The following is a 115,343-nucleotide window of genomic DNA, read 5'->3' as shown; positions in this document are numbered from 1 at the left end:
GGCGGCCGTCTGGCGGATCTCTCGGCCTATTTCGGCAAGATTTCCTATTCGGTCTTCCTGGTCCACTTTCCGGTTTGCCTGGTGGTCAATGCGGCGGTCTCGCACCTGGCGCCGGGGCAGCCCGTGCTCAACGCACTGGGCATGGGGGCCGCCTGGGTCGCCAGCAATCTGGCCGGGGCGGTGTTCCATCGCTATGTGGAATCGGTCGATGTCCTCCATGTGTTGCGCGAGGCGATCTGGCCGGCGCGTGACAAGTCGGTCACTTCCGAGGCCTGATCTGGCCTTAGCGCCTTAGCGCTCTCAGCTGTATGTCGGCACCAGCGCCTTGCGGGCGGCCGGGTCCTCGATGACCCGGCGCCAGTCCGCGGGCGCCCCGTGCGACATCCCTCCCACGGGCACCATGCCCGACACCTTGCCGGACGGCAGCACACATCGCACGCGCGGCCCGGGTGCCCGCTGGGCCTCGCCGGCCTGCGCCGACACCGTCACGCAGGAGGCGGGCAGCAGGCTGGCCGATGTCCCCGCGGCCTGCGCCGCCACAGGCGCCAACACGCTGAGGGATGCGGCGACTGCCGCTAAGGCGGATAGTAGTTTCATGATGTTCTCCATGCTGTGGCTGGCCCCGTCTGGGGCGCGATGCAGCCAGTATGGAAAATGCCTGTCGACCTCGACATAGCCGAAGTCCTAAATTGACCCCATCGCCCTGATGGTGCCCACCGCCTCGCCTTGGCGCGGGCAACGCACTGCCACGGTGCGTTCGGCGCCACACCTACCGTAACAACCCCACTTGGGCGATGGCACGAACGTTGCCTAGTATGGAGATACAAACCTGACCATTTGGTCAGGATTCCAGATACCGGGGCATCCGGGGAAGAGGCTGTCATGTCCGATCACATCGTCCTGACCTCGCACGCGCGCCGCGACAAGCCGGCCGAGCCGATCCACTGGGGCGCCCCCACGGCGGCCGAGCGGGGACCGGTCATCGCCAGCCTCACGGACCTCACGCGCCGCAACGTGATCGGCACCCACGCCGGGGCCTATGCGATCTATCGCGCGCTGGCGGTGGCCTCGGGCAGCCTGCAGCGCGCGCATCGGCCGGACCTGACCGACACGGCGCCGGCCGAGTCCATCGGGCCCCATGCCCAGTGGGGCGATCCGGACAAGATCGTCTCGCTCGACCCCTGGGGCCACCTCGTCTCCACCGTCTTCGCAGACCGCATCGCCGCCGGCGTGGACATCCGCCCGACCATCGCCGTCACGCGCGCCCATATCAATATGCCGGAGCTGACGGCGGCCATCGCCGCTGGCCGGCTGGTGCCCGATGGCGAGATCCTCTATCCCAATGGCGATGTGCGCGTGACCAAGGCCGCCGTGGACCCGGTCTGGTACCTGCCGGGCCTGGCGCGGCGCTTCAATATCAAGGAAAGCATCCTGCGGCGCAGCCTGTTCGAGCAGACCGGCGGCATGTTCCCGGAACTCGTCACGCGGCCCGACCTCAAGGTCTTCCTCCCCCCCATCGGTGGCATGACGCTCTATTTCTTCGGCGATGTGGCCAAGCTGGGCCAGCCGGAGACCCGCGTGGCCTGCCGCGTGCACGACGAATGCAATGGCTCGGATGTGTTCGGCTCCGACATCTGCACGTGCCGGCCCTATCTGGCGCACGGCATCGAGGTCTGTATCGAGATGGCGCAGCAGGGCGGCGTAGGCCTGGTGGTCTATAACCGAAAGGAGGGCCGCGCGTTGGGCGAGGTGACCAAGTTCCTGGTCTACAACGCGCGCAAGCGCCAGGTGGGCGGCGACCGCGCCGAAACCTACTTCGCGCGGACTGAATGCGTGGCGGGCGTGCAGGACATGCGGTTCCAGGAACTGATGCCCGACGTCTTCCACTGGCTGGGCATCCGGCGGATCGACCGCTGGGCGTCCATGAGCAATATGAAACATGGCGCGCTGACCGCGCAGGGCATCGAGGTGGTGGAGCAGGTGGCCATTCCCGAGGCGCTGATCCCGGCCGACGCGCGCGTGGAAATCGATGCAAAGGTGGCGGCGGGGTACTTCACGCGGTACACGCCGCCGGACGCCGACGAACTCGCCCTGGCAAAGGGCAGGGGGTTGAACGAATGAACCAGCATTCCGAAGGAGGGCAGGACGCACGGATCGATGGCGATGGCAGCGGCTGGCACACCCCGGTGCCGCCGGACCATCCCGCCTCGGCGCTGTTGAGCGCGGAGGCTGTGCGCAGCCGGTGCGCCATCGTGACGGAATACGTGGCGGCGGGCGAGTCTGCGCTCTTTACTTGGCATCCAGACCGGGTGCACGCCGTGGCGGACTACGTGGCGGCCACCATCCGGCGCCGCTACCGCGACCTCAAGGTGCCGTATCACAGCCGCTGGCGCCATTTCGAGAGCGGCGGTCCGGGCGAGGAAAAGCTCGACCGCTGGCAGATCCTGTGCGAGCGGGCGGGCATGTCCGGCGCCGATCATTGCGAGGAACGCGCGCGCATCGGCATCGACCTGGTCATCCCGAGCGTACTGCTCGATGCCGGTGCCGGCGCTGACTGGCGCTACCGCGATCCGGCCAGCGACCTGATGCTGACCCGCTCCGAGGGCCTCGGCGTGGCCAGCTTCGATCTCTTCGCGCGCGGCGGCTTCTCCGCCGAGCATGGCGACCCCTTGCGTGCCGATGGCGAGCGGCTGGCGCGCATGGACGCCTCGACCATCGCCACCGCTTTCCAGGTGGCCGCGCACAACCCGCTGGTGGGGCTGGAAGGCCGCGCCGGCCTGCTGCGCCGGCTGGGGGAGGTGGTGCAAGCCACCCCGGCCGTCTTCGGCACGCCGGCCCGGCTCGGCAATCTGTACGACTACTTCGCCAAACATGCCGTCGATGGCCGCATCGAGGCCAGCTTCGTGCTGCGCACGCTGCTGGTGGCGCTCGGGCCGGTCTGGCCGGGCCGCGTGCAGCTCGATGGCATCTCGCTGGGCGACTGCTGGCACCATGAAGCCGCGCCCGACGGGCTGGTGCCGTTTCACAAGCTCACCCAGTGGCTGACCTATTCGCTGCTGGAGCCGCTCGAGGACGCCGGCCTCATCGTCACCGGGCTGGACGCCCTGACCGGCCTGCCCGAGTACCGCAACGGCGGCCTGCTGTTCGATTTCGAGCTGATGGTGCCGCGCAACCCCGATTTCGCGGCGGGCACGCACACGGTGGATGAGCCGGTGATCGTGGAATGGCGCGCGCTGACCGTGACCGGGCTCGACCTCGTGGCCGAAGGGGTGCGGCAGGCGCTGGGCGTCACCCAGGAGGATTTTCCGCTGGCGCGGGTGCTGGAGGGCGGCACCTGGGCCGCGGGCCGGCGCATTGCCGCGCAGCGCAGGCCGGGCGGCACGCCCCCGTTCGCGATCCAGAGCGACGGCACGGTGTTCTGACGAGAGCCTTTTACCACCCACGTTTTTGCAGGCAGCCGGGCGCGGCGGGCCAGTGGCCCGTCGTGCCTGATGAAACCAGCGAGTCGACCCAAGGAGCGCACCATGAATGACCTGTCCGCCGTGCCTACGGCCGCGCAAGCCATTGCCGATACAGAGACGTCGCCGTCAGCCATGGTGATGGTGGTCAATCACCCGCTGGTGCAGCACAAGGTCACGCTCGCGCGCAGCGAGGAAACGACTACCGATAACTTCCGCCGGCTGGTGCGCGAGATCAGCCAGCTGCTGACCTACGAGGCCACGCGCGACCTGGCGATGGAGACCATCGCCATCAAGACGCCGATCGCGCCGATGGTGTCGCCGGTGCTGTCGGGCAAGAAGCTCTGTCTGGTGTCGATCCTGCGCGCTGGCAACGGCTTCCTGGACGGCATGCTCGACCTCCTGCCCGCCGCGCGCGTCGGCCATATCGGGCTCTACCGCGACCCCGAGACGCTGGAGCCCATCGAGTACTACTTCAAGATGCCGGAAGACATCCACGAGCGCATGGTGATCGTGGTGGACCCGATGCTGGCCACGGGCAACTCCGCCATCGCGGCACTGAACCGGCTCAAGGAGGCCGGCGTGACGACCATGAAGTATGTCTGCCTGATTGCCTCCCGCCCGGGGCTCCAGGCGCTGCGCGCGGCGCACCCGGACGTGGCGATCGTCACGGCGGCCATCGACGAGCAGCTCAACGAGCACGGCTACATCGTGCCGGGCCTCGGCGACGCCGGCGACCGGCTCTACGGCACGAAGTAATGGACGCGCTGGTCGCGCCCGCCGCCCGCGAAGCGGCGGGCCGCATTCGACAGGAGAACGAGGCGCTGATCCTGCGCGCGGCGGAATACGTGTTCGCCCGCGCGGGTTTCGCCGGGGCGACGATGGCCGACATCGCCCTGCGCGCCGGCGTGCCGAAGTCGAACCTGCACTACTACTTCCGCACCAAGCAGGCGCTGTACCGCGCGGTGCTGGCCCATACGCTGCAACTGTGGCTGTCCGAGACCGACATCATCAGCGTCGACTATCCGCCGGAGGTGGCGCTGGAGCATTACATCCGCGCCAAGATGCGGCTCTCCGCCAGCCACCCGGACGCCTCGCGCGTGTTTGCCAACGAGCTGCTCCATGGCGCGCCCGAGATCGGCGGGGTGCTGCGTGAGGCACTTCGTGAGTTGGTGGCGCGCAAGTCGGGGGTGATCCGCGCCTGGATCGCCGGCGGGCAGATGGCGGCGGTGGACCCGCAGCATCTGTTCTTCACGATCTGGGCCGCCACGCAGACCTATGCCGACTTCGAAACCCAGATCTGTGCCGTGCTGGGCGTGAAGCGGCTGGACGCCCAGGACTTCCAGCAAGCCACCGAGCATCTGGTGGCCTTGCTGTTGCGCGGCTGCGGGCTCGAGCCAGCGTCCGCCCGCGCGCATGGCATGGCCTGAGGCCGATGCTGGACCAGAAAAAAAGAATTCCAACGCAGTACTCGATCACGCGCAACGACGCGAAAGGGGAGTGAAGTCATGCCTATTGAAAGCTATCGCCGCACCTGGCTGAAAGTGGCGGCGGCGGGGGCCGCGCTGGCGGGTATCGTGGCCCTCGGCGCCACGCCGCTGGCCCATGCCCAGACAAAGGTGAAGGTGGCCGCGGTGTACACGGTGCCGGTGGAGCAGCAGTGGGTCTCGCGTATCCACAAGGCGCTGAACGAAGCCAAGGCGCGCGGCGAGATCGACTATGTGTTCTCGGAAAGCGTGTSGAATGCCGACTACGAGCGCGTGCTGCGCCAGTACGCGGAGCAGGGCTCGGGGCTGATCGTGGGCGAATCGTTCGCCGTGGAGGCCGCCGCGCGCAAGGTCGCCAAGGACTACCCGAAGGTCGGCTTCCTGATGGGCTCCTCGGGCAAGCCGCAGGCGCCGAATTTCTCGGTGTTCGACAACTACATCCAGGAGCCGTCCTATCTGACCGGCATGATCGCGGGCGGCATGACCAAGACCAACCACATCGGCATGGTCGGCGGCTATGCGATTCCCGAGGTGAACCGGCTGATGCACGCCTTCATGGAAGGCGCGCGCGAGGTGAACCCGAAGGTGAAGTTCACGGTGAGCTTCATCGGCTCCTGGTTTGATCCGCCCAAGGCCAAGGAAGCGGCCTTCGCCATGATCGACAAGGGCGCGGACGTGCTCTACGCCGAGCGCTTCGGCGTTTCCGACGCGGCCAAGGAGCGCGGCAAGCTGGCCATCGGCAACGTGATCAACACCCAGCCGCAATACCCGGCCACGGTGGTGGCCTCGGCGCTGTGGAACATGGAGCCGACGATTGGCGCCGCGCTGGCCAAGGTCAAGGCCGGCCAGTTCAAGAACGAGGACTACGGCCAGTATTCCTTGATGAAGGTCAAGGGCGCCGAGCTGGCGCCGCTGGGCACCTTCGAGGGCAAGGTGCCGGCTGACGTGATGACCAAGGTTAAGGCCAAGGAGCGCGCCATCCTCGATGGCAAGTTCACGGTCAAGGTGGTGGAAACGGAGCCGAAGTCCACGCCGTAAGGTTGGTTTTACTCCCCTCTCCCGCGTGCGGGAGAGGGGAGAACACCCACGAACATTGAAATGGCATCGCCTCCMGTCCTCCGTCTTTCCCATATCACCAAGCGTTTCGGCCCGCTGACCGCCAACGACGACATTTCGCTCGATCTCCAGCGTGGCGAGGTGCTCGCCCTGCTCGGCGAGAACGGCGCCGGCAAGAGCACGCTGGTCAATATCCTGTTCGGCCACTACGTTGCCGATGCCGGCAGCGTCGAGGTCGATGGCGCGACGCTGCCGCCCGGCAACCCGCGCGCAGCGTTGGCGGCTGGCGTGGGCATGGTCCACCAGCACTTCACGCTGGCCGACAACCTCACCGTGCTCGACAACATCCTGATCGGCACCGAGCCGCTCTGGCGCTGGCGCCAGCAGCGCGCCGCCGCGCTCGGGCGCGTTCAGGCCATCGCCCAGCGCTTCGGCCTTGCCGTCCAGCCCAACGCGCGGGTCGGCGCGCTGTCCGTGGGCGAGCGCCAGCGCGTGGAAATCGTCAAGGCGCTGTATCGCGGCGCCCGGGTGCTGATTCTCGATGAACCCACAGCCGTGCTGACGCCCCAGGAGGTGGACAGCCTGTTCACCACGCTGGCGCAATTGATCGCCGAAGGGCTGTCGGTCATTTTCATCAGCCATAAACTCGACGAAGTGCTGCGTGTATCACATCGCGTGGCGGTGCTGCGCGGCGGCAAGCTGGTGGCGATGCGCGCGGTCGGCGAGACCAGCAAGCAGGAGCTGGCCGAACTGATGGTGGGACGGCGTGTGGAGATGCCGCGGCGCGTGGCCGTCGAGACGGCTGGGGAACTGGTCGCCACCCTGCGCCGCGCCAATGTGGCGGCGGCCGAGGGCCGCGTGGCACTGCACGATGTCACGCTGGCGCTCCATGCGGGCGAGATCGTCGGCATCGCCGGCGTGTCCGGCAACGGGCAGGTGACGCTGGCCGAGCTGATGAGCGGCATGCTCGCGCCATCGTCCGGCACGGTGACCGTGGAAGGCATCGACCTGCCGGCCGTGCCTCGGCGCTGGATTGCCGCCGKCGTKGCGCGCGTGCCCGAGGATCGCCATGCCGAAGGCGCCGTGGGCGACTTGGCCGTGTGGGAGAACGCGATTGCCGAGCAATTGGGCAACCCGGCGTTCGTGCGCGGCGGGGTGATCCGCAGCGGACCGGCGCGGCGCTTTGCGGCGGCGCTGGCCAAGAAATTCGATGTGCGCGGCGGCGGCATCGACGCCCCCACGCGCACGCTCTCCGGCGGCAATATGCAGAAGCTGATTTTGGGGCGCGCGCTGTCGGTACGCGGCGCGCAGACGCCTCGGCTGGTCATCGCCAGCCAGCCCACCTGGGGGCTGGACATCGGCGCGGTGGCCTACGTCCATCGCCAGTTGCTGGAAGCGGCGGCGGCCGGGGCCGCCGTGCTGCTGATTTCCGAGGATCTCGACGAACTGCTGTCGCTGGCCGACCGCATCGCCGTGATCCATGGCGGACGGCTGACGCCGGCCCGCGCGGCGTCCGGCTGGACGCTCGGCACGCTGGGTCTGGCCATGGCCGGCGCGGACCACGCCGCAACGCACGGGGAGGTGGCCCATGCGGCTTGAAGCACGCACCACGGTCTCGCGCACCGCGCTGGTGGCCGCGCCGTTCGGGGCCATCGTCGCCACACTTGGTATTTGTGCCGTATTGGTCGCCTGGGCCGGCGCGCCGGTCGGCAAGGCGTATTGGCTGTTGCTCGAAGGCGGCTTCGGCTCGCGCTTCGCGTGGTCGGAAACGCTGACCCGCGCCACGCCGCTGATGCTGACCGGGCTGGCTGTGGCGGTGGCGTTCCGCACGCGGCTGTTCAATATCGGCGCGGAAGGGCAGTTGTACCTGGGCGCGCTGGCGGCGGTGGCCGTGGGCGGGCAGGTGGATGGGGCTGCCGTGCCTTGGGCGGCTTCGCTCCCGAACGGGCTGCTGTTCGGCCTGATGGTGGCGGCCGGCATGCTGGCCGGCGGGCTGCTGCTGCTGGTGCCGGCACTGCTGAAGCTGCGGCTGGGGGTGGACGAGGTGGTCACCACGCTGCTGCTGAACTTYATCGTCCTGCTGGGCGTGTCGATGATGCTGGATGGACCGATGAAGGACCCGCTGGCGATGGGCTGGCCGCAGTCCGTCGCGCTGGTGCCGGAACTCGAACTGTCGCGGCTGCTGGAGCGTTCGCGCGTGCATAGCGGGCTGCTGATCGCCGTGGCGCTGGCCGTGATCCTGTGGGCGGTCAACCGCTTCACGGTGTTCGGCCTGCAGATGCGTGCGGTGGGCGCCAACGCGCGCGCGGCGGCTTTCGCGGGCATGCCAGTGACGCGCGTGACCCTGCTGGCGGCGATGCTGTCCGGCGCGCTGGCAGGGCTGGCCGGCGTGGTGGAGGTGGCGGGGCGCACCGGCTACCTGACCCTCGACATCTCGCCCGGCTACGGCTACGCCGGGGTGGTCATCGCCATGCTGGCTGGGCTGCATCCGATCGGCGTGATCGCCGCGTCGGTGTTCGTGGCGGGCGTGCTGGTGGGTGCGGACGGCATGAGCCGCGCCGTGGGCGTGCCGAATGCCATCGCCGACGTGATCGTCGCCGTGGCGCTGCTGACCATGCTGGTAGCCACGATGCTGACGCGCTACCGCGTGCGGCTCGACCGCATCGGGAGGGCCGCCTGATGGAACTGCTCGATATCGTGAGCGCGGCGCCGTTCTGGGTCGCCGTGCTGCGCGTGGCCACGCCGCTGATCTTCGGCACGCTGGGCGTGCTGCTGTGCGAGCGCGCCGGGGTGCTCAACCTCGGCATCGAAGGGATCATGGTGGCCGGCGCCTTCTCCGGCTGGCTGGCGGTCTACCTCGGCGCGCCGCTCTGGGGCGGCGTGGCGGTGGCGGCGGGCGTGGGGCTGGCCTTCGGGCTGCTGCACGGCTGGCTGACCGTGTCGATGGCGCTGTCCCAGCACGTCGCGGGGCTGGGCGTGACGATGCTGGCCACCAGCGTGTCTTACTACGCCTACCGGCTGAACTTCGCGCAGGTGTCGTCGCCGCCGACGATCACCCCGTTCGCGCCGATGACGTGGTGGGCGCAGGTACCCGTCATCGGTCCCGTGATGGCCGCCGAGACAGCCCTGACGCTGCTGGCGCTGTGCATGGCGCCGCTGATCGGCTGGCTGCTCTATCGCACGCCGCTGGGGCTGGCCCTGCGCATGGTCGGCGAGAATCCGGCGGCGGCGGAGGGACAGGGTATCCGCGTGGCGGCCGTGCGGATCGGTGCGATCATGGCCGGCTCGGCGCTGATGGCCGTGGGCGGCGCCTTCCTGACGCTCTCCGCCTTCAACGCGTTCTTCTTCAATATGATCAACGGGCGCGGCTGGATCTGCGTGGCGCTGGTGGTCTTTGCCTCGTGGCGGCCGGGCCGGGCGCTGCTCGGCGCGGTGCTGTTCGCCGCGTTCGACGCCCTGCAACTGCGTCTGCAACAGGGCGGGGCGAGCCTGCCGGGGCTGCCGCCGCTGCCGTACCAGGTGTACCTGATGCTGCCCTATGTGCTGTCGATCCTGGCGCTGGTGCTGGTGGCGCGCCGCGCGGCCTATCCGCAGGCGCTGATGAAGCCGTACCGCAAGGGCGAGCGCTGATCCGGTCCCATCGCCCCCTATATATAAKAGAGAGATTCCACATGTTCGACCTGATCCTGCGCCGCTGCAGCCTGCCCGATGGCCGTACCGACATCGACATCGGCATCGCCAACGGCAAGATCGCCGCCGTGGAGCCGCGCCTGGCCGCCACGGCGGGCGAGGAGATCGACGCCGCCGGCCAGCTCGTCACGCCGCCGTTCGTCGACGCCCACTTCCACATGGATTCGACTTTGTCCTATGGGCTGCCGCGCGTGAACCAGTCCGGCACGCTGCTCGAGGGCATCGCCCTGTGKGGCGAACTGAAGCCGCTGCTGACGCAGGAGGCCATCGTGGAGCGCGCGCTGGCCTATTGCGACTGGGCCGTGGCCAAGGGGCTGCTGGCCATCCGCTCGCACGTGGATGTCTGCGATCCGCGCCTGCTGGCTACGGAGGCGCTGCTGCACGTGCGCGAGCGCGTAAAGCCCTACCTCGACCTGCAACTGGTGGCCTTTCCGCAGGACGGCGTGCTGCGGGCGCCCGGCGCGCTGGACAACCTGCGCCGCGCGCTGGACATGGGCGTGGACGTGGTCGGCGGCATTCCGCACTTCGAGCGGACCATGGCGGACGGGGCGGCGTCCGTAAAGCTGCTGTGCGAGGAAGCCGCCGCGCGCGGCCTGCGGGTGGATATGCATTGCGACGAGAGCGACGACCCGATGTCGCGCCATATCGAGACGCTGGCCAGCGAGTCCGTGCGGCTTGGGCTGCAGGGGCGCGTCACGGGCTCGCACCTGACGTCGATGCATTCGATGGACAACTATTACGTGTCCAAGCTGCTGCCGCTGATGCACGAGGCCGGCGTGGCGGCCATCGCCAATCCGCTGATCAACATCACGCTCCAGGGCCGGCACGACACCTACCCGAAGCGGCGCGGCATGACGCGCGTGCCGGAGCTGCTGGCGGCGGGGGTGCCGGTGGCCTTCGGGCACGACTGCGTGATGGATCCGTGGTACGGGCTCGGCACCGGAGACATGCTGGAAGTCGCCCACATGGGCCTGCACGTGGCCCAGATKACCGGGCAGGACGCCATGCGCGCCTGCTTTGCCGCCGTGACCGAGACGCCAGCCAAAATCCTCGGCCTGGACGGCTACGGCCTGGCCCCGGGCTGCCGGGCGGACCTGGTGCTGTTGCAGGCGCGCAATCCGGTGGAGGCCCTCCGCCTGCGCGCCACGCGGCTGGCCGTGCTGCGCGCCGGCAAGGTGGTGGCCCGTACCCCGGCCGCCACCGCCACGCTGACGCTGGACGGCCGGCCATCACAGGTGGACTTCCAGTTGCGCTAAGATTTTTTCGATAGCCTGTTGACAGAGGCTGACCATCGCAGCATAATCTCTTTCTTCGCATCGCCGCAGACATGCAGCGAGACGAAGCCCAGATGGCGGAATTGGTAGACGCACTAGGTTCAGGTCCTAGCGGTGGCAACACTGTGGAGGTTCGAGTCCTCTTCTGGGCACCAATATTTAAATGGCCCCGCGAAAGCGGGGCCATTTCTATTTGTACGGAAGAAAAGGCCCCTCGGGGCCTTTTTCGTTTTCGGCGCTTGTACGATCTCTGCGGGTTTTGGCTTGCGCGGCAGTTCACACAGGCATTCACCATCGCCGGATGTTTGACCTATGCTCAAGTCTGATCGGGCATGGTCAGAAACGCCCGGCAAGGTGGTTGCCATGAGAAAGCTGGCGTTGCGTGAGAGAGAGGAGCGGTCCGGGTGCCATCCCGGATGGAAACCTTGTGCCGCGACAGACTGGGCACATCATCCGTCGCTCCGATGGTGGTTGCTCATGGCGTTGATGGCCGGCGCAGTTGTGGTCCATGCGGAGGAGGCGGACAGTTGGAACGCGCCCGCCGCCGCGTCCGCCCCTGCGCCCKGGCCCACCGGCGAAGGCGCCGCGCCGCCCGAACTCGCCAGCGGGCATCCCAAGTCCCCCGCCCAGCCCGATGCCCTCGCGCCGCCACGCATGGTGGACGGCGATGACGGTCCGGGGCTGCCCCGTCCGCACTACGCTTCGCTGTCCGCGCAATCGCGGCCCGTCGACGACGCGCCGGGCCCCGGCGCCATCGATCGCCAGGTTGAGACCTATCGCGGCGCGCCCCGACCCGCCCGGTTGCACCTCGACGACGTGACCTCCGCCACCGGCTTTGTCGACAGCAGCGTGCGCAGCATGGCGTTGGCAATGAACACGCCACTGTCGCGCAACGCGGAAGGACTGACGCTGCAGTCGCGCGTGGAGATGGCCTATCGCCCCGGCATGTCGCCCGTCGGCAATAACTGGGACACCCCGCCCGGCGAGTCCAGCGCCACCGGCCTGGCCGTCCGCCTCTACGGCTCCCGCCCGACGCGCATCTCCGGCGTCTATCCCTATGTGGAAGCCGACTGGTGGCAGGACAACCGCGCCAAGACCATCAACATCAACGGCACCCGCATCGACACCGACCTGCTGCGCGGACTGCTGTCGTTCAACGTCGGCGCCCAGCGCAATTCCATCACCGGCCTGAAGGTCTGGATGAAGGGGCGCGCCGGTCGTAACCCAGGCGCAACGCTCGGCGCACGGTACCGCTGGTAACCATGCCGATTTTTTTCATCAAACGCTTGCACGAAAGGCGAATTGCGATACAATTGCGGCCTCGCGTGCGGCTGTAGCTCAGTTGGATAGAGTACTTGGCTACGAACCAAGGGGTCGTGGGTTCGAATCCTGCCAGCCGCGCCACTATTTGCAAGGAACACGGGATTGGCGTTTGCCAATCCCGTTTTTCTTTTGTCCTCGGACATCCTCCTGCAGGTCCTCCCGCTATTCGGCTTCCGCCTCGCGAAGCCGCCATCCCCCGTCCGTTCACACAATCCMGAAATCCTTCACTTCTCGCTGATCTGTMGCGTCGCTACACTGGTCGCTTAGGAAATTTCTCAGGCAGTCTCAGACATCAAGGAGAGAAGCATGAAGGCGCAGACGTGGGCATTCCCGATGGCGGCGATGACGGTGGCGGCGGGGCTGCTGATGGGGCAGGTGGGGGTGGCGTGCGCCGAGGGCGGGACGATCCGGTTCGAGGGGGCCGTCACCGCGCCGACCTGCGACATCCAGCCGCAATCCGGGGAGCGGCCGACGCTCCAGTCGCGCTGCCCGGTGCCAGGTGGTGCCGTCGTGCGGACCCTGGCGTTGCCGGCAGCCGGGGAGGGCGAGTCCGTGGGCCGTTATCACCTCAATGTCCGGCCGGCGGATGGCCCCGGTATCCCTGTCGGCACCCCCGCCGGCTATGTCGTGATCGCCACCTACCTGTAGCGCTGGGTTCCCGACCTGGCAGCCCTTGCCGGTATTCGCCCGAAGCGTGTTCGTTTCCCCCCTTAATTGGGTTGCCGGGACATTGACACGGGCGGATCGGCGGGCACATCATTCGTCCGGAAGAGATGCGCCTCCGGGGCGACAAGCGACGCTTTACCCGTCCGTTTGCCCGTCTATCCGGAAGGCCGCCAGTCCAAAGGGAAACGGGGTCATGAATCCTTCCATTCGCAATCTGGCCAGCGTGGTCGCGCTGGCCGTCCTGCTCACCGCATGTTCGTCCACCAACGAACGTGCGACCACCGCCACGGCCGTGGAGCAGCCGCCCTCCGATCAGGCCATGAAGGCCCTGTCCGCGGAGGTGTTCACGTACGGCTATCCACTCGTGCTGATGGACGTGACACGCGAGGTGATGACGGCCCGCACGCCGGCGAACACCTTCGTCCACAAGCGCAACTTCCCGGATGCCATGTTCACCGACGTGGTCAGCCCCAACGCCGATACGCTGTATTCGACGGCCTGGCTGGACCTGTCGAAGGAGCCCGTGATTCTGTCCGTGCCCGATACCGCGGGCCGCTACTACCTGATGCCGCTGATGGATGCGTGGACCAATGTCTTCGCGTCGCCGGGCAAGCGCACCTCGGGCACCAAGCGCGGCGCGTTCGCCATCGTCGGGCCGGACTGGCAGGGCACGCTGCCCAAGGGCGTGAAGGAGATTCGCTCGCCCACCGCCATGGTCTGGCTGATTGGCCGCACGCAGACCAACGGGAAGCAGGACTTCCCGAACGTGCACCGACTCCAGGACCAGTACCGCCTGATTCCGCTTTCCGCCTGGCAGAAGGGCGCTCGCGTGGCGCCGCCGGCCGCGCCGCCGCGTGCCACGTTGATCGACACCCAGACGCCGCCCGTCGAGCAGGTAGCGGCCATGGACGCGCAGGCGTTCTTCACACGCATGGCCGACTTGCTGGAGGCCAACCCGCCGGCGCCCGAGGATGCGGCGATGGTCGGGAAAATGCGTCGGATGGGGATCGAGGCCGGCGAGCCGTTCAAGACCACCGTGCTGGAGCCGTCCACGGCGCGCGCCGTGCAGGAAGGCGCCACCGCGGCGCTGGCCGGGATTGCCGCCGAAGCGCGCAAGGGCGCGGCCGGCAGCACCGGCTGGCGCGTGACGCGTGACCTCGGCAGCTACGGCACCGACTACACCAAGCGCGCGGCCATCGCCATGGTGGGCCTGGGCGCGAACCTGCCCGAGGACGCGGTCTATCCCGCCACGCGCGCCGATGCCACGGGCCGGCCGTTCGATGGCGGCAGCCGCTACGTGCTGCATTTCGAGAAAGGGCAGTTGCCGCCGGTGAAGGCGTTCTGGTCGCTCACGCTCTATAACAACAAGCAGACGTTCGTGAACAACGCGATCCAGCGCTACGCGCTCGGCAGCCGCGACCGCCTGCGCTACAACCGCGACGGCTCGCTCGACATCTATATCCAGTACGAGCGCCCCGACGGCGCGCGCGCGACCAACTGGCTGCCGGCGCCGCCCGATGGCTTCAACCTCGTGCTGCGCGCCTACTGGCCGGACCAGGCCATGCTGGAAGGCAAGTGGGCGCCGCCGGCCGTGCAGCGCGTGAACTGACGCGCGAACCGGCGGCCCACCCCCATCAGAACTTGAACTTCACGCCCGCGTAGAACGCGCGCCCCACGCCCGGGTAGAACACCGCGGTGTTGGCGGTGCGTGCGTCGGCCACGGTGCCGAAGTCGCTGATATAGCGCTTGTCGGCCAGGTTGCGGGCATCGAGGAACAGCGTGACGCCGCGCTGGAATTCGTAGCTGGCCTGGATGCCGAACAGCACGTAGGCCGGCACCTTCATCGTGTTGGCGTAATCCACATAGGCGCCGGTCGGCACCCAGTCGATCGTTCCCGCCACCCGCAATCCCGCCACCTGGCTATACGCGAGCGTCGTGCGCAGCACGTGCTTCGGGATGCCGGCGATGCGGTTGTTGCCGTACACCGGGTCGTTGTCGAATCGGAAATCGCTGAAATTCCACAGTTGCGACACGGTGATCTTGTCGCCGGGGCCGGCCACGTTGCGCAGCACGTCGGCGCTGGCGCCCAGCTCCACGCCTTGCAGGATGGTGCGATTGGCGTTGAAGGTGGAAGCCGGTACATCGGGGCTGACCGTGTATTGCAGCAACTGGTCGCGCACGAGGGAGCGGTACACCGTCAGATCCCAGCCGAAGCGGTCCACCTGGCCGCGCGTGCCGGCCTCCAGCGTCCAGCCGCGCTGCGCGGCCAGCGGCACGAACTGGTTGGTCGCGCCGATGGTCTGGTTCAGATCGGAAAAATCCGGGACATCGGCGCTGCGCGTGATGTCGACGAAGGCCTGCACGTCCTTGCGCGGTTCCMAGAGCACGCCGAACTTCGGGTTCACCCCGCTGTAGGTGGCGCCGTCCGACTTGGCCGTGGGGCTGGCGGGCAGGCCGCCGTAGTCCTGGTACTCGCGCCGGTTGCGGTACGCCTTGGCGCCGGCCATCAGCGCCACGGTGGGCACCACGTAGAGCCGGTCTTCCAGATACGCCTCGTAGTTATACGCATCCTGCGCCGCGTTCAGCGTCTGCGCCMCCCGGCTGCCGTTCACGTTCACGTACTGGCGCGCATCGTTGTTGCCGCCGAAGAAGCGCGCGCCCGCGATCAGTTGGTTGCGCATGCCACCCAGCGTGAAATTGCCCGTGTAGCGCGGCGCAAAGCCGTACGTCCAGTAATCCTGGTCGATGACCTGGAAGATCGGGTGGTACAGACTCTTGTGGATGACCCAGGTGCTGAAGTCGAGCTGGCCGTTGTCGAGCTTCACGGTCGTCACGTTGGCCAGCCGCTCGGTGCGCGTGTTGCGGGCCTGGTCGCCCGCCAGCGCACTGGCCGAGGCCATGCGCGGGTTGTTCAGCGCGTCGTTCAGGCTCAGGGTGCCGGGCAGCAATTGATCGACGATGTACGCGCCGAAGTAGAAGCGCGTTTCCACGGACGGGCTGAAGCGGTAGCCGAGGTTGGCGTTGAGCTGCTCGTACTGGCCGCGCTCGTGGTTCCGGTAGCCCTCCGAATGGTTCACGGTCAGGTTGGCCAGGAAGTCCCACGCGCCGATCTGGCGCGACACCTGCCCGCTCGCGCGGATCGTGCCGAAGCTGCCGCCGTCCACGCGCGCCATGTTCGGCGCCTCGGCGTTCAGGGCGGTCGGCGTGGTGAAGTTGATCGCGCCGCCCAGCGTGGTGCTGCCGTAGGCGAGGCCGTTGCCGCCCTTGTAGATCTCCGCCGCCGACAGGCCGATCGGATCGATCTGGTAGAAGTCACCGCTGCCATCGGCGAAGTTGGTCGGCACGCCGTCCTGGAGGATGTCGATGCCGCGCGTGTGGAAGCCGCGCGCCACGCCCGAGCCGCGTATCGACAGCCGCAGTTCCTGGCCGTAGCGTTCCTGGACGTAGACGCCGGGTGCATCCTTGAGCACATCCCGCAGATCGCTGGCGTAGGTGTTGGTGTACGACGCCGCGTCGACAAACCCCACCGAGCCCGCCGATTCGAACAGCGACCGGCGCTGCTGGCTGATGCTGGGCGCGGTCAGCGATCCCGCCGCCGGGGCCGTCGCGGTGACGGTGGGCAGCACGTGTTCGGGTGCGGGGTCGGGCGCGCTGGCCGCCTGGCCCAGCGCAGCCGTGGACAAGGCGGCCACGGGCAAGACTGCCGCGCGGCGCCACGGATTGGCTCGATTCATGACTTCCTCTTGGAATTTTTCCCGAGAGGATACGGCCTGGCCTGCGCGCGCACCATGTGACACAAAGACACAGCTACGCGCGCATGAGGCCGGTTTTTCGACCGATTTCTAACCTAGTTCTGATTCATGCCGCCGCCTGACCCAGGTCAGGCGGGCAGCGCCGCCGGCTCGGGCAGCGTGACGGAGATCAGGCCGTCGAGCCCATCGACGTCATCGCCAAATTCCGCGTCCACGATCCGCACATCGACGCCATGGCCGATGCGGCGCACGAACACGTGCAGCAGTTCCGGCACCGGCGCGCTGGCGGAGAACCGCACGCCCTGCGCAGCATTGGCGTCGAAGCGCAGCGCCTGCAGCGTCAGGCCCGTGCGGCGGGCATTGGCGAGCACCCATTCCAGGCTGCCGAAGACATCGGCGGGATCGAGTTCGAGGGCGAGGTCGAGGGTGGGAAGCGGCATGGCAGGCGGTCCGGATGTGATGCGAAAGGTGTCCGGTAAATTTACCAGCGCCGGCGGAAAATGAGCTTCTGATTTTTCTTCGATATGAGTACAGATGAAGAAGAAATCGCTGATTGTCATACAATCATCGGATGATTATTCTTCTTGAAGCGAATCCGCCATGTCGAACCTTCCCAAGCTCGATGACATCGACCGCCGCATCCTGCGCGAACTGCGCCGCGACGGGCGCATCTCCAATGCGAAGCTGGCCGAGCTGGTTGGCCTGTCCGCCACGCCGTGCTGGAACCGGGTGCGGGCGCTGGAGGAAGCAGGGGTGATCGAGAGTTACGCGGCGCTGCTGAACCAGAAGGCGCTGGGCCTGCCGGACACGGTGCTAATCGAAGTCACGCTGGATCGCCACGACGACGACATGTTCCGCCGCTTTGGCGAGGCGCTGGCCGAACTGCCGGAAGTGCTCGAAGCCCATCTGCTGACGGGCGAGTACGACTATCTGATCAAGGTGGCCGTGGCCGGCACCGAGGGCTACGAGGAATTCCTGCGCCACAAGCTCTACAAGCTGCCCGGCCTGCGGCACAGCCACTCGACCTTCGTGCTGCGCACCCTGAAGCGCGAGCCCTCCGTCCAGCCCTAGTCGCTAGTCATTTTCCGAGAAATCAGCGCGGCGCAGCCAGCCTGCCCAGGCGGGGCGCCAGCGCGGTGGTAATGACGCCGAGGCCGATCAGCGCGAGGCCAATCGAAAGATCCGCGGAAATGCGCTCGTGCCAGGCCACCGCCGAGAGCAGCAGGCCGAGCAGCGGCACGCCGAGCATGGCGATGGAGGTGGCTGCCGGCGGCAGCGCCTGCGTGACATTGAGCACGACGATAAAGGTCAGCGCCGTGGCGAGCGGGCCGGTGTAGAGGATGATCGGCCAGATGTCCGCCATCGCGCCGAGATCTGGCGCGCCATCGCGGAACAGGGCCAGCAACAGCAGCGGCACCGTGGCCACCGCGCATTCCCACGGAATCATGTCCGCGCCGAGCCGCACCGCGCGGTGCGCGCGCAGATGGATGATGCTGACCGACCACGCGAGCGAGGCGCCGAGCAACATGGTCAGCCCCATCACGGTATGCAACTCCCAGTCGCCCAGCGCGGGCGCCACGATCACGGCGATGCCCGCGTAGCTGAACGCCGTGGCCAGCCATTGCAGCCGCGACGGCCGCTCGCCCAGCACCAGCGCGGACAGCGGAATCACCCAGATCGCCGTGGCGTAGGCCACCACCGAGGCCCGCCCCGGCGCCACGTACTGCAAGGCCCAGAGCGCCAGCGCCGTGAAGGCACCCATCTGCAACAACCCCACGCTGATCACCAGCGGCCATTCCTGGCGCGTGGGCAGGCGCAGCCGGCGCAGCGCGCCGAGCACCACCACGCTGATCAGCGCCGCCGAGCCGAAGCGCAGCGCCGCGAACCACAGCGGGCTGACGTGGGCCAGGCCGAGTTTCATCACGGGCCAGTTGCCGCCCCAGATGGCGACGGCCCCGATCAGGGGCAGGAATTTCTTGAGTCCGGCGGTCGGAGCGGCGCCGGCAGGAGCTTGGGCAGACATCGGGAAAGGTTTCCGGAACGGGTGCGGGGTGCTGAAAAGTCTACGTCTGGTTGCGCCGCAGCAATCACCGGATACAACTGCGCTGACTTCCGATTCCAGCATAGAATGCCGTTTTTGCACGAATAGGAAGCGCAACATGCTGGACATCGATCTCGACGCCACAGATATCCGGATCCTGAGCGAATTGCAGCGCGACGGCAGCCTCACCAATGTGGAGCTGGCCAGCCGCGTGAACCTGTCGCCGTCGCCCTGTCTGGCACGGGTGAAGCAACTGGAGAAATCGGGCGTGATCGCGCGCAAGGTCACGCTGCTGGACGCGCGCCGGCTCGGCCTCAAGGTGGTGGTGTTCATCTCGATCACGCTCGACAAGCAGCGCCGCGAGACATTGGACGAGTTCGAACGCCGCATCGCCGCGCTGCCACAGGTGRTGGAGTGCTACCTGATGTCGGGCGATGCCGACTACCTGCTGCGGGTGGTGGTGGCCGACGTGGACTCGCTCGAGCGTCTGATCATCGATCAGATCACGCGCATCCCGGGCGTGGCCAGCATCCGCTCCAGCTTCGCGCTGAAGCAGGTGCTGTACAGCACGGCGCTGCCGCTGGGGTAGACATTGATGCGACTGGCATCCTGCTGCAATTTAAGGAAATGCCCATAGAAACAGGAAATGTGACTCGTGAGAATGCGCGGGCGCCCGGGAAGCCTCGCTCACAAGGCGGGGCGGACCGGCCCTTCCTACTTACTCTTCGAGTCCATTCATGCAGGTGCTACCTCCAGTGCAGGCCCGCCGACAGCGCAGGGCTGTCGGCACGCCGTTGTCCGTGATCGCCACGGCTTGTCTCGTTTTTTCCCATTCCTCAATCGCCCAGCAGGTCGTCGCCAACGGCGTTCAGGTTCAGGTCGATGATGGTCGCGCCATCGACACCGGCAGCACGGTCGGGCGGGCAGGCGCCGCGGTCCTGGCCTACGACGGCGGCATCGTCAACATCGTCGATACCAATGGCGCGGTCGCCATCGCCACGCATGGCGGCGGCGCCCATGGGCTGGTGGCGCATGGCGGCGGCGTCATCACCATGCGCGGCGGCGGCATCAGCGCCGAGCAAGGCATGGGCCTGTTTGCCTATGACGACGGCAGCCGCATCGACCTCCACAACGTACAGGTCTTCGCGGGCCAGACCTACGAAGGCGCGCGGGCCGACGACGGTGCGCGCATCGGCATCACGGGCGGCACGATCACGGCCGAAGCCGGCCATGGCGTGATGGCCTTCAGTGGCGGGGCCCGGATCGACGTGCGTGACACCACCATCAACACCAGCGGCGACCATATCAGCGCGGTGGAGGCCAACAGCGAGGCCACCGTCACCATCACGGGCGGCGTGATCAACACCAGCGGGCTGCGCGGCCACGGGCTGGAGGCGATCGGCCTGAGCCACGGCACCCTCGTCGAGGCCACCGGCACGCGCATCCGCACCACCGGCAAGGCGGCGCACGGYGCCCATGCGATGTCCGGCGCCATCAACGTGGCGCAGGCCGATATCGTCACCGGCGGGGAAGGTGCCGCCGGCGTCTGGGTGGAGGGCGTCAACGACCAGCACGACTACGTCAGCACGGCCAATATCCGGGGCGGCACCGTGCAGACGCAGGGTGCGCTCGCCCACGGCCTGGGCGCGCTGTCGGGCGGCAAGCTTGAGGCCCGCGATCTGGCCGTGACGACCAAAGGGCAGCGCGCCGCAGGCGCCTTCGCCATGCACGGGGCGCAGGTGGCGCTCACCGGCGGCGCCGTGACCACCGAGGGCGCGGAAGCCTACGGCCTGTTGGCGATCGGCGAGAAACCGGGCACGACCCATCCCGCCACGCTGATCACGCACGATGTCGACATCGCCACGCACGGCGCTGACGCCCATGGCACGGTCCTGGGCGGCGCCGCCAGCCTGCACCTGCATCACGGCTCGGTCACGACGCACGGCGCGGGCGCGGCGGCCCTGGTCGCCACGGCCTACGGGCAGGGCACGAGTTCAGCCCTCGTGTCCGACGCGCGGCTCGTGGCCCATCAGGGTGCAGGCATCCTTGTGGAGGGCACCACGCTGGACGCCACGCTGCGGCGCGCGACGGTATCCGGCGGCACGCACGTCATCGAACTGGTGAATGGCAACGCTGCCGCCCCGGCAACGCTGAACCTCGGCCTGGAATCGTCGACGCTGGACGGCGCGGCGCGCATCGAGGCCGGCAGCACCTTCAGCCTGTCTGTGGACCCGCTATCGACCTGGAACACCCAGGGCGATGCCGTGGTCGCCAGCCTCGCCAACAGCGGCATGGTCAACCTCGTCACCGGCACGGCCCCCGGCCACACGCTGACCGTGACGCGTGACTACACCGGCAACGGCGGTACCGTGCGGCTCGCCACGCAGATGGGCGGCGATGGATCGGCCACCGACAAGATCGTGCTCGACGGCGCGCGCGCCTCGGGCGATACCAGCCTGCTGATCCGCCATGCTGGCGGCGAAGGCGCGCAGACCGTGCAAGGCATCCGCCTCGTGGAGACGCGCAACGGCGGCGCCACGGACGCCACGGCGTTCCGCCTGAACCCCGGCTCGGACGGCTACCGGCAAGGCGTGGGATCGATCGCCGCCGGCGCCTATGACTACCAACTGCTGCGGGGCGGCGAGGGTGGCACGGCCGAAGACTGGTATCTGGTGGCGCAGGTGCGGTCCGACGGGAAGCCTGACGACGTCGATCCGCTGCCGCCGCTGCGGCCGGAGGTCGGCGCCTATCTGAACAACAAGCTCGCCGCCAGCACCCTGCTGTTCCACACCCTGCGCGACCGGGAGGGCGAGCGCACCGCCGCCGGTACCGGCGACGCCAACCGCGCAGGCCGCCACGCCTGGCTGCGCACGGTCGGCGCCACGGCCAGCCGCGACAGCGCGCTGGGCCTGACCGGCAGCGACAACCGCTACCTCGTGCATGGCGGCAGCGATGTGCTCCGCTTGCCGGTGGACAAGGGCAGCATCCATGTGGGGGTGATGGGCGCGTACGGCGGCAGCCGCAACGTGTCGAACAACGGGCCGCTGGCCGCGCACGGCAAGGTCGATGGCGTTAGCGCGGGGGTCTACGGCACCTGGTACGGCAATCGCCACACGGAAACCGGCCCCTACGTGGATGCGTGGGTCATGTATGGCGCCTATGACAATGAGGTCAACGGCGCGGGCCTGCCCTCGGAGCGCTATCGCTCGTCGAACCTCGTCACCTCCATCGAAACCGGCCACGCCTTCCCGCTCCAACGCTCGGCKGACGTGCAGACGTATCTGGAGCCGCAACTGCAGATCCTCTACGCGAACTACTGGGCGGATCGCCATGTCGAGCAGGGCGGCACCGTGGTCAGCCAGCTCTCGGAGAGCAGCATCACCACGCGGCTGGGCCTGCGCCTGCATGGCGATGTCAGCCATCCCGAGACCGCCGGCAGCCCCATCGGCATGATGCGGATGAAACCGTTTGCCGAAATCAACTGGTGGCATGGCCCCGCCACGCAGACCGCGCAGTTCGACTCGCTCGTCGTCCGCGAGGACCTGCCTGCCAACCGCCTCGAAGCCCGGGTCGGCATGCAGGGCGATGTCACGCGGCGCCTGACCGTGTGGGGCAGCATTGGCGTCGAGGCCGGCGCGCAGGACTACACGGCCGGCAAGGCGCAACTGGGCATGCGCTACCGCTGGTAAGCCCCCGCTGAGGCGGGATGGCCGTCCGGCGGGGTCAGAACCCCACCGGATAGCCATCCTTGCGGGAATCCGATGCCGCCGCATAGCCGTGCGGCATCTTCATCGCCATCTGGGCCCCGCCGAAGTCGAGACTGTCGGCGGGTGCCTGCTCCACCTTGTGTCCCATGGCGCGCAGCCCCTCCACGGTGGCGGGCGGGCAATGGGCTTCCACGGCTACCCCCACGTTATCGTCCATCACGCGCCAGCGCGGCGCGTCGCTGGCGGCCTGCGGGTTCTGGCCGAAATCCGCCAGTCGGCTCGTCATCTGCACGTGGCCCTGCGCCTGCATCGACCCACCCATCACGCCGAACGACGCCAGCGGCGCACCGTCGCGCATCAGGAAGCCGGGAATGATGGTGTGGAACGGGCGCTTGCCCGGCGCCACCTGGTTCGGATGGCCGGTTTCCAGGCTGAAGCCCCAGCCCCGGTTATGCAGCGCGATGCCCGTGCCGGGCACCACCACGCCGGACCCGAAGCCTTTGAAGTTCGACTGGATGTACGACACCATCATCCCGTTGCGGTCGGCGGCGGTCAGGTAGACCGTGCCGCCCGTGTGCGGCTTGCCCGGGCCGGGATACGAGGCCTGGTCGGGGCGAATGGCGCGCGCGCGTTCGGCCAGATAGGCGGGATCGAGCAGCGCCTCGGGCGACACCGCGCCGGGCCGGCGCATGGCATCGATATCGCCCACATGGGCTTGCAGGTCGGCGAAGGCGAGCTTCATCGCCTCGATCTGCAGGTGCATGGTGCGGGCGCTATCGAGCCCGGACTCGGCAATATCCCAATGCTCGAGCATGCCCAGCGCCATCAGCGCGCCAATGCCCTGGCCGTTCGGGCCGATTTCATAGAGTTCCAGGTCGCGGTAGGCCATGCGGATCGGCTCGACCCAGTCCGCACGGTGGGCGGCGAGGTCGGCTTCGTCGATGCGGCCCCCGGTGGCGCGCGCGTGATCGGCAATCTTGCGCGCCAGTTCGCCGTGATAGAAGTCCTCCCCGCCGGAGCGGGCGATGCGCGTCAGCGTCTCCGCCTGCCCCGGGCAGATAAAGCGCTCGCCGGGCAGCGGCGCCCGGCCACGCGGGGCGAACGACTCGGCAAAGCCGGGCTCGTTGCGCAGCACCGGCACCTGCGCCTGCCACTGGCGATGGACCGTATGCGAGACCACGTAGCCATTGGTGGCGTACTCGATGGCGGGTTCGAACAGGTCCTCGAACGGCAGCGAGCCGAAGCGTTCCCACGTGGTGCGCCAGCCCGAGACCGCGCCGGGCACCGTCACGCTGTCCCAGCCGGTGAAGGGCATGCTGCTGTGGCGCGCGAACGATTCTGGCGTCCAGGCGCGCGGCGCGCGGCCGGAGGCGTTGAGGCCGTGCAGCGTCTCGCCGTCCCAGATCAGCGCGAAGGCGTCGCCGCCGATGCCGTTCATGCACGGTTCCACCACGGTCAGGGCGATGGCGGTGGCCAGCGCGGCATCCACGGCATTGCCGCCTCGCGCGAGCATGCGCATCCCGGCGGCGGCGGCCAACGGCTGCGACGTGGCGATCACATTGTCGGCAAGCACCGGCAAGCGGCGCGCCGTGTACGGAAAATCCCAGAAAGCCGTCATATTCAGTCCACCTTGACCTTCGCGGCCTGCGCCACCTTGGCCCAGTCGCGCATTTCCTCGTTGATCATGCGGCCGAACTTGTCCGGCGCCGAATAGACGATCTGCACGCCCTGGGCATCCATCGTGTCGACCAGATCCGGCTGGGCCAGCACGGCCTTGGTGGCGGCGGCCAGTTTCTCGATCACAGCCGGCGGAGTGCCCTTGGGCGCCACCAGGCCGAACAGGTTGTTGGCGCGGAAGTCCTGGATGCCGGCTTCGCCCATGGTCTGCACCTCGGGCAGGGACTTCACGCGCTGGTCGGAGGCCACCGCCAGCAGGCGCAGCTTGCCCGCCTTCACGTGCGGCAGGGCCGAGGGAATGCTGTCGAACATCATCGCCGAGCGGCCCGCCATCAGGTCCGGCAGCGCGAACGAACTGCCCTTATACGGCACGTGCATCACGTCCACCCCCGTGCGCAGCCGGAACAGCTCCGACTCCAGGTGCGACAGCGTGCCCGACCCCTGCGAGGCAAAGTTGTACTGCCCCGGCGACGCCTTCAGGTATTTCACCAGTTCCGGCACGGTCTTCACGGGCAGCGTGGACGGCACCACGAGGATGTGCGGCACATTGCCGATGCCGGCGATCGGCACGAAATCCTTGGCGAGGTTGGCCGGCTGGTTGCTGTAGGTGACGGCGGCGATGGCGGCATTGCTGACGGCGGCCATGTAGAGCGTGTAGCCGTCCGGCGCGGCCTTGGCGGCGTAGCCCATGCCCAGCGCGCCCCCGGCGCCCGGGCGGTTTTCCACCACCACCGGCTGCTTGAGCACCTGCGAGAGCCGCGTGCCCACGGCGCGGGCCAGCACGTCGGTGGCGCCGGCGGGCGGGAACGACAGCACGAGCTGGATCGGACGATCCGGATACTCGGCGGGTGCGGCGAATGCGGCCGGTGCGGCCAGGGCGCCCGAGAGGCCGGCGGCGGCCACGAGCAGCGGCAGGGCGCGGTTCAGGATGGTGCGCGCATGCGCCGGCGCGGTGCATGCGGGCAAGGGAGACGGGAACGACGACTTCAACATGATGGGAGAGACTCCGAGGGCGATGGGTTGCGGAACATCTGACGCACCGGCCGCTGTCTCGCGGGCTCTGTCGCGCCTGTCATGCCAGGGGCCGCGCGCCTTGGGGCGGCCTGCTGTTGGGAGTGGGATCGATTCTAGGCACGGTCCGTGCATCATGGGATGCAAATTGGCCATGGACCTATGCGAAACCGGAATAGGGCCTGCGCATCCGGGCGCCGCAGGCATCCGTGGCCCGGTCATGGGGTCGCATCATGCAGTTGAAATGGATCGAAGACCTGCTCGTGCTGGAACGCACGCGCAGTTTCTCGCGTGCCGCCGAGTTGCGGCACATCACGCAGTCGGCGCTGTCGCGCCGCATCCGCTCGCTGGAGGACTGGGTCGGCGCCGAACTGGTGGACCGCAACACCTACCCGCTGGCGCTGACACGGGCCGGCGCGGCTTTCTGCGAGACGGCCGGGCAGGCGGCGGACCTGCTGCTGGACGCCCGCGCCGCCTTGCGGCGCGAGGCGTCGCTGCCTGGCAATGCCATCGACATCGCCGCCGGGCACACGCTCTCGCTGGCCTTCCTGCCGGCCTGGCTCAAGCGCTGCCAGCAACGCTTCGGCGACTTCCACGCGCGTGTGGTGGCGGCCAATGTGCTGGACGCCGTGGTGGCGCTGTCCGAAGGCCACTGCGACCTGATGCTCGGCTACAACCACCCGCGCGTGCCGGTCTCGCTCGATGCGGACCGTTTCCTGAGCCTGACCGTGGGCGCCGACACGCTGCTGCCGGTCTCGGCCCCCCGGCCCGATGGCCGCCCGCGCTTCGCCGTGCCCGCCGCCTCCCCGGGCGACGCGCCGCCCATCCCCTTCCTGGCCTACACCCCCAACACCACGCTCGGGCGCGTGCTCGATACTGTCCTGGAGACGCACAACGCGCACCGGGGGCTGGTGCGCTGCTACGAGGCCGACATGGCCATGCTGCTGCTGAAGATGGCGACCGAGGGCCACGGGCTGGCGTGGCTGCCGTTGAGCACCGCCGCCGAGGCGCTGGCCGACGGCACGCTGGTGCATGCCGGCGATGCGTCCTGGTACGCGGAACTCGAGATCGTCGCGTTTCGGCCCGTAATCAGCAGCAATCCCACGCTGCTGGAGTTCTGGCGGATGCTGGAGACGCCCGGGTCGGCCACGCCCCGGTTGGTGTCGTCGCGACCGGCGGTGCTGGCTTCCGCCGCGTAGTTATCCAGCGAGTTGCTCCCGCACGGCGGCTTGCAGCGCGGGCAGCAGCTCGGCTTCGAACCACGGATGGTGGCGCATCCATCCCACCACCCGCCAGGACGGATGCGGCAGCGGGAACACATGCGGCCCGGCTGCGCGGAAGTTGCGCACGGCGTCCGTCATCGATCCGCCGGCACCCTTCGGCAGATAGCGCGCCTGGGCGTAGCTGCCGACCAGCAGCGTCAGGCGGTCCGGCGGCAGGTGTTCCAGGATGGCCTCGTGCCAGAGCGGCGCGCATTCGCGGCGCGGCGGCAGGTCGCCGCTGGGCCCCTTGCCCGGATAACAGAACCCCATCGGCATCAGGGCCACGCGGCTGGCGTCGTAGAACACCTCGGGGGTGAGGCCGGTCCAGTCGCGCAGGCGGTCGCCGCTGGGGTCGTCGAATGGCACGCCGCTGGCGTGCACGCGCGAGCCCGGCGCCTGGCCGATGATGAGGATGCGTGATGTGGCGCTGAACTGCACCACGGGGCGCGGCCCGGCGGCGAGGTCGGCCGCGCAGCGCGTGCAGGCGGCGATCTCGTGGCGCAGGCGCTGCACGGCATCGGGGGCGAAACCGGGGGAAAGACCCGGCGAGTAAGGTGGGGACGGCATAGCCATTCTGCGAAATTCCTGAGGCATGCGTATATTACTGGTCGATGCGCCGGCGCTCTCGCCGGCCCCCGAATGAAAGGATCAGACGTATGACGACGCAAACCGAAACCGCCATCCTCGCCGGCGGCTGCTTCTGGGGCATGCAGGACCTGCTGCGCCGCTATCCGGGTGTGCTCTCCACGCGCGTGGGCTACTCCGGCGGCGATGTGCCGAACGCGACCTATCGCAACCACGGCACCCACGCGGAAGCCATCGAGATCGTGTTCGATCCGAAGCAGATCAGCTTTCGCCAAATCCTCGAATTCTTCTTCCAGATCCACGATCCGACCACCAAGAACCGGCAAGGCAACGATGTCGGCACCAGCTACCGCTCCGCCATCTTCTATATGGATGACGAGCAGAAACAGGTGGCCGAGGACACCGTGGCCGACGTGGACGCCTCCGGGCTGTGGCCGGGCAAGGCGGTCACCGAGATTTCCCAGGCCGGCCCGTTCTGGGAGGCGGAACCCGAGCACCAGGACTACCTGGAGCGGCTGCCGAATGGCTATACCTGCCACTTCGTGCGCCCGAACTGGAAGCTGCCGGCGCGCGTGTAATGCGTGTAGCGCCCCAGTTGTAAGTTCGGCGACCATGCGGCCGGCGGGCCGATGAGGAGGCTGTATGTCGGATTCCCCTGAAATCTTCGACGCCATCATCATCGGCACTGGCCAGGCGGGCCCGTCGCTGGCGGGCCGGCTGACGCAGGCGGGCATGACCGTGGCGATCATCGAGCGCCATCAGGTCGGCGGCACCTGCGTCAACGTGGGCTGCACGCCGACCAAGGCGCTCGTCGCCAACGCCTATGCGGCCCATCTGACGGCGCGCGCCGCCGACTACGGCGTGATGCTGCCGGGGCCGGCCCGCATCGACATGGCCCGGGTCAGCGCCCGCGTGGCGGAGATCAGCGGCAAGTCCCGCACGGGGCTGGAAGGCTGGCTCGGGGGCATGCAAGGCTGCACGCTGATCCGTGGCCACGCCCGGCTGGAGAGCCCCCGCACCGTGCGCGTGGGCGACCGCCTGCTGCGCGCGAACAAGATCTTTCTCAATGTGGGCGGCCGTGCGCTGGCGCCCAAGGAAATCGGCGGGCTTGCCGAGGTTCCCTATCTGACGAATACGAACATGGTGGCGATGACCGAGGTGCCCGGGCACCTGATCGTCATCGGCGGCAGCTATGTGGGACTGGAGTTCGCGCAGGTATTMCGCCGTCTCGGCGCGCAGGTCACGGTGGTGGAGCGCGGCCAGCACCTGATTGCGCGGGAAGATCCGGACGTCTCGCTGCAGGTGCGGGAGATCCTGGAAGCGGAAGGCATCCGCATCCGCTGCGGCGCGGAGTGCATCCAGCTTTACCCGCATGCCGAAGGTGCGGCGGTGGGCGTCAGCGGCCCGGGCTGCCCGGCCGGCGCGGAGCAGATCGCCGGTACCCACGTGCTGCTGGCCGTGGGCCGGCGACCGAACACCGACGACCTGGGCCTCGACAAGGCCGGCGTGGCCACCGATGCGCGCGGCTATATCGATGTCGACAACCAGCTCCGCACCAGCGTGGACGGCATCTGGGCACTGGGCGATTGCAACGGGCGCGGCGCCTTCACCCACACCGCCTACAACGATTTCGAAGTGGTGGCGGCCAATCTGCTCGATGGGGCCCAGCGCTCCGTGGGTGACCGGATTCCGGTCTACGCGCTGTTCACCGATCCGCCGCTCGGCCGCGTGGGCATGACCGAAGCCCAGGCGCGGCAGGCCGGCCACCGGGTGCGCATCGGCATGCGGCCGATGACGCGCGTGGCGCGGGCCGTGGAGAAGGGCGAGGCGCAGGGCTCGATGCGGGTGGTGGTGGATGCCGATACCGACCAGATTCTCGGCGCCGCCATCCTCGGCCCGGGCGGCGACGAGGCGGTCCATATGGTGCTGGCCGCGATGGCCGGTGGCATGACCGCCACGCAGATGACCCAGACCATGGCCATCCATCCGACCGTATCGGAGTTGATTCCGACAATCTTTGGGGAGTTGTCGAAGCCCCGCTGACTCCCGACTATTTTCATATCTGACGCAAAAAGTCTAACTACGAGACCGCAATTCGCTGCGATAGAGTCACACAGGCTGTGGCGCCCCAAGCGCTGAATACAAAACACACCTGGGAGACAACCATGACTTCGAAATTCGTAGCCGTTGCGTGCCTTTCGGCGATTGCCGCCTTCATGTCCACGGCCGCCAGTGCGCAGCAGCAAAAACCGGCCAACGCGCAGGAGGCCAAGGCCGCCTTCGCCGAGAAATTCAAGGCCGCCGATACCAACCAGGACGGCAAGTTGAGCCGCGAAGAGGCCGAGGCCGGCATGCCGGAAGTCTTCAAGAATTACGACAAGATCGACACCAAGAAGACCAATGGCATCACGCAGAAGCAGATCGGGGCCTACTTCGCGGCGCGCGCCAAGCAGCAGAAAGCCGCGCGGGATCCGGGCAGCCTGAACTGACGGCTTCCGGGCCATCGTCCCATGACCTACCTCACCAGGCATCCGGCCATCCTCTTCCTGGCCATGATCGTGCTCATGGCGCTGGCGGCGGGGATCGGATTCCTGGTGCTGCGCCGCATCAGGCCGATGGCGGACGACAGCCGTGACGACTTCAATATCGTGCAGGGCGCCACGCTCACGCTGCTCGCCCTGCTGATCGGGTTCACGCTCTCCATGGCGGTCGGCCGCTATGACCAGCGCAAGAACCTGGAGGAAGAAGAGGCCAACGCGATCGGTACCGAATTCCTGCGGGCCGAGCTGGTGGAGGGGCCGGAGACGGCGCAGATCAGGGCATTGCTGATCCGCTACCTGGACCAGCGCATCCTCTATTACCGCACGCGCGAACCCGACGCCCTGCAGAAAATCGAGCATGCCACGGCACAAATCGGCGACGACCTGTGGAAGGTGGTGCGCGGCGTGGCGCGCGACAAGCCCACCCCGATCACGTCGCTGGTGGTGTCGGGCATGAACGACGTCCTCAATTCCCAGGGCTATACAGAGGCCGCGTGGCTGAACCGGATCCCGGTGTCGGCCTGGTGCCTGATGATCGTGATTGCGTTCTTTAGCAGCCTGATGCAGGGCTATGGCGCGCGCACCAAGAGCGCCAAGGCCGCCCTGTTGCTGGTGCTGCCGATGACGATATCGCTGTCACTGGCGCTGATCGCGGACATCGACAGCCCGCGCGGCGGTTTGATTCGTGTCCCACCCCAGAACTTGCACAACCTGGAGACCGCGCTGAAGCGCTAGGGTCTATCGGTTGCCGTTGTTTGATTGGTTTGTCCTAACCGGGAGTGCCAGCCATGAAATTCGCCCCTCTCCTCATCGCCGCGACGACATTGGCGTGGACATCATCGGGGTGGGCCCAGGCCCAGCCCATTGGCGGCAAGCCCGCGACGGCAGCGACCAAGGCAGCGAACGCGGCCGTGCTGAACGAACTCCCTTTCAACGACAAGGCCGACTTCGAGGATGCCCAGCGCGGTCTGGTGGCCAAGCCCGACACGCTGACCATCCGCAATGCCAAGGGCGACGTCGTCTGGGACCTGGAAGCCTACAAGCAATACATCGGGCTCGACAAGGCGGCGCCGGACACGGTCAATCCGAGCCTGTGGCGCAACGCCCAGTTGGGCATGCAGAACGGACTGTTCAAGGTGTCGGACCGGATTTACCAGGTGCGTGGCTTCGACCTGTCGAACATCACCTTCGTGCAGGGTGACACGGGATGGATCGTGCTGGACCCGCTGATCTCGGCCGAGACGGCCAAGGCGGCGCTGGAATTCGTCACGAAAACCCTCGGGCAGAAGCCGGTGGTGGCCGTGGTGTACAGCCACTCGCACGTGGATCACTACGGCGGCGTGCGCGGCGTCGTGAACGAAGCCGATGTCCGGTCCGGGAAGGTCAAGATCTTCGCGCCGGAAGGCTTCACGGAGCATGCGGTCAGCGAGAACGTCATCGCCGGCAATGCGATGGGGCGCCGCGCCGTCTATATGTATGGGGCGCTGCTGCCCCGCAACGCGCGCGGTGGCGTGAACGGCGGGCTGGGGCAGACCGTGTCGACCGGCGACGCCGGGCTGATCGTCCCCACGGACATCATCAGCAAGACCGGCACCGAGATCACCGTGGATGGCGTGAAGATGGTGTTCCAGATGACGCCAGGCACCGAGGCGCCGTCCGAGATGAACACGTTCTTCCCCCAGTTCCGGGGCATGTGGATGGCCGAGAACACGACCAACACCATGCACAACATCCTGACGCTGCGTGGCGCTCAGGTGCGTGACGCACTGAAGTGGTCGAGCTACCTGAACGAGACCATCGACACCTACGGCAAGGATGTCGATTTCAAGTTCCAGGCCCACCACTGGCCGATGTGGGGCAACGCCAAGATCATCGACTACTGGAAGAAGCAGCGCGACCTGTACAAGTACACGCATGACCAGTCGGTCAACCTGATGAACAACGGCTACACCGGGGAAGAGATCTCGGAGATGATCAAGCTGCCGCCGGAACTCGACAAATTCTGGCCGAACCGGGGCTATTACGGCACGCTGCGCCACAACTCCCGGGCGGTCTACCAGCGCTACATGGGCTGGTACGACGGCAATCCGTCCGACCTCAACAACCTGCCGCCGGAAATGGCCGCCAAGAAATATGTGGAGTACATGGGCGGCGAAGCGGCGGTGCTCAAGCGCGCCAGGGCGGATTTCAGCAAGGGCGACTATCGCTGGACGGCCGAAGTCCTCAAGCATGTGGTATTCGCCAACCCCAACGGCAAGGCGGGCAAGGACCTGCTGGCCGATTCCCTCGAGCAGCTGGGATACCAGGCGGAGAGCGGCCCATGGCGCTCGGTCTACCTGATGGGCGCCTATGAACTGCGCAATGGCGTGCCCAAGGCCGGCGGGACGACGACCGCGAGCCCGGACACCATCAAGGCGATGCCGCCGGAGATGCTGTTCGACTATCTGGCGGTTCGCTTGAACGGGCCGAAGGCCGCTGGCAAGAAGATCGGGCTGAATCTCGACTTTACCGACCTGAAGAAGCAGTACGGGCTGGCGGTCGAGAACGCGGTGCTGAACTATGGCAAGCCGCTGGCGCAGCCCGACGCAAAGATCACGCTCTCGAAAGCGACGCTTGACGCCATCCAGCTCAAGGAGACCACGATCGAGAACGCCATCGCCAAGGGCGATATGAAGGTGGAGGGCCGCCGCGAGGCACTGAGCGAGTTCCTCGCCCTGCTCGACACCTTCCCGTTCTGGTTCAACATCGTGACGCCATGAAGACGACGACCGCGGTGTTGATGGCCACGCTGGTAGCGTGGCTTGGGGCCCTCCCGACGACGGTGGCGGCGTGCGGCTCCKACTTCGTGCTGGGAGATGAAGTCGGCGCCGCGCATCCGGCCTCCATTGGCGTGGCCTTCGCGCTTCACGATGCCATTGGCGCGGGCAGGTTGCCAGCTGCCGAAAGCAATACCGGCGCGCAGGCGCGAGAACGTGCGGACGATGCGGCACATAGGCTGGAGCAGCGGCTCGCATCGGCCGGGCCGAAGCTGCCGCCGATGGCGCTGCTGCAGGTGGAGTCGCGGCTCTGGACGCGATATGGTGCGGCGAGCCGCCGGCACGCCGCCCCCGATGCGCATCACGACGCGGGCCCGGCCGATGGCGACGTGGTCGTGGTGACCGGGGAACCCGTGCTGCGCGCCTTGCTGGACGGCCGCATCGGCTGGGCGCAGGCTGTGGATGCCGGACTGGTCGTAGTCGTGGGCGAGCCCGCCGCCCAAACCCGCGTGGCGACGGTGCTGGCGGCGCGATTTGCCATGGCGGGTGGATCTTCGCTGGCGAGCCATGTAGCGAGCAGCCGGCGCTAGTCCGCCCCCCGAAGCACAATCGTCGCACGGCGAGCATTGCAATCGCCGGCCGCTGGAGAGGTCACCATGCAATGTTCGGTCGGAATCTTCAACGACGTGCCGATGGCGGTCCTGTTCGTGACCGTCGGCCTCGGCTATGCGGTAGGCAAGCTCAAGATCGGGCCGATCGGGCTCGGCGGGGTGTGCGGCACGCTGATCGTGGCGCTGTTGATCGGGCAGACCGGCTGCCAGCTCCACGGGGAGCTGAAGGAGGTGGCCTTCGCGCTGTTCATCTTCGCGATGGGCTATTCCGGCGGCCCGCAGTTCTTCGCCAACCTGAACCGCTCCAGCCTGCGGTTCATGGTGCTGCCCCTGATCGAGGCGATTGCCGTCATCTCCATCGTACTCACCGCCACGCGGATGATGGGCCTGGACCCCGGCACGGCGGCGGGGCTGGCGGCTGGCGCTGCCACCGAATCGGCTGTGGTCGGCACGGCGGCCGAAGCGCTCAAGCACCTTGGCCTGGGCGCGGCGGAAACCACGCGGATGGAATCGAACATCGCCACCGCGTACACGCTGACCTATCTGGTCGGCCTCGTCAGCATTGTCTTCTTCACCAGTCAGGTCGCGCCGATGCTGTTGCGGCTCAACCTGAAGACGGCGTCCCGCGAGCTCGCCACCCGGCTGGAGGCCGCCTCGGATGACGACGTGGCCACGCAACCGGCGCTCCCGCGTCTGGTAGGCCGCGCCTATCGCGCCGAAGGGGCCGCCGGGCTGACCGTCGGCCAGCTTGAACGCCAGATTGGCGGGCGCACCCTCGTCGCGGGCCTGTTTCGCGGCAATGAGGCCGTCACGGCGGATCCCGACCAGAAGATCGAGGCGGGCGACATCGTCGCCCTGATCGGTGTGCGCGAGCGGCTGGTCAATGCGGGCGAACGGGTCGGCGTGGAGGTGTTGCCGCCGGCGGCCCACCACGATGTGCTCCAGCTCGACGAACGCCAGGTGATCGTCAACAAGCCCGGTCTGAACGGCCGCACGCTGGGCGATCTCGCCCGGGCGGCCACGCAGCGGCATATCCGCTTCGTCTGGGTGCAGCAGATCATGCGCTCCGGCATGAGCCTGCCGATTACGCCGGCGACGCAGTTGCTGCACGGCGACCGCCTGACGCTGGTCGGCACCGACCCGGCGCTGAGCGCGGCCGCGCAGGAGCTGGGCACGGCCGTGCGCCACGTGGACACCACCGATCTCGTCTTCCTCTGCGTGGGGATCCTGCTGGGTCTGCTGGTGGGCATGCTGTCCGTGACCGTGTACGGGATTCCGATCTCGCTCGGCAGCGGCGGCGGGGCGCTGCTGAGCGGGCTGGTGTTCGGCTGGATCAACTTCAAGCGGCCCGGGCTGGGGGACATGCCGCCGGCTGGCGTCCAGTTGCTGAAGGACCTCGGCTTGGCGATATTTGTCGCCAGCGTGGGATTGTCGGCGGGGCCGGATGCCATCACGCTGGTGCGCGAGCATGGCGCGATGCTGCCGCTGGTCGGCCTCGCCGTGTCGCTCGTGCCGGCTTGCCTGTCGCTATGGATCGGCCACGTGTTCCTGAAGATCGAGGGCCCGTTGCTGATTGGCGCCATCGCCGGGCAGCACGTGAGCACGCCGGCGATCAGCGCCATCCTGGCCGCCAGCCAGAGTTCGGTGCCGCTGCTCGGCTATACGGTGACCTATGCCATCGCCAATGTGATGCTTCCCGTACTCGGGCCGATCATCGTGGCGCTGGCCTACCGGCTGGGGTAACCGCCGCCCTCCCAGATTTTCTCTCTCCCTCCGCTGCGCACTCTGCCGCAGCAAGCCGCGCTCTACATACTGTACGTTTGTACAGTATAGTAGCGCCACACCAGACCCCGCCGGGGCCTGCGAAGCCATCGTAATTCGCCGAGCCGATCGGAGTACGATGGTGGGCTCCGGCGGTGCGTCCGCCCCCTGCATTGCGCTTAACCCATTGATTTGCGAGGCAAAATTGTCCGACCATGGCCTGATCCGCATCCGCGGCGCCCGTCAGCACAATCTCAAGAATATCGACCTTGACCTGCACACGGGCCAGATGACCGTGGTAACGGGCCCCTCGGGCTCGGGCAAGTCCAGCCTGGTCTTCGATACGCTCTACGCGGAAGGCCAGCGCCGCTACGTGGAGACCTTCAGCGCCTACGCGCGCCAGTTCCTGGACCGCATGGACCGTCCGCAGGTGGACAAGGTGGACGGCGTGCCGCCGGCCATCGCCATCGACCAGACCAACCCGGTGCGCAGTTCCCGGTCCACCGTCGGCACGATGACCGAGCTGAACGACCACCTGAAGCTGCTCTACGCGCGCGCGGCCGAACTGTTCGACCGCCAGACGGCGCTGCCGGTGCGTCATGACTCCCCCGAGACCATCTACGCCGAACTGGCCGCCCGCACCGCGCCCGGCCAGCCCTTTGCCGACGCCCGGCTGGTGGTGACCTTCCCCGTGGAACTGCCGGCCTCGGCCACCGAGGAAGAAGTGGCGCAATGGCTGTCCGTCAGCGGCTACACGCGCGTGCACGGCCAGCGCGTGGTCGAGTCCGCCACCGGCAGCCGCAAGGTGCTGGACGTGGTGGCAGACCGCTTCCGCATCGCCAATGTGGACAAGGCCCGCGCCGTGGAGGCCATCGAAGCCTCCCTCAAGCGCGGCGGCGGTCGCGTGAGCGTGCAGGTGGTGACCGACGCCGGCGACGGCCCGGTCTGGCGCTTCTCCACCGGCCTGCACAGCCCGGAAAGCGATATCCGCTACGCGGACCCGCAGCCGGCGCTGTTCTCGTTCAATTCCGCCTATGGCGCCTGCGAGACCTGCCGGGGCTTCGGCCGGGTCATCGGCGTGGACCTGGGCCTGGTGATTCCCGACAGCCGCAAATCGCTGCGCGACGGGGCGATCAAGCCGATGCAGACGCCGGCCTGGAAGGAATGCCAGGACGACCTGATGCGCTACGCCGCCCGCGCCGGCATTCCGCGCGACCTGCCGTGGGACCAGCTCAGCGAGGCCGAGCAGCACTGGGTCATCCACGGCTCGCCGGACTGGAACGGCCAGTGGAACAAGCAGTGGTACGGCGTGATGCGGTTCTTCAGCTACCTGGAATCGAAGGCCTACAAGATGCACATCCGCGTGCTCTTGTCGAAGTACCGCAGCTACACGCCCTGCGAAACCTGCGGCGGCGCGCGCCTCAAGACCGAATCGCTGCTCTGGCGCCTGGGCGACAAGGCCAATGCAGACGCCGTGCTCCAGCCGGATCACCGCTTCCTGCCGCGCGGCGTGGACTGGGATCGCACCCAGCTGGAGGCGCTGCCGGGCCTGACCGTGCACGACCTGATGCTGATGCCGATTGCCCGCATCCGCCGCTTCTTCGACGATCTGACGCTGCCGAGCGCCTTGCTCGACGACGCCCTCAAGCTGCTGCTGGCCGAGGTGCGCACGCGCCTGAAATACCTKTGCGACGTGGGCCTGGGCTACCTGACACTGGACCGCCAGAGCCGCACGCTGTCTGGCGGGGAGGTCCAGCGGATCAACCTGACCACGGCGCTGGGCACCTCGCTGGTCAACACGCTGTTCGTGCTCGATGAGCCGAGCATCGGCCTGCATCCGCGCGACCTGAACCGGATCGTCGAGGCGATGCATCGGCTGCGCGACGCCGGCAACACGTTGGTGGTGGTGGAGCACGACCCCTCGGTCATGCTGGCCGCCGACCGGCTGATCGACATGGGCCCCGGCCCTGGCGAGCGCGGCGGTGACATCGTCTTCGACGGCACGCCGGCGGCCATCCGCCATGAACGCACGCTGACCGGGGACTACCTCGGCGGGCGGCGCCTTGTGACGGATGCGTCGCACTGGCAGGCGCGCAAGGTCGATGCGGACACGCCGCGCCTCCGGCTGGAAGGCGCCACCGAGCACAACCTGCGCGATGTCAGCGTCGAGATTCCGCTGAACCGGCTGGTCTGCGTGACTGGCGTGTCCGGCTCGGGCAAGTCCACGCTGCTGCAGGACGTGCTGTACCCGGCCATGGCGCGCCATTTCGGCAAGGCCACCGAGTCCCCCGGCGCGTTCCGCGACCTGATCGGCGCCGAGCAGGTGGATGACGTGGTCTTCGTGGACCAGTCGCCCATCGGCAAGACCGCGCGCTCCAACCCGGCCAGCTACGTGGGCGCGTTCGACGAGATCCGCAAGCTGTTCGCCCGCGCGCCGCTGGCGCTCCAGCGCGGCTACACGGCCGGCACGTTCAGCTTCAATTCGGGCGACGGGCGCTGCCCGACCTGCGGCGGCTCGGGCTTCGAGCACGTGGAGATGCAGTTCCTGAGCGACGTTTACCTGCGCTGCCCCGATTGCGACGGCACGCGCTATCGCGCCGAGGTGCTAGAGGTGAAGATCGCCCGCGCCGTGCGTGGCCAGCCGCCGCGCCAGTTGAGCGTGGCCGATGTGCTGGAGCTGACCGTCAGCGAGGCCACGGCGCTGTTCGCCGACGATGCCGCCGTCCTGCGCGTGTTGGCGCCGATTGCCGACGTCGGCCTGGAATACGTGAAGCTGGGCCAGCCCGTGCCGACGCTGTCCGGCGGGGAGGCCCAGCGGCTCAAGCTGGCCGGCTTCCTGGCCGAGACCGCGCAGACCCAGCCGGTGAAGAACCGCAAGGCGGTGATCCTGCCCCGGCGGCTGTTCATGTTCGACGAACCCACCACCGGCCTGCATTTCGACGACATCGCCAAGCTGATGCGCGCGTTCGGCAAGCTGCTGGACGGCGGCCATTCGCTGATCGTGATCGAACACAACCTGGATGTGATTCGCGCGGCGGACTGGCTGATCGACCTGGGCCCGGAAGGCGGCGACGCCGGCGGCGAGGTGCTGTGCGTGGGCACGCCCGAGGACGTCAAGGGCTGCGAACACTCGCATACCGGCCATGCGCTGATCCAGTATGACCAGGCGATGGGCGAGGCCGGCACGCTGGCCGCCGAGCGCGCCGAGATGGCCGGGCACGGCCTGCCGCTGCAAGCCGCGCTGCAGGCCAAGCGCGCGCGCCGGGCCATCGAGGGCGAGGGAGTGGTGCGCATCGTCAACGCGCACGAGCACAACCTGAAATCGCTGAATGTCGACATCCCGCACGGGAAGTTCAATGTGATTACGGGCGTCTCGGGCTCGGGCAAATCCACGCTGGCCTTCGACATCCTGTTCCACGAGGGCCAGCGCCGCTATCTGGAATCGCTGAATGCCTATGCGCGTTCGATCGTGCAGCCGGCCGGGCGGCCGGAGGTGGACGCGGTGTATGGCATTCCGCCGACCGTGGCCATCGAGCAGCGGCTGTCGCGCGGTGGCCGCAAGAGCACGGTGGCGACGACCTCCGAGGTCTGGCACTTCCTGCGCCTGCTGTACGTGAAGCTGGGCATCCAGCACTGCGTGCATGACGGCGCGCCGGTGACGTCGCAGAGCGCGGCGTCCATTGTGGCGCAACTGCTGCGCGACCATCGCGGCCAGCATGTGGGCCTGCTGGCGCCGCTGGTGGTGAACCGCAAGGGCGTCTATACGGATCTGGCCAAATGGGCCAAGGCGCGCGGCAACACCCACCTGCGCGTGGACGGCGAATTCCTGCCGGTGGACCCGTGGCCGCGCCTGGACCGCTTCCGCGAGCACACCATCGAACTGCCGGTGGGTGACATCGTGATTTCGGCGGATAACGAGGCGGCGCTGCGCGCGCTGCTGGACCAGACGCTGGAGGTGGGCAAGGGCGTGATGCACCTGCTGGCGCCGCTGGATGGGCTGCACGACGCCATCCATGATGGCAACGGCACCCGCCACGTCGGCGAAACCAAGGTGTTTTCGACGAAGCGCGCCTGTCCGGTCTGTGGCACGAGCTACCCGGAACTCGATCCGCGCATGTTCTCGTACAACAGCAAGCATGGCTGGTGCACCACCTGCGTGGGCACGGGGCTGGCGCTGACCCGCGAGCAGCGCGCGGCATACGACGACACGGTGCTTGGCGCCGACGACAACCGCGGGCGCGAGCAAAGCCTGCCGTCCGAGGAGCAGGAGCCGGAAGGCGTGGGCGATACGCCTTGCGCCGATTGCAGCGGCACGCGCCTGAACCCGGTGGCGCGCGCGGTGACCTTCGAGGCCAGCGCGATTACCGATGTCGCCCAATGGACCGTGTCCGATACGCGGCGCTGGGTGGACGGCCTGCGGCTCAAGGGCCGCGATGCCGAGATCGCGCGCGACGTGGTGTCGGAAATCGCCAGCCGGCTGCAGTTCCTGGAGGAAGTGGGGCTCGGCTACCTGAGCCTGGACCGGGCCGCGCCGAGCCTCTCGGGCGGCGAGGCGCAGCGCATCCGCCTGGCGGCACAGCTCGGCAGCAACCTGCAGGGCGTGTGCTACGTGCTGGACGAGCCGACCATCGGCCTGCATCCGCGCGACAACCAGATCCTGCTGGACGCCCTGCGCAAGCTTGGCGACAAGGGCAACACGCTGGTGGTGGTGGAGCATGACGAGGACACCATCCGCCGTGCCGACCACATCATCGATATTGGCCCCGGCGCCGGCAAGCGCGGCGGGCATCTCGTGGCGCAGGGCGGGGTGGCGGCGCTGGCCGCCGCACCGGACTCCACCACGGGCCAGTTCCTGGCGCGGCCGATCATCCATCCGCTTCAGCCGCGCCGCGCGGTGCGGCCGGCGCGCGCGGGCCGGGAAGCCGAGCCGGCGCAATGGCTGACCGTGGAGGGTGCGCATCTACATAACCTGCGCCATGTCACGGCGCGGATTCCGCTGGCGCGTCTGGTGGCGATTACCGGCGTGTCCGGCTCGGGCAAGTCCACGCTCGCGCGGGACGTGCTGATGACCAACCTGCTGGACGCCGTGGGGCGCTCGGTAATGTCGTCGCCGGCCACGCGCCGGGCCCGGGCTGCCGCCGAGAAGGCCGGCAAGCCTACGGCCACGCGCGCGCTGAATGTGGCGCATGCCTGGCATGGCTGCACGTCGATCAGCGGTTGGGAGTCCATCGATCGCGTGCTGGAGGTCGACCAGACCCCCATCGGCAAGACGCCGCGCTCGTGCCCGGCCACCTATATCGGTGTCTGGGACGCGATCCGGAAGATGTTTGCGGAGACGCTGGAGGCCAAGGCGCGCGGCTACAGCGCCTCGCGCTTCTCGTTCAATACCGGCGACGGGCGCTGCCCGGCCTGCGAGGGCCAGGGCGTGCGCACCATCGGCATGAGCTTCCTGCCCGATGTGAAGGTGCTGTGCGACGTCTGCCATGGCCAGCGCTTCAACCCGGAGACGCTGGCGGTGACCTGGCGCGGCAAGAACATCGGCGATGTACTGACCATGGAGATCGACGAGGCGGTGGAGTTCTTCGGCGCCATCACGCAGATCGCCCATCCGCTGCAACTGATGAAGGATGTCGGCCTCGGCTACCTGACGCTGGGACAGCCATCGCCCACGCTGTCTGGCGGGGAGGCGCAGCGGATCAAGCTGGTGACGGAGCTGTCGAAGGTGCGTGACGACATCACGCGCCGGGGCCAGAAGGCGCCGCACACGCTGTATGTGCTCGATGAACCGACCGTGGGCCTGCATATGGCCGATGTGGCGCGGCTGATTCGCGTGCTGCACCGGCTGACCGATGGCGGGCACAGCGTGGTGGTGATCGAGCATGACCTCGACGTGATTGCCGAAGCGGACTGGATCATCGATCTCGGCCCGGAGGGTGGGGCGGCCGGCGGCACCATCGTCGGCGCGTCGGACCCGGAGACGCTGTCGCGCAACGCGGCGAGCCATACCGGCGCGGCGCTGGTGCCGGTGCTGGCGCGCGAACCCCACGAAGGCGCCGAGCAGGAAAAGCGGGGGATCGCAGTGGAATGAGGGTGGAATAAGCGTGAATGTGATGAAAAAGACCTGATCCAGGTTGCTCCCACTGCATTCCTGGCATAGAGTCGTTCCGATATCCCCGTCATCCGACGGTCCGTAGCCGATACCGGAACCGACCCGATGCCCCGTTTTTCATCACGCTTTCTGTCTMGTTTCTCTGATGTGCCGTTGGCCAGCCTCGGGCTGGCCACAGTCGCCTTGCTGGCGGCGTGCACCACGCCGCCCCCGGCCCCGCCGCAGCGCATGCCTGCGTCACCCTCCACCACGATTACACCGGCGCCGGGCGTCACCTATGGCGGCTCCGGTGGCCTGAGCCGTTCGCAGATGGAAGCCGCCGGCAACGCCTGCGAAAAGGCCGTCACCAACGCGGTCAAGCAGCGCTATCCGCAGCCCGGCAGTGTGATGATGATGCCGGACCGTGAACGAATCTATCAGCAGACCAGCACGCAAACCGGCGTCAACGGCGAGGGCACCTTTGAGCCCGATGCCTCGGACTCGGCCATGGCCTTCCGCTACACCTGCCTGTTCAACACGCGCACCAGCCGCGTGGACGACGTGCAGATGCGGTACTGAATCGTTGACTTATCCAGCATTTCGCTGATATCGCGCCGCTAACGGTGGGAAACCTCTTCCCATCGGCCGCGATCTCCCGGCAACTTCCCTCTGATCTATTAAGCGGACGCTGAAGCGGCTTCAGCAGGCCCGCGCGTTTTCCCGTATTGTCTCGATCTGGCGACATGGACGGCCCCCCGTCCGGCGCCTTCGCCCCGATCGCCCCTACTGGTAATCCGACCGTGCAGACCCCCGCCAGCCAGCCGTCCTCCGCGCCGCCCAGCCCGGCCACGCAGCCCCCGCTCGACAACGCCATGACGCCCCGCGAGAAGCGCGGCATGGCGGCGATCATGATCGCGGTGGCGCTGGCCACGCTCGACACGGCCATCGCCAATACCGCGCTGCCGGCCATCGCGGCGGACCTGCGCAGCACCCCGCAGGCCTCGGTCTGGATCATCAACGCCTACCAACTGGCGATGGTGGCCACGCTGCTGCCGTTCGCCGCGCTGAGCGGCATCGTCGGTCACCGGCGCATGTATCTGAGCGGGGTGATCGTCTTCGTCATCTCGTCGGTGATCTGCGCCATGGCGTGGTCGCTGCCGTCGCTGGCTGCCGCGCGGGCGCTGCAGGGCATCGGCGCCGCCGCCATCATGAGCGTGAACACGGCACTGATTTCCGCGATTTTTCCGATGCACCGGCTTGGGCGCGGGCTGGGGCTGAACGCGTTGATCGTCGGGGTTTCGTTCGCGGTCGGGCCGACCGTGGCGTCCGTCATCCTCTCGTTCGGCACCTGGCCGTGGCTGTTCGCCGTGAACCTGCCGATCGGGCTGCTGGCGCTGTCCATCGGCTGGCGCTCGCTGCCGGAGAGCAAGCGCAGCACGCATGGCTTCGACCCCGTGGCGGCCATCCTCAACGTCATTACCTTCGCGGCGCTGATCTTCGCGCTCGGCGAGGGCGTGCAGCGCGAGCCGGTGGAATACGTGGTGGCAGCCGCCGTGGTGTTCCTCATCGCCTTCGTGCTGCTGCTGCGCCGCGAACGCGGTCATCCGGCCCCGATGCTGCCGGTGGACCTGTTCCGTCGGCCGATGTTCGCGCTGTCCACGCTGACCGCCGTCTGCTCGTTCGCCGCGCAGGGGCTGGCCTTCGTGTCGCTGCCGTTCTATTTCGAGCATGTGCTGGGGCGCAATCCGGTGGAAACCGGCTTCCTCCTGACGCCGTGGTCCGCCGTGGTCGCGCTGATGGCGCCGCTGGCGGGGCGCCTGTCTGACCGCTATCCGCCCGGCCTGCTCGGCGGGGTGGGGCTGGCCGTCATGGCGGTCGGCATGGCGTCGCTGGCGATGATGCCGGCGGATGCCAGCGCGCTGAACATCGGCATCCGCATGGCGATCTGCGGGGCTGGCTTCGGTTTCTTCCAGTCGCCCAACCTCAAGGCACTGATGGGCAGCGCGCCGCGCGAGCGCTCGGGCGGTGCCAGCGGGGTGATTGCCACGGCGCGCCTGATCGGTCAGGCCACGGGCGCTGCGCTGGTGGCGCTGTCGTTCAGCATTGCCGGCGAGCATGGGCCGACCCTGGCGCTGTCGCTCGGCGCCGGTTTTGCCGGGCTGGCGGCCATCGCCAGCGGCCTGCGGCTGGTGACGCCGCAAAGTGCGGACAGCGCGGACAGCGCCGCGATGCGGGCCGCCGGCAAATAATCAGGAAATAAGCGGCGCCGCTTTGTGCGCGCACAGCTTGTAGAAACTGCATGCCGTAGGTGGATGATTCGCCACACCGGGCGCCTGCCGCGCTCGGTATGAAACTTGCCGCTTCTTCCGTATCGGGGCCGCGTCTCGCGCCCCAGCCCATGGAGGAACGCAATGAAGCGATCAGACGACTATGGCCGACGCCGGTGGCCGGACCAGCGTTACGGCGGCTCGGAGCAAGGCTACGGTCACGTACCGGGCGATGATCGGAACTGGCGGGAACGCGACCTGTCGGGCGGCCGGTACGGCAACACGCGCGACCGCAATCCCTATGACGCCAGCGACAACGGCTGGAACGCGCCCGACGACAATGTGCGCGACGATGGCGCCTGGCGGCGCGGCCGTACGGCATGGGGCACGGAATCGGGCCGGCAGGGCAACCAGGCACGTGGCGGCCCGGTCTACTATCCAGCCCGCTCCACCTACGACGAGAACCGCGACGAGAGCACGCCGCACAACCGCGGCTACGTGACCGCCTACAGCAGCGGCTATGAGGATGGCTATCAGGCCGCCTCGCGCTCGCCCGGCACCACGCCCGCCCGGCGCGCCGACCCCAATCCCCCTTACGAGCCCTACCAGCCCCAGCCCCAGCCCCAGCGCGGCTACGAGGCCGAGGCCGGCCGCAACTACCGCCAGCGCTCACGCGGTGACCAGTCGTTCGGGCAGGAGCGGTCGCCCTATGGCTATTCGCGCCGGGTGGGACCGAAGAACTACACCCGCACCGACGAGCGCATCCGCGAGGAACTGTGCGAGCGGCTGGCCCATCAGTCGGGCCTCGACGTGAGCGAAGTGGACGTCACGGTCATGGGCAGCATCGTCACCCTGACCGGCTCGGTGGACAATCGGCGCATCAAGTACGAGGTGGAAGACATTGCCGATGACACCTTCGGCGTGACGGATGTGATCAACAAGCTCCACATCCGCCCGTATGGCGTGCTGGCCTCGGAATAATCGAACTAGTGTCGAACTAGTGTCKAACTAGTCCGATTTGCCCCCTCGCGAAAGACAATGCCCCGGTTCGCCGGGGCATTTTTCATGGGATGGCCYGGAGACGGGCACCCTAGAGATCGCTGCCGTTCGGCGGATTTTCCATGCGCTTGTCGGTCTGGTCGGCCCGGTCGACCGGAGTGTCGGACGGCAGGGACTCGGCGGCGCGCTGCACTTCGTCGGAGATCTCGTCCTCGGGGTTGTCTTCCTCGGCCACGTGGAGGTCGCGCTCGGCCTGGCCCAGCTCCCGTTCCAGGTCGCTGGCATCGGTGTCCAGGTTGGGATCGAGCGTGCTGGGGATGCTCTCGGGGTCGCTGGCGCCGGTCTGGTCCCCTGGTCGGGAGGGCGTGTCATGCGGATGGCGGGACGTCTTGCTCATGATGGGGCTCCTGATGATCGATTCATGGTCGGTTCACATGTCCTTCGACAAGAAGGGCGGCAAGTTGCATGCCAGTCGGCACATCCCGCTCGGCGGGGCGGCCGGCATGCGCAACGGCAGGGGCGAAGGTTTAGGGTTTTCACCAAGACCCGCCGCCGCCTATAGTTCCAGGCAGGGGACCGCGACACACATTCGCCACGCAGACCGCCCGCCAGAGGCTGGAATGCCAATTGCTCAGGGATGGTGGGCTGCGTGACCTACGCGGTGCAGGGCACCGCCAGGCGTCAGCCAGGGAGATCACGATGAACTTGTCCGGCATCCTGGTGACGATGAGCCTGGCCTCGTCGGTAGCCGTCTCCTCCACGCCCGTGGAAAAACAACTGCTCTCCATCAGTCCGCGCGACTTCGCCCACCAGTTCAACGCCGTGGCGACGGGCGCCGGGTCTCGCCTCGCGCTGCCCGATTTCCGCGCCAAACCCGGCTGGCATCGCGCCAAGACCAGCGAGGGCATTTCCGTGCTCGTGCGCGCGGCCCACACCGGATACGCCATCGACGAGGTGGTGGTGGTCTGCCGCGCCGTGGAACAGTGCCTGATGACGATCTGCACGGCCGCGCTTGCCATCGACGCCACCGTGGACCCGGTGCTGCTCCAGCGCTTCATTGCCGCGCGCATCGCCGCGCAGTTGGGCGAGGTGGCCCTGGTCATGTCGGGTCTGGTGTACCTGGTGGTGTCGCCCAAGGACGACGACTATGTGGCGCTGGTGATCCGGCCGTACCAGCCGCAGCAGGAACTKACCGCGCCGCGCCAGGCGGGGCTGCTGCGCGCCGGCTATCCGCAAGGTTAGGGCGCTGCCCTCCTAGTGCAGCGGCGGACTCATCCGCCGCGACGTCATGCCTGCGGCCCGCGCGGGAGAGAACTCGGCTACGCGATGCTCGAGCAGCCGCTGCAATTCCGTGGCGCCCCGGTAGTAATGGGCGAGCAGCAGCCGCAGGTCCGGATCGTCGATCGGCTCGCGCAGCAGTGCGCCATAGGCGCTGGCCKCGCGGCCGGCCTGTTGTGCCGCGTGGCGCAGCAGCAGCAACTCGCCGGCGTCCGGCGAGGGCGTGCCGGGGCTGCCCGGCGTATCGCGCCGCGGTGGGGGCACGGCAGAGCCGTGCGATGTACCGTGTCCGTCGCCCAGACTGGCGCCGGCCCGGACGGCCAGTTCGGCTGCCGCACAGCGCTGCATGTTCGCCCGATGCGCCAGCACGGCGCGCATCTGCGGGTCAGACGCCGCAGCGGCCACGGCGGACAACGACTCTGCGCACGACTGGGCATGGCGGCTCAGTCGGGCGAGTGTAGTAGTCAATGCATCCATCTACGTCTCCGTCATGTCCTTGCAGTTGTCTTGTCATGTCTCACTGTAGGAGACGGTAGCCGTTCCGGGACCAAAGCCCTATCCATATCGCCCTGAAATTTCGTGCAGATCTGAGTTGAACGCACGCAAAACGCCGCCCGCCTGCAAACGCAGGGGGCGGCGCGGGTGATGACCGGTCGGCGGGCTTGGCGCGAACTTAGCGCTTGGTGCCCGGCGCCGGGTCCGGCGAGTCACCCTTCGGGCCGGACGGTGCGTCGGCGGTCGGCACCGCGGGGGCGCCTTGCTCGCGCGGCTTCTTCGAACGTGCCGTGGAGTCCTTCTTGGTGGTCGAGCTGTCCTTGTGCATGGTCGAGCCGCTGCTCATCGTGCCGCTGCTGCCGGGTTGGGTGGCAGAAGGCAAGGTGCCGCGCTGCGTGCTGGGGCCTTCAGGGGCCGGCGGCGCGCTCGGGTTCGGCACGTTCGGCGAGACGGGGGCCTGGCCGCCCCCCTGGGCCATGGCAGGCATCGCGATCAGCGCGCTGAGGGCGAGGGCGGTTGCGGTAAGCGTGCGTTTCATGTCGGTTTCTCCAAGATTGTGTCCTCACGGTAGTTCCACGATATTCGGGACGGCCGTCTGCCACTTGGGGGCGATGCCTGAAACGCATGTAGGACATCGACTACTTTGCCGCCGGTGCTGGGTTTTGCACGTTTTATATCGGCATGTAAAAGGGGCAAGGTCGGAGATGGGTACGAGGACGTCCGGCGTGCGCCGTGGGGCGCACGGGCCGTGCTGTGGCGCGCGGTATGGAATTTGCGTCCCGGTTGAGAAGCACGAGAGAAGCACGGCGGCGTGGCGTGGCAAGAGAGGGCGCCGCGATCGACGATCAACCGGAGATCCACATGAACCAGGGCAACTACAGGGGTGGCGGGTCCGACGACCGCACCTCAAGCGGCTACGGCAGTGACCGCGACGACGATCGCAACACCGACGACCAACGCGGCAGCACCCAGCGCGCCGGTTGGCAGAATCAGGGCGGCAGCCACTGGCAGCGCCAGCAACAGGCCGACAGCGGCAACTGGCTGTCCCATCAGCAGCAAGGGAATCAGCAACAAGGCGGTGGCTCCGATTGGCAAGGGCGCCCCAGCCAGCAGCAGGGCGGCGGCAGCGACTGGCAGGGCAGCGGCCAACAGGGCGGCAACCAGCAGGGCCGCAACCAGAGCACCTCGCAGGAATCCTCCGTGCGGACGGAAAGCGGCTACGGCGGCTATCAGGGTCAATCGGAGCGCTACGGCAGCGAGCAGAACGAGCGTAGCCGGGGCGAACGCGAACGCTATGGCGAGGACCCCTCGTCGCTGTACGGCCAGCGCAGCGGCTACGGCGGCGATCCGCGCCGCATGGAAGCGCACCGCTACGGCGGCAACCGCGCCGGCGAGGGCTGGAACCCCGGCGCCGCGCGGGATCAGGGCGGCCCCGCCGGCTATGGCGAAGGCCGCTACGGCGAGTATGGCGAAGGCCAGCAGCGCGGATCTGGATCGCGCGAGCGCTTTGTCGGCTCGGGCGAGCGTGAGCGCTGGGGCGACTGGCATCAGGAAGGCCGTGCCGGCCGTGGCAGCGAATGGTCGAGCCAGCAAGGCAGCCAGGGTGACGAATGGGGCCAGGGCCGCAGCCAGGGCGGCGCGCGCGGCGGCTGGGAAAGCCAGCAGCGGAGCCGCAGCATGCAGCAGCAGAACCCGCGCATGCAGGAGCGCAATCGCCCGATGAGCGGTCAGTGGCCCGACGCGTCACGCAGCGGCGGCGCGCCGTGGGATGAGCCGGGGCATTCGCCGGATATGCGGACCCACTATCCCGGCGCCTATGGCGTGTCCGACTACGAGCCATCCGCCGGGCAGCAGGGCACCCGTAACTGGGGCGGCCAGTCCGCCGGATCACGCGGCTATGGCGGCGCCAGCCGCTCGGCCGGGTTCGACCGGGCCGGCTACGACCGCGACGACCGGGCCTACGAGCAGTTCACCGGTGCCAACGAGCGTAGCTCGCTCAATCGCGGCTATGGCGGCGCGGGCGGCTCGGCGGCGGCGCGTGCCCAGCGCGTGGCGCCCAAGGGCTACCAGCGGTCGGATGAACGTATCCGCGAAGACCTCTGCGAACGCCTGACCCACAGCGGCCGCCTCAACGTCCGCGACGTGGAGGTGACGGTATCTGGCGGCGTGATCACGCTGAGCGGCTCGGTGATGGACCGGCAGCAGAAGTACCGCATCGAGGATATTGCCGACGATGTGTTCGGCGTGAAGGACGTGCAGAACCAGTTGCGGGTGCAGCGCGAAGCGGGAGGCCAATCGGGCAGTCAATCGGGCATGCAATCGAGCAGCCCGTCAGGGAGTCGCCTCGGCGGGATAAGTAGCTCGGGCAGTGCGAGCACCACCCCCGGTTCCTCGTCCAGCGGCTACACCAGCGCACTGGAGGCCGGCCGGACCGGCAAGGCGCCCACGGGCACAGATCCGCAGTCCGGTTCGACCCCAACCGGCAAATCGTCCACCTGATGGAAGGGAGCCACCATGAGTGAACTGAACCCGGCGCCCGGCGCGGGCGCCGACCGCAGCCAGCGCGCCACGCGCGTGCGCTCCGATGCGTCGCTGCATGACCTGCTATGCGAGCGCCTCTGGCGCAGCGGGATCGATGTGAGCGAGGTGTCGGTGACCGTGCAAGAAGGCGCGGTGACGCTGGAAGGCGCCATCGGCACCCGGGCTGACCGGGCGCGCGTCGAGGACGCCATCGACCGGATTCCCGGCGTGCGCGCCGTGGAGAACCGCGTCCGCGTGGCGCCTGACCGGTCTTCGGCAGGCCGCTAGCGGAAAGCGCGGAAAGACTGAACGCGGAACCTTAACGCGGAATGAATCAAGCCGGACGTTGCAACGCAGGACGACCATCCGTATCACAGCAAGAAGAAGGAGACGCCCATGCCATTCGCCTATGCAGGAACGCGCCGCCGGCGCAACCGCGACCGTCGTCGCAACCATGACGCGATTGGCGCCGATGCCGGCCAGCGTGGCGAGAACCCGCAGGCGCCGCAATCCAGCCCGCAATCCAGCCCGCAGTCCAACGCCGAGCCCTCGGGCCCGCAGTCCAACCCGCAGGCGGAGCGGGGCAAGCCGGACGAGCGGGGCAACGCGCCACCCGGCGTGGGGGAGCAGGACCTCCACGACCCCGGCAGCCGCGACCCCGATGCGCCGCCCGTGGACAACCGCTCCTGACATGAAAAACGCCCCCGAGGGGGCGTTGTCACAGGACGGGGGGATGGGCCTCACGCCGCAGCCATGCGCGCAATCCCGCAATCCATCTGGAACGTGGAGGGGCTGGATGTTTCGGCCTCTTCCGTTTCTTCTACGTCGTCTGCTGCCTCAGCCTGCTCGTCCTCCACGCGCAGCGAGACTTTGAGGCGCTCCGCTGCCGCACGGCCCACCCGGATGGCTTCGTCCCGGGTCTTGTGACGGCTGATGGCGCGCGGCACGCCGTCCGCCCGCAGATCCCAAAAGCCGTCGTTCAGCACGATGTGAAAATTCTTCGGCATGGTGAATGTGCTCCTGGTCGCTTCCCGATTATTGAGAGGTCCGTCTCCACGCGGACTGCCAATATTCTCGGATGGCGACCCCGGCATGCTGCATCGGCGTTTGTCTGACAGGGCTGTCGGTGGCCGCCGCTTGGCGCGTGACGCGGGCGGATCTCGTCGCGGCGGGAGCGCCCGCGCCCCCCGCCATGTTCATGTTTCGTCGCCTGTTCAATCGGGCTGAACAGCGCGAAAAGTTGAACAGCGGCGTCCTTTGGTCCATGATCGGGGTTACTTTTCCCGATTCCCGTTCGGCGACCCGGAGGACGCAGCCATGGACCAGAAGGCGGGCGATATCGACTGGGTGGAGGCCGCGCTGGTGGCCCTGCACCGCACTACGGGCATGCAGGCCCGCATCCGCCATGGCCGGCGCGACCCAGGCGGCGAGGCGCCGGTGGCCGCCATTTCCCTGCGGCGCGGCGACGCCGCCCATCGCTACGCGGTGGAGTGCCGGCGCTCGGTGCGCACGGTCGCGGACCTCTCCGTGGTGCGCGCCCAGTTGCAGGAGCGCGCGCCGGGCCTGCTCGTCACCACCTACCTGACCCCGGCGCTGGCCGGGCAGTGCCGCGAGATGGGGCTCCAGTTCCTCGACACGGCCGGCAATACCTTCCTCGATGCCCCGGAATTGTTCGTCTTCGTCATCGGCCAGACCCCGCCGGACAGCGTGGTGCGGCCCGCCGTGCGCATCAGCGGCAACCCGAGTTCCCAGCGGATGGTCTTCGCGCTGCTGTGCCAGCCGGAACTGCTCCAGGCCACGTACCGGGAAATCGCCCGAGTCAGCGGCATTGCGCTGGGCTCGGTGGGGGCGGTGTTCAACGGGCTGTCCGCGCGCGGCTGGCTGCTGGAGACGCGCGAGGACGAGGGGCGGCGCCTGACCGCGCCGGACCGGCTGCTCGATGAATGGGTGGCCAACTATCCGACCATCCTGCGCCACCGGCTACAGCCGCGCCGCTTCAGTGCGCCGGCTGCGGACTGGTGGCAGGCGGTCAACGCAACGGAGCTGGGCGGCTACTGGAGTGGCGAGGTCGCGGCGGCGGCGATGGTCGGCGGGATTCGTCCGGCCAGCCAGACGCTCTATATCGCCCCCGCGCGGATGGCGGGCGCGCTCCAGATGCTGACCCAGAAACACCGGCTGCAGCCGGACCCGGACGGCACGGTGGAGGTGCTCGAAGCGTTCTGGGACCCATCGGTAGAGGGGCTGGAGTCCCCGCCGCCGGGCCGGCCGGACCTGGCGCCGCCCGTCCTCGTTTATGCCGACCTGATGGCCACGCTCGATGCGGACCACCTCGCGGAGGCCACGCAGTTGCGCAAGGCGCGCATCAAGGACGTGCTGGACCGGTTCTAGGCCACCGGCCAGCCGTCGCCTGATCTCGTTCAAATTTCGTCTGCTCGGCTCCCTTACTGGTTCTTCATCGCCGCAGCCAGCCGCGCGATGATCTCCCCCTCGCTCTTGAATGCCTTCTGCGCATAGGCCGAATACTGCTCGGGGCCCATGTAGTTGGTGATCATGCCGTACTGGCGCGTCACGTTCAGGAACTTGGGGTCCTTGAGCGCGTTGCGGAACGCTTCGTCAAGCCGCTTGACCACCGCGGGCTTCATGCCGGCCGGCCCGATCACGCCGAACGGCGAGTTCGACCAGACCGGATAGCCGATTTCCTTGAGCGTGGGGGCGTCCGGGAAGTCCGCCGCGCGCTTCTCCGACAGCGTGGCCAGCACCCGCATCTGGCCGCTCTGCACGTAGGGCAGCAGGGTGTTGGACAGCACAGCCACGTCCGACGAGCCGCTCAGCAGGGCGGTGATGGCCTCGGCGTCGCCCTTATAGGGCACGTGGGTCCAGTTCGACTGGGTGACGCGCGCCAGTTCCGAAATCGTCAGATGCTGGCTGCCATAGATGCCGGTGGTGCCGTAGCTGATGCCGCGCTTGTCGGCCTTGGCCTCGGCAATCAGCTCCTGCATGGTCTGCCACTTGGCGTCCTTCTTCACCGCCACCGCGAAGTTGTAGTCCGCGATCATCGACACGTAGGTCAGGTCCTTGAGCGGGTCGTAGCGCATCTTCTGCACGTGCGGCAGGCGGAAGATCACCACCGGCGCCATGCTGAGCGTGTAGCCGTCCGGCTCGGTGGTCACCATCTGCGTGGCGCCCAGCGTGCCGCTGACGCCCGGCTTGTTCTCCACCACGATGGTCTGGCCCAGCTCGCGCCCGGCCGCATCGGCCAGCGCGCGGGCCACCTGGTCGGTCACGCCGCCGGCGCCGTAGGGCACGATCAGGCGGATCGGGCGGGTGGGGAATTCATCGGCGGCCTGCGCGACGCCCGGCAGGATGCCGGCGCCCGTGGCGGCCACGGCGGCGCCGGCCATGGCGAAGCGGACAAAGGTACGACGTTGCATGTTGTCTCCTTGGGTTCGTCACGCCGGATCGTGGTTGTCCGGCTGGCAATACATCTGCCGCAGTATGACCGGGAGACAGGGCGCGCGGGGCGCCTGGTAGAAGGTGCGAGCCCGCTATCCGTCGATTTCATCGACGTCATGCGCCGGCTGCATTGGCGCCTCCGGGTAAGTCCGGAGGCGCCGGGGGAGCGTTGGAGGAAGCGCGCCCGACGAATGTCAGGCGGCGATCACGCGGGTGCGGATGAAGGCATCGTCACGCATCAGCGCCTCGGCCCAGCCGGCCGGCGGCACCAGGCTGATGTCGGTGATGGCGTAGCCGATATCCCCGGCAGTTTGCAGCTGCTGCGCCACGATATTGGCGCCGATCTCGGCCAGCGCCTGGTTGAAGTGCGACAGCGTGCCGGGCCGGTTGTAGTGGATGTTCAGGATGCGCGCCGGGGCCTCGAGCGGGTTCGGCTGGATCTCCGGCAGGTTCACCGCGCCGATGGTCGCGCCGGTCTCCAGGAAGTTGGCGAGCTTGGTCGCTACTTCCACGCCGATGTTCTCCTGGGCTTCCTCGGTGCTGCCGCCCACGTGCGGGGTCAGGATGACATTGGGCTTGCCCTGCAGCGGCGTGACGAACGGATCGGTGTTGCTGCGCGGCTCCTCCGGGAACACGTCGATGGCGGCGCCGGCCAGGTGGCCGTCGTCCAGATGCTGGGCGAGGGCCGGAATATCCACCACCGTGCCGCGCGAGGCGTTGAGCAGGATGGCGCCGCGCTTCATGGACGAAAGCGCCCGCGCGTTGAGCAGGCCGCGCGTCTGGGGCGTGGCGGGCACGTGCAGCGTCACCACATCGGCCTGCGCCAGCGCGTCTTCCAGCGTGTGGGCGGGCATGGCCGAGCCGAGCGAAAGGCGCGGGCGGATGTCGTAGAACACCACGCGCATGCCCATGGCTTCGGCCAGGATGCCGACCTGCGCGCCGATATTGCCGTAGCCGATCACGGCCATGGTCTTGCCGCGAATCTCGAACGAGCCCTTGGCGGACTTCTGCCACTCGCCCAGATGGGCCGCGCGGCTTTTCTCGGGGATGCGGCGCATCAGCATGATCGCCTGGCCGATGACCAGTTCGGCCACCGAGCGCGTATTGGAGAACGGGGCGTTGAACACCGGAATGCCGGCGTGGGCCGCCGCGCCGAGGTCGACCTGCGAGGTGCCGATGCAGAAGCAGCCCACTGTCAGCAGCTTGCCGGGCTGGGCGAACGTTTCCGCCGTGAGCGTGGTGGCGGAGCGGATGCCAAGCAGTTCGTGCCCCTGCACCGCCTGCTGGAGGGGCTCGCCGGCGAGGGCCTTGCCCTGCGTGGCGACGTCGATCTGATGGCGCCCCAGCATTTGCTGGGCGCTGGCGTGGATATTTTCGAGGAGGATGGCGGTGGCCATGAGGGTCTGCCGAGGGTCAGGAGGTTGGAGATGCTGTGGGCGCGCGGCCATGAGGAACTGAGGAGCTGGCGCGCCGATGCGCTCACCTTATCACTGTCCCTTACCCGTGCTCATGAAGTGGGCATCGCGGGCCACTCGCGGCGCCTCATTGGGTAGATGTCTTTGTCATCGTACAACTAGGGTAATTTCGGTCAACATCCCCTTATTCGAATGCTTGCAGCGCCGCTTTTGTTCTCATATGATGTCCGATAACTATAACGAGGACGGAGACAACACGATGCAAGACACCCCATTCGACGCACGCAGGCGGACMCTGCTGAAAGCCGGCGGCGCGGTTGCTGCGGCGGCGGCCAGCGGCGGGGCACTTGCCCAGGCTTTCGAGTTCAAGCCGAGCCAGCGCTATCCCGACGCGGCCGTGGAGATCCTCGACTCCAGCTTTGCCAAATACCGCCTGTTCAGTTCCACCGTGGAGCAGCTCGCCACGGGCTTCCGCTGGGTGGAAGGGCCGGTCTGGTTCGGCGACGGCCGCTACCTGCTGTTCTCGGATATCCCCAACAACCGCATCATTCGCTACGACGAAGCCGCCAACCAGTGGAGCGTCTTCCGCCAGCCGGCCAACTTCAGCAACGGCCACTGCCGCGACAAGCAGGGCCGGCTGATCAGTTGCGAACACCTGACGCGCCGCGTCACCCGCACCGAGTACGACGGCTCCATCACGGTGCTGGCGGACCGCTACCAGGGCAAGCGCTTCAACTCGCCCAACGACATCGTCTGCAAGTCCGACKGCTCGCTGTGGTTCTCCGATCCGCCGTTCGGCATCGGCGGCGAGTGGGAGGGAGACAAGGCCACGCCAGAACTGCCGCACGCGGTCTATCGGATTGATCCGAAAGACAACGCGGTCACGCAGGTCATTGCCGATCTGAACGGCCCGAACGGCCTGTGCTTCTCGCCGGACGAGAAGAAGCTCTACGTGATCGAGGCGCGCGCGCAGCCGCACCGCGTGGTCTGGGCCTATGACGTGGCGGCGGACGGCGGTCTGTCGAACAAGACCAAGCTGATCGACGCCAACGGCCCCGGCGCGCTGGACGGCATGAAGTGCGACGTGGATGGCAACATCTGGGCCGGCTGGGGCAGTAGCGGGGCGCCCGGCGCGGACCCGGCCAAGCTGGACGGCGTGCGCGTGTTCAATCCGCAGGGCAAGGCCATCGGCCATATCCACCTGCCGGAACGCTGTCCGAACCTCTGCTTTGGTGGCCCCAAGCGCAACCGTCTCTATATGGCGTCCAGCCACTCGCTGTACGCGCTGTACGTGGAGACGCGCGGCGCGGTCTGATTCTCGATATTCATCGAAAATCGCTGAAAAGTTTCATCTCGCCGACGAGAAAACTGAATTCCATTCCGTATGGATTCTGTCAGCATGCCTGCATGCTGGCAGATACGGGATGGGGGCAATCGATGATGGGGAAGTCGGTTTTTCTTTATGGTGCGGCGGCGTGTTGCGCGGGCCTGGTCCCGCTGGCCGCGCAGGCCACGGAGGGGGCGCTGGGTCGCCCGGTGTCCGGCACCAGCGTGCAGGCCAATGCAGGCGTGGTACCGCCCGAGCCGGTCTGGGTGGTCAACTTCGGCGAGATCTACCTCGACGGCTCCGTGGGCAATGACCGGCAGGTGCCCATCGGCGGGCGAACCACGCTCGGCGTGGAAGCCAAGATCGCCTTCACGCTGGCCACCGCCATGAAGGTCTGGGATACCGGCCCCGGCGCATGGAACTTCGCCTCCAGCTTCACGTTGCCCTATGTCTGGACCACCGTGCACGCCACGGCCGGCGCCAGCGGCGCGCTGGGCAACTTCTCGACCGGCACGTMGGACCGGGCTTCGAACTTGTTCGATATCTACTTCGCCCCGATCATCGCCGGCTATCACTTCTCCAAGACCAGCCACATGGCGTTGAGCTTCAACGTCTGGGCGCCGACCGGCCAGTACAACAAGGACGCGCTGGCCAACCCGAGCCTGAACAACTGGACCTTCATCCCCCAGGTGGCCTTCACCCACCTGATGCCGCAGTACGGGCTGGAGTTCAATGCCGTGGGCGCGTTCCAGTTCTACACGCGCAACACGGCCACGGACTACCAGAACGCGCCACTGTTCACGCTGGACGTGATGGGCGTGAAGCGCTTCGGCCCGTGGGGCGTGGGGCTGGTCATGGGCACGGTGCAGCAGCTCGGCGGCGATAGCGGCCCCACGGCAGACCTGCTGCACGGCTTCCACGGCCACGACTTCGCCATGGGGCCGATCGTCACCTACGACACCAAGCTCGGCGGCAAGCATCCCCTCTCGTTCGGGCTGCGCTGGGTGCCGACGGTGAGCAGCAAGAACCGGCTCGACAGCACCTCCACCTTTATGGCGACTGTCACATTGGTGCTGTAGCAGCATTCCACCTCAAGCAACGATTCACTGACAATACGCACGACTATCACTTTCCTGTCACGAATCGCCGGCACCATCGGCGCTCAAACTAGAAATCAGGGAAGTCTGAAATGCGTTATACCCACTCCGCGATCGGGATCGCGGCAGCTGTGCTTGTCTCCGCCTTGTTCTACGGCTGCAACAGCAGCGACGATGCCCCGGCATCGAACCCGGCCACGCCTTCCGGCCCGTCCACCCCGGCTACCCCCAACGATCCCAGCGCGCCGGAGAACCCCAAGCCCGCCGAAGTGACCGGCAAATGGACCACCGGCGACCTGCACGTCCACACCGTGGAATCGGACGACGCCCAGAGCCTGCTCGCCAACGTGCTGGACGAGGCGCTGGTCAAGAACAACCTCGACTGGACCGCCATTTCGAACCACCTGCGCCCGTCCACGCGCGACCAGAACGGCACCAACATCGTCGGTGGCCCGCTGCCGTTCTCACGGGCCATGGCCGAGTACGAGATGCCGGCCGTGCGCCAGATGCAGGTCAATGGCTCGTACGTCAACAAACTGATCTTCTCGGCCTTCGAATGGGACATGCCCACCCATGACCACATGAACGTGGGCATTTTCGGCGGCGCGCCGCTGGGCACGGCCACCAAGGCGGCCAACGAGTTCGAATACTTCTTCACGAACCGCCCCGACACCCAGTTCGATCCGGTGGACGTGGCCAACTGGAACGCCAAGGGGCCGCGCGCCTTTACCACCCACGCGGACGCCGTGAAGGCCGTGGCCTGGCTGCGCGACAACTATCCCGACACCAGCTACGCGCTGATCAACCACCCCTCGCGCAACACGGGCAAGTACACCGCCGCCGACTACCGCGAATTCAACGACACCGCCCCGAACATCGCCTTCGGCGTGGAGGGCATGGTCGGCAACCAGATGGAGCCAGACCGCGGCGGCTATACCACCGCCTACGTGAACGCCAACCTGAAGAACCGCGTCTACGGTGGCGTGGACTACGTGGTGGCGCAGGTCGGCGGCATCTGGGATGCGCTGCTCGGTGACGGCCGGCGCTTCTGGAACGTGGCCGATTCCGACCACCACTTCAAGACCATCGGCACGAACAGCAGCGGCTACTTCCCGGGCGAGTACGCCAAGACCTATGTCTGGATCGAAAACCAGTACACGGGCATCAAGGGCGTGCTGGAGGGCGTGCGCTCGGGCCGCATGTTCTCGGTGTTCGGCGACCTGATCAACGCGCTCGACTTCAACGTGGCCGGCGCCGCCGGCAAGGGCGAGATGGGCGGCGAGCTGAAGGCCAAGGCCGGCGAGACCGTGACGGTCACCATCCGCTTCAAGAGCCCGGACCGTAACCACTACGAGTATCCGATCAACAGCGGCATCAACGTGAACGTGCGGCCCACGGTGGACCACATCGACCTGATCGCCGGGGATGTGACGCCGCGCGCCGCGGCCGGCACGGCGGGCTACAGCAAGGAAACCAACGACTCGACCAAGGTGATCGCCACCTTCACGTCGGCCGACTGGAAGCTGGATTCGGACGGGTACTACGCCGTGACCTACACCTACACGGCGACGAAGAACCAGTACTTCCGCCTGCGTGGCACCAACCTCGGCATGAACGTGGCGGGTGAGACCCAGGACGGCAATCCGCTCCCGGACGCCAAGACCACGGTCACCGAGGACGCCGCGCGCTTCAACGCCATCAACGCCCGCAACTACAACGACCTCTGGTTCTACTCGAACCCGGTCTTCGTGACCGTGGGTTCGTGACCGTGGGTTCGTGATGGTAGGTAGCTGAGTTTGTGGCGTTAAACGACGGGTCGAGATAATGGTAATTATCAAGTCACCTGCGTTTGTGTAAGAGGTGGTTTTCCCCTCTCCCGGAAGCGGGAGGGGGGAGAAAAACAAACAGCGGTATCATCGCGCCCTTCGCCTTGATGTCCGCATTGCACCTTGTCTGACCCTGAACGTACTGTCGTCCGTCGCCGGCAGCGCCCGCCGGTTGCTCCGGAGCGGCTGCTTGGCCCGCATCACTTCGCTTTCTATCGCGGTTATCTCGAAGGCATCGACCTCGCCCGGCTGGCTGACCGCTATCTGGAGACGGGGCTGGACCTGCGCGTCGCCCGGACCACCATCGGCTGGATCGAGTCCGAATTGGCGCGCGGCGTCAAACGGCTGGAAACCCGCGAAGACGGCCAGCCGACCATCTCCGAGCGCGCCTGGCTGGCGCTGTTCCGCACGCCGGCCGACGAGAGCGCCACCGCGCGCCAGAACCGTCGCCGCAAGCTGTTGCGCGTGCTCGACGCGCTCAAGCCCCAACTGGTTTCCCGCCCCACGCGCGATGACGCCGTAACTGGCTGGTTCGCGCCGGCCATCGCCCAGCGGCTGGTCGAGGCGGGCTGGGCCACGCTCGGCGCGCTGCAAGCCGTGATCGGCCATGAGGGGCCGCGCTGGCACCGCCATGCGCGGCGCATCGGCGACCATACCGCCCGGCGCATCGAGGCCTGGCTGGCCGATCAGGCCGACGATATCGGCGCGATTCCCGCCGCCGCACTGGTGCCCCGCCGCACCGCCACGGCGGCCGAATTGGCGAGCCTGCGCGCGCCGTCAGCGGCGGTGGCGCCGCTCGAATCGCTGCTGCTGCCGCCCGCGCTGGACGGCCGGCAGGGCCATAACCGCACGCCGCATGGCGTCGATTCCCGCATTTCCGCCCAGAACGACCTGATGGCCATCCACGCCTGGCTGGGCGTGCATCCGCCCGTGGGCGGCCACACCTGGCGCGCCTATCGCACGCAGGCCGAGCGCTTCCTGCTCTGGGCCGTGTTCGCGCGCGGCAAGGCCTTGTCCGATCTGACCGTCGAGGATTGCAGCGCCTACCTGATCTTCCTGGCCGATCCGCAGCCGGCGGCCCAGTGGGTCGGCCCGCGCGGCACGCCGCGCTATCGCCACGACTGGCGGCCGTTCGAGGGGCCGTTGTCGGCGGGCAGCGTGCGGCAGGCGTTCACCATCGTCAAATCGCTGTGCGCGTGGCTCGTCAACGCGCAGTACCTGCGCTACAACCCGTTCGAGCTGCTGCCCAAGCCCAAGGCGGCGGGGCAGGGCCGCATCAAGGTGGCGCGCAGCTTTACCGACGCCCAGTGGCAGTTCCTGCGCAAGTTCACCGCCGCGCTGCCGGGCGATGACCCGCGCACGGCGCGGCTCCAGTTCATGCTGCGCTTTGTCTACGCCACCGGCTTGCGGATTTCCGAGCAGGCGCAGGTGACCGTGGGCGACCTCGCCCAGCAGGATCTGGCTGCCGACCAGCGCGGCGTGTGGACGCTCTCCTTCGTCGGCAAGGGCACGCGCGCCCGTGAGGTGCATGTGCCGGGCCCGGTGATCGAGGCGCTGCGGGACTATCTGGAAGCGCGCGGACTGGGGCGCGAGCTGGAGCGGCTGCACCCGTCCACGCCGCTGATTGGCCGGGTGAAGGACGATGGCGCCGTGGGCCGGCTGTCCGTGGCGCAGCTCGATGCCATCTGGAAGGGCTTCTTCGCGCAGGCGGCGCAGGCCATGGCCGCCGATGACCCGGCCGGCGCGGCACGGCTCGGACAGGCCAGCGCGCACTGGCTGCGCCACACCTTCGGCTCGCATGCGATTGCACGCGGGGTGGCGCTGGATGTGGTGCAGCACCAGTTGGGCCATGCCTCGCTGGCGACGACGTCGATCTACGTCCACGCCGAGGACGCCCGCCGCGCGCGCGAACTCGATCAGGCGGGCATGTACTAGTCGGCTGCGGGCAGGCAGTCCAGGAACGCCTGCGCCAGCGCCGGCACCGGGCGCTGCTGGTTGTGCAGGACATAGCTTTCGAACGGGATGGCCGGCTCGAAGCGAATGGCGCGCACCCCCGGCAGCTTCAGGCTGCGCACCACCACCGGGTTCACCACGCTGACGCCGAGGCCCATCTCCACCATCGTGCAGATGGTGGCCGCGTAGGGCGTTTCCAGCGTCAGCACGCGCCGGTCCGGCACAAAGGCGGCATCGACGATGGCGCGCGTGCCATCGCCATGGGTGAGGGAGATGAAGCGCTCGCCGTCGAGGTCCGCCGCGTGGACCACCCGCTTGCGCGCCAGGCGGTGGTCGGCGGGCACGATGCACACCCCGGGCTCGTCGCGCAGCAGCGCGCTGTTGATGCCCGCCGTCTCCACCACGTAGGACACCAGCCCGAAGTCGCAGAACTGGTTCGCCGTCCATTTGGCGACGGTCGGCGAGTCACTGGTATGCACGGCGATGGGCACGTCCGGGTGCTGCTCCCGGAACCKGGCGATGGCCTGCGGCATCACGCTCATGGCGATCGACGGCACGGTGCMGATGCGCAGCGTGCCGACGCCCCCCTCCCGGATCGACCGCGCCGAGGCGCGCAGGCTGTCGAGCCCGAGGAAGGAACGCTCCACGTCCCGGAACAGGGCTTCGGCCTCCACGGTCGGCGTCAGCCGGCCGGCAATCCTCGCAAATAGCTTGAATCCCGTCTCCCGCTCCAGTTGCGAGATCACGCGGCTGATGTTCGGCTGCGAGGTGTGCAGCTGGGTGGCGGCGGTCGTCATCGAGCCGGTCACCATCACAGCCCGGAAGGCTTCGATCTGTTTGAAATTCATACGGGCGATGGTATATCAAATCCGTATGTACAGGCCGAAACAACTGATTTGACGATATGACCGTCGGATTTCCATACTTGGCTCCAACGTACCGGAGAACAACACACGTATGGAATCGAAAGTCAGCCGCCGCCTGACCCAGGCCACCGCCCCCGAGGTCTGCGAACACATCTACCTGCCGCGCCTGGCGCGCGAATTCGGCAGTGGATTCCCGTATTTGAGCGATATCAACCAGGCGCACCTGCTGATGCTGCACGGCGCCGGGCTGGTGCCGGCCGAGGTGGCCGCGCAACTGGCGCAGGCGCTGGTGCGCATCGAGGCGGAAGGCCCGGACGCCGTGCCGCTGGACCCGGCCCGCGAGGACGCCTATTTCAACTACGAGGCCCGGCTGATGGCACTGGCCGGCGCCGACGTGGGCGGCCGCCTGCACGTGGCGCGCAGCCGCAACGACATCCTGGCCACTCACGACCGCCTGCGCGCCCGTGACGCCGCGCTGGCCATCCTCGACGAACTGCTGGCCACCCGCACGGTGCTGCTGGACAAGGCTGCCGAGCATGCTGGCACGGTCATGCCCGGCTACACCCACCTGCAATCGGCCCAGCCGATCACCTACGGTTATTACCTGGCCGGCGTGGCCGAGTCGCTGGGGCGGGACATCGCCCGGCTCCGGCAGGCGCTGGCCCGGCTCGATGCCTGCCCGCTCGGCGCCGGTGCGCTGGCCGGCACGGCGTTCCCGATCGACCGCACGGCCACGGCGCGCTGGCTCGGATTCTCAGGCCCCACCACCAATTCGCTGGATGGCGTGGCCTCGCGCGACGTTGCGTGGGAAATCCTCGCCGCCATCACCATCGGCACGGTCACCTGGGGCCGCGTGGCGCAGGATCTTTATGTCTGGGCGACGCCGGAATTCGGGGTGATCGACTTCCCGGACAGCGTGGCCGGCACGTCGAGCATCATGCCGCAGAAGAAAAACCCGGTCGTGCTCGAGTACCTGAAGGGGAAGGGCGGTCACATGATCGGTCTGCTCACGGCCTCGCTGGCGGCGCTGAAGGGCAGCCATTTCACGCATAGCGGCGACGGCAACCGCGAAAGCATGCGCGGCTTCTGGGAGGCGGCGGACGAGTGCAAGCGCTGCGTGGCCCTGCTGCGGCTGGTGCTGACCCACGCCACGCCACAGGCCGGTCACATGCTGGCGCGCGCCCGGCGGGACTTTTCGATGGCCACCGATCTGGCCGACACGCTGGTGCGCAGCGCCGGCATGTCGTTCCGCGAGGCCCACCACGTGGTGGGCGCGGTGGTGCGCGATGCGCTGGACCGCCATCTGCCCGCCAATGAGATCGATTCGGCGATGGTCGATGCGGCGGCGCTGCGCCACACGGGCCGCGCCGTGCACCTGTCGCCCGAGGCAGTGGCGCGCAGCCTCGACCCCGAATGCGGCGTGGCCGCCCGCACCGCTGCCGGCGGGCCATCGCCCGTGCTGGTGCAGGCGCAGGTTCTGGCCCAACAGGCCGACCTGATCGCCGCGCGAGGTGATGTGGACGTCATGCGCGAGCGCGTGTTGACGGATCGCGCCGCGCTGAAACGGGCCATCGCCGAACTTGCGAGCACGGGGACGTCGATCGATTGACGCGCTCCGGGTGGCGGCTTCAAGCCGCGATCGCCGCCCCCCACCAGTCCCGGATCGCATGGGCGAGGGTGTCGCCCTGGTGCAGCCCGGCGGCGGCGCTGGCCGGGCGGCGGGCGGGGTCGAGGACGTTCGGGCCCATCGCTTCCAGCGCGGCCGGGCTGGGCGCCACCACATGCACCGCGCAGCCCGCCGCCTGCAGCGCCGCCACTTCGGCGCCCAGGTGGCMGCTGACCGGGTTGCCTTCGGCATAGCCGAACGGCGACAGCACCAGCACCCGCTCCGCGTCGATGGCCACCTCGGCGTTGGTCATCGACGCAATCCCCCCATCTATATAGAAGGCGTCGCCGATCTGCACCGGCGGCCAGACGCCCGGCACGGCGCAACTGGCGGACACGGCCTCTACCAGCGGCACGCCGCTGGCCGCATCGAACACCCGGCGCGCGCCGGTGGCGGCATCCACGGCCGCCATGCGCAGCGGATGCCCGGGCCAGTCGGCCTGGGGCAGCCGCGCGGCGATGATGGCGCGGCGCGCGGCCGGGGCGGGGGTCTCGCTGCGGCGGGCGAAGTCGCCGATGCGCTGGCGCGCCGCCGTCAGGTCGCCCTCGACCTTGGCCACCAGCTTGCGGTTCTGCGCGTCGGCTTCGGCCTGCGAGTAGGGACGGAACTGCTCGGGGGAATCGGCGGGCGGATGCAGTTGGGCATGCAGCAGCGCCTCGATGTGCAGGCCGCACGCCAGCTGGGCGCCGACCACCGAGCCAGCCGACGTGCCGACGAACAGCCCGGMGCGATGCACGGCCACGCCGGCCCGCGCCAGCCCGGCCAGCACGCCGACTTCCCACGCGATGCCCGCCACGCCGCCGCCGCCGAACACGGCAGCCGTGCGGAATCGATGCTGGCCGGCCATCAGATGATGCCCTCCAGCGCCAGTTGCCGTTGCGCGTCGTCGTCGATGCCGAGCAGCTCGCCGTAGATCTCGGCGTTGTGCTGGCCCAGTGCCGGCGCCGGCTCGATCGGCTTGGCCGGCACGCCCGAGAACTTCGGGAACACGCCCGCCATCTTCACCGGGCCGATCTTCGGGTGCTCCACCGTGGCGATGCTCTCCCGCGCCGCGTAGTGCGGGTCCTGCATGATGTCCTCGATGGTGTAGATGAAGGAGTAGGCCAGCCGCGCGGCGTCCAGCTTGCGGCACAGCGCGTCCTCCGGCTCCGCGGCGATCCAGTCCGCGACCAGCCGGTTCAGCTCGTCCACATGCTCCCAGCGCTGGCTGTGCGAGGCGTAGCGCGGGTCTTCGGCCAGATCCGGGCGCCCCATGGCCACGCAGAGCCGCTGGAAGCCGGCGTCCGCCGAGCAGGTGAAGATCAGGTAGCGCCCGTCGCGCGTGCGGAAGTGCTCGCCCGGCGCGGCGGCGAAATGCTTGTTGCCGCGCCGCTCGCGCACCACGCCCAGCCGGTCGTACTCGGGCACCAGCACCTCGGTGAATCGGATGATGGACTCGTACATCGACAGGTCGATTTCCTGCCCCTCGCCGCCGTGCACGTCACGGTGGTAAAGCGCCATCATTAGCGCGAAGGCACCGAGGATGGCGGTCTGGTAGTCGGCGGTGGAGGTGCCGCTGCGCACCGGCGGGCGGTCCGGGTAGCCGGTGATGCCCATCAGGCCGCCGAAGGCCAGCCCGATGCGGTCATAGCCGGCGCGCTCCCGGTACGGGCCGGTCTGCCCGAAGCCGGACACGCGCAGCATGATCAGGCCCGGGTTGTGCTGGCGCAGCGTCTCGAAGCCGCAGTTCCATTTCTCGAGCGTGCCGGGGCGGAAGTTTTCCACCACGGCGTCCACCTCGCGCACCAGGCGGTACAGCAGCGCCTGCCCGGCCGGCTCGCGCAGGTTCAGCGTGATCGACTTCTTGTTGCGCGCCTCCACCTGCCAGTACAGGCATTCGTCGTCCACAAAGGGGCCGAGGTCGCGCACGGTGTCGCCGCGCTCGGGCACCTCCACCTTGATGACTTCGGCGCCAAAGTCGCCGAACAGCGTGCAGGCTACCGGCCCCGCGACCATCGTGCCGAGGTCGAGGATGCGCAGGCCGCTCAGCATGTGCGGGCCGGGCGTTTTCATGACCGGTCCTCCAGCGTGGCGGGTTCTGCGTCGGCAGCGGGCGACTCGGCCGCCTCGGCCGGCGCAGTCTTCAGCCGGTAGTCAGAGAAATCGGCCTTGCGCGTCATGTGCCAGTAGTCGTCGTTGCGGAACGGCGTGGTGGCCACCACGCGGCCCTGCGCGTTGCGATACCAGTTGCTCATGCCCTTGTGGGTCCAGATCATGGCGTTATGGGCGGCCTGCACGCGCTGGTTGAAGGCGTCGTGGCGGTCGCGCCGGATCTCGATCTCGAAGCGCCCCGCGCTGTGCGCCATGGCCTGCCGCACGATGTTGAGGATGTAGCTGACCTGCGTCTCCAGCAGCGAGACCACGCTGCCGCCGTGGCCGAGCGCCGTGTTCGGCCCGGCCAGCATGAAGAAGTTGGGGAAGTCCGGCACGGCCACGCCAAGGTAGGCTTCGGCGCCGTGGCGGTCCCACGCCTCGCGCACGGAGCGCCCGCCCCGGCCAAATAGCTGGAACGAGGCCAGCATGTTGATGGCGTCGAAGCCGGTGGCAACGATCAGCACATCGGCCTCATGCCGCTCGCCCTTGTCCGTGACCACCGCGTTGCCTTCCACCCGGGCGATGCCGCCCGTGACCAGCGAGACGTGCGGGCGGGCCATCGTGCGATACCAGCCGTTGTCCATCAGCATGCGCTTGCCGAACGGGGGGTACTCGGGCAGCACGTCCGGCAGCAGGTCCTGGCGCTCGCCCAGCTCGGCCCTGATGTAGTCCGTGAAGTAGGCGCGATGCCGGTCGTTGGTCTGGTTGATGGCGCGCTCCGGGTGCGGCCATGCCGGGTCGATCTGGAGCGAGCCGTGGATGCGGTCGTTGAAGATGTAGGCCAGCCGCTGGCGATACCACTCCTGATAGAACGGCACCTCGCGCAGCAGGAAGCGCGCGGACTCCGGCACCGGCTTCTGGAACTTCTCGAAGGGGGCGGCCCACTGGCGCGAGCGCTGGAACACGGTCAGCGCGGCCACGTGGTCGGCAATGGCCGGCACCACCTGCATCGCGCTGGCGCCATTGCCGATCACGGCCACGCGCTTGCCGGTCACGTCCAGGCCCTCGGGCCAGCGGGCAGTGTGGAAGCAGGGACCGTCGAACTGGTCGAGCCCTTCGATATCGGGCATCTTCGGCACATTGAGCAGCCCCACGGCGCTGATGACCATGTCGGCGTGCAGTGTTTCGGCCTGGCCTTCGGMGTCGAGCGTGTGGACGGTCCAGCGCAGCGAGGACTCATCGTAGTGGGCCGATTGCACCGTGGTGCGCAGCCGGATATGACGGCGCACGCCGAAGCGGTCCGCCACGTCCTCGAAGTATTGCTGGATCTCGCCGCGCAGCGCGAAGTAGCGCGACCAGTCGCCCTTGGCGAACGAGTACGAGTAGATATGGTTCGGCGTATCCACGCCGGCGCCCGGGTAGCGGTTCTCGTACCACGTGCCGCCCACCTCGTCGTTCTTCTCGATCAGCACGAAGGGGATGCCGGCACCCTGCAGGCGGATGGCGGCGCACAGCCCCGCCACGCCGGCCCCGATCACGATCACGCGGAAGCCTTCGGGCACGTCGATACGGCCGCGCTGGTCAATGCGCATGTCCGCGTCCAGCCCCAGCCAGGCGGCGATCATCGGCCCGTAGGAGGCCGGGATGTCCTCGCCCACGCTCAGCCGCATCATGGCGACCAGCGTGTMCGGGTCTGGCGCGGGCAGTGCGGGGGCCACGCCGGACTTCCACGCCAGGATGGCGTCGCGGGCGGCGGCCAACATTTCCGCGCGGACCTCATCGGGTAGCCCACCGGGATCGTTGTCTTCCAGGCCGCGGATGCGCGAGCACTGGTAGCGCGGATCGAGCCAGCGGCGGTCCCCGGTCAGGTGCAGCAGCACCATCAGCAGGGTGGGGTAGTTGGCGCCTTGCAGGGCGTGGTCGAGCGTGGCCTGCCATTTGGCGGCGGCCTGGATGTCGGTCGTCATGGGGCGAGGGAGTCGGATGGATKGGGAGTTACTGGGCGCTTATTGGCCGCTTACTGGGCAGTCAGACCGGCGGACTTCACGACGGCGCCCCACTTGGCGTACTCGGCGCGGATGTCCCGGGCGAACGCCTGCGGCGTGTCCGTGTTGGGCTCGAAGCCGAGCGTCAGCAGCTTGTCGCGCACCTCGGGCTTGGCCATGATCGTGCGCAGGTGGCCGTTCAGGCGGGTGACGATGGCCTCGGGGGTGTCCTTCGGCGCCACAAGGCCCAGCCAGCCCACCGCCTGGTAGCCGGCCACGCCAGCTTCGGCGACCGTCGGCACGTCMGGCAGGATGGCGGAGCGCTTGTTATCCAGTACGGCCAGCGCGCGCAGCTTGCCGGCCTTGATATTGGCCTGCTGGGCGCCGATGGTGTCCACCATCACCGGCACGCGGCCCGCCATGACGTCGATGGACGCCTGGCCGCCGCCGGGATAGGACACCGAGCCCATGCGCAGATCGGCCTTGGCGGCGAACAGCCGCATCGCCAGCTCGAACGCCTGGGCGCCGGAGGCGAACATCATCGGGTCCGGCTGCGCGCGGGCGGTCTGGATCAGCGACGGCACGCTGTTGAACGGCGCGGACGGCGCGCCCACCATCACCATCGGCGCCGTGGCGATCATGCTGACCGGCTCGAACGCGGTCAGCGGGTCATACGGCGTGGCCTTGACCAGATGCGGCCCGATCACCATGGTGCCGCTGACCGCCACGCCCAGCGTGTAGCCGTCCGGCGCGCTCTTGGCGACGGTGCCCATGCCGAGCATGCCGCCCACGCCCGGGCGGTTTTCCACCACCACCGGCTGGCCGATCATCGCGCCCAGCTCGTTGGCGATGATTCGCCCCACCGTGTCGGACGCGCCGCCGGCGGTATAGCCCACCACCAGTCGCACCGGCCGGGTCGGCCAGGTGTCGGCACGAGCGGGCGCGGGTAGCTGCAGCGAGGCGGCCAGCCCAAGCAGGATGGCCAGTCGCGGCAAGGAAAGCACGCGGGGGATCGCACTGGCGAGGCGGCGGAACGTCATGGGTTGTCTCCGGGTGTGTGCACGTGTTCGTGCTTGGTATGGTTGCATTTCATCCCGGACGTGTTCAGTATTCAAACGGAATCTTTACCAATATTCACTATGTGAACATCTCGACCGGGGAGAGGCCGAAAACATGACAAAAGCAGAGACAGAAGCAGAGACGGAAGCCGGCGAGGACACCGGCAGCGCTCCCAAGGGTGCACAGACCGTCACACGGGCGATGGTGCTGCTCAAGCTGATTGCGGCCCATCACCCGACCGGCGTGGCGCTGGGCGTGCTGGCGCAGGCGGCCGGGCTGGACCGCGCCACCGCCTACCGGCTGGCGACGAGTCTGGTCGAATCCGGCATGGTCGAGCGCGAACAACGGCTGTACCGGCTCGGGCTGGACGCCATGCAGCTCGGGCTGGCGGCGATGAAAGGCGCGCCGATCCTGGACCGCTGCCGCCCGGTGATGCAGCGGCTGGCGCGGCGCACCGAGGACACGGTTTTCCTCGTGGTGCGCAATGGCGACTACGGCCACTGCCTCCATTGCGAGGAGGGCGCGTTTCCGGTCAAGGCGCTGGTGCTGCAGGTGGGCGGCATGCGCGTGCTCGGCATCGGCTCGGCGGGCGTGACGCTGCTGTCGATGCTCGACGATGGCGAGATTGCCGCGCTCTACGCGCGCCATACGTCCGAATTCACGCCGCACGGGCTGTCGCTGGCCAAGCTGCGCACGCTGGTGACGCGCGCGCGCTCGGCCGGGCTGGCCAAGACGGACAGCCTCGTCAACGAGGGCGTGAGCGGCGTCGGCATGCGCTTCGAAATCACGCCGGGCAACTTCGCGGCGGTGAGCGTGGCCGCCATCCGCAGCCGCATGCAGGAGTCCCGCAAGCAGTGGATTGCCGACCTGATCGCCGAAGAACTGCGCTCGGCGGGCTTCCGGTGCGCGTATGCTGGGACCGGGCTGGATGGCGCCCCGGGTGCCGATCTGGCGTAGCACCTTCGACCCCAACGGAGAACGGACGATGCGAATCCCCCTGCGTGGCATGGCCTGTCTGGCGATATGTCTGATGCTTGGCGCAGGCCCGGCTGGGGCGACTGGGCCGGCGGATGGCGTGGAGACCTACACCGGACTCTGCGACGCCTCGGCCGGCTTCGCCCTCGGCCCCGACCACTTCGTCGTGGTGGGCGACGAGCACAACGTGCTGACGGTGTACCAGGCCGGTCAGCCGCGCGCGGTCAAGACCTTCACGCTTGGCGGCTTCCTCGGCACCGATGACGATGGCGAGTCGGACCTCGAAGGAGCCGCCGTTGTCGGCCAGCGCGCCTACGTCATCTCGTCGCACGGCCGCAATGCCAAGGGCAAGGAGCAGGGGCGCCGGCACCGGTTCTTCGCGGTGGAACTCGATCCGGGCCGGCTGTCGCTGAAGCCGGTGGGCCGGCCCTACAAGGATCTGCTGAAAGATCTCGTGGCGTCTCCGGCGCTGGCCTCGCTGCCGCTCAAGACGGCCGCCGAACGGGCACCGGAAAGCCCGGGTGGGCTCAATATCGAAGGACTCGCGGCAGCGGATGGCGGCTTGCTGATCGGCTTCCGCAATCCGCTGGTCGATGGCAAGGCCATCCTCGTGCCGCTGGAGAACCCTGATGGGCTCATCGACGGCAAGCCGGCGAAGTTTGGCAGCCCGCTACTGCTCGATCTGGGCGGACGGGGCATCCGCAGCATCGAGCGCGTGGGGCAGGGGTATGTGATCGCCGCAGGGCCGGTGGCTGACCATGGCACCTTCGCCCTATATAAATGGTCCGGCGCCGCCAATGACCGGCCCGAGGCGTTCGGCCAGGCCGCCATCGCCACGCTGAAGCCGGAAGCCATCTTCACGATGCCGGGCACGCAGCGCCTGCGCATTCTCAGCGACGACGGCGGTGTGCTGCGCGATGGCGTGGCATGCAAGCGCCTGCCGGCGGCCCGGCAGGGGTTCCGCAGCGTGACGGTGGCGCCGTAAGCCGGGGCGGGTTAACGCACCAGCACCGCGCGGCCGATATAGAGCACCGGGCCGGTCGGGCGGCCGATGGGCGATCCGGCGGCGGGCTCGAGCGTGATCTCGAACAACTGGTTGTCCTGGAGGGCCGGCAGGCGGTCCAGCGCGACATCGAGCGACTGGTCAGCCTGTACCAGACCCAGCGAGACCGGCCCGCTCCAGTCGTCGGCCTTGGTCCAGAATTGCAGCGCGCGATTGGTCGGCGCGGCCTGCGCGCCGAGCGGAATCAGTTTCAGGCGGCGCGGGCGGCGCGAACGCGCGCAGGCCCAGCATGGCGGCCAGCAGCAGCGAGCAGGCCGTCGCCCCGAAGGCAATACCGCGCCAGAGCGCCAGCGAATGCCACCATCCGGGCGTGCCGGTGGCAGGCGTGGCGGATCATGGTGGGGCTCCTTGGTGTGTCGTGGATCGGTGCGAACCCGGAGGCCGCACAGACGCTACACACCAGCGGAGCGATTGGATGCAGTCAGGCGGAAGTATTTATCCGGCCGACTTGCCTGCGGCGGCCTGGAGGATCAGGTTGGCCACCTCCTGCGGGCGGGACAGCAACGAGACGTGGCTCGCCGGAATCTCCACGGTCTGCGCGCCCATGCGCTTGGCCATGAAGCGTTCGAGGTCCGGGTTGATCGTGCGGTCCTGGGTCGACACCGCGTACCACGTCGGCTTGTCGCGCCAGGCCGCCACGGTGGTCTTCGCCATGGTGATGGCCTTGCCCATCGGCTGCTGGACGGCGTAGTAGCCACGCGCCTGCGTTTCCGGCAGATCCCCGGCGAAGTCGTGCAGGAATGCCTGTTCGGAAAGCCGGCCGTATCCATCCGCACCCCATTGCAATCCGCCCGAGGCCGGCGCGGCGGGGAACGTCTTTGTCAGCGCGGGGTAGTCCTCGCCGGCGTCCGGCGCGCGGGCGGCGATGTAGACCAGCCCGGCMACTTTCGGGTCATCGCCGRCCTGGCTGATGACCATGCCGCCGTAGGAGTGCGCCACGAGCAGCGTGGGGCCGTCCTGGACCGCCAGGGCGCGCTTGACCGCATCGACGTCCGCGTCCAGCGATGTCGTCGGGTTCTGCACCGAAGTGACGTGGTAGCCCTTCGCCTGCAACAGCGGAATGACCTTCTCCCAGCTCGATCCATCGGCATACAGGCCGTGCACCAGCACGATGTTCTTGACGGGGACGGTGTTCGCCAGCGACGGGGTCTGCGCCATGGCGCCGGAGGCGAGAGTGAGGGCGGCGAGCGCGGCCAGGGTGGCCGGGAGGGTGCGGTGGAGTTTCATGGTCAGTCCTTTCGATCAGGTAGAGGGATGAATTGCAGCGTCATGGGCTGTCTGCAGTCAGACGAACCGCCCGCGCCGGCTATTCCGTCTCCGGTGACTTCCTGCCCGCAGCCCCGTGGGATCGTGCAAACATCGTGCGAAATCCGCCGGCGACCCGCCGCGCCCGGGCAATATCGATAGTTGAAAGACTTCGTTGTGCGCGCCGCGCCCCTTTCCGATACTGAATGCCGCTCCGCATTCCAATCTGAACAGGGACTTCCGATGCCGTCGCACTCCGTGGCCAACACCCGCCGTACCGCGCTCAAACAACTCGTATCCCTCGCCGTTGCCGGCGGCGCAGGCTCGCTGCTGGCCGCGTGCTCTCGTGGCGACGAGACCGCCACGCCGAAAGCGGCGGCCGGTGCGCCGGCGGTGGTCGGCAAGGTTGGCGACAAGGTGCGCTTCCGTTACCCGGACAACCCGACCTTCGATCTGGTCTACCTGGCCGACCAGCTCGGTTATTTCGAAGGCACGAACACGCGGCCCGAGTACATCGGCAAGGTGGCGGCGCCCCAGATCATCCCGCTGGTGGGCACGGGCGAGATCGATTTCGGCTCACGCATGGTGCCGCTGGTGATCTCGGCGGTGGCCAGCGGCTCCGACATCAAGGTAGTGGCGGCCGGCAACAAGACGCTGCAGGACGCGCCGCACATGAAGTACTTCGTGCGCAAGGCGTCCGGCATCCGCGCCCCGAAAGACCTCGAAGGCAAGACCGTCGGCATCAACAGCTTCGGCGCGTGCGCGGAGTTCGTCACCAAGACGTACCTGCGCGAGAAGGGCGTGGACGTCAACAAGATCAACTTCGTCGTGATTCCGGACGATCAGGCCGAGCAGACGCTGGTCACCGGCAACACCGACCTGGCGATMATCCACGCACCGTTCTCGGGCCGCGCCGACCACGCCGACAAGCTGGTGCGGCTGTGGAGCGACTTCGACCTCGACGCCGGGCTGGGCGGCATGCAGCCCTACAGCGCGCACGGCAAGTTCATTCGCGAGCATCCGGAATCCGTGCGCGACGTCGTGACCGCGCTCGCCAAGGCGGCCAACTGGGTCAACGCGAACCCGGAGGACGCGCGCAAGCTGGTGTCCAAGCGCATCAACCTGCAGCTCGACTACGTGGACCGCTACGCCTACGTCGATAACCTCGTCGTCACCGAGCCGCCGATCCAGTATTACATCGACGTCCTCGAAACCGAGGGCAAGCTCCCCAAGGGCAAAGTCGCCGCGCGCGATCTCTACACGAACGAGTTCAATCCGTACGCCACGCAGGGACCGGCGAAGGCATGAGCACGACCGACTCCCACAAGATCACCGCGCGCGGCGTGCGCATGGACTATGCCGTGCGCAACGAGGCGGGGCGCCCGGAGAACGTGGCCGTGCTGCGCGACTTCGACCTTGATATCCGCGACGGCGAACTGCTGTCGATCCTGGGGCCGTCCGGCTGCGGCAAGTCGACTTTCCTGAGCATCCTCGCCGGCCTGACTGACCGCACCGGTGGCAACATCGCCATCGACGGCAAGCCGCTGCAGGGCATCAACCCGGCGCAGGGCGTGGTGTTCCAGGGCTACGCCTTGTTCCCGTGGCGTACCGTGCTCGAGAACATCGAGGTCGGCCTCGAGATTCGCGGCGTGCCGCGTGCGGAGCGGCGGCGCATTGCGGGGGAGTACCTCGAACTGGTAGGGCTGACCGGCTTCGGCCCGCGCTTTCCGCATGAAATCTCGGGCGGCATGAAGCAGCGCGTGGCGATTGCGCGCGCGCTGGCCTACAAGCCCGAAGTGCTGCTGATGGACGAACCATTCGCCGCGCTGGACGCACAGACGCGCGAGATCCTGCAAGGCGAACTGCTGCGGATCTGGGAGCAGACGCGCAAGACCATCGTGTTCATCACCCACAGTATCGACGAGGCGATCTTCCTGTCGGACCGCATCGCCATCATGACGCGGCGCCCGGGTACGGTGAAGGCGATTCTCGACGTGCCGCTGCCGCGCCCACGCGCGCCCGAGGTGCGAAATTCCGAAGCGTTCGTGCGACTGCGCCAGCAGGCGTGGGACGTGCTCAAGGACGAGGTCCAGTTCGCGAACCCGGCCGCCGTGCCGCGCCCGCTCGGCGCCACGGCCAATCCCGGCGAGCGTGCGGCCGCCGAACCTGTGCTGGCGAGGGCCGCATCATGAGCGGAAAAGCCACCGACCGCGCGCTCGGCGTGCTGGGCATCATCGGCTTCCTGCTGCTGTGGGAGCTGGTGCCACKGCTGGGCATCGTCAGCGCCGCCTACCTGAGTCCGCCATCGCAGATCCTGGGCGCCATCTGGCAGCTGATTGGCAGCGGCGCGCTGTGGAAACACCTGCTCGCCAGCCTCCAGCGCTCGCTGTGGGGCCTGGCCGCCGCCATCGGGCTCGGCGTGACGCTGGGCCTGCTGATGGGCTGGTTCAGCCGCTTCGAGGCGATTGTCGATCCGATTCTGCAACTGTTCCGGCAGACCTCGGCCTTCGCGCTGTTCCCGGTGTTCATCCTGTTCCTTGGTATCGGCGAGACCTCGAAGGTGGCGATCATCTTCTGGGCGTCGTTCTGGCCGGTGCTGCTGAGCACGATTGGCGGCGTCAAGCAGGTGGACCGGCTGTTGATCGACTCGGCCCGCTCGATGGGCGCGTCGCGGCTGTTCGTGTTCCGCAAGGTCGTGCTGCCGGCGGCGTCGCCATCGATCTTCACGGGTGTGCGGCTGGCGGGCACGTATTGCATCACCGCGCTGGTGGCGGCGGAGATGATCGGCGCGCATTCCGGGCTCGGCTTCATGACGCTCAACGCGCAGGAGGTCTTCCAGATTCCGACCATGTACGCGGGCATCCTGCTGCTGGCGGTGCTGGGGCTGGTGCTCAACTACGGGCTGGCACGGGTGGAGCGCCGCATGACGCGCTGGCGCAAGGGGCTCACGCTCAATGGCTGAGATCGCGTCCGAATGCGGGTGCGCGCCGGTCGCCGCAGCGCCACGTTCGATTCCCGGCGCGTGGCATGCCATCGCGCTGGCGGTGGCGGCCGGCCTGCTCGGCCTGGCTGCCGCGCCACGCTGGCTAGAACAGTCGCCGCATCTTGTCGAACGATTGCCGGTTGCCTTGCAGGCGGGGGCGCGGTACCTGGAGCGGGAGCCCGGCTGGACGACGCTGCCACGCGGCCCGTTGCTCGAAGCCGTGCGGGCGCGTGGCGAGCTGGTGGTGGGCGTGCGGCAGTACGCCCGTCCCGCGCCGCCTAGCCGGCCGACGCCGCCTGAACCCGATGCGTTCGATGTCTCGCTCGCGCGCTATCTTGCTGAACGATTGCAGGTGCGTCTGCGGGTAGTCGGCCTGCCTGCCGATGCGCGCGGCGAGAGCGTGCCCGGTGTCGATCTTGTGGTGGCCGGCGCCATCGATAGCGGTCCGTATGCCGTGCCGACCGCCTACACCGGCGGCGCCGGCGCGCTCGTCACGCTGCGCGGCAGCGACTATCGTGCGCCGAGTGATCTCGCCGGGCGCGCGGTCTGTGTCGCACAGGGTAGCCCTTATGCGCATCCCGTCACGGAGACGCTGGGCGCGCAGGTACGTTCCTATTCTTCGTCGATCCGCGCCGTGGCCGCGTTTATGGCCGGCGAATGCCAGGCGCTGGCGGAAGACGCCCCTGTGGTGGCGCGGCTGATGGGATTGCCCGAGTGGCGCTTCTATCGGCGGCTCGACGCGGGCCTGCTTCCCGACAACGCCAGTCCGCAGATCGTGATCCGGCAGGACGACTCCCGCTCCGCAGCGTGGCTCGATCGCGCCGTGCGGCATTGGAAGATCGGCGGGGCGCTCGCCACTGCCCGTACGCAGCGCGCCGGCGATATTGCCTACGAAGCCAGCCAGCTTGGCGACGGCCTCGTCTGCCATTCCTGACGCCAGCCGATGTCTGCCTGCGGCTATCGATATGCGGGCCGCAGCGCCTAAGCATCCTCGAAAAAATTCGTCGTGACGTGTAGGGGGGCCATGCTCCAATGGCCGCTTGTTCCCCCACTCGCTGCACCATGACCAACCTCTCGGAATTGCACGTCCTACAGCGCTCCGGTGCGCCTGTGCGGCGCATTGCGGACGACGCCGAAGCCATCGCCGTGGCGCATGCCCTGGCGGCCGATTTTGCCGAAGGCGCCGCGCGACGCGACCGCGAGCGCATCCTGCCCTGGGACGAACTGAACCGCTGGTCCGGCAGCGGGCTTGGGGCGATCACGATTCCGCGCGTGTTCGGCGGTGCCGGCGTGTCGTACGCCACGCTCGCAGAGGTCTTTKCGATCCTCAGCGCCKCCGATGGCTCGCTGGGTCAGATCCCGCAGAATCACTTCGGCCTGCTCGGCGTGCTGCGCGAGATCGGCACGCCGGCGCAGAAGCAGCGCTACTACGCCGAGGTGCTCGCCGGGCAGCGGCTTGGCAATGCGGGGCCGGAACGCCGCTCCGCCACGAGCCAGACCGTCCTGCAAACCGGCACGCGGCTGCGCCGCACAGAACAGGGCTTGCGGCTGACTGGCCAGCGCTTCTATTCGACCGGCGCGCTGTTCGCGCATCGGGTGCCCGTACGCGCGCTGGACGACGAAGGCCGCGCCGTGCAGGCATGGGTGCCGCGCGATGCGGCGGGCCTGACCGTGAACGACGACTGGTCGTCGTTCGGCCAGCGCACCACCGCCAGCGGCACGGTGCTCTTCGACAACGTGGCCGTCTCAGAGGAAGACGTGTTGCCGGTCTGGCAGCTTGCGGAGCGCCCCGGGATCTACGGGCCGACTTCGCAGCTGATCCAGGCCGCCATCGACCTGGGTATCGCACAGGCTGCCTTTGACGATGCCATCGCCTTCGTGCGCGCCTACGCGCGGCCGTGGATCGACGCCAAAGTGGAGCACGCCACCGACGATCCCTATCTGATCGGCGATGTCGGCCGGCTTGCCGTGGATCTCCACGCCGCGCGCGAAGTGCTGGGCGAGGCTGGGCGCGCGCTCGATGCCATCGCCGCAGGCCCGGTGACGGATGCGCTGAGCGCGGAGGCGTCGGTGGCCGTGGCGGAAGCCAAGGTGCTGACCACCGAGATCGCGCTCGCGGCCAGCGAGAAGCTGTTCGAGCTGGCGGGCTCCTCCGCCACGCGCGCCAAGCACAACCTCGACCGCCACTGGCGCAACGCGCGCACCCATACGCTGCACGATCCGGTGCGCTGGAAGCTCCACCTGATCGGCAACTATCACCTCAACGGCGTTCAGCCGGCACGGCACTCCTGGAATTGATATGACCTTGCTGTTTACGCCTCCACCTGCTGCCGATCATCGGGACAGCCGTCCCGCACCGGCCGCGCCGCCGCCGCGCGCCCATCGCATTGCCGATGACGCCGAAGCCATCGCCGCCGCGCAACTGCTGGCGGAACGCTTTGCCCCCGACGCCGCGCTGCGTGACCGCGAGCGCCGACTGCCGTGGGAAGAACTCGACGCGCTGAGCGCCAGCGGCCTGCTGGGCATCACTGTGCCGCGCGAGCACGGCGGCGCCGGCGTGTCCAACGGCACGCTGGCCGAAGTGATCGCAACGCTCGCTGCTGCCGATGGCTCGCTGGGCCAGATCCCGCAGAACCACTACTACGCGCTCGAAGTGCTGCGCGTGGGCGGCACGGCGGCGCAGCGAGCGGCGTTCTACGCCCGGGCGCTGGCCGGTGAGCGCTTCGGCAATGCGCTGGCCGAGATCGGTCACAAGGACTTCAAGCGCCGCACGCGGCTGGTGCCGGATGGCGACGGCTTCCGGCTGATCGGCAACAAGTTCTATTGCACGGGTGCGATCTTCGCGCACCAGATTCCCACGCTGGCCGTGGCGCAGGAGGATGGGCGCGAGGTCACTTACATCGCTATCGTGCCGCGCGATGCCGCCGGCATCACCATCGTCGACGACTGGGATGGCTTTGGCCAGCGCGTCACGGGTAGCGGATCGGTGACCTTCGACAACGTGCGCGTCGAGGCGGACTGGGTGCTGCCGTTCCAGGCGTCGTTCGAGACGCCGACCACCATCGGTCCCGTGGCGCAGCTGATGCATGCGGCCATTGACCTTGGCATTGGGCACGGCGCGTTCGCCGCCACGTTGCCGTTCATCCGCGATCATGCGCGGCCCTGGGTGGATGCGAAGGTCGCACATGCCAGCGAGGATCCGCTGACGATCCATCAGGTCGGTGACGTCAAGGTCAGGCTCCGCGCCGCCGAGGCGCTGGTGCGGCGGGCCGGGCGCATCGTCGATGCGGCGCAGCGCAGCCCCGACGCCCAGACCGTAGCGGCGGCATCCATCGCCGTGGCGGAAGCGCGCGCGGCCACAACCACCGCCTCGCTGCTGGCCGGCACCCGGCTGTTCGAACTGGGCGGCACGGCATCGACGCTCGACGGGCAAGGGCTAGACCGCTTCTGGCGCAACGCGCGCACCCATACCCTCCACGATCCGGTGCGATGGAAGTATCACGCCATCGGCAACTACTACCTCAACGACCGCCTGCCGACGCGGCACGGAGCCCTCTGATGGCGCGCAAGCAGATCCTGCTCAACGCGTTCAACATGAACTGCGTCGGGCACATCAATCACGGCCTGTGGACCCACCCGCGCGACCGCTCCACGGAATACAACACGCTCGAATACTGGGTGGAGCAGGCGCGCACGCTGGAGCGCGGGTTGTTCGATGGGCTGTTTATCGCCGATATCGTCGGTGTCTACGACCTCTATCGCGGCAATGTCGATGTCACGCTGCGTGAGTCGATCCAGCTGCCGGTCAACGATCCGCTGCTGCTGGTACCGGCCATGGCCGCCGCCACGCGCCACCTCGGCTTCGGCGTAACCGTCAACCTGACCTACGACGCACCGTACCTGCTGGCGCGGCGCTTCTCCACGCTCGATCACCTGACGCGTGGCCGTGTCGGCTGGAACATCGTCACCGGTTATCTGGACAGCGCGGCGCGCGCCATGGGCCTCGACGGGCAGTTCCCGCATGACGAGCGCTACGACCGCGCCGACGAGTATCTGGAGGTGCTCTACAAGCTCTGGGAGGGCAGCTGGGAGGAGGGCGCCGTGCTGCGCGACAAGGCCACGCGCACATTCGCCGATCCGGCCCGGGTGCACAAGGTGGTCCATCACGGCCGCTACTACGACGTGGAGGGCTACCACCTGGCGGAACCCTCCGCGCAGCGCACCCCGGTGCTATTCCAGGCCGGCAGTTCGGGGCGCGGGCAGCAGTTCGCGGCGCGCCATGCGGAATGCGTGTTTATCTCGCCGCCGAGCAAGGAGGCGGCACGCAAGACCGTCAGCGCACTGCGCGAGCAGTTGGTGGCGGCGGGCCGGCGCCCGGATGACGTCAAGGTCTTTGCCGGCGCTGCCGTGGTCACGGGCCGCACCGAAGCGGAGGCGCGCGCGCTCCACGCCGAGTACCGCGACTACGCGAGCCGCGAAGCCGGGCTTGCGCATTTCGCCGCCAGCACGGGCGTGGACTTCGCGCGCTATGGCCTCGATGAGCCGGTGGACTATGGCGGCGGCAACGCCATCGAGTCCGCGCAGCGCACCGCCGCCCAGCATGGCTGGACGCGCCGCAAGCTGCTGGATCTGTTCGAGCTGGGCGGACGCTATCCCGCCATCGTTGGCGACCCCGCACAGGTGGCCGACGAACTCGAGTCCTGGATCGACGAKACCGGCATCGACGGCTTCAACCTGAGCCGCACCGTGGTGCCGGAGAGCTACACGCACTTCGTCGACCTGATCGTTCCCGAGCTACAGAACCGGGGCCGCTACAAGACGGCCTATGCCGAGGGGTCGCTGCGCCACAAGCTGTTCGGCGACGGCGACCGCCTGCCAGATCGCCACGCGGCCGCGCAGTTCCGCCGCCTTTGATTCTTCATCCTGCCCATCACCATGCTGAAATCCTCACTGCTGCTTCCCCTGTTTGCTTCGCTGGCGATCGTCGCTTCCGCCTCTTCAGCCGCGCACGCCGCGCCGCTCACCATTGGCGTCACGCCGGGCTCGCTGGCCGACTCGGTCGAGGTGGCCGCCACCGAGGCCCGCAAGCAGGGCCTCGATGTCAAGGTGATCGAGTTCACCGACTGGACCACGCCGAACGTGGCGCTGGCTGCCGGGGACCTCGACATCAACTACTTCCAGCATCAGGCGTTTCTGGACAACGCCGTGAAGGAGCGCGGCTACAAGTTCCGCAGCGTGGCGCTTGGGGTGCTGCCCAACATCGGCCTGTATTCCACCCACATCAAGCGCTTCGGCGACCTCAAGGACGGCGCGCGCGTGGGCGTGGCGAACGATCCGGTGAATCAGGGGCGCGGCCTGCTGCTGTTGCAGAAGGCGGGGCTGATCAAGCTGCGCGATGGCGTGGGCGCGAAGGGCAGCGTCAACGACATCGTGGACAACCCCAAGAAGCTCAAGTTCGTGGAAGTGGAGGGGCCGCAGCTCGTGCGCGCGCTCGATGACGTGGACCTCGCGCAGGGCTACCCGGCGCACTTCGTCAACGCCGGCAAGCCGCAGGTGGCGGGCTCCGGACTGCTCTACTCGGGCATCGACGACACCTACTTCGCCATCCGCTTCGTGACGCGGGAGAACAATGCCAGCGATGCCCGCGTGGCGCGCTTCGTGAAGATCTACCAGGAGTCGCCGGCGGTGCGCAAGCAGCTCAGCACCTCGTTCGCGAACAACGACAAGCTCTACAGCCTGCCCTGGCTGAAGCCCTGACTGGAGACTCGTGCAGATGGCCGCCACCTTTCCGTTGTTCCGCAGGGGACTTCTCCAGACTGCTTCGCGTAGCGCGCCGCCGGTGGCACGCGCGGAAGGCACAACCGCGCCCAATGCGGGTTCGATCCGATTCGAGGGCGTGGGCAAGACTTATCACGCGGCGAGCGGGCCGGTGGAGGCGCTGCGCGAGATTGACCTTGAGATTCCCGCTGGCGGCATCTTCGGGATCATCGGTCGCAGCGGCGCGGGGAAGTCGAGCCTGCTGCGCACCATCAACGGGCTGGAGACGCCGAGCGCAGGCCGGGTCACCGTGGGCGGCGTGGACGTGGCGACGCTGGGGACGGGCGAACTGGTGACGTTGCGCCGGCGGATCGGCATGATCTTCCAGCACTTCAACCTGCTGTCCGCCAAGACCGTGGCCGAAAACGTGGCGCTGCCGCTCAAGGTGGCCGGCGTGCCCCGGGCGGAGATCGCGGAGCGCGTGGCGTCGCTGCTGGCGCTGGTCGGCCTCGACGGCAAGGCGGATGCGTACCCCGGCCGGCTGTCGGGCGGACAGAAGCAGCGTGTGGGCATTGCGCGCGCGCTGGTTCATCGGCCCGACATCCTGCTTTGCGACGAGGCCACCTCCGCGCTGGACCCGGAGACCACGCAGTCGATCCTGGCCCTGCTGCGCGACATCAACGCGCGGCTTGGCATCACCATCGTGCTGATTACCCACGAAATGCGCGTGATTCGGGCGATCTGCGACAGCGTGCTGGTGCTGGAACGCGGGGCCATCGCCGAGACCGGGCCGGTGTGGCAGGTCTTCGGGAATCCGCAGCACGATGCCACGCGGGCGCTGCTGGCGCCGCTGGCCACGCGCGTGCCCGAGGACATCGCGCAGCGCCTGCATGCGCAGCCGGAGGGCGCGGGGGACTGGCATCGAGTGGTCGAACTGCGCTATGCCGGCGGCGAGGTGCCGGATCTGTCGCGCGTGGCCGCCGCGTTCGGCGCCGGCGTGCGGCTGCTGCATGGCAGTCTCGACCGGATTCAGGGGCACACGCAAGGCGCGCTGCTGCTCTCCATCCCCGCCCACGCCGCGCTGGAGGCTGCGGTGGCGTCGGCCGGGGCTATCGCCCATCACGTCACCACGCTAGGTTATGTCTCCGATACTCATTGACCGCCTCTGGGCCGCTTTCCTCGATACGCTGACGATGGTCGGCGCCTCCGCGCTGATCGCCGCGCTGGCCGGGCTGCCGCTCGCCGTGCTGCTGGTGGTGACTGCGCCGGGCGGCATGCGGCCCGCGCCGCGCTTCCATCGGCTGGCTGGCACCCTGGTCAACGGCTTCCGCGCTACGCCATTCATCGTGTTGCTGGTGGCGTTGCTGCCGTTCACGCGGCTGGTGGTAGGGGTGACGATTGGCGTCTGGGCGGCCGTGGTGCCGCTCGCGATCAGCGCCACACCGTTCTTCGCGCGGATTGCCGAGGTGAGCCTGCGCGAAGTGGACCATGGCTTGATCGAGGCGGCCCAGGCGATGGGATGCCAGCGCCGCCATATCGTCTGGCATGTGCTGCTGCCGGAAGCGTTGCCGGGCATCGTCGGCGGGTTCACGATCACCGTGGTCTCGCTGATCGGGGCGTCCGCGATTGCCGGCGCGGTCGGTGCGGGCGGGCTGGGCGACCTGGCGATCCGCTACGGCTACCAGCGCTTCGATACGGTGGTGATGGTCGTGGTGATTGTGGTGCTGATTGCGCTGGTCACCGGCGTACAGGCGGCCGGCGACCAGTGGGTCAGGCGCTTGCGCGCGCGCTGATCGGGCGATTCAACCCAGGCGGGCATCGACCAGCACGCGGCCCGTGAGCCGGCGGATGCGTGGATCGACAAAGTAGCCGCCACCTTCCACATAGCGCAGGAACGCGCGGTCGCAGACCGTGCAGGCCCAGACATCGCAGCGGTTGGCCGGGTAGTACAGCGGCGCCACCGGGGCCTCGGGCGACCAGAAGCCGACGCTGTCGGGGTCGTACTCCTGGAACGTCGCTTCCTCATAGGCGCTGGCAACCAGCGTGCCGATCTTCTTCAGTTGTGCGTCGGGAAACGAAATTGGCAGGCTGGCCCAGCCGCGTAGCGCGTCGGCGGCGCAGGTGCAGTCGGTGGTGACGTGGTCGGTGCGCTGCGCCAGTTGCTGCAAGGCGTCGAAATCAAGGTAAGGAAAGTCTTCCACGGTGGAGGCAAGGCTGGGGAGTGGGGCGATATTACCCCCAATTCCCCGGCAAGGCGTGTCACACCGTCGGCGCAGTCCGCACACCGCCCGCCCCAGCGATGCGGCGGTCGAGCAGCCAGACCGCGAGCAGCGTGACGCCCATCATCGGGAACACGGCGCCGAGCAGGCCCAGCCCGATGGCCCAGGCGCGCATCGGCGGCAATGCGGCGGGATGGCTCGGCGCCCCGAGCTTGCGCGCCGGCTTGCGCTGGATCCACATCACCAGACCCGTGATGGCCATCGCCATCAGGCCCAACGAAATCGCCGCGCAGATAAGCTGGTTGGCCAGCCCGAAGTAGCGGCCCATATGCAGGGAGGTGCCGTACGAGATGGCCTGCGCCACGGGCCCGTAGTCGGCGAAGCGGAGATCCTTGACGACTCGCCCGTTGGCGGGATCGATATGGAGCGTGCGCTCGCCGCTCGGATCGGCAGGGAAGCAGGACGCGGTATAGACGCCGCCGGGCGCCTTCGGGAAGACCACCTGGCAGCCGGTGGTGATGCCTTGGGCGGCCACCACGGCCACGACCTGATCCAGTGTCAGCGGCGCGGTCTGCGCCGGGGCTACGCTGGGCACGGCGGTCAGGCCGACGGCCCATGGCATGTCTGCCAGCGGCAGCGATTCCATCGTGTGGTGATGCTTGGCGTGATCGGCGCCGGCGGCCGGGGGCGCGGCATGCGCGTGCATGTCGCCCTGACCATCGGCCGGACGGCCGAGATTCGCGGCCGTGGCGAGCGCCTTGAACTGCTTGCCCCACGAACCCGTCCACGGCAAACCGGACAGGATGAACGCCAAGGCGCCCACGGCCAGCCATGCGCCGAGCACGAGATGGATTTCCTTCCATCCGCCGCGCGATCCCGTGGCGGGGCCGGGCACAAAGGCGCGCGCGCCGCGCTGGCGCAGGCGCGGCCACCACATCGCCAGGCCCGTGGCGATCATCACCAGCACCCAGCATGCCGCCAGTTCCATCAGCAACTCGCCCGGCTTGCCGACGAGCAGGGCGCGGTGGATCATGCGCACCTGCTTCATGAAGCGGTCTTCCACGCTCAGGCTGCCGAGGTAGGTGCCGGTGTAGGGGTTCAGGAAGACGCTGTCGCTGCCGCCCGCAGGCAGGCGGAAGACGAATTMGGCGCTCGCCCGGGGATCGGTATTGAGCGTGTAGTTGGTGACTGTCGCCCCGGCGGGCGCGGCCTCCCGTGCGCGGTCCAGCAGGCGCTGGGCAGGTAGCCGCTCGCCGGACGGCTCGACCTTCAGCAACTGCGGGTAGAGCAGGGGCTCGATCTGCGGCTGGAAGCAGTAGAGCGTGCCGGTCACGGCCAGCACGATCAGGAACGGCATCACGAACAGGCCGGCGTAGAAATGCCAGCGCCAGAGCATGCGGTACGAGGCGTCCGCGCTGGCGAGGGCGGCGGGCCGGGGAGCGATTTGGGGCATGAGGCGTGCGAAAAGAACGTGCGCCAAGGATACCTTCCCGGTGACGGTTGCGGCTGCGACCTAATGCCGCTGGCGCGTGTGATCGATCATGCCTGTATCACGTGAACCCGCCACGCCGGGTGGCTACCTGAAAATGCCGGAAATTGGTAATTTGGAAATACCACTCCGGCTCCTAAGCTTGGATCCAAGGCCGCGACGACGCTGCCGCCGCAATCGACTACATCCACTACCGGAGCAAGCCATGCAACACCGTCTCGACTTCTACAAGGCCAGTCCCGCCGCCATCAAGGCCGTCCTCGGGCTGGAAGATCGCATTGCCAAGAACGAACTGGAAAAGTCKCTCGTCGAACTCGTACGCCTGCGCGCCTCGCAGATCAATGGATGTGCCTACTGCATCGACATGCACACCGCCGACGCCCGGAAAGGCGGCGAGGACGACCGCCGGCTGGCCACGCTGCAGGTCTGGCGCGAAACCCCGTTCTTCACGGCGCGCGAGCAGGCCGCGCTGGCCTGGACCGAGGCGGTGACGCTGGTCTCGCAGGATCACGTGCCGGACGCTGTCTGGGAAGCCGTGCGGCCCCATTTCTCGGATGCCGAACTGGTCGACCTGACGCTGCTGATCTCCGCGATCAATACCTGGAACCGCTTCGCGATTGCCTTCCGCAAGACGCCGGCCTGAGCGATGAGGCGCGGTGCGGGCGAGGTATCATCGCCGCTGCATCGCGCCAACCATCGCTCAGACCATGAATCCCACCTCGATTTTCTTCGCCCAGGCCTGTCTGGTCGTCGGCACACCGCTGCTGCTGTGGCGCGGCTTGCGCATGGGTGGCATCGTGCCGCTCGTGGTCATGCAGATCGTGGGCGGCATTCTGCTGGGGCCGTCGCTGCTCGGGGCCTTCTGGCCGGATAGCTGGCAGGCGCTGTTCGGCGCCACCCGGCTGACCGCGCTGACCGGCCTGCAATGGCTGGCCGTGGTGCTGTTCGCCTTCCTGTCCGGCCTGCACATTGGCGGGGGCGAGGCGCGCGGCCTGCGGAAGATCGCCATTAGCGCCGCGCTGGGCTGCGTGCTGGTGCCGTTTGTGCTGGGCGTGGGCGCCGGGCTGGGGCTCGGCCACTATCGGCCCGGGCTGCTTGGGGAGGCCGCCACGCCCTGGCAATTCGCGATTGCCGTGGGGGTGTCGATGGCCGTGACCGCGCTGCCAGTGCTCGGCGCCATCCTGCGGGAAATGGGCTTGAGCGATTCCACGGCCGGCCGGCTCGCGGTGGCCTGCGCGGCGGTCAGCGATGCCGCCATCTGGATCGTGCTTTCGTGCATTCTCGCCAGTACCGGGCAGGCCGCCCAGGCGCCGCTACAGCTGGTGCTGACCGGGGCCGCCTACGTGGCCGCCATGTTCCTGATCGTCCGGCCGCTGCTGGCGGCGGGGCTGCCGCGCCTGCGCGGGACGGACGCCCGGCTGGCTGCGGTGGTGGTGCTGATCTTCGGCTCGGCCTGCGCATCGGAGTTGATCGGCCTGCACTACATCCTGGGCGGATTCCTGGCCGGCGTGGTGCTGCCGCGGGGCGCGGCGGCCGATATCGGCCGGCAACTGGAGCCGACCACGGTGGTGGTGCTGATGCCGTTCTTCTTCCTGATGACCGGCCTGCGCACCGACCTGACGACGGCCGGCGGCGACGCCCTCGTGGTGTTTGCCGTGGCCACCGTCGTGGCCGTGGTGGGCAAGATGGCGGGTACGGCGCTGCCGGCGCGGATGGCCGGCCTGGGGCGGCGCGATGCCTGGACGCTGGGCGCGCTGGCCCAGACCAAGGGGCTGATGGAGGTGGTGGTGCTGGCCATCCTGCTCGAGAACCGCCTGATCAGCGCGGCGGCGTTCTCGGGGCTGCTGCTGATGGCCCTCGCCACGACCGTCGTCGCCAAGCCGCTGGCACTGGCGGCGCTGCGGCTGCGCGAGGCCCCCTGACATGATTACCCGCCCGCCGCTGCACTGGTTCCGGATGCTGTTTGTCCTGCGGGGCTCGGTGCTGCCCAAGATCGCCCCGCAGCTCGTCACCATCACGCTGTTTGCCGCGCTGATCACCACCTTCCACGGCCGGATTGGCGACTGGAAGGTGTCGCTGAACTTCGTGCCGTTCTCGCTGATCGGCCTGACGCTGGCCATCTTCCTCGGTTTTCGCAACAGCACCAGCTACGCGCGCTTCTGGGAAGGGCGCACGCTCTGGGGCAGCGTGCTCAATGAAGCGCGCTCGCTGACGCGGCAGGCGCTGACGCTCGGGGCCGACCCGCGCGACGCGCGCCAGCTGGCCTATCGGCTCTGCGCGTTCGTGCACGCGCTGCGCCATCAGTTGCGCGGCAGCGAGGCCTGGCCCGATGTGGCGCCGTTCCTCGACGAGGCGGATGCGGCCCGCCTCAAGGCCGCGAAGTTCAAACCCGCCATCGTGCTGCTGATGGCGGGTGAATGGGTGGGGGAGCGACTCCGTGCCGGTCAACTGGCGCCGCCGCTGGCCCAGTCGATGGAAATGTCGCTGAATCAGCTCAGCACGGCGCTGGGCGGCTGCGAGCGGCTGGCCGGCACGCCGATCCCGTTCACCTACTCCGTCATCATCCATCGGTGCATCTACCTGTACTGCATGCTGCTGCCGTTCGGCCTGCTGGATTCGATCGGGCTGATGACGCCGGTGATCGTCTGCTTTATCGCCTACACCTTCTTCGCGCTGGAGGCGCTCAGCGCCGAGATCGAGGAGCCGTTCGGCGAGGAACCCAATGATCTGGCGCTGACCGCCATGTCCTACATGATCGAATMGACGGTGCTGGAGATGATCGGCGAAGCCCCCAAGAGCGCCGCGCCGGCCCACCGGGACTTCATCCAGACCTGACCTTCGCGCCATTTCCCTTTGCGGCGTTCCCGGCCTATGCTGAAGCATCGCGCTGCATGCGGCGTGCCTGCCCACCCCATCCATGGCCAACGCCTCTGCCCCGCGTGACGCGCCTGCCTCCCCGTGGCGGCGCTGGTTGCCCGGACTGGCAACCCTGGCGACCTACCAGCCAGCCTGGCTACCCCGTGACATCGCTGCCGGATTGGTCCTGACCACGATGCTGGTACCGGTGGGCATCGCCTATGCCGAGGCATCGGGCGTGCCCGGCGTCTATGGCCTGTACGCGACGATCGTCCCCTTGCTGGCCTACGCGCTGTTCGGCCCGAGCCGAATTCTGGTGCTGGGGCCGGATTCCGCGCTGGCGGCGCCGATTCTGGCAGTCGTCATTACCGCTTCCGCCGGCGATCCGGCGCGCGCCATCGCCACAGCCAGCCTGATGGCCATCGTTTCCGGCCTGTTTTGCATCGTGCTGGGGCTGCTGCGCCTTGGGTTCATCACCGAGCTGCTGTCGAAGCCGATCCGCTACGGCTATATGAATGGCATTGCGCTGACCGTGCTGGTCAGCCAACTGCCGAAACTGTTCGCCATCCAGATCGAGGATGCCGGGCCGTTGCGCGAGTTGTGGGAGCTGGGCCGGGCGATTGCCGATGGCCAGACCAACGGCTACAGCTTCGCGGTGGGGGCGGCCAGCCTGGTCGTGATCCTGCTGCTCAAGCGCTTCGAGCGGGTTCCCGGCATCCTGATCGCCGTGATCCTGGCCACGCTGGCGGTCGCCTTGTTCCATCTGGATAGCCGCGGCGTGAAGATCCTCGGCGAAATTCCGCAGGGCCTGCCGGCGTTTGCGGTGCCGTGGCTCAGCGAGGCGGATCTGGTCAAGATCGTGCTCGGCGGCTGCGCCGTGGCGCTGATCGCGTTTGCCGATACCAGCGTGCTGTCGCGCACCTTCGCGGCGCGCGCGCATATGCGCGTGGACCCGAATCAGGAGATGGTGGCGCTCGGCGCCGCTAATCTGGCGGCGGGCTTTTTCCAGGGCTTTCCGATCAGCAGCAGCGCGTCACGCACCCCGGTGGCGGAGGCGGCCGGCGCACGCACGCAGTTGACCGGCGTGGTCGGCGCCGTCGCCGTGGCGGCGCTGTTGATGTTCGCGCCCAACCTGCTGCGCTACCTGCCCACCAGCGCGCTGGCCGCCGTGGTCATCGCCGCAGCGATCGGGCTGTTCGAGTTCAAGGACCTGCAGCGCATCTTTCGCATCCAGCAATGGGAGTTCTGGCTGTCGATGCTGTGCTTCGCCGGCGTGGCTGTGTTCGGCGCGATTCCCGGCATCTGCCTCGCCGTGGTGGTGGCGGTGATCGAGTTCCTGTGGGACGGCTGGCGGCCGCACTTCGCGGTGCTGGGCCGGGTGCCCGGGCTGCGCGGCTATCACGACATGAAGCGCTACCCCGAGGCGGCGCGCATCGACGGGCTGGTGCTGTTTCGCTGGGACGCGCCGCTGTTCTTCGCCAATGCCGAGCAATTCCAGCAACGGCTCACCGAGGCGGTGGCGGACTCGCCCACCCCGGTGCGCCGCGTGGTGGTGGCCGCCGAGCCGGTCACCAGTGTCGACGTCACCTCGGCGGACATGCTGCGCGAACTGAGCCACGCCCTGAGCGCGGACGGCATCGCGCTGCATTTCGCCGAGATGAAGGACCCGGTCCGCGACAAGCTCAGGCGCTTCGAACTGACCGAGGTCTTCAGCAATGATCGCTTTCATCCCACCGTGGGCAGCGCAGTGGATGACTATCTGAATTTGCCGGCAGACCCCGCGCGCCCGGGCTGACGCGGCTAGCGTGGCCGCGCTTTCACTCCGTCCACCCGCCGCCCAGCGCGCGGAACGTCGCCACGGCTGCGCGGGCGTTGTCGGCGCGCACGCTGGCCTGCTGGTCACGCGCCGCCAATAGCAGGCGGTCTTCTTCGAGGACTTCGAACAGGCTGACCGCGCCGCCCTTGTAGGCCTCCTCGGCGGCGCCGCGCGAGCGGGCGTGGGCTGCCACTTCCACGGCCAGTTCCCGGCTTTGTACCTCCAGCTGGGTCAGCGCGATGATCGCGTTCTCCACGTCCTCGGTGGCGCGCAGCATGGACTTGCGATAGTTGGCCAGGGCCTCGGCGTTGGCGCCCTTGGCCTGTGCCACTTCGGCGTCCACCCGGCCGAAATCGAACAGTCTCCAGCGCAGCCCGGCGATAGCGGCGGGCTGGAATGCCGACGCGGTGAACAGCTTGCTGGCGGTCAGGCTCTCGAAACCGAGCAGGGCCGATATCGACACCTTTGGGTAGTACTCCGCCGTGGCAACGCCGATCTGGGCGTTCGATGCCGCCAAACGGCGTTCGGCCGCGATCACGTCCGGCCGGCGTTGCAGCAGGTTGGCCGGCCCTTGCGCCACGGAGATCTGCGGTACGGTCATACGCTCGGTGGGCGTCGTCAGTTCGGCGCTGTAGGTGCCCGGCTGCGCGCCCATCAACACGTCGAGGCGGTTGAGTTGGGTCTCCAGTTCGATCTGCAACGGCGGGAGCGTGACGCGCGTCTGCGCGAGCTGCGCTTCCGCCTGGGCCCGTTCGCGCTCGGCGCCGATGCCATCGGCCAGTCGCAGTTGCACCAGCTCCAGCAGCCTGGCATTGGTGCGCACCTGTTCCTGTGCAATGGCAATGCGTTGCTGCGCGCCGCGCACGCGGAAGTAGGCATCGGCGGCTTCCGCCACCACCAGCACGCGCACGCCCAGATGCTCGGCTTCGGCGGCCTGGGCTTCCGCGCTGGCCGCCTCGGCGCCCCGGCGCAGGCCACCGGCCACATCGATCTCCCAGCTTGCCCCCACGCCCGTGCTGTACAGCGTCTGGTTGCGGTCATAGCCCGGCAGGTTTCTGCCCAGCCTGCCTTGCGGCCCTTCCAGAGACTGGCGCTGCTTGCCGACGCTGGCGGAGAACGACCCCTGCGGCAGCAATTCGGCACCGGCCCGGCGCGCGGCGGCGCGGGCCTGATCCACGCGGGCGATGGCCGCCGCCAGATCCAGGTTCTGCTCCAGCGCGCGCTGGATGACCCGCGTCAGCGCGGGATCGTCGAAGCCCAGCCACCAGCTATCCAGTGACGGTGCGGGCTGGGTGGCTTCGCGGGCAGCCAGGGCCGCGGCATGCGGATAGGCCGCCGGCATATTCGCATCGGGCGCGTGGTAGTCCGGGCCGGCTGCGCAGGCGGCGAGGGTGGCGGCGACGCCGGCGGCGATCAAGGTAGAGAGAAGGCGCGGGAGACCGGCGCGGGTGGGGCGGGGCGAATGAAGCGGCATTGCGGACACCTTTCGACAGCAACTAGGGAGAATTGCATCAACTAACTTGCATGATGATAGTGACTAGTCTAGACTAACTTTCAAATTGATAGCAACGTGTATTTCAAGGAGTCCGGAGATGCAGAAAAAGCCACTTGGCGAGACGCCGTGCCCCATCGCCCGCACGGTTGCCCGGGTCGCTGACAGCTGGAGCGTGCTGATCCTGCGCGAGGCGTTCTACGGCATCACCCGCTTCGATGCGTTCCAGCAGAACCTGGACATCGCCCCGAACATGCTGACCCGCCGCCTGAACTCGCTGGTGGAGGAGGGCATGCTGGAGCGCCGCCAATACTGCGAGCGCCCGCCGCGCTTCGAATACATCCTGACGGACCGCGGCCGTGACTTCCGCCAGGTGCTGCTGGCGATGCTCGCCTGGGGTAACAGGCATCTCKCGCCCKAAGGCGAAAGCGTGCAACTGGTGGACCGTCAGACCGGCGAGCGCGTCGAGCCGGTGCTGGTGGATGCCGCCAGCGGACGTCCCATCGTCGGACACGATTTCCACGTCGTGCCCGGCCCCGCCGCCACCGAGCGCCTGCGCCAGCGGCTGGAGCGCTCGGCCGAGGCCTGAGTCGATCCCCTGAATCCATCCCCTTTTATCAACACCGCTGCGCAGGCAGCGGGCAATCCCCGCATGCAGAGAGGAAGTGCCATGAGCAGCGATGCGCTGACTGAACGGGTCGGAGCCGACTCCATTCCCGCGACGAAATCCAAGGTCAGCGCCAAGCGGCTGCTGGCGACTGGCCTGTTGGTAGCGGCCGGGCTGGCCGGGGTGGGCTACAGCTACCACTGGTGGACATCCGCCCGGTTCGTGGAAAGCACCGACGATGCCTACGTCGGCGGMGATGTCACAGTGATTGGCGCCAAGGTGGGCGGCTATATCGCGGAAGTGGCGGTGACCGACAACCAGTCCGTCCGCGCCGGTGACCTGCTGGTGCGCATCGACGACCGCGACTATCGCGCCGCGCTGGCCAAGGCCGAGGGCGCCGTGGCGGCCCAGCAGGCACTCCTGGCCAACCTCGATGCGACGGCGCGCTTGCAGGAGGCGGTGATCGGGCAGGCCAAGGCTGGCATTGCGTCGACCAACGCCGACACCGTGCGCGCCCGCGACGACCAGGCCCGCTACGCCAGCCTGGTGGCCAAGGCGGCGGTCTCGATCCAAAGCTCCCAAAAGGCGGATTCGGACTACAAGCAGGCGCAGGCCAATGGCGAGCGCGCGCGTGCGTCGCTGCTCGCCGCGCAGCGCCAACTGGATGTGATCGGCACGCAGAAGCAGCAGGCGCAGGCCGCGCTGGCGCAGGCGATTGCCGAGCGGGACATCGCCAAACTGAACCTGAGCTATACGGAACTGCGCGCGCCCGTGGATGGCACCGTGGGCAACCGGCGCGCCCGCGTGGGCGCTTTTGCCGGCGCCGGCAGCCAGTTGCTGGCCATCGTGCCGGCGGGCGGGCTGTGGGTCGACGCCAATTTCAAGGAGGGGCAGCTCGCGCATATGCGCCCCGGCATGCCGGTGGAGATCGAGGCCGACGTGGTGCCCGGCCGCGTCTTCCATGGCCACGTGGTAAGCCTGGCGCCCGCCACCGGCGCGCAGTTCAGCGTATTGCCGCCGGAGAACGCCACCGGCAACTTCACCAAGATCGTCCAGCGCGTGCCCGTGCGGGTGCAACTGGATGAGCAGGATGCCCGGCTTGGCGTGCTGCGCCCGGGCCTCTCGGTCATCGCGCAGGTCAATACGCTGCCGCCGAAGCAGGTGCAGTGATGACGGCCGCCAGCCTGACCAGCCCGCCGCGCGCCGTGGCGGAGACGCCTCCGGGCGAGATGTCCACCGCCGCCAAGGTGTTTGCCTTCGGCACGATGTGCGTGGGCATGTTCATCGCCTTGCTGGACATCCAGATCGTCTCCGCGTCGCTGCGCGATATCGGCGGCGCGCTCTCCGCCGGGACCGACGAGACCGTCTGGGTGCAAACCAGCTACCTGATCGCCGAGATCATCGTCATTCCGCTGTCGGGCTGGCTCTCGCGCGTGATGTCGACGCGCTGGCTGTTCGCCGCCTCCGCAGCCGGCTTCACCGTGACCAGCCTGCTGTGCGGCATGGCGTGGGACATCCAGAGCATGATCGCGTTCCGCGCGCTGCAGGGCTTCCTGGGCGGCTCGATGATCCCGATGGTGTTCACCACGGCCTTCGCGTTTTTCAGCGGGCCGCAGCGCGTGATCGCCGCCGCCACGGTCGGCGCGCTGGCCTCGCTGGCGCCGACGTTGGGAYCGACGGTTGGCGGCTGGATCACCGATCATTTCTCCTGGCACTGGCTGTTCTTCATCAACCTGGTGCCGGRCATCTTCGTCACMGTGGCGGTGCCGCTGCTGGTCAAGGTCGACCGGCCCAACTGGTCGCTGGTGCGCGGGGCGGACTACCTCGGCATGGGGCTGATGGCGTTGTTCCTGGGTTGCCTCGAATACACGCTGGAAGAAGGGCCGCGCTGGGATTGGTTCGGCGATGACGTGATCCTGGCCACGGCCTGGATCTCCGGTCTGGCGGGCGTGGCCTTCATCTGGCGCTCGCTGACCTATGCGAATCCGGTGGTGGACCTGCGCGCGCTCAAGGAGCGCAACTTCGCGCTCGGCTGCTTCTTCTCCTTCGTCACAGGCATTGGCATCTTCGCCACCATCTACCTGACGCCGCTGTTCCTGGGGCGCGTGCGCGGCTTCAGCGCGCTCGATATCGGACTGGCGGTGTTCTCCACGGGCGTGTTCCAGATGGCGTCGATCCCGCTCTATGCCTTCCTGGCGAACCGGGTGGACCTGCGCTGGCTGATGATGTTCGGGCTGGCGATGTTCGGCATCTCGATGTGGTACTTCGCGCCCATCACGCACGACTGGGGATCGGCAGAGCTGCTGCTGCCGCAGGCGCTGCGTGGCATGGCGCAGCAGTTTGCGGTGGCGCCGACGGTCACGCTGACGCTCGGCAGCCTGCCGCCGGAACGGCTCAAGCTGGCGTCGGGGCTATTCAACCTGATGCGAAACCTCGGCGGCGCCATCGGCATTGCGGCGTGCGCCACGGTGCTCAACGATCGCGGAAACATGCACTTCCTGCGCGAGGCGGAGCATCTGAACATCCGCAATGAGGCGATGGGCAACCTGCTGCAGAGCGTTGCCGAGCGGTTCATGGCGGCCGGCCACGACGCCCTCGATGCGCAGACGGCAGCACTGCGGCAACTATGGGGGCTGGCCTGGCGCGAGGCCCAGACGCAGACCTTTGGCGACATCTACCTGATGATTCTGGTGTGCTTCGCCATTGCCACGGCGATGGTGCCGCTGATGCGCAAGGTGGCCGCCCCCAAGGCGCCGTCGGCGGATGCGCATTAAGAGGCGCCTGCCCGCGCATCAGTGTGCAGATCGGACAATAGGTTGCCCGCGCCAAACGGGCACCACTGGCGTATCGACAAGTATTGGTCTTCACTGCCCTAGGGGCCGGTACAACGAGGACCGAATATGGACGAAGACTCCAGCAAGCTTGGCGCCGCCGCCGTGGCAATCCGGCTGGGCACCATCGGCGCAGTCATCCTCTGCATTGCAGGCGGTTTCGCCTATGCCGGCGGATGGCTGACGCCCGGGAGATTGACCCAGGGCAAGGTGATTGACGGCTTCGAGGCCGTCAACGGCAGGCACATCGGCTTCCGGCGCAACCACGCCAAGGGGCTGTGCGCAACCGGATGGTTCGACAGCACGGGCGCGGGCACGGCGTTCAGCAAGGCCGATGTGCTGGCGCCGGGGCGCGTGCCCGTGACCGGGCGCTTCGCCTTTGCGGGGGGCATGCCTTTCATCCCGGATGCGCCGACCCTGGTGCGCAGCCTCGCCCTGCAGTTCAACCCCCGGGGCGGGGAAGAGTGGCGAACTGCGATGATCGACATTCCGGTCTTCCCGTTCGCCAACGTGCAGGCGTTCTACGATCAGATGATCGCTTCGGTTCCCGATCAGCGGACCGGCAAGCCAGACCCCGAGAAGATGAAGGCGTTCGCCGCGACGCATCCAGAGTTCGGGTCAGCCATCGCCATCGTGAGCAAGCGTGCGGTGTCTTCTGGCTTTGCAAACGACACCTACAACGGACTCGACACCTTCCTGTTCGTCAACAAGGCAGGCGTCGCCATACCGGTGCGGTGGTCCGCCGTTCCTGTGCGAGCGTTCGCGCCGGCCGGTCCCCCATCGCACAACGATCCCAACTACCTCTTCGATGGCCTGATTGCCGATGCCGCCCAACAGCCATTGCAGTGGAAGATGGTGGTCACCATTGGCCACCCCACCGATCCGGTCAGTCCCAACGTTCCCTGGCCCGACGACCGAACGCGCGTGGAGGTGGGCACCGTGACGCTCGACCACCTGACGGCGGAAGAGCGCGGCACCTGCACTGACATCAATTTCGATCCGACCGTGCTGCCCGCCGGCATGCGCACGTCGGCGGATGCAATCCCGAGCGCCCGCTCGGCTGCGTACGCGAAATCGTTCACGCTGCGGCAACGCGAGCGCGCCGCCAAGCCACCCAGTGCCGTCACAGAAGCCGAAGTCCAGGCAGGAGGTCGATCATGAAATCCAGTGTCCGTGGTTTCTCGCTGCCTTCCCGCATCCTGCACTGGGCGATGGCGGTGCTCATCCTTGCGATGCTGTTCATCGGGATTGGCATGGTGGCGACGGTGTCGTCGCGGTATCTGGCGCTGTTGTCGCTGCACAAGGCGATTGGCATCGGCATCCTGTTGCTGGCGCTGATTCGTGTCTGCAACCGGCTGTTGAGCCGGCCGCCGGTATTGCCGCAGTCGATGCCCCGGCTGCAGCGCGTGGCGGCCAAGACATCGCATGTGGTGCTGTACGGCTTGATGCTCGCCATGCCCTTGATCGGATGGGGCATGCTCTCGGCGGGCGGCTATCCGGTGGTGCTGGCCGGCGCGGTGCAACTGCCGCCCATCTTGCCGCACAGCGCTCATCTCTATGCGTTCTTGCGGGAGACACACACTGTAGGCGCGTTCTTGCTGCTCGCCGTCCTCTTGCTTCACATCGCGGCCGCGCTGTACCACGGCATGATCCGGCGTGACGGCGTGCTGGCATCGATGACGACAGGCACCGCACGGTAGTGCGCGACACCGCCGCGATAGGGCGCCTGCTCCTCGCTGCCACGCTCACGGCAGTAGGTGCAGGCCTGGGCGGGATGGCACTGGCGTTGCTGCTCCATGCGATCCAGCATCTGGCCTATCACTACAGCCTTTCTCACGTGGTGAGTAGCGAAAGCTTCCTGGCCGGCGTGKAGAGCGCCACGCCGCTCCGGAGGCTGGCGGTGGCGATGGGCGCGGGCGTTGTGGCGGGCGTCGGCTGGTTCGCCCTCTATCGCTATGGACGTCCGCTGGTCAGCATCAAACGTGCTGTCGACGAAGGCGCGCCCATGCCGCCCGGGTCGACCATTGTCCACGCGCTGCTTCAGATCTTCACCGTTGCCATGGGTTCTCCGCTGGGCCGCGAAGTGGCGCCGCGCGAGATCGGCGCACTGATTGCCTCGCGCCTCGCTGCGGTCTTCGCGCTACCGGCGGAACAACGGACCTGGATCGTGGCCGCCGGCGCAGGAGCCGGGCTGGCTGCGGTCTACGGCGTGCCGCTGGCCGGCGCGGTCTTCACCCTCGAAGTCCTGCTCGGCACGTTTAACCCGAGCGCGGCGGCCTTGGCGCTGTTTATGTCCGCGCTGGCGGCGCTCATCGCGTCCCTCGGGCTCGGTTCGGGCGTGCAATACGCTGTTCCTACGCTATCGCTCAACCATTGGCTCACGGTGTGGGCGCTCCTGTTCGGGCCGATCTTCGGTGTCGCCGGCTTTGCATTCAGGCGGGCGACTGCCACTGCCCGCGCCCACGCGCCGCGCGGCGTCTGGCTGCCCGTGCTCTGCATGCTGAGCTTTACGGCGCTGGGGCTCCTGAGCATGCGTTTTCCGGAATTGCTGGGCAACGGCAAGGGCCCGGCGCAGCTCGGATTCCAGGGCGAGATGGCGCTGGGCATGGCCTGCACGCTGCTCGCACTCAAGGTGATCGTCATCTGCGCATCGTTGCGCGCGGGGGCCATCGGCGGCCTGTTGACGCCCGGGCTTGCGTGCGGAGCGCTGCTTGCGATTGCGTGCAGCGCGCTGTGGAATGCCGCCTTGCCCGGCGTTTCGGCAAGCGCCTGCGCGATTGTCGGCGGGGCGGCATTCCTCGCTACGTCGATGCGCATGCCCCTGACGGCCATCGTTCTGGTGGCGGAGTTCACCGGTTTGCCCCAAGCGCTGGTGCCGGCGGTCCTGCTCGCGGTGGCGGGATCGGTCGGCGCGGCGCGGCTCTGCGCGCGGCTGCCCGCGCCATAGTTGGGCGCGACGGTAACGTCGGGAAGCCAGTAACAGGGGAGGTGGCTCGCCTAAGGGTTCCGGGCGCCCCCGCCCGATGGCACCTGGCGTGCCAGGAATCGATCGAGCTGGCCAGCGAACGCCTTGCTGTCCTGTGCCGAGTACGGTGCCGGCCCGCCGGTATCGATGCCTGAGKCGCGGAGCTGATCCATCACATCGCGCATTGTCAGTCGCTCCTGGATATTCTCGCGACTGAACCAGCTTCCCCGAGGGTCGAGCACGTGAGCGCCCTTGTCCAAAGCCGCGGCGGCCAGAGGGATATCCGCCGTAATCACGAGGTCACCGCTGCAGGCCAGTTCAACGATACGGTTGTCGGCGGCATCGAACCCCGCCGGCACCTGGATCGTCTTGATAAAACGGGACGGCGGCGTGCGCATGTACTGGTTTGCCACCAGCGTGACGCACACTTCGACACGCTGCGCGGCTCGATACAGCATTTCCTTGACGACAACCGGGCAGGCGTCTGCGTCAACCAGTACTTGCATTGGGGGTTCCAATTAGGGGGTGGGAGCGGGCATGGTACCGCCTGCGGGGGCCGTCCGCGTGCGCAAGCGCAAAATTGTGCATGCATCGTTAACGGGTGGCCCTTGAGTAGGCAAGGCCTGAGCCCCATAATGCCAGCGCCTTACCTGTAGGGCGCTGGCGGAGCAGCCCGGCGCTCGCAACCGGAACCTAACCATGATCGACTACATAGCGAACCTGATCCGCTCCTACGGCCTCACCATCGTCAAGGTGCTGGTTGTCCTGATTTGCGGCGGCTGGCTGATGGGCGCACTCCGCGCCGAGGCGGGCGGCGCGCTATCGAACGCAATCATCGTCGCAATGGTGATTGTCGTGGCTTGGATCGTCCGCCTGGACGTGAAGGCCGCTGCTGCCAAACGGCGTTAATCGGACCTGCCACCGTAGCAAGCTTTACCCGATTCTTTCGCCCACCAGTTCTTCGCTTTTAGCCCAGAGCGCCTTGGCTGTTTGCGGATTGAAGGCATGGGGGCTGGCGCCGTCCACGAAACTGCCGTCCGAGGAAGGCTCGACGACATGGCAATTCTCGCAATAACGTCCCCCGATGTCGTCTGCGGATGCGACGACGCCAGCCCAGACCGAAGTCGCCGCTCCCTGAGGAATGCTCTTCCAGCGGATGGTCGCCTTACCTTCGGCCGCCAGTTGGGCGTTCAGCGCCTCAATTCGTTCTTGGATCATGACCGGATCTACGTAACGCCCCAGCTCTGTCTGGATGGTGCCGGGGTGGACCGCCGTCGCGCGCACGCCGCGCGCCTTGTTGCGTCGATCGAATTCGACGGCGAACAGGACGTTGGCGGTCTTGGACTGCGAATAGGCTAGTCCTTCGGAATAGGGCTTGTGTTCAAAGTTCGGATCCTCCAGATCGACGTCTGCGACCCGATGCGACGAGGACGCGAGCATGACCAGTCGCGCGCCAGCCGGCATGAGCGTTGCGATCCGGTTGACCAATGCGAAATGGCCAAGGTGGTTCGTGCCGAACTGCATCTCGAAGCCGTCTACGGTGCGTCCAAACGGCGTTGCCATCACTCCCGCATTGGCAATGACCAGATCGAAAGGTTTTCCTGCTGCAAGGAGCGTATCGGCGCAGCGCCGGACGCTCGAAAGGGAAGCCAGGTCCATCTCCACGATTTCGAATTGCCCATTGCCGCCGCTGGCCGCCGCGCGAACGTCGGTAGTCGCCGCCTCGGCCTTCCTCAGATCTCGTGCCGCACCCACCACTTCAGCGCCGTGCGCCACGAGGGATCGCGCAGTCTCGACGCCCAGTCCGGCGGATACACCCGTGACCAGCACCCGTTTCCCCTTGAGGTCGATCCCGGCCAGCACATCGTTTGCTGTCGATTTCCAACCAAGCGAGCCGTTTGACATATGTTTTTCCACAGGTCGTTGAAGATGCGTACACTCTAAGTGTGTACTGCACTACATAGTCAATAGACCGATCATGATGATTTCGGAGTTTTCCCACATCACGGGACTGTCGCGGGAGACGGTGCGCTTCTACGTACGGCTCGGGCTTTTCCGGCCGACAACAAGCGGCAAGGGAGGGCGACGTCCCTATCAGCTTTTCACCGACGAGGATCGCCGGGCCGCCGAGGTGGTCCGGGTGGGGCAGTCCCTCGGCCTATCGCTCAAGGAAATCGCCGCCCTGGATACCGAGCGCCGAGAAACCGGCTTCTCTCCGGATCGCAGGACCGAAATCCTGAAGGGACAACTTGCCGGACTCGAAGCGAAGGCGGCGGAACTGGACTCGATGATCCGCTTCGTACGCGCGAAGATCGATTGGGTGGCGGCAGGCGGGCGGGGCTCCCACCCGGACCTGGGATCCTGCGGATGTGACACTGCCGGCTCCCTCACTTGACAGGCCTGTCCGCTACCGTCCCGATATCCGTCGTCAACGGCTTCCTGTCGGGCGCGGATCCGGCTGCTATTGCGCGGCTTGCCGAACGCTCGGGTATTGCGCATGAACTGCTGCAACAACCCGCCGCGCGGGTCACCCAGGAACAGTTCGCCACGCTCTATCGGCTGCTGGCGATGGAGCTTGATGATGAAATGCCTGGCATCTTCAGCCGTCCGCTGCGTAATGGCGTGCTGAAGTTCCTGGGTCTCAGCCTGCTCGACGCGCCAAGGCTGGAGGTAGCCCTGCATCGTTTTGGCCAGTTCTTCCACCTGATCCTTGATGAATTTCGTCTGACGTTACGGCGTGAGGGTGGGGAGGGGTATGTCGAACTGGTGGCGAACCCGGATGGCCCGGGCGTGAGCGTGCTGGGCTGCGAACTGATGCTGAAGCTGGTGCATGGGATGGCCTCGTGGCTCATCCGCCATAGAATCGTGCTCAATGGTGCCGAGTTCGCCTTTCCGCACCCGCCGCAGAGCAGCGATCATCTCTATCTGTTTCCAGGCCCGGTCCGCTTTGACTGCGCACGCACGCAGATCAGTTTCGATGCGGCCTACCTTGACTTGCCGGTCAGGCAACGCAAGCCGGACCTCGAAACATTTCTTGCACGCGCGCCTGAAGACTGGATATTCGTCGCCTTCGCCGAGCAGTTGACCTGCCACCGCGTGCGCCAGCACCTTGCCGAATGCCTGCCTGCGTCGCCGACCATCGATGCGGTCGCGCAGGCACTCCATCACTCCGTGCGCACCTTGTGCCGGCGCCTGTCGGCCGAAGGCACGACGTTCCAGGCCATCAAGGACGAGGTGCGGCGCGATCTTGCCATCCAGCGCCTGACGCGTTCCGAAGATCCCATTGCCGCGATTGCCTACGACGTAGGCTTCGACAATCCCACCGCCTTCCATCGGGCGTTCCGGCACTGGACGGGCAGCACCCCCAACGCCTACCGTCGCCCACTCTGATCCGTCGATCGGCGCCGGCTGGCGTCGATCGGTGCGGACTGTCAATCCTGGCCGTCGACTAACAAATCCTGCCACTTCAGGCAACGCTCACGCCGTCTGCCGGGTGCGTGCGCGGCTTCGAGGCCGAAAGCGGCACGATTTGTCAGCGAATGGGCCAGTTCGGGTAATCGGCTTTGCGCTGCCGGACATTACGATCACTCCGTCAATGTCGCAGCGCAGCAGGCCACCGAGCCGCGGGCGCTGCATCTCAAGATAAAGAGGCACGAGATGAGCTATACCGCACCCACCAAGGACATGCTGTTTGTTATCCGGGATCTGGCCGGACTCACAAAGATTGCCACGCTTCCCGGTTTCGAGGACGCCACCCCGGAGACGGTCGAGGCGGTTCTCGATGAGGCCGCGAAATTCCACGGCGAGGTCCTGGCGCCGCTGAACGTGGCAGGGGACAGGGCCCCGAGCAGTTGGCACGACGGTGAAGTGCGGACCACGGCCGGCTTCAAGGAGGCGTTTCGCCAGTTCGGGGAAGGCGGCTGGCAAGGCGTGGTCCATCCGACCGAATTCGGCGGACAGGGATTGCCCAAGCTGGTCGCCACGCCATGCATCGAGATGATGAACGCGGCAAACATGTCCTTCGCGCTGTGTCCGCTGCTGACCGACGGCGCCATCGAGGCACTGCTCACGGCGGGCTCCGACGAACTGCAGCAGCGCTACCTGCCGCGCCTGATCGCAGGCGAATGGACCGGGACGATGAACCTCACCGAGCCGCAGGCCGGCTCCGACCTCGCGCTGGTGCGCTCGCGTGCCGTGCGTCAGGCGGACGGCGCCTACAAGGTATCGGGCACCAAGATCTTCATCACGTACGGCGAGCACGACATGGCCGAGAACATCGTGCATCTGGTGCTGGCACGCACGCCGGACGCACCCGAAGGCGTGAAGGGCATCTCGCTGTTCCTGGTGCCGAAGTTCCTCGTCAACGATGACGGCTCGCTGGGGGCGCGCAACGATGTCCAGTGCGTGTCGATCGAGCACAAGCTCGGCATCAAGGCCAGCCCGACCGCCGTGCTTCAGTTCGGCGATCACGGCGGCGCCACGGGCTACCTGATCGGGCAAGAGAACCGCGGCCTGGAATACATGTTCGTCATGATGAATTCGGCGCGCTTTGGCGTGGGCGTGCAGGGCATCGCGATTTCGGATCGCGCATACCAGCAGGCCGTCGCCTACGCGAAGGATCGCGTGCAGAGCCGCCCGGTGGACGGCACGGCAAAGGAACCCGTCCCGATCATCCGGCACCCCGACGTTCGCCGCATGCTGACCGAAATGCGGGCGCTGACCGAAGGCGCACGGGCGCTCGCGCTGGTGGCGGCTGGCTACTCGGACATCGCGCACGCCGCTGCCGATCCCGAGACGCGCGCGCAACATGCCGCGGTCTACGAATACCTCGTGCCCGTCATCAAGGGATGGAGCACGGAGATGTCGCTGGAGGTCACCAGCCTCGGCGTGCAGGTGCACGGCGGCATGGGCTTTATCGAGGAAACGGGTGCGGCGCAACACTACCGCGATGCGCGCATCCTGCCGATCTATGAAGGCACCACCGCCATCCAGGCCAACGATCTGATTGGCCGCAAGACCGTGCGCGACGGCGGCGCCACCGCACGGGCCATCCTCGCGCAGATCGACGACACGCTTGTCGCGCTCGCGGAACGTGGCGCCAATGCGGCATGCAGCGCAATGTACAAGCGTCTGAGCGCGGCGCACACCGCACTGGCGAACGTCATCGAGTTCGTCGTCGCGAAAACGCGTACCGATGCCAACGCCGTGTTCGGTGCCAGCGTGGCCTACCTGAAGCTGGCTGGCATTGTGCTGACCGGATGGCAGATGGCGCGGGCGCTCATCGTTGCCATCGAGAAGCATCACGAGGACGAGGCCTTCTACGGCGCCAAGATCGCCACCGCGGCGTTCTTTGCCAACCATATCCTGGTGCGCGCGCCGGCCATGGAGGCGGCGATCACCAGTGTCGCCGGCACGGACGGATTCCTGGCCTTGAACGACGCGCAGTTCTGACGCAGTCAGACCAGACCCCGACACATTGAAGGACAGCAGCATGAAAATCGACGGTTACAGCATGGCGACGCTTGGCGCGTTCGTCGGCCAGGAGTTGGGCGTATCGGACTGGGTCGAGATCGATCAGGCGCGCATCGATGCATTTGCAGACTGCACGGACGACCACCAGTGGATCCACGTGGACGTGGACCGGGCGGGTCGCGAAAGCCCGTTTGGCGGCACCGTCGCGCACGGGTTCCTCACGCTTTCCCTGCTGGGCGGCCAGCTGACCCGCATGGGCATCGTCCCGGTCGATGCGAAAGCGGCCGTGAACTGCGGGCTGGAGAAAACGCGCTTCCTGACGCCGGTGAGGGCCGGCGCCCGGGTGCGCAATCGTGTGAAGCTGCTCGCGGCAGAGGACAAAGGCGAAGGCCGCATCATGCTGAGGACGGAGAACACCATGGAGATCGAGGGCCAGGCCCGGCCGGCTCTGGTCGCCGAGTCGCTGGCATTGCTGGTGGCCTGAGGAGAGAAACCATGGAAATGACGAAGCAACGTACAGGCAAGGCCGGCAAGCCAACCAAGGCCAATCGGCCGGCCTTGCCCGACAGCGGTGGCGCCATCGCCGCCGTCCCCAATCCCTTTGTGGGCCTGCGCCCGGAGGATCTGGCTTCCACCGCCCACCAGATCGGCACGCAATGCGTTCAGGAGCCCGCGCTGCTGCTGGAACAGCAGACGCAACTGGCGCATGACCTGCTGCGCGTGCTCGCCGGCACGGCCAGTGCCCCGCCAGCCCGCGACCGTCGCTTTGCGGACCGGGAGTGGCATGACAACCCGCTGTTCCGCATGCCGCTGCAGGGCTACCTTGCGTGGCGGGATGCCGCGGCCGGCTTTGTCAGCCGCTCTGTCATGGATGCACGCAGCAAGGAGCGCGCGCAGTTCTTCACATCACTCGTTTTCGATGCGCTGGCGCCGACCAATATGCTGTTGGGCAACCCGGCGGCGCTCCGGGAGACTTTCGAATCGGGCGGTCTCAGCCTGCTCTCCGGGATGACCAACCTGCTKACCGATGCCCTGACCAATCAGGGCATGCCTTCCCAGGTCGACAAGGGCGCGTTTCGTGTTGGCAAGGATCTGGCCAAGACACCGGGAACGGTGGTTTTCCGCAATGACATACTCGAACTGATCCAGTACACGCCCGTCACGGCCAAAGTCCACGCTCGCCCGCAGCTTATCGTGCCGCCCCAGGTCAACAAGTTCTATGTGTTCGACCTCGCTTCGGGCAAGAGCATCGTCGAGTACCTGGTGGGGCAGGAATTCCAGGTGTTCATGGTGAGCTGGCGCAATCCGACTGCCGCGCAGCGCGAGTGGAATCTCGACACCTACGTGGCGGCGCTGATCGAAGCGATCCATGCCATCCGCGATATCACCGACAGTGATGATGTGAACCTGCATGGCGCCTGCGCCGGCGCGATGACAATGGCGGCGCTGATGGGCTATTGCGCAAGCCGTGGCGAGAAACTGGTACATGCCGCCACGCTGATGGTGTCCGTCTTCGGCCTGGACGAGCAGTCTCAGCTAGGCCTGTTCGCCACGCCGGAGGCCGTTACCACCGCGCGGCAAAGCAGCCAGGCGAGGGGTGTGCTCGACGGCGAGGAACTGGGCCGGGTATTCGCATGGATGCGGCCCAATGATCTGGTGTGGAACTACTGGGTCAACAACTACCTGCTTGGCAAGGCGCCGCCGGCGTTTGATGTCCTGTACTGGAATAACGACACGACGCGGCTGCCCGCAGGATTCCATTGCCAGTTGCTCGACATCCTCTCGGACAACCTGCTTGCCACCCCGGGCGCGCTGACGGTGCTGGGCGAGCCCATCGATCTGTCGAAGGTCGCCTGCGACAAGTTCGTGTTGGCCGGCGTCACCGACCATATCACCCCGTGGCAGGGCGTGTACCGCGCCGCACGTGCCTTTGGCGGACAGACCGAATTCGTCCTGAGCTCCAGCGGCCACATTCAAAGCCTGATCAACCCGCCCGGCAACGCGAAGGCGAAGTTCTTCGTGAACGGCGACGATACGTCCGACCCGCAAGCCTGGCTGGACGGCGCCGAGGCCACGTCCGATTCGTGGTGGAACCACTGGAGCCAGTGGCTGAAGCAGCGGTCCGGCCCGAAGCGCAACGCACCCTTGGCGCCTGGCAACGCACGCCACGCACCGTGCGGCGAAGCCCCCGGACGCTACGTGATCGAAGCCTGACGCCCGGCCATGTCGCAGTGTTCCCAGTTTTTCAACGCAACCTGAATGGAGACCATGAAGATGGAATCKACCAACACCGCGGGCGCGTTCGCCCCGCACAAGAAGCTGTTTGACTTCGTCAAACACAACCGCCTTGACCCGGTGGCGATCCTGGAGTCCCGTCGCAAGGACATCGAGGCGCTGGCCGGCGTCAATCTCGCGCTGCTGAGCGGCCTGCAATCGCTGGTCCGTCTGCAGGCCGAGTACCTGAGTGGCACCGCAGCCGATCTGCAGTCGCTCGGCACGCCGAAGCAGGGCGATGACGCCAAGGCTTCGGCTGTGCGCGTGACCGACCTGCTGCCGCTCAGCCTGAACAAGGCCGTGACCGGTCTGCGCGGCCTGACCGACACCGTGTACAAGACGCAAGCCGACAGCTTTGCCGTGGTCGGCAAGCGTTTCGCGGAGAACGTGGAAGAAGTGAAGAGCATCCTGCGCCCCAAGCCGTAACCCCCGCGGCACGGCCTCCCCGGGCCGTGCCGTCCCGCCCGCTTCAGGGCAATGCATCCAGGACGACTTGATGACAATAAACGGTGCCAGCGTTGAATCTGGCCACAAGATGGCAATCCGGACCGTAGACCTGGATGGACAGGTGCTGCGGGTCGGCATCCGGCCCGGCAACGATGCGGGGCCGCCGCTCCTCATGTTCAACGGTATCGGCGCCAATCTCGAACTCGTCGAACCGTTCGTCGATGCGCTCGAGGGTGTCGAAGTGATCATCTTCGATGTCCCCGGCGCTGGCGGTTCTCCCGCGCCGCTGCTTCCCTATCGTCTGTCCAACCTGTGCGTGCTCGCCGACAAACTGCTTGGCCATCTCGGCTATGAAGGGCAGGTCGACGTGCTCGGCGTTTCCTGGGGCGGGGCGCTCGCGCAGGAGTTCGCGCATCTCTACCCGATGCGCTGCCGGCGCCTTGTGCTGGCGGCAACGTCGCCCGGCGTGATCATGGTGCCGGGTAGCGTGTCGGTCCTCTCGAAGATGATCGGCGCGCGCCGCTATAACGACCCGGACTACCTGCGGCGCGTGGGCGCCGATATCTATGGCGGTGCCTTCCGCGACGATCCCGGATTGCTGGAAGCGCACGGCCGGCATATGCATCCGCCGCGCGGCCGCGGCTATGTGTACCAGTTGCTGGCGGCATGGGGATGGAGCAGCCTGTTGTGGCTCGGCGCTCTGGGCCAGCCCACGCTGGTCATGCACGGCTCCGACGATCCCATCGTGCCCCTGGTCAATGCCAGGATCCTCGCTTCGCGCATTCGACATGCAGCGCTCCACATCTTCGACGATGGACACCTCTTTCTCCTGACTCGCGTCAGCGAAGCAGCAACGGTGGTGCTGCGTTTCCTGCGTCAGCCTCAGGCCTGACGCAGTGGTCMCCCGGAATCCGGGAGGCCACCTTTGTCAGATTCGCTTTAGTCAGAATTTGTGACGCAGGCCTACGGCTGCACCGATCATCGTGCTCTGCCCGTTGCCAAGGGCATAGCTGTTGCCCAGCGACAGGCTGTTGGCGTAGACGGTTGCCAGCGATTCGAGCATCAGGCCGGCGTTCCTGGCGAACGCCGTGGTCACATAGACATCGGTACGCTTCGAGAACGCGTAGTTCGCGACGAAGGCGATCTGCCATGGGTTGGCCACTTGCGTGTTGCCGTACAGACTCTTCACGTTGTCGTAGTTGTATTCGAGCGTGAGGCCCACGGCAGGGGAGACCTGGTAGATCGCACCGATCCAGTAGAAATCGTCACGCTGAAACATAACGTCCGCCGCATTCGTGTTTCGACCCCAGCGATAACCGCCCATGATCCTGGCCGGGCCGTAGGCGTAGCTGGCGCCGACCACGGCCTTCCTGACGGTGCCACTGCTCGTATCGATGGTCGGATTCCACTGGTCGTAGCCGATGGTGAGGCCAATCGGACCCGCTTCATACGCCACGGCAGCCCCGTAGGCGGAGTCGCGCCGAAACTGGCCAGGCACCTCGCCATTGCCACCAATCGGCGTCGCGATGCCGACCGTCGCGGGCAKGGCCACCCCGACGCCAAAGGACCAGTGTGCAATTGCCTTCACCGGGCCAAACTGGCCGCTGTACTTGATGGTGTTGTCTTCGCGGAAATTCGGGCCCGATTGCAGGATGATGGGCTCGTACTGCGTGGCATAGGCGGTCGGCGAGTAATTCGCGAGCATCTCGAACATCGAGGTGTACTGGCGGCCAAAACTGACCTGGCCATAAGAACTCTGCAGGCCCACCAACGCCTGGCGGCCGAACAGGCGGCCACTTTGCTGCGAGGTGCCGGTCTCCAGATTGAAGCCGCTTTCCAGGACAAAGATGGATTTCAAGCCACTACCGAGGTCTTCAACACCACGCAGGCCCCAACGCGACCCGGCCAGTCCGCCCGAGGTCATACGGGCGACGTCATGGGATGGCCCGCGATTGAACTGATTGAACGCCGTAGGTACAACGCCCAGGTGATTGACATACTCGACGTTCACATCCGCCACACCGTAGAGCGTGACGCTAGACTGCGCAAATGCCGCCCCAGAACACAGGGGCAGCGATGCGATGGCGATGTTCTTCAGTTTCACCCCGGTCTCCTCCCATCATCTTGCATGGAGATGCGACGTCGGACCCTCCCATGGCACTCATCATAGGAGAGTTGGGGAGGGCGGTCAGGTCTGTGCCTGCGAGGCGCGCTCGGTCTCGATGCGACGCAGGTCGGCGGCGTAGTACTTGCGCCCGATCGCGAAACACAATGTGGCGCACAGGCCGGCCAGCGGAATGATCTGCAGGGCGCCAAGCAAACCGATTCTGTCGGCGAGCAGTCCCGTCACAAAGGGACCGGGCGCAAGGCCCAGCAGGTTGTTGGCGAGCGTGAGCGTGGCGAAGGCCGTCGCGTGAATGCTGGGATGCGTGAGGTTGGCCACCACGGCGCTCGCCGGTCCGGCCGTACCGCCGACCAGTAGCATGCCGGCAAAGATCAGGACCATTTGCGTCGTGCCCGCCGGCGTGTGGAAGGCCGCCACGAGCAGCACGCAGCTGGTGGTGCTGTAGGCAATGGCCATCAGCCACTTGCGGGTCGGGGCATTGCGGGCGGCCCAGTCGGTCAGCGCACCGCAGGCAATCATGCCTGCGCCGGCCGCCAGCACGAAGCCTGCGGCTGTCAGGCCTGCACGGTCCGTCGCCATGCCGTAGTAGCGTGACAGGTAGCTCGGCATCCACGCAAGCAGGGCGCCCGTGACCAGCAACTGCATGGCGCTGCCGACATAGGTACAAAGAATCGAAGGGGCCGAGAACAGGGCGGATACCAGGGGCCGCAAAGCCAGGCGTTTGGGTGCTCCCGCGTCGCCCTTGTCCTCGCCAATCCGCGCGCGCTGCGCCTTCAGGCGCGGTTCCGTCACCACGAAGCGAAACACGGCTACGAGTATCAGGCCGAAGATGGCCATCGCGGCGAACGCCCAGCGCCACCCGAGATGAGCGGCGAGGGTGCCGCCCAGGGCCATTCCCAGCACCGATCCGAACGGGCCGCCGGCAATGAACGCGGCGCTCAGGCTGGAGCGCAAGCGGCGGGGAAATACCGACAGCACCATGGCAATGCCCACGCTGCCATAGGCGGCTTCGCCGACGCCCACGCACAGTCGGGCGATGAACATTTCGCCGAAGTTCGTCGCCACGGCACAGCCGAGCGTAGCGAGGMTCMACAAGCCGGCCATCAGCATGAGGCTCTTGACCCGGCCCCAGCGGTCCGCGAGGACAGACAGTGGCAATGTCAGGATCCCCACCATCAGCGCAACAATGCCGCCGAGCGCGCCGAGTTCCGTATCGGTCAGCGCCCATTCCTGCTTCAGTAGCGGAAATACGGCATTGAGCACCTGGCGCGACATGTAGTCTGACAGCAGCAGACCAAAGCCCAGCGCGAACACTACCCACGAGTAGTAGTGGAGTCCGACTGGCCTGACTGGATCTGCTGCCATGGTCGGAAATGTGGAACGTTGTTCGAGCATGAATACCTCAGAAGGATCACTTTGACGACTCCCGGCCACTTGAGCCGAGGCGCTGACGCGTCCTTCCATGGCGCTTGCCAACGTCCGGTCGCAACGGAAGCAAGTATCTAGAATCAGTTGCGTACGGTTTGACCGTTCGGGACATGCATTTTGCTTTTCGGGATAGTCCGGGAAAACCTGAGGGCCCGGATGCCGTGTCCGGTGGTCCGACGCCGACTTCGGCGAACTGCACCGGGTCAGCTAGTATGAAATGCGACGAGGCGAATGCATCGAACTCGTCTTTTCCCTAACGACACGGTTGCCATGCAAGACAAGCCTGACACAACAACATTCGTGCCGTTCAGCGTGTTGCTGCGCGATGGACGGGAGGTGCTGGTTCGGGAGATTGCCGAAGACGACAGGGCTGGCCTGCTGGCGGCGTTCGACAGACTTTCCGCCGACGCGCGTTACACGAGATTCATGGCCGCCATGCAACAGCTACCCGAAGCCATGCTCGAGCACGCAACGCATCCGTCGCCGGAGTGCGAGCTTGCCCTGGTGGCAGTAGCCACCAAAGGCAAGGGCCCGTCTATTGTGGGGGGCGTGCGCTATGCCGCGGCGCCCGGCAACGATACCTGCGAGTTTGCGGTCACGATCGTCGATGACTGGCATGGGCTTGGCCTTGCCAGCCGACTGCTGAGCACGCTAATCGACACCGCTCGCCGCCGCGGTTACCGATCCATGGAAGGCTATGTCCTGTCATCGAACACCGCGATGCGGCGATTGGCTCACCGCTTAGGATTTGCCGACGTACCGTGTCCCGACGACACGACGCTGCGCGTGGTGACCCTTGCGCTGTAAGAGAGTGTTGATCGGGATGGTTGGGGCACCGGAGTACGAATTGTATTTAACATAAGATAGATTATGCATAAAGGTTCGATCAGGCAGTAGGGGTCAGAAGAAGTCATTACGTCAAATACCAAGCCCCCAGAACCGGGGGTTCAAAACGTAAAAGCCAGCACATAAGGTGCTGGCTTTTTTGTTGCCGGAGAGGTCATGAAGAACCCGTCCAGGCGCTGGGTCAGTCCAACTGAATTCGACAAATACACCAGCGGCCTACCACGCAAACACCTTTCTCGTCTATTGCGCAGATGCGACAGAACTATCCGGGACTGGCAGACGGGCCGACGGCCTATCCCTGCCTGGACCATCGACACCCTCCGCATGCACGGCCTGGACGCGATACGAGCCTACCGGGAGATTTTCGGATCCTATCCACAGTAGGTCGCGTGTTATCGTTACGACATCCGTAACGAATAATAAGACCGCAAATGCGTGCAGCCCTCGTCGCCCTTCTGGTCTGCCTGACTGCTACCACAGTTCAGGCAGCGAAATGCAGAAACGGTACCAAAATCACGACCGAATACGATCCTTGCCCGCCGGGCTACACCGACATCACCGGTMAGCAATATGGCGAAGTATTCGGAAGCCCGCCATGCACTGAACCGTTGCCAGCAGACGTTCTCGTCTGTCGCCTACCGGCACCAGCGACAAAAGAGAGTCGTGCTCATCAAAAGGAACCGCCGGTAAATGTGGAGTGGACCAAAAAAGGCGACTTGTAGAAGGGTGGTCTGCCTGATCGCTTCGAGCTCAAAGCCGGCGCTCCTGGTGAGACCCGCTACTCGGTCCCGCCAGCCTCGCTGAGCCGCTCGACAACAGCCACGAGGGTTGCCCAGGCTGAATGCAATACGCGGTTCTGCCTGGGCGCGGACACTCCTAACGCTAGATGCAGCCGAAACCGAATCTGTGGCCACAGAAGCTTGTCACCCGCGTTCGGGCGATGTACCAAGGTTGCTCGAAATGGCATGCTGCACAGGGTATCAATGACCAGGTGAGCGGCTATGAACCATATCGACGAAATCGAGTGCATCTGCGGAACGACGGTCGAGATCTCCGAATTTCAGCTCGGCCTCAGAGGCGAACCGGTGCACACTGCTGCGCCCTGCCCTATATGCGGCAAAGTCCTATATGAGACCGATATCGACGGCATCKTTCTCGTGGAGGTGATATTCCCTCGAGTACAGCGCAGTCATCTCTCACCCTAGGCGCCCTTTTTCGTTACGCGCTTGGGCGTAACGCCTTTTGACGAAGGACAGATGGCGTCCCATAACCGGCTGTGCTGCTCCACGCTCAGCCCCAATGCGGGCCAGTCCTTGAGCGGCCCCTTCGAGAAAATCGCACCCTGCTCCAATGTCTTGCGAGCCCTGCGCAACTGCACCATCGTGTCAATCATCAGCTCAAACGACACTGGATTTCCGTTACCAGTACCCGTAACGGTTTCCGCATATTTGTTGCCACGCCCAGCACGCTCCGACAACAACTCACAGATACGACGCTGCATCTCGTCAATCGTCTCGTGAGCTTCGGCCAGCTCCGCCTTCGTGGCATCCAGCTCGGCTCGCAACTCGGCCATGTCGTCTTCCAGATCCGCCACGTCCAGGAGCGCTTCAGGATCGACGACAGGTCGATGCATAGGCGACACGCGTTCAGCGCGCCTACGAGCCCGATACGCGGCTTGGCGCTCGGCATTCGACAGCGCACCAAGCTTGCGAGGCCGGCCACGACCGCGCTTCGCCTCGCCCACTTCCAACTCGCCAGTCCGACTATCCGTTACGTCACGCATATTTGCCTCCGTGTCTATGCCTGTATTTTACGTTACTCGTAACGAATATTCAATTACTGTTACACGTTCCAGCGTAACGAAAATTACCGCCCGCCACGGTCGAACACCTCGAGGCTGATTGGATCGACCGGCCGACCAGCCGCGGCGAGCTGCTGGCCATAGTCTCGAGACGGTTCAACCTGGCGCGGCCGCTCCTGGACACCATCGGCGTCAAAGGCCATGAAGAACCCGTCCCGAACGATCTGCTGGCACTGGTCCGTGTTGACCTGGAGCTTCGTGCCCTGCTGCGTGTAGCACTGACACCGGTTCTTGCCAGTCACGCACGCCGCCGGCACAGGAACACGCTTCGGCTGCGTGAGCTGGTCGTACACGGGCGACGTATAGTCCAGGCCAGCAATGCGCGGGGTGTAAGCCTGGATGTACTCGCCAGTCGAAAGCGGCCGCGACCGCCGGTCCCCTTCCGTCCCGTACGCAATAGCACCGGGTGCACGACCAGGTGCATGCGCTTTGATCGCCGCCGCCTCCTCAGACTCCCCGTGCATAGGCATATAGACCTTCCGATAACCGACATACCCAAGGAACGCCATCGCGGCCAGCACCAGCGGAATGATGGCCAGGACCTTTGTCGGAATCTTCCGCTTAACCGTATGCACCTCAGCCGACTTGTACAGACCGTAGACGGTCTTGGGAAACTTGAACGTCTTGCGGATCGAGTCCCTACGCCCCGCCGGCTTGTCGCAGTTCTCGCGCACCGCATTCCACTCATGAAGGCTCGAAGACTGAGCGCCGAACTTGCGCACCAGGTGCAGATGCCGACCAACCAGCCGTCGCGCATTAGTGTCAATCAGCATCGGATGCTGCGTGATCAGGAAAAGGCTGATCCCGTTATGCCGCAATGTTTCAAGCGCAGCCACATGACGAGGCACCGCCGACCCATTGGCCCGAAGCCGGTACGCCTGTTGCGCCTCATCGAGAACCACAATCGAACCGGGCGGCACGTCTGGCCAGTCCTCCGGCTTTTCAAGACGCGTCCAAGGCAGCATCAAATTATTGATGCCGTGGTAGTACACCGGCCGCGCTTCTTTCTCGGCAAGCTTCTTCACCTCATCAATGGTGAACAACGTTTTGCCGTTGCCCTGCAAGCCAGTCACCAACGTAACCACTGCGGTCATTTGATCACCATTTTCGTAATGGTGTCCGACGAAAGCCCTTCGAGCACCAGCCGTACCGAGATGGCCGAAAACAAGATGCTGATGCAGGTATCGAGCTTGACCAAACTCATCACCTGCACGAACTCAGGCGGCAGCGCATACAGGTTCTGAAGGATCAAATCCTTGATCGAGCCGACGAACGCGGTCAGCCCCGTAAAGCTGACATAGCCAATGCCAAGGGCGATCAGCACACGCCCGACCAACGAACCGACGACGAGCGCCAGCCCGCCGAGCAATGCAAGCAGAATTGTCGGCATTACTTAAACCCTCCGAGAACGATGCGCAGCGCGCCAATCAGCGAGATAACGACAAAGATGCGGCCCAACCATTCGAGATACTGGTTCAGCTTCGAGAAAGGCAGCGTAATCGACTGACCCGACACCGTGACCACCTTGTCGGACAACCCGCCGCCGCCGAGAAACGGCGATTGGTCGAGCGCGGTCGCGATTGGCGTCACCGTCCGCTGAGACGGACTCGCGGGATTCCCTGCCGGGTCATTCCCCGCCACCAGCTGCTGGCCGAGCGCCGAAGCATCGTTCGGCTGCTGCAAATCGCACCTCGTATGCCACTGCTGATTCAGCATCGCGCACTGCACTGCATCACCCTTGCACACCGGTGGCGCCACACAGTCCGCACCACCTTCCGCTGACGAATTCGCCTTGCATGCCGAATMGTTGGGATTCTTAGCACAGAACATATCGATGGGCTCTGTGGTCTCGGTCTTGGTGCCGTCCGGGTTCGTTTTGGTCTGCGTGACATTGGTGACGCCGTTATTGTTCGTAATCGTCGTCGTGGTACCCGTCGATTGCGGCGCAGCCTGAACACCACTGGCGTCCGTGTTAGTGGTGGTACTCGTGCCGGTCTGCTTCACTGACGAACCAGGTACATCACCGGGCTTCGCACACTGACCCACCCCATTCACCGTGCCGTAGATCTGCCCCTTCTGCGCGCAACTCACCAACGAAGGCGGATCGTCCTTCTTTGTCGTCGTATCGATACTCGTGTAGTTCGCACCCGAGCATGTTGCACCTGTTCCAGCGCCAATGGACATGCCATAGCCGAAAGAGCCGGCCACCGCTATTGAGCCCTGCGGATATGCGCAACCCTGAATGCAAGCCGTACCCGGTGCGCTCGTCGCCGAGCCAACGACCCACGCTCCCACGTACTTGTTTTTTACCGACGCTGCTGTGCAATCCTGCGGCTGAGGCGTAGAAACATAGTCCACGTTGCTCGTAATACTCGACCACGCCGAGCCAACCCCCGTCTGGCCCTTGTCACGCAAATAACACGATCCCGTGCGGGCATTCAGCAACACGATCTGCGTCAGTTCCTTGCTCGCCTGGTTCGCTACACGAAACGACTCGCATGCAGCCTGAGCCGAGCAATTCTCCGTGTAGTTCCGACACGTCGCTCCACCACTCGCAGTCACCCACGGGGTCGACCAATAGTTGACATTCTCAGCACGCGCTTCAGAAACCGCGATMAGGAAAAATGCACAGACCACCACCAAGGCGAGCACACGACCCAGCCGGCGCCGTATCGAGCGCGGCACAGCCGCAACAACTGAGAACCACGATTGCATAGATGACTCCCCTTATCGATGCGTGAACATGATCCATGCCGCCCCCACTACCGCAATCACCACGAAAATCCCCATTCCCGTTCCCCAAGAAAATCGGGGGCCGTAGCCCCCGAGTCACCGCACATACGACCGCCACCAGAACCCGACCTTGATGGCGACTCGGATCAGCAGCACCGCACCCGCCACCGATCCGATATCGACCGCCCAAACCTGCAGGGCGAGCTTTACAGCGCCGAGCGCAGCCACTTGACGGCCTTGACCGCCAGGACGATCAGGATCACGCCGGCACCGACCGTAGCCGCGTCGACAGCAGCCGTCGACAGAGCCGTGGACACCGAGGTATCGACAGCCGCGTTAGCAGCACCAGCAGCCAGTGCCACACCACCCACCACAGCGGAACGAATGAAACGCATAGGGATTCTCCCGAGAAAGCCGGATAGCGCCGGCACGCTGTCAGCTGGACGCTGACGGATCATCACCAGCCGACAACGACCCGAGCACCGCCCGAATCGCATATGCGCCGGCCCACACCAGCAAGATCGCCGCACCGATGGTGCCGCCATCCTGCGCACTCAGCGCCAACGGGTTGTTGAAGTACTCCGTAGACGACTGAACCACGTAAGCGCACTGCGTCATGTCACTCGGCTGGGGGTTCACCACAGCCAACGACCCATCACCACTGACCTGGACACAGAGCGCCATCCTCAGCCCCGGCCCACGCGGCGATACGCCTTGTGCAACGCACGCGCACGCTTACGGCGAACCAACTCGACCGCAGCGCCCTCCGACACGAACGACATGAGCCAGAGCCGCAGCATTACGCGCCCACCTTCTGCGACTTGTCCTCCTGGACACGTTGCAGCGGACGAATGCCGGTGATGATCTTCACGTCACCGCCATCCTTGCCGTTGCTCGTTTCAACCATCGTCACCTCGGCAATGAACGGGAACGGATTGTTGATGACGCCCTTGACCACAGCCGAGTTCTCGCACTTCAGCGCCTGCGTGCAAACGCCCTTCGAGTCCTGGCCACGCAGTTCGACATCGGTGTAGATCGTGCCGGTGTCCAGCTGCTTACCRTCCATGTTCCCAACCCAGAACTTCGCACCGCGCACGGTGACCTTTGCCATCATTTCCATCGTTCACTCCTGGTAGACCGGCGGAGGTTCGTGCCCGCCGTACACGTGCCGCGCCAGAGCAGATTTGTGCAGCGAGGCCGGGACACCCTTACGGCTGATCCGAACTACCACTGCGGCGTCGTTGAGATACCTGGGACTCAGACGCGCACAGGCGAACGCCTTGCCGTACTGGTGTGCTGCGTGATCCAGGGCGCGTTCGAGAGCGATCTCGTCCTGGACGTTGAGCGCCGCCTTCTGGTCCGTCGCAAGACGCACCGGATCGGCCTCAAGGAACGCTTCGAGCGCCTTGTATGCGCCCACGAAGTAGCTGTCGCGCCGAATGAGAATGTCGTGCTCGACCACGCGGTCCTTGGAGCGGAACTCGATCTCGATACGCAGCCACTCGCTGTCCTGCTTACCGAGCTGACGGCCCTTCTCGTAGGCGCGCAGCATCTTGCCGTTCTTGCGCCGGCCGATCTCGAGCGTCCGACCACCACACGCCCCTGCCCCGGCTACGCCGCTCTCGATGCGGCGATACACCGGAATCCGGCCACCCGCGTTGAACTCGCCCGCGAAATACAGGCTCTCGACTTGATCTACCGAGACCTCGCCCTCGCAGAAATCCCGCGCCAGATCGCACCGCGTGATGCGGGCATCGAGGTCCTGCACCGTCGCGTACACGGCGTCCCAGTCGACCACCGCCGCACAGCCGACACCGGACAAGTCCAGGCAGACCGTCCCGGCGACGTGCTCCCCACCGGCGCCGATGATGCCCAGGCGAACGGTCTCGCCGTTGACGTACGCGAGCACATCCGTGCTCGACTCATAGCGCCGGAAGCCATAGCCATTGGGGCGAAAGGTGACAGGGATGGAGAACCAGAGATGGAAGTAGCGTGACAGCTGCTCGAGCGCCTCGCCGATGGAGCCGTCCGGCAGGAAGGTGAACGTCAACCAATCGATGATCGTCTGCTGTGCCTCGCGTTTAGCACTTTCCCCCCGTTTTACAGTCCGGGGGGAAGGACCCGCCGGCCGCACGGCGTCGCTGCGCGCCGCCGGGGCGGCCGTCAGGCCCTCACGCACCAGGTAATCACGGTTGGGACGAGCTACAACGCGTCGTGCCATCAACAACCCCTCATTGGTCGTAAACCAGTTATTCTTCGTCTGCAACTCCGTTTGGAGCCGACTCCGTTTGGAGTGGAGCGAAAATAACTCCGATTGGAGTCGACGGAGAAATTGGGGATTTCTATGAGCTACCAAGAATTGATAGCGAAGGCACTTCACGGACGGAGTGTCACCAAGGCGGCCCAGGCCATGGGCGTGCCGCAGCAGACGTTCAATCGCTATGCGCGAGGTGAACGCCTGCCCGATTACGCGACTGCGATGATGTTGGCTAAGGAAGCCGGAATGGACCCGCGCGACGTGTTCATTACCCTCGCCCAAGAGGACGCGAAGCGTCGCGGATTGGAAATTTTTTCCGAGGGTTTTAAGAAGCTGCTATCACTCGTCAAGCCGCGCCGGGATTGGGTTCCCGCGTGGTGATAGCAGCCTAAAGCTTGATTGAACCTTTGATAGATTATGCATCTGAACGATGTTGGCCGTTATTAGTAATGTCACCTTTGCGACGAATAGAGATGTCACCTGAGGCTGCCTCCCCGTACGCTCCGAGTTTCGTCGGGCGCTTTGGGAGGCAGCCATGCACAGACAAGGATTGGTGACCATGAGCATGCGCGAAGTTG

General features: G+C 67.0%; 104 protein-coding genes and 2 tRNA genes (1 of these 106 running past the window's edge). 72 read left to right on the top strand and 34 right to left on the bottom strand.

Annotated elements, in window-relative coordinates:
* Positions 1–276: the 3' portion of an acyltransferase family protein gene (locus AC1EJR_RS21180; protein WP_092300711.1), read on the top strand. Its footprint begins 819 nt before the window's first position; the window shows 276 of its 1,095 coding nt (coding positions 820–1,095); its start codon lies beyond the left edge, outside the window; its stop codon occupies positions 274–276.
* 24 nt (positions 277–300) lie between these two features.
* Here AC1EJR_RS21180 and AC1EJR_RS21175 read toward each other — a convergent pair whose 3' ends face one another.
* Positions 301–597, bottom strand: coding sequence for a hypothetical protein (locus AC1EJR_RS21175; protein WP_441645543.1), 297 nt, complete (start codon positions 595–597; stop codon positions 301–303).
* 285 nt (positions 598–882) lie between these two features.
* Between AC1EJR_RS21175 and AC1EJR_RS21170 the strand changes: the two genes are divergently transcribed.
* The 14 genes from AC1EJR_RS21170 to AC1EJR_RS21105 all read left to right on the top strand — a co-directional run bounded on the left by AC1EJR_RS21170 (position 883) and on the right by AC1EJR_RS21105 (position 14,563).
* Positions 883–2,121 (top strand): GTP cyclohydrolase II, encoded by a 1,239-nt coding sequence (locus AC1EJR_RS21170; RefSeq protein ID WP_092300705.1) that lies wholly within the window; start codon positions 883–885, stop codon positions 2,119–2,121.
* Positions 2,118–3,422: a URC4/urg3 family protein gene (locus AC1EJR_RS21165; RefSeq protein ID WP_477113633.1), complete on the top strand. Its 1,305-nt coding sequence runs from the start codon at positions 2,118–2,120 to the stop codon at positions 3,420–3,422. The genes AC1EJR_RS21170 and AC1EJR_RS21165 overlap by 4 nt, the downstream gene beginning before the upstream one ends.
* Before the next feature lie 102 nt (positions 3,423–3,524).
* Complete coding sequence (gene upp / locus AC1EJR_RS21160; protein ID WP_092300699.1) at positions 3,525–4,217, top strand: uracil phosphoribosyltransferase; 693 nt, start codon at positions 3,525–3,527, stop codon at positions 4,215–4,217.
* A complete protein-coding gene (locus tag AC1EJR_RS21155) occupies positions 4,217–4,888 on the top strand; it encodes a TetR/AcrR family transcriptional regulator (protein ID WP_092300696.1) in 672 nt (223 codons plus the stop codon). The genes upp and AC1EJR_RS21155 overlap by 1 nt, the downstream gene beginning before the upstream one ends.
* A gap of 78 nt (positions 4,889–4,966) precedes the next feature.
* A complete protein-coding gene (locus AC1EJR_RS21150) occupies positions 4,967–5,983 on the top strand; it encodes a BMP family protein (RefSeq protein WP_477147517.1) in 1,017 nt (338 codons plus the stop codon).
* A 60-nt stretch (positions 5,984–6,043) separates the two neighbouring features.
* Complete coding sequence (locus AC1EJR_RS21145; protein WP_477147516.1) at positions 6,044–7,600, top strand: ABC transporter ATP-binding protein; 1,557 nt, start codon at positions 6,044–6,046, stop codon at positions 7,598–7,600.
* Positions 7,590–8,681: an ABC transporter permease gene (locus AC1EJR_RS21140; RefSeq protein ID WP_092300687.1), complete on the top strand. Its 1,092-nt coding sequence runs from the start codon at positions 7,590–7,592 to the stop codon at positions 8,679–8,681. Before AC1EJR_RS21145 ends, AC1EJR_RS21140 begins: the two co-directional genes overlap by 11 nt.
* A complete protein-coding gene (locus tag AC1EJR_RS21135; RefSeq protein ID WP_092300762.1) occupies positions 8,678–9,631 on the top strand; it encodes an ABC transporter permease in 954 nt (317 codons plus the stop codon). Before AC1EJR_RS21140 ends, AC1EJR_RS21135 begins: the two co-directional genes overlap by 4 nt.
* 41 nt (positions 9,632–9,672) lie before the next feature.
* Entirely contained in the window at positions 9,673–10,947 is a 1,275-nt protein-coding gene (locus AC1EJR_RS21130; protein ID WP_477147515.1) for an amidohydrolase family protein, read from the top strand.
* Between the two features lie 86 nt (positions 10,948–11,033).
* A tRNA-Leu gene (locus AC1EJR_RS21125) sits at positions 11,034–11,120 on the top strand.
* 322 nt (positions 11,121–11,442) lie between these two features.
* Positions 11,443–12,225, top strand: a complete 783-nt coding sequence (locus tag AC1EJR_RS21120; protein WP_477147514.1) for a hypothetical protein — start codon at positions 11,443–11,445, stop codon at positions 12,223–12,225.
* Positions 12,226–12,292: 67 nt separating this feature from the next.
* Positions 12,293–12,369: transfer RNA gene (locus AC1EJR_RS21115), tRNA-Arg, on the top strand.
* Positions 12,370–12,594: 225 nt separating this feature from the next.
* The gene (locus tag AC1EJR_RS21110) at positions 12,595–12,936 is read left to right on the top strand and encodes a hypothetical protein (RefSeq protein WP_092300678.1); all 342 of its coding nucleotides are present in this window, start codon (positions 12,595–12,597) and stop codon (positions 12,934–12,936) included.
* Between the two features lie 211 nt (positions 12,937–13,147).
* Positions 13,148–14,563, top strand: a complete 1,416-nt coding sequence (locus tag AC1EJR_RS21105) for a DUF1254 domain-containing protein (protein ID WP_092300675.1) — start codon at positions 13,148–13,150, stop codon at positions 14,561–14,563.
* A gap of 25 nt (positions 14,564–14,588) precedes the next feature.
* On the opposite strand, the gene AC1EJR_RS21100 is transcribed toward AC1EJR_RS21105, so the two are convergent.
* Positions 14,589–16,688 (bottom strand): TonB-dependent receptor family protein, encoded by a 2,100-nt coding sequence (locus AC1EJR_RS21100; RefSeq protein WP_477147513.1) that lies wholly within the window; start codon positions 16,686–16,688, stop codon positions 14,589–14,591.
* A 146-nt stretch (positions 16,689–16,834) separates the two neighbouring features.
* A complete protein-coding gene (locus AC1EJR_RS21095) occupies positions 16,835–17,146 on the bottom strand; it encodes an AsnC family transcriptional regulator (RefSeq protein ID WP_477113631.1) in 312 nt (103 codons plus the stop codon).
* A gap of 160 nt (positions 17,147–17,306) precedes the next feature.
* Between AC1EJR_RS21095 and AC1EJR_RS21090 the strand changes: the two genes are divergently transcribed.
* Positions 17,307–17,777 (top strand): Lrp/AsnC family transcriptional regulator, encoded by a 471-nt coding sequence (locus tag AC1EJR_RS21090; protein ID WP_092300665.1) that lies wholly within the window; start codon positions 17,307–17,309, stop codon positions 17,775–17,777.
* A gap of 22 nt (positions 17,778–17,799) precedes the next feature.
* Here the strand turns inward: AC1EJR_RS21090 and AC1EJR_RS21085 are convergent, their stop codons facing one another.
* A complete protein-coding gene (locus AC1EJR_RS21085; protein ID WP_477106037.1) occupies positions 17,800–18,729 on the bottom strand; it encodes a DMT family transporter in 930 nt (309 codons plus the stop codon).
* A 136-nt stretch (positions 18,730–18,865) separates the two neighbouring features.
* Between AC1EJR_RS21085 and AC1EJR_RS21080 the strand changes: the two genes are divergently transcribed.
* Positions 18,866–19,336, top strand: a complete 471-nt coding sequence (locus AC1EJR_RS21080; RefSeq protein ID WP_477147512.1) for an Lrp/AsnC family transcriptional regulator — start codon at positions 18,866–18,868, stop codon at positions 19,334–19,336.
* Positions 19,337–19,484: 148 nt separating this feature from the next.
* On the top strand, positions 19,485–22,436 hold the full coding sequence (locus AC1EJR_RS21075) for an autotransporter family protein (RefSeq protein ID WP_477113630.1): 2,952 nt from the start codon (positions 19,485–19,487) through the stop codon (positions 22,434–22,436).
* Between the two features lie 34 nt (positions 22,437–22,470).
* Here AC1EJR_RS21075 and AC1EJR_RS21070 read toward each other — a convergent pair whose 3' ends face one another.
* Both AC1EJR_RS21070 and AC1EJR_RS21065 read right to left on the bottom strand, forming a co-directional pair.
* Entirely contained in the window at positions 22,471–24,072 is a 1,602-nt protein-coding gene (locus AC1EJR_RS21070; protein ID WP_477113629.1) for a gamma-glutamyltransferase family protein, read from the bottom strand.
* A gap of 2 nt (positions 24,073–24,074) precedes the next feature.
* A complete protein-coding gene (locus AC1EJR_RS21065; protein WP_441592974.1) occupies positions 24,075–25,124 on the bottom strand; it encodes a Bug family tripartite tricarboxylate transporter substrate binding protein in 1,050 nt (349 codons plus the stop codon).
* Positions 25,125–25,375: 251 nt separating this feature from the next.
* Between AC1EJR_RS21065 and AC1EJR_RS21060 the strand changes: the two genes are divergently transcribed.
* Entirely contained in the window at positions 25,376–26,341 is a 966-nt protein-coding gene (locus tag AC1EJR_RS21060; RefSeq protein WP_092300647.1) for a LysR substrate-binding domain-containing protein, read from the top strand.
* On the opposite strand, the gene AC1EJR_RS21055 is transcribed toward AC1EJR_RS21060, so the two are convergent.
* Positions 26,342–26,971: a uracil-DNA glycosylase family protein gene (locus tag AC1EJR_RS21055; protein ID WP_477113636.1), complete on the bottom strand. Its 630-nt coding sequence runs from the start codon at positions 26,969–26,971 to the stop codon at positions 26,342–26,344.
* An 89-nt stretch (positions 26,972–27,060) separates the two neighbouring features.
* Between AC1EJR_RS21055 and msrA the strand changes: the two genes are divergently transcribed.
* The 11 genes from msrA (at position 27,061) to AC1EJR_RS21000 (ending at position 43,993) form a co-directional block, all read left to right on the top strand.
* Entirely contained in the window at positions 27,061–27,567 is a 507-nt protein-coding gene (gene msrA / locus AC1EJR_RS21050; RefSeq protein WP_092300641.1) for a peptide-methionine (S)-S-oxide reductase MsrA, read from the top strand.
* A 64-nt stretch (positions 27,568–27,631) separates the two neighbouring features.
* The gene (locus tag AC1EJR_RS21045; RefSeq protein WP_477147511.1) at positions 27,632–29,032 is read left to right on the top strand and encodes an FAD-containing oxidoreductase; all 1,401 of its coding nucleotides are present in this window, start codon (positions 27,632–27,634) and stop codon (positions 29,030–29,032) included.
* Between the two features lie 122 nt (positions 29,033–29,154).
* Positions 29,155–29,478: a calcium-binding protein gene (locus AC1EJR_RS21040; RefSeq protein WP_092300635.1), complete on the top strand. Its 324-nt coding sequence runs from the start codon at positions 29,155–29,157 to the stop codon at positions 29,476–29,478.
* Positions 29,479–29,499: 21 nt separating this feature from the next.
* Positions 29,500–30,264 carry a bestrophin-like domain gene (locus AC1EJR_RS21035; RefSeq protein ID WP_441592978.1) on the top strand — a complete coding sequence of 255 codons (765 nt, stop codon included), beginning with the start codon at positions 29,500–29,502 and terminating at the stop codon, positions 30,262–30,264.
* Positions 30,265–30,317: 53 nt separating this feature from the next.
* Positions 30,318–32,288 carry an alkyl/aryl-sulfatase gene (locus tag AC1EJR_RS21030; RefSeq protein WP_454757790.1) on the top strand — a complete coding sequence of 657 codons (1,971 nt, stop codon included), beginning with the start codon at positions 30,318–30,320 and terminating at the stop codon, positions 32,286–32,288.
* Complete coding sequence (locus tag AC1EJR_RS21025; RefSeq protein ID WP_477147510.1) at positions 32,285–32,875, top strand: hypothetical protein; 591 nt, start codon at positions 32,285–32,287, stop codon at positions 32,873–32,875. Before AC1EJR_RS21030 ends, AC1EJR_RS21025 begins: the two co-directional genes overlap by 4 nt.
* A 66-nt stretch (positions 32,876–32,941) precedes the next feature.
* Complete coding sequence (aspT, locus tag AC1EJR_RS21020; RefSeq protein WP_092300623.1) at positions 32,942–34,639, top strand: aspartate-alanine antiporter; 1,698 nt, start codon at positions 32,942–32,944, stop codon at positions 34,637–34,639.
* Between the two features lie 223 nt (positions 34,640–34,862).
* Positions 34,863–40,745 carry an excinuclease ABC subunit UvrA gene (uvrA, locus tag AC1EJR_RS21015; protein ID WP_477113627.1) on the top strand — a complete coding sequence of 1,961 codons (5,883 nt, stop codon included), beginning with the start codon at positions 34,863–34,865 and terminating at the stop codon, positions 40,743–40,745.
* 249 nt (positions 40,746–40,994) lie between these two features.
* Entirely contained in the window at positions 40,995–41,324 is a 330-nt protein-coding gene (locus AC1EJR_RS21010) for a short-chain fatty acid transporter (protein ID WP_454757792.1), read from the top strand.
* Positions 41,325–41,617: 293 nt separating this feature from the next.
* Complete coding sequence (locus tag AC1EJR_RS21005; RefSeq protein ID WP_092300759.1) at positions 41,618–42,994, top strand: MFS transporter; 1,377 nt, start codon at positions 41,618–41,620, stop codon at positions 42,992–42,994.
* Between the two features lie 162 nt (positions 42,995–43,156).
* Positions 43,157–43,993 carry a BON domain-containing protein gene (locus tag AC1EJR_RS21000; protein ID WP_092300614.1) on the top strand — a complete coding sequence of 279 codons (837 nt, stop codon included), beginning with the start codon at positions 43,157–43,159 and terminating at the stop codon, positions 43,991–43,993.
* Between the two features lie 109 nt (positions 43,994–44,102).
* Here the strand turns inward: AC1EJR_RS21000 and AC1EJR_RS20995 are convergent, their stop codons facing one another.
* Positions 44,103–44,408, bottom strand: a complete 306-nt coding sequence (locus AC1EJR_RS20995; protein WP_441592987.1) for a hypothetical protein — start codon at positions 44,406–44,408, stop codon at positions 44,103–44,105.
* Positions 44,409–44,710: 302 nt separating this feature from the next.
* Between AC1EJR_RS20995 and AC1EJR_RS20990 the strand changes: the two genes are divergently transcribed.
* Positions 44,711–45,253, top strand: a complete 543-nt coding sequence (locus AC1EJR_RS20990; protein ID WP_092300607.1) for a malto-oligosyltrehalose synthase — start codon at positions 44,711–44,713, stop codon at positions 45,251–45,253.
* A 12-nt stretch (positions 45,254–45,265) separates the two neighbouring features.
* On the opposite strand, the gene AC1EJR_RS20985 is transcribed toward AC1EJR_RS20990, so the two are convergent.
* A complete protein-coding gene (locus AC1EJR_RS20985; RefSeq protein WP_477147509.1) occupies positions 45,266–45,766 on the bottom strand; it encodes a hypothetical protein in 501 nt (166 codons plus the stop codon).
* A gap of 196 nt (positions 45,767–45,962) precedes the next feature.
* Positions 45,963–46,322 (bottom strand): hypothetical protein, encoded by a 360-nt coding sequence (locus tag AC1EJR_RS20980; protein ID WP_441592989.1) that lies wholly within the window; start codon positions 46,320–46,322, stop codon positions 45,963–45,965.
* Between the two features lie 323 nt (positions 46,323–46,645).
* On the opposite strand from AC1EJR_RS20980, the gene AC1EJR_RS20975 reads away from it, so the two are divergent.
* The 3 genes from AC1EJR_RS20975 to AC1EJR_RS20965 all read left to right on the top strand — a co-directional run bounded on the left by AC1EJR_RS20975 (position 46,646) and on the right by AC1EJR_RS20965 (position 48,994).
* Positions 46,646–48,283: a BON domain-containing protein gene (locus tag AC1EJR_RS20975; RefSeq protein WP_477113626.1), complete on the top strand. Its 1,638-nt coding sequence runs from the start codon at positions 46,646–46,648 to the stop codon at positions 48,281–48,283.
* A gap of 15 nt (positions 48,284–48,298) precedes the next feature.
* Positions 48,299–48,592, top strand: coding sequence for a BON domain-containing protein (locus AC1EJR_RS20970; RefSeq protein ID WP_441592992.1), 294 nt, complete (start codon positions 48,299–48,301; stop codon positions 48,590–48,592).
* A 108-nt stretch (positions 48,593–48,700) separates the two neighbouring features.
* Entirely contained in the window at positions 48,701–48,994 is a 294-nt protein-coding gene (locus tag AC1EJR_RS20965) for a hypothetical protein (RefSeq protein ID WP_441645372.1), read from the top strand.
* 50 nt (positions 48,995–49,044) lie between these two features.
* On the opposite strand, the gene AC1EJR_RS20960 is transcribed toward AC1EJR_RS20965, so the two are convergent.
* Positions 49,045–49,311 (bottom strand): DUF2188 domain-containing protein, encoded by a 267-nt coding sequence (locus AC1EJR_RS20960; protein ID WP_441592994.1) that lies wholly within the window; start codon positions 49,309–49,311, stop codon positions 49,045–49,047.
* A 310-nt stretch (positions 49,312–49,621) separates the two neighbouring features.
* Between AC1EJR_RS20960 and AC1EJR_RS20955 the strand changes: the two genes are divergently transcribed.
* Positions 49,622–50,692, top strand: a complete 1,071-nt coding sequence (locus AC1EJR_RS20955) for a type IV toxin-antitoxin system AbiEi family antitoxin (RefSeq protein ID WP_092300590.1) — start codon at positions 49,622–49,624, stop codon at positions 50,690–50,692.
* Positions 50,693–50,745: 53 nt separating this feature from the next.
* Here AC1EJR_RS20955 and AC1EJR_RS20950 read toward each other — a convergent pair whose 3' ends face one another.
* A complete protein-coding gene (locus AC1EJR_RS20950) occupies positions 50,746–51,735 on the bottom strand; it encodes a tripartite tricarboxylate transporter substrate binding protein (protein ID WP_092300587.1) in 990 nt (329 codons plus the stop codon).
* A 216-nt stretch (positions 51,736–51,951) separates the two neighbouring features.
* On the bottom strand, positions 51,952–53,154 hold the full coding sequence (gene serA / locus AC1EJR_RS20945) for a phosphoglycerate dehydrogenase (protein WP_092300584.1): 1,203 nt from the start codon (positions 53,152–53,154) through the stop codon (positions 51,952–51,954).
* A gap of 277 nt (positions 53,155–53,431) precedes the next feature.
* On the opposite strand from serA, the gene AC1EJR_RS20940 reads away from it, so the two are divergent.
* The 4 genes from AC1EJR_RS20940 (at position 53,432) to AC1EJR_RS20925 (ending at position 59,357) form a co-directional block, all read left to right on the top strand.
* Complete coding sequence (locus AC1EJR_RS20940) at positions 53,432–54,487, top strand: SMP-30/gluconolactonase/LRE family protein (RefSeq protein WP_477147508.1); 1,056 nt, start codon at positions 53,432–53,434, stop codon at positions 54,485–54,487.
* A gap of 122 nt (positions 54,488–54,609) precedes the next feature.
* Positions 54,610–55,578: a SphA family protein gene (locus AC1EJR_RS20935; protein WP_477147518.1), complete on the top strand. Its 969-nt coding sequence runs from the start codon at positions 54,610–54,612 to the stop codon at positions 55,576–55,578.
* A 110-nt stretch (positions 55,579–55,688) separates the two neighbouring features.
* Positions 55,689–57,362, top strand: coding sequence for an S-layer protein (locus tag AC1EJR_RS20930; protein WP_477113625.1), 1,674 nt, complete (start codon positions 55,689–55,691; stop codon positions 57,360–57,362).
* A gap of 183 nt (positions 57,363–57,545) precedes the next feature.
* A complete protein-coding gene (locus AC1EJR_RS20925; protein ID WP_454757796.1) occupies positions 57,546–59,357 on the top strand; it encodes a tyrosine-type recombinase/integrase in 1,812 nt (603 codons plus the stop codon).
* On the opposite strand, the gene AC1EJR_RS20920 is transcribed toward AC1EJR_RS20925, so the two are convergent.
* A complete protein-coding gene (locus AC1EJR_RS20920) occupies positions 59,354–60,223 on the bottom strand; it encodes a LysR family transcriptional regulator (RefSeq protein ID WP_477147507.1) in 870 nt (289 codons plus the stop codon). The two genes, AC1EJR_RS20925 and AC1EJR_RS20920, sit on opposite strands and share 4 nt — an antisense overlap.
* A 109-nt stretch (positions 60,224–60,332) precedes the next feature.
* Between AC1EJR_RS20920 and argH the strand changes: the two genes are divergently transcribed.
* Positions 60,333–61,850: an argininosuccinate lyase gene (gene argH / locus AC1EJR_RS20915; protein WP_477113623.1), complete on the top strand. Its 1,518-nt coding sequence runs from the start codon at positions 60,333–60,335 to the stop codon at positions 61,848–61,850.
* Between the two features lie 19 nt (positions 61,851–61,869).
* Here the strand turns inward: argH and AC1EJR_RS20910 are convergent, their stop codons facing one another.
* Genes AC1EJR_RS20910 through AC1EJR_RS20895 form a run of 4 tightly spaced genes read right to left on the bottom strand, consistent with a single transcriptional unit; the run spans position 61,870 to position 67,005 of the window.
* Positions 61,870–62,754, bottom strand: coding sequence for a patatin-like phospholipase family protein (locus AC1EJR_RS20910; RefSeq protein ID WP_477147506.1), 885 nt, complete (start codon positions 62,752–62,754; stop codon positions 61,870–61,872).
* Positions 62,754–63,959: a CaiB/BaiF CoA transferase family protein gene (locus tag AC1EJR_RS20905; RefSeq protein WP_092300559.1), complete on the bottom strand. Its 1,206-nt coding sequence runs from the start codon at positions 63,957–63,959 to the stop codon at positions 62,754–62,756. Before AC1EJR_RS20905 ends, AC1EJR_RS20910 begins: the two co-directional genes overlap by 1 nt.
* On the bottom strand, positions 63,956–65,947 hold the full coding sequence (locus AC1EJR_RS20900) for an FAD-dependent oxidoreductase (RefSeq protein ID WP_477147505.1): 1,992 nt from the start codon (positions 65,945–65,947) through the stop codon (positions 63,956–63,958). Before AC1EJR_RS20900 ends, AC1EJR_RS20905 begins: the two co-directional genes overlap by 4 nt.
* Positions 65,948–65,997: 50 nt before the next feature.
* Positions 65,998–67,005 carry a Bug family tripartite tricarboxylate transporter substrate binding protein gene (locus tag AC1EJR_RS20895; RefSeq protein WP_441593011.1) on the bottom strand — a complete coding sequence of 336 codons (1,008 nt, stop codon included), beginning with the start codon at positions 67,003–67,005 and terminating at the stop codon, positions 65,998–66,000.
* Positions 67,006–67,138: 133 nt separating this feature from the next.
* Here AC1EJR_RS20895 and AC1EJR_RS20890 point away from each other — a divergent pair, with 133 nt between their 5' ends.
* The gene (locus AC1EJR_RS20890; RefSeq protein ID WP_092300551.1) at positions 67,139–67,981 is read left to right on the top strand and encodes an IclR family transcriptional regulator; all 843 of its coding nucleotides are present in this window, start codon (positions 67,139–67,141) and stop codon (positions 67,979–67,981) included.
* Between the two features lie 28 nt (positions 67,982–68,009).
* Positions 68,010–68,984, top strand: coding sequence for a DUF3616 domain-containing protein (locus tag AC1EJR_RS20885; protein ID WP_477113621.1), 975 nt, complete (start codon positions 68,010–68,012; stop codon positions 68,982–68,984).
* A gap of 11 nt (positions 68,985–68,995) precedes the next feature.
* Here AC1EJR_RS20885 and AC1EJR_RS20880 read toward each other — a convergent pair whose 3' ends face one another.
* Positions 68,996–69,334, bottom strand: a complete 339-nt coding sequence (locus AC1EJR_RS20880) for an anti-sigma factor (RefSeq protein WP_441593014.1) — start codon at positions 69,332–69,334, stop codon at positions 68,996–68,998.
* A 163-nt stretch (positions 69,335–69,497) separates the two neighbouring features.
* Positions 69,498–70,289: an alpha/beta hydrolase gene (locus tag AC1EJR_RS20875; RefSeq protein ID WP_477147504.1), complete on the bottom strand. Its 792-nt coding sequence runs from the start codon at positions 70,287–70,289 to the stop codon at positions 69,498–69,500.
* A 261-nt stretch (positions 70,290–70,550) separates the two neighbouring features.
* Here AC1EJR_RS20875 and AC1EJR_RS20870 point away from each other — a divergent pair, with 261 nt between their 5' ends.
* The 10 genes from AC1EJR_RS20870 to AC1EJR_RS20825 all read left to right on the top strand — a co-directional run bounded on the left by AC1EJR_RS20870 (position 70,551) and on the right by AC1EJR_RS20825 (position 80,840).
* Positions 70,551–71,615 (top strand): ABC transporter substrate-binding protein, encoded by a 1,065-nt coding sequence (locus AC1EJR_RS20870; RefSeq protein WP_441645364.1) that lies wholly within the window; start codon positions 70,551–70,553, stop codon positions 71,613–71,615.
* Complete coding sequence (locus AC1EJR_RS20865; RefSeq protein WP_092300530.1) at positions 71,612–72,499, top strand: ABC transporter ATP-binding protein; 888 nt, start codon at positions 71,612–71,614, stop codon at positions 72,497–72,499. The genes AC1EJR_RS20870 and AC1EJR_RS20865 overlap by 4 nt, the downstream gene beginning before the upstream one ends.
* Positions 72,496–73,269: an ABC transporter permease gene (locus AC1EJR_RS20860; RefSeq protein WP_477147503.1), complete on the top strand. Its 774-nt coding sequence runs from the start codon at positions 72,496–72,498 to the stop codon at positions 73,267–73,269. The genes AC1EJR_RS20865 and AC1EJR_RS20860 overlap by 4 nt, the downstream gene beginning before the upstream one ends.
* Positions 73,262–74,224 carry a type 2 periplasmic-binding domain-containing protein gene (locus tag AC1EJR_RS20855; protein ID WP_454757801.1) on the top strand — a complete coding sequence of 321 codons (963 nt, stop codon included), beginning with the start codon at positions 73,262–73,264 and terminating at the stop codon, positions 74,222–74,224. The genes AC1EJR_RS20860 and AC1EJR_RS20855 overlap by 8 nt, the downstream gene beginning before the upstream one ends.
* 128 nt (positions 74,225–74,352) lie before the next feature.
* Positions 74,353–75,588 (top strand): SfnB family sulfur acquisition oxidoreductase, encoded by a 1,236-nt coding sequence (locus AC1EJR_RS20850; RefSeq protein ID WP_477147502.1) that lies wholly within the window; start codon positions 74,353–74,355, stop codon positions 75,586–75,588.
* A 1-nt stretch (position 75,589) separates the two neighbouring features.
* Complete coding sequence (locus AC1EJR_RS20845; RefSeq protein WP_092300520.1) at positions 75,590–76,849, top strand: SfnB family sulfur acquisition oxidoreductase; 1,260 nt, start codon at positions 75,590–75,592, stop codon at positions 76,847–76,849.
* Positions 76,849–78,204 carry an LLM class flavin-dependent oxidoreductase gene (locus tag AC1EJR_RS20840; protein WP_477147501.1) on the top strand — a complete coding sequence of 452 codons (1,356 nt, stop codon included), beginning with the start codon at positions 76,849–76,851 and terminating at the stop codon, positions 78,202–78,204. The genes AC1EJR_RS20845 and AC1EJR_RS20840 overlap by 1 nt, the downstream gene beginning before the upstream one ends.
* Positions 78,205–78,225: 21 nt before the next feature.
* Complete coding sequence (locus AC1EJR_RS20835) at positions 78,226–79,047, top strand: MetQ/NlpA family ABC transporter substrate-binding protein (protein ID WP_092300514.1); 822 nt, start codon at positions 78,226–78,228, stop codon at positions 79,045–79,047.
* A 16-nt stretch (positions 79,048–79,063) separates the two neighbouring features.
* Positions 79,064–80,206: a methionine ABC transporter ATP-binding protein gene (locus tag AC1EJR_RS20830; RefSeq protein WP_092300511.1), complete on the top strand. Its 1,143-nt coding sequence runs from the start codon at positions 79,064–79,066 to the stop codon at positions 80,204–80,206.
* The gene (locus AC1EJR_RS20825) at positions 80,187–80,840 is read left to right on the top strand and encodes a methionine ABC transporter permease (protein ID WP_477110643.1); all 654 of its coding nucleotides are present in this window, start codon (positions 80,187–80,189) and stop codon (positions 80,838–80,840) included. Before AC1EJR_RS20830 ends, AC1EJR_RS20825 begins: the two co-directional genes overlap by 20 nt.
* A gap of 9 nt (positions 80,841–80,849) precedes the next feature.
* Here AC1EJR_RS20825 and AC1EJR_RS20820 read toward each other — a convergent pair whose 3' ends face one another.
* Both AC1EJR_RS20820 and AC1EJR_RS20815 read right to left on the bottom strand, forming a co-directional pair.
* On the bottom strand, positions 80,850–81,248 hold the full coding sequence (locus tag AC1EJR_RS20820; RefSeq protein ID WP_441593028.1) for a hypothetical protein: 399 nt from the start codon (positions 81,246–81,248) through the stop codon (positions 80,850–80,852).
* Between the two features lie 58 nt (positions 81,249–81,306).
* Positions 81,307–82,719, bottom strand: a complete 1,413-nt coding sequence (locus tag AC1EJR_RS20815) for a PepSY-associated TM helix domain-containing protein (RefSeq protein ID WP_477147500.1) — start codon at positions 82,717–82,719, stop codon at positions 81,307–81,309.
* A gap of 241 nt (positions 82,720–82,960) precedes the next feature.
* Between AC1EJR_RS20815 and AC1EJR_RS20810 the strand changes: the two genes are divergently transcribed.
* The 4 genes from AC1EJR_RS20810 to AC1EJR_RS20795 all read left to right on the top strand — a co-directional run bounded on the left by AC1EJR_RS20810 (position 82,961) and on the right by AC1EJR_RS20795 (position 87,406).
* Entirely contained in the window at positions 82,961–83,398 is a 438-nt protein-coding gene (locus AC1EJR_RS20810; protein ID WP_092300499.1) for a carboxymuconolactone decarboxylase family protein, read from the top strand.
* Between the two features lie 64 nt (positions 83,399–83,462).
* Positions 83,463–84,677: a cation:proton antiporter gene (locus tag AC1EJR_RS20805; RefSeq protein WP_477110642.1), complete on the top strand. Its 1,215-nt coding sequence runs from the start codon at positions 83,463–83,465 to the stop codon at positions 84,675–84,677.
* Between the two features lies 1 nt (position 84,678).
* Positions 84,679–85,590 (top strand): bestrophin family protein, encoded by a 912-nt coding sequence (locus AC1EJR_RS20800; protein ID WP_477147499.1) that lies wholly within the window; start codon positions 84,679–84,681, stop codon positions 85,588–85,590.
* 82 nt (positions 85,591–85,672) lie between these two features.
* Positions 85,673–87,406, top strand: coding sequence for a SulP family inorganic anion transporter (locus tag AC1EJR_RS20795; protein WP_454757807.1), 1,734 nt, complete (start codon positions 85,673–85,675; stop codon positions 87,404–87,406).
* Positions 87,407–87,428: 22 nt separating this feature from the next.
* On the opposite strand, the gene AC1EJR_RS20790 is transcribed toward AC1EJR_RS20795, so the two are convergent.
* Entirely contained in the window at positions 87,429–88,901 is a 1,473-nt protein-coding gene (locus AC1EJR_RS20790; protein WP_441593036.1) for an efflux transporter outer membrane subunit, read from the bottom strand.
* 118 nt (positions 88,902–89,019) lie between these two features.
* Between AC1EJR_RS20790 and AC1EJR_RS20785 the strand changes: the two genes are divergently transcribed.
* The 6 genes from AC1EJR_RS20785 to AC1EJR_RS20760 all read left to right on the top strand — a co-directional run bounded on the left by AC1EJR_RS20785 (position 89,020) and on the right by AC1EJR_RS20760 (position 95,304).
* Positions 89,020–89,508, top strand: a complete 489-nt coding sequence (locus AC1EJR_RS20785) for a winged helix-turn-helix transcriptional regulator (RefSeq protein WP_477147498.1) — start codon at positions 89,020–89,022, stop codon at positions 89,506–89,508.
* Positions 89,509–89,589: 81 nt separating this feature from the next.
* On the top strand, positions 89,590–90,696 hold the full coding sequence (locus tag AC1EJR_RS20780) for an HlyD family secretion protein (protein WP_477113617.1): 1,107 nt from the start codon (positions 89,590–89,592) through the stop codon (positions 90,694–90,696).
* Positions 90,696–92,300 carry a DHA2 family efflux MFS transporter permease subunit gene (locus tag AC1EJR_RS20775; protein ID WP_477147497.1) on the top strand — a complete coding sequence of 535 codons (1,605 nt, stop codon included), beginning with the start codon at positions 90,696–90,698 and terminating at the stop codon, positions 92,298–92,300. Before AC1EJR_RS20780 ends, AC1EJR_RS20775 begins: the two co-directional genes overlap by 1 nt.
* Positions 92,301–92,426: 126 nt before the next feature.
* Positions 92,427–93,518: a catalase family peroxidase gene (locus AC1EJR_RS20770; RefSeq protein WP_477113616.1), complete on the top strand. Its 1,092-nt coding sequence runs from the start codon at positions 92,427–92,429 to the stop codon at positions 93,516–93,518.
* On the top strand, positions 93,515–94,057 hold the full coding sequence (locus AC1EJR_RS20765) for a cytochrome b (protein WP_477113615.1): 543 nt from the start codon (positions 93,515–93,517) through the stop codon (positions 94,055–94,057). The genes AC1EJR_RS20770 and AC1EJR_RS20765 overlap by 4 nt, the downstream gene beginning before the upstream one ends.
* Before the next feature lie 74 nt (positions 94,058–94,131).
* On the top strand, positions 94,132–95,304 hold the full coding sequence (locus tag AC1EJR_RS20760) for a chloride channel protein (RefSeq protein WP_477147496.1): 1,173 nt from the start codon (positions 94,132–94,134) through the stop codon (positions 95,302–95,304).
* 50 nt (positions 95,305–95,354) lie between these two features.
* Here AC1EJR_RS20760 and AC1EJR_RS20755 read toward each other — a convergent pair whose 3' ends face one another.
* A complete protein-coding gene (locus AC1EJR_RS20755) occupies positions 95,355–95,828 on the bottom strand; it encodes a YaiI/YqxD family protein (RefSeq protein ID WP_477147495.1) in 474 nt (157 codons plus the stop codon).
* 193 nt (positions 95,829–96,021) lie between these two features.
* Here AC1EJR_RS20755 and AC1EJR_RS20750 point away from each other — a divergent pair, with 193 nt between their 5' ends.
* Positions 96,022–96,231 carry a hypothetical protein gene (locus AC1EJR_RS20750; RefSeq protein WP_092300466.1) on the top strand — a complete coding sequence of 70 codons (210 nt, stop codon included), beginning with the start codon at positions 96,022–96,024 and terminating at the stop codon, positions 96,229–96,231.
* A 24-nt stretch (positions 96,232–96,255) separates the two neighbouring features.
* On the opposite strand, the gene AC1EJR_RS20745 is transcribed toward AC1EJR_RS20750, so the two are convergent.
* Positions 96,256–97,227, bottom strand: coding sequence for an SDR family NAD(P)-dependent oxidoreductase (locus AC1EJR_RS20745; RefSeq protein WP_092300463.1), 972 nt, complete (start codon positions 97,225–97,227; stop codon positions 96,256–96,258).
* A gap of 73 nt (positions 97,228–97,300) precedes the next feature.
* On the opposite strand from AC1EJR_RS20745, the gene AC1EJR_RS20740 reads away from it, so the two are divergent.
* The 7 genes from AC1EJR_RS20740 to phaZ all read left to right on the top strand — a co-directional run bounded on the left by AC1EJR_RS20740 (position 97,301) and on the right by phaZ (position 104,407).
* Positions 97,301–97,717 carry a MerR family transcriptional regulator gene (locus AC1EJR_RS20740; RefSeq protein ID WP_092300460.1) on the top strand — a complete coding sequence of 139 codons (417 nt, stop codon included), beginning with the start codon at positions 97,301–97,303 and terminating at the stop codon, positions 97,715–97,717.
* Complete coding sequence (locus AC1EJR_RS20735; protein WP_092300457.1) at positions 97,714–98,712, top strand: AraC family transcriptional regulator; 999 nt, start codon at positions 97,714–97,716, stop codon at positions 98,710–98,712. Before AC1EJR_RS20740 ends, AC1EJR_RS20735 begins: the two co-directional genes overlap by 4 nt.
* A 267-nt stretch (positions 98,713–98,979) precedes the next feature.
* Positions 98,980–100,773, top strand: coding sequence for an acyl-CoA dehydrogenase (locus AC1EJR_RS20730; protein ID WP_441593050.1), 1,794 nt, complete (start codon positions 98,980–98,982; stop codon positions 100,771–100,773).
* 40 nt (positions 100,774–100,813) lie between these two features.
* The gene (locus AC1EJR_RS20725; protein WP_454757812.1) at positions 100,814–101,278 is read left to right on the top strand and encodes a MaoC family dehydratase; all 465 of its coding nucleotides are present in this window, start codon (positions 100,814–100,816) and stop codon (positions 101,276–101,278) included.
* Between the two features lie 11 nt (positions 101,279–101,289).
* On the top strand, positions 101,290–103,008 hold the full coding sequence (locus AC1EJR_RS20720) for an alpha/beta fold hydrolase (protein ID WP_477147494.1): 1,719 nt from the start codon (positions 101,290–101,292) through the stop codon (positions 103,006–103,008).
* A gap of 54 nt (positions 103,009–103,062) precedes the next feature.
* Positions 103,063–103,494 carry a phasin family protein gene (locus tag AC1EJR_RS20715; protein WP_477147493.1) on the top strand — a complete coding sequence of 144 codons (432 nt, stop codon included), beginning with the start codon at positions 103,063–103,065 and terminating at the stop codon, positions 103,492–103,494.
* Positions 103,495–103,564: 70 nt separating this feature from the next.
* On the top strand, positions 103,565–104,407 hold the full coding sequence (gene phaZ / locus AC1EJR_RS20710; RefSeq protein ID WP_092300448.1) for a poly(3-hydroxyalkanoate) depolymerase: 843 nt from the start codon (positions 103,565–103,567) through the stop codon (positions 104,405–104,407).
* Positions 104,408–104,458: 51 nt separating this feature from the next.
* Here the strand turns inward: phaZ and AC1EJR_RS20705 are convergent, their stop codons facing one another.
* Together AC1EJR_RS20705 and AC1EJR_RS20700 are read right to left on the bottom strand one after the other, a co-directional pair.
* Positions 104,459–105,619, bottom strand: coding sequence for a porin (locus AC1EJR_RS20705; protein WP_477147492.1), 1,161 nt, complete (start codon positions 105,617–105,619; stop codon positions 104,459–104,461).
* 84 nt (positions 105,620–105,703) lie between these two features.
* Positions 105,704–107,035: an MFS transporter gene (locus AC1EJR_RS20700; RefSeq protein WP_477147491.1), complete on the bottom strand. Its 1,332-nt coding sequence runs from the start codon at positions 107,033–107,035 to the stop codon at positions 105,704–105,706.
* Positions 107,036–107,338: 303 nt separating this feature from the next.
* On the opposite strand from AC1EJR_RS20700, the gene AC1EJR_RS20695 reads away from it, so the two are divergent.
* Positions 107,339–107,875: a GNAT family N-acetyltransferase gene (locus tag AC1EJR_RS20695; RefSeq protein WP_092300744.1), complete on the top strand. Its 537-nt coding sequence runs from the start codon at positions 107,339–107,341 to the stop codon at positions 107,873–107,875.
* A 1,240-nt stretch (positions 107,876–109,115) separates the two neighbouring features.
* On the opposite strand, the gene AC1EJR_RS20690 is transcribed toward AC1EJR_RS20695, so the two are convergent.
* The 7 genes from AC1EJR_RS20690 to AC1EJR_RS20660 all read right to left on the bottom strand — a co-directional run bounded on the left by AC1EJR_RS20690 (position 109,116) and on the right by AC1EJR_RS20660 (position 114,774).
* Positions 109,116–109,697 (bottom strand): hypothetical protein, encoded by a 582-nt coding sequence (locus tag AC1EJR_RS20690; RefSeq protein ID WP_477113611.1) that lies wholly within the window; start codon positions 109,695–109,697, stop codon positions 109,116–109,118.
* A gap of 83 nt (positions 109,698–109,780) precedes the next feature.
* Positions 109,781–110,869, bottom strand: coding sequence for a zonular occludens toxin domain-containing protein (locus AC1EJR_RS20685; protein ID WP_477113610.1), 1,089 nt, complete (start codon positions 110,867–110,869; stop codon positions 109,781–109,783).
* The gene (locus tag AC1EJR_RS20680) at positions 110,866–111,165 is read right to left on the bottom strand and encodes a DUF2523 domain-containing protein (protein WP_441593072.1); all 300 of its coding nucleotides are present in this window, start codon (positions 111,163–111,165) and stop codon (positions 110,866–110,868) included. The genes AC1EJR_RS20685 and AC1EJR_RS20680 overlap by 4 nt, the downstream gene beginning before the upstream one ends.
* The gene (locus AC1EJR_RS20675) at positions 111,165–112,490 is read right to left on the bottom strand and encodes a hypothetical protein (protein WP_477147490.1); all 1,326 of its coding nucleotides are present in this window, start codon (positions 112,488–112,490) and stop codon (positions 111,165–111,167) included. The genes AC1EJR_RS20680 and AC1EJR_RS20675 overlap by 1 nt, the downstream gene beginning before the upstream one ends.
* A gap of 224 nt (positions 112,491–112,714) precedes the next feature.
* Positions 112,715–112,903 (bottom strand): major capsid protein, encoded by a 189-nt coding sequence (locus AC1EJR_RS20670; protein ID WP_441593068.1) that lies wholly within the window; start codon positions 112,901–112,903, stop codon positions 112,715–112,717.
* A gap of 404 nt (positions 112,904–113,307) precedes the next feature.
* The gene (locus AC1EJR_RS20665) at positions 113,308–113,628 is read right to left on the bottom strand and encodes a hypothetical protein (RefSeq protein WP_477147489.1); all 321 of its coding nucleotides are present in this window, start codon (positions 113,626–113,628) and stop codon (positions 113,308–113,310) included.
* 3 nt (positions 113,629–113,631) lie between these two features.
* Complete coding sequence (locus AC1EJR_RS20660) at positions 113,632–114,774, bottom strand: replication initiation factor domain-containing protein (RefSeq protein ID WP_477147488.1); 1,143 nt, start codon at positions 114,772–114,774, stop codon at positions 113,632–113,634.
* A 78-nt stretch (positions 114,775–114,852) separates the two neighbouring features.
* Here AC1EJR_RS20660 and AC1EJR_RS20655 point away from each other — a divergent pair, with 78 nt between their 5' ends.
* Complete coding sequence (locus AC1EJR_RS20655) at positions 114,853–115,146, top strand: helix-turn-helix domain-containing protein (protein WP_477113606.1); 294 nt, start codon at positions 114,853–114,855, stop codon at positions 115,144–115,146.
* Positions 115,147–115,343 lie beyond the last annotated feature (197 nt).

Source organism: Cupriavidus sp. 05T42 (genome assembly GCF_056396345.1).
The sequence above is the reverse complement of the archived record's forward strand: the minus strand, read 5'-3'. Positions and strand labels throughout refer to the sequence as shown.

What these genes read in the sequence shown, in the direction of transcription:
- AC1EJR_RS20750 (WP_092300466.1), top strand. Translation starts at nt 96,022, where the DNA reads ATGATCGACTACATAGCGAACCTGATCCGCTCCTACGGCCTCACCATC.
- AC1EJR_RS20890 (WP_092300551.1), top strand. Translation starts at nt 67,139, where the DNA reads ATGACAAAAGCAGAGACAGAAGCAGAGACGGAAGCCGGCGAGGACACC.
- AC1EJR_RS21000 (WP_092300614.1), top strand. Translation starts at nt 43,157, where the DNA reads ATGAAGCGATCAGACGACTATGGCCGACGCCGGTGGCCGGACCAGCGT.
- AC1EJR_RS20685 (WP_477113610.1), bottom strand. Translation starts at nt 110,869, where the DNA reads ATGACCGCAGTGGTTACGTTGGTGACTGGCTTGCAGGGCAACGGCAAA.
- AC1EJR_RS21170 (WP_092300705.1), top strand. Translation starts at nt 883, where the DNA reads ATGTCCGATCACATCGTCCTGACCTCGCACGCGCGCCGCGACAAGCCG.
- AC1EJR_RS21085 (WP_477106037.1), bottom strand. Translation starts at nt 18,729, where the DNA reads ATGTCTGCCCAAGCTCCTGCCGGCGCCGCTCCGACCGCCGGACTCAAG.
- msrA (WP_092300641.1), top strand. Translation starts at nt 27,061, where the DNA reads ATGACGACGCAAACCGAAACCGCCATCCTCGCCGGCGGCTGCTTCTGG.
- AC1EJR_RS20905 (WP_092300559.1), bottom strand. Translation starts at nt 63,959, where the DNA reads ATGAAAACGCCCGGCCCGCACATGCTGAGCGGCCTGCGCATCCTCGAC.
- AC1EJR_RS21040 (WP_092300635.1), top strand. Translation starts at nt 29,155, where the DNA reads ATGACTTCGAAATTCGTAGCCGTTGCGTGCCTTTCGGCGATTGCCGCC.
- AC1EJR_RS21105 (WP_092300675.1), top strand. Translation starts at nt 13,148, where the DNA reads ATGAATCCTTCCATTCGCAATCTGGCCAGCGTGGTCGCGCTGGCCGTC.
- AC1EJR_RS20695 (WP_092300744.1), top strand. Translation starts at nt 107,339, where the DNA reads ATGCAAGACAAGCCTGACACAACAACATTCGTGCCGTTCAGCGTGTTG.
- AC1EJR_RS20980 (WP_441592989.1), bottom strand. Translation starts at nt 46,322, where the DNA reads ATGAAACGCACGCTTACCGCAACCGCCCTCGCCCTCAGCGCGCTGATC.
- argH (WP_477113623.1), top strand. Translation starts at nt 60,333, where the DNA reads ATGGAATCGAAAGTCAGCCGCCGCCTGACCCAGGCCACCGCCCCCGAG.
- AC1EJR_RS21090 (WP_092300665.1), top strand. Translation starts at nt 17,307, where the DNA reads ATGTCGAACCTTCCCAAGCTCGATGACATCGACCGCCGCATCCTGCGC.
- AC1EJR_RS20730 (WP_441593050.1), top strand. Translation starts at nt 98,980, where the DNA reads ATGAGCTATACCGCACCCACCAAGGACATGCTGTTTGTTATCCGGGAT.
- AC1EJR_RS21175 (WP_441645543.1), bottom strand. Translation starts at nt 597, where the DNA reads ATGAAACTACTATCCGCCTTAGCGGCAGTCGCCGCATCCCTCAGCGTG.
- AC1EJR_RS20975 (WP_477113626.1), top strand. Translation starts at nt 46,646, where the DNA reads ATGAACCAGGGCAACTACAGGGGTGGCGGGTCCGACGACCGCACCTCA.
- AC1EJR_RS20965 (WP_441645372.1), top strand. Translation starts at nt 48,701, where the DNA reads ATGCCATTCGCCTATGCAGGAACGCGCCGCCGGCGCAACCGCGACCGT.
- AC1EJR_RS21155 (WP_092300696.1), top strand. Translation starts at nt 4,217, where the DNA reads ATGGACGCGCTGGTCGCGCCCGCCGCCCGCGAAGCGGCGGGCCGCATT.
- AC1EJR_RS20795 (WP_454757807.1), top strand. Translation starts at nt 85,673, where the DNA reads ATGGCCAACGCCTCTGCCCCGCGTGACGCGCCTGCCTCCCCGTGGCGG.
- AC1EJR_RS20955 (WP_092300590.1), top strand. Translation starts at nt 49,622, where the DNA reads ATGGACCAGAAGGCGGGCGATATCGACTGGGTGGAGGCCGCGCTGGTG.
- AC1EJR_RS20865 (WP_092300530.1), top strand. Translation starts at nt 71,612, where the DNA reads ATGAGCACGACCGACTCCCACAAGATCACCGCGCGCGGCGTGCGCATG.
- AC1EJR_RS21110 (WP_092300678.1), top strand. Translation starts at nt 12,595, where the DNA reads ATGAAGGCGCAGACGTGGGCATTCCCGATGGCGGCGATGACGGTGGCG.
- AC1EJR_RS20770 (WP_477113616.1), top strand. Translation starts at nt 92,427, where the DNA reads ATGGACGAAGACTCCAGCAAGCTTGGCGCCGCCGCCGTGGCAATCCGG.
- AC1EJR_RS21035 (WP_441592978.1), top strand. Translation starts at nt 29,500, where the DNA reads ATGACCTACCTCACCAGGCATCCGGCCATCCTCTTCCTGGCCATGATC.
- AC1EJR_RS20855 (WP_454757801.1), top strand. Translation starts at nt 73,262, where the DNA reads ATGGCTGAGATCGCGTCCGAATGCGGGTGCGCGCCGGTCGCCGCAGCG.
- AC1EJR_RS20970 (WP_441592992.1), top strand. Translation starts at nt 48,299, where the DNA reads ATGAGTGAACTGAACCCGGCGCCCGGCGCGGGCGCCGACCGCAGCCAG.
- AC1EJR_RS20885 (WP_477113621.1), top strand. Translation starts at nt 68,010, where the DNA reads ATGCGAATCCCCCTGCGTGGCATGGCCTGTCTGGCGATATGTCTGATG.
- AC1EJR_RS21165 (WP_477113633.1), top strand. Translation starts at nt 2,118, where the DNA reads ATGAACCAGCATTCCGAAGGAGGGCAGGACGCACGGATCGATGGCGAT.
- AC1EJR_RS21065 (WP_441592974.1), bottom strand. Translation starts at nt 25,124, where the DNA reads ATGTTGAAGTCGTCGTTCCCGTCTCCCTTGCCCGCATGCACCGCGCCG.
- AC1EJR_RS20950 (WP_092300587.1), bottom strand. Translation starts at nt 51,735, where the DNA reads ATGCAACGTCGTACCTTTGTCCGCTTCGCCATGGCCGGCGCCGCCGTG.
- AC1EJR_RS20655 (WP_477113606.1), top strand. Translation starts at nt 114,853, where the DNA reads ATGAGCTACCAAGAATTGATAGCGAAGGCACTTCACGGACGGAGTGTC.
- AC1EJR_RS21060 (WP_092300647.1), top strand. Translation starts at nt 25,376, where the DNA reads ATGCAGTTGAAATGGATCGAAGACCTGCTCGTGCTGGAACGCACGCGC.
- AC1EJR_RS21005 (WP_092300759.1), top strand. Translation starts at nt 41,618, where the DNA reads ATGACGCCCCGCGAGAAGCGCGGCATGGCGGCGATCATGATCGCGGTG.
- AC1EJR_RS21055 (WP_477113636.1), bottom strand. Translation starts at nt 26,971, where the DNA reads ATGCCGTCCCCACCTTACTCGCCGGGTCTTTCCCCCGGTTTCGCCCCC.
- AC1EJR_RS20765 (WP_477113615.1), top strand. Translation starts at nt 93,515, where the DNA reads ATGAAATCCAGTGTCCGTGGTTTCTCGCTGCCTTCCCGCATCCTGCAC.
- AC1EJR_RS20835 (WP_092300514.1), top strand. Translation starts at nt 78,226, where the DNA reads ATGCTGAAATCCTCACTGCTGCTTCCCCTGTTTGCTTCGCTGGCGATC.
- AC1EJR_RS20805 (WP_477110642.1), top strand. Translation starts at nt 83,463, where the DNA reads ATGAATCCCACCTCGATTTTCTTCGCCCAGGCCTGTCTGGTCGTCGGC.
- phaZ (WP_092300448.1), top strand. Translation starts at nt 103,565, where the DNA reads ATGACAATAAACGGTGCCAGCGTTGAATCTGGCCACAAGATGGCAATC.
- AC1EJR_RS20845 (WP_092300520.1), top strand. Translation starts at nt 75,590, where the DNA reads ATGACCTTGCTGTTTACGCCTCCACCTGCTGCCGATCATCGGGACAGC.
- AC1EJR_RS20680 (WP_441593072.1), bottom strand. Translation starts at nt 111,165, where the DNA reads ATGCCGACAATTCTGCTTGCATTGCTCGGCGGGCTGGCGCTCGTCGTC.
- AC1EJR_RS20740 (WP_092300460.1), top strand. Translation starts at nt 97,301, where the DNA reads ATGATGATTTCGGAGTTTTCCCACATCACGGGACTGTCGCGGGAGACG.
- AC1EJR_RS20690 (WP_477113611.1), bottom strand. Translation starts at nt 109,697, where the DNA reads ATGCGTGACGTAACGGATAGTCGGACTGGCGAGTTGGAAGTGGGCGAG.
- AC1EJR_RS20930 (WP_477113625.1), top strand. Translation starts at nt 55,689, where the DNA reads ATGCGTTATACCCACTCCGCGATCGGGATCGCGGCAGCTGTGCTTGTC.
- AC1EJR_RS21010 (WP_454757792.1), top strand. Translation starts at nt 40,995, where the DNA reads ATGCCTGCGTCACCCTCCACCACGATTACACCGGCGCCGGGCGTCACC.
- upp (WP_092300699.1), top strand. Translation starts at nt 3,525, where the DNA reads ATGAATGACCTGTCCGCCGTGCCTACGGCCGCGCAAGCCATTGCCGAT.
- aspT (WP_092300623.1), top strand. Translation starts at nt 32,942, where the DNA reads ATGCAATGTTCGGTCGGAATCTTCAACGACGTGCCGATGGCGGTCCTG.
- AC1EJR_RS21070 (WP_477113629.1), bottom strand. Translation starts at nt 24,072, where the DNA reads ATGACGGCTTTCTGGGATTTTCCGTACACGGCGCGCCGCTTGCCGGTG.
- AC1EJR_RS21030 (WP_454757790.1), top strand. Translation starts at nt 30,318, where the DNA reads ATGAAATTCGCCCCTCTCCTCATCGCCGCGACGACATTGGCGTGGACA.
- serA (WP_092300584.1), bottom strand. Translation starts at nt 53,154, where the DNA reads ATGGCCACCGCCATCCTCCTCGAAAATATCCACGCCAGCGCCCAGCAA.
- AC1EJR_RS20960 (WP_441592994.1), bottom strand. Translation starts at nt 49,311, where the DNA reads ATGCCGAAGAATTTTCACATCGTGCTGAACGACGGCTTTTGGGATCTG.
- AC1EJR_RS20830 (WP_092300511.1), top strand. Translation starts at nt 79,064, where the DNA reads ATGGCCGCCACCTTTCCGTTGTTCCGCAGGGGACTTCTCCAGACTGCT.
- AC1EJR_RS20825 (WP_477110643.1), top strand. Translation starts at nt 80,187, where the DNA reads ATGTCTCCGATACTCATTGACCGCCTCTGGGCCGCTTTCCTCGATACG.
- AC1EJR_RS20790 (WP_441593036.1), bottom strand. Translation starts at nt 88,901, where the DNA reads ATGCCGCTTCATTCGCCCCGCCCCACCCGCGCCGGTCTCCCGCGCCTT.
- AC1EJR_RS21095 (WP_477113631.1), bottom strand. Translation starts at nt 17,146, where the DNA reads ATGCCGCTTCCCACCCTCGACCTCGCCCTCGAACTCGATCCCGCCGAT.
- AC1EJR_RS20670 (WP_441593068.1), bottom strand. Translation starts at nt 112,903, where the DNA reads ATGCGTTTCATTCGTTCCGCTGTGGTGGGTGGTGTGGCACTGGCTGCT.
- AC1EJR_RS20725 (WP_454757812.1), top strand. Translation starts at nt 100,814, where the DNA reads ATGAAAATCGACGGTTACAGCATGGCGACGCTTGGCGCGTTCGTCGGC.
- AC1EJR_RS20995 (WP_441592987.1), bottom strand. Translation starts at nt 44,408, where the DNA reads ATGAGCAAGACGTCCCGCCATCCGCATGACACGCCCTCCCGACCAGGG.
- AC1EJR_RS20745 (WP_092300463.1), bottom strand. Translation starts at nt 97,227, where the DNA reads ATGTCAAACGGCTCGCTTGGTTGGAAATCGACAGCAAACGATGTGCTG.